Consider the following 114309-nt stretch of genomic DNA (forward strand, 5'->3'; position numbering starts at 1 on the left):
GAGTTTGAACGCGGTTTCGCCCGGCAAGTTGGCGTCTGCTGGCAGGCCGGTGAGCTCTTCGTCGAGCAGCTTCAAACCGCGGTCGAGGGTCTGCTTGAAGCGGGTTTCTTCCGCCTCCAGCGTTTCCTGAATCATCGGTTGCGCCAGAACCAGTTCCGGATAGGCGGCGCCCATCTGCTTCACCAGTTCGGGGACCAGTCGGTACATGACCGGATCCTGCGCACCGAGCAGGTGAGCGTGGCGCATCGCGCGGCGCATGATGCGGCGCAGAACGTAACCGCGGCCTTCGTTTGACGGCATCACGCCATCGGCGATCAGGAACGAGGTCGAACGCAGGTGGTCGGCGATCACGCGGTGATGCACGTTTTTCGCGCCGTCAGCGTCGGTCGAGGTCGCATTCGCGGAAGCCTCGATCAGGGCGCGCATCAGGTCGGTATCGTAGTTGTCGTGCTTGCCCTGAAGCAGCGCGCCGATGCGTTCCAGCCCCATGCCGGTGTCGATCGACTGCATGTCGAGTTCGACCATCGAGCCGTCCTCGAACTGCTCGTTCTGCATGAAAACGTTGTTCCAGATTTCGATGAAACGGTCGCCGTCTTCATCCGGCGAGCCCGGAGGGCCACCAGCGATGTGTTCACCGTGGTCAAAGAAAATCTCAGTGCACGGACCGCAGGGGCCGGTCGGGCCCATCTGCCAGAAGTTGTCCATGGTCGGGATGCGGATGATACGGTGATCTTCGAAACCGGTGATCTTTTTCCAAAGGTCGAACGCTTCGTCATCGGTGTGGTAAACGGTGACCAGTAGCTTGTCCTTCGGGATGTCGAAGTCCTTGGTCAGCAGTTCCCAAGCGTAGTTGATCGCGCCTTCCTTGAAATAGTCGCCGAACGAGAAGTTGCCGAGCATTTCAAAGAACGTGTGGTGACGCGCAGTGTAACCCACGTTGTCGAGGTCGTTGTGCTTACCGCCCGCGCGAACACATTTCTGCGCGGTGGTGGCGCGGGTGTAATCGCGCTTTTCGACGCCGGTGAAGCAGTTCTTGAACTGCACCATACCCGAGTTCACGAACATCAGGGTCGGGTCGTTGCGCGGAACCAGCGGCGACGACGGAACAATGGTGTGCCCGTTGCGCTCGAAAAAGTTCAGAAATGTGGAGCGGATATCGGCAAGGCTCGTCATGGCGGTCCATCAATTTAAGCGTTTTGAGTGGAATAGCTGCCTCTGGTCCCATCGTAAAGCCAAATGCAAAAGGCCGGGCGATTGCCCGGCCTTTCATTCGAATATTGTCGATCACATTTCGACCAGATCGTCGTCCGAACCGTCACTATCGGACGCATCGAAGTCGAGGCCATGTGCCGCGCGGATCTTGTCTTCGATCTCCATCGCGATGTGCTGGTTATCGCGCAGGAACTGCTTGGAGTTCTCGCGACCCTGCCCGATCCGCTCGTCGCCGTAGCTGAACCACGAACCGGACTTATCGACGACGCCGGCCTTGACGCCAAGGTCGAGCAGCTCGCCCGTTTTGGAGATACCTTCGCCATACATGATGTCGAATTCCACCTGCTTGAACGGCGGCGCGACCTTGTTTTTCACCACCTTCACGCGGGTAGTGTTGCCAACGACCTCGTCGCGGTCCTTCACCGAACCGATGCGGCGGATATCGAGGCGGACCGAAGCGTAGAACTTCAGCGCGTTACCGCCAGTGGTGGTTTCCGGCGAACCGAACATCACGCCGATCTTCATCCGGATCTGGTTGATGAAGATCACCATGCAGTTCGAACGTGAGATCGAACCAGTGAGTTTGCGCATAGCCTGGCTCATCAGACGGGCGTGAACGCCGACGCTGCTGTCGCCCATATCGCCTTCGAGTTCCGACTTCGGCGTCAGTGCGGCAACTGAGTCGACCACAACGAGCGACACAGCGCCCGAACGGACCAGCGTATCGACGATTTCGAGCGCCTGTTCACCGGTGTCCGGCTGCGAGATCAGCAGCTCGTCCAGGTCAACGCCCAGCTTTTTCGCGTACTGCGGATCAAGTGCATGCTCGGCGTCAACGAATGCGCAAACGCCGCCTTTTTTCTGCTCTTCCGCAACAGCGTGCAGGGTCAGCGTGGTTTTACCCGACGATTCCGGCCCGAAAATTTCGATGATACGGCCCTTTGGCAGGCCGCCGATGCCCAGAGCGATATCGAGGCCCAGCGAGCCTGTCGAGGTCGCTTCGATTTCCTGAACAGGGCTGTCCTTGCCCAGTTTCATAATCGAGCCTTTGCCGAACTGGCGTTCGATCTGGGCCAGTGCTGAATCCAGTGCCTTTTGCTTATCGGCGGTGCGCTTGTCGTTCATGCTCAGTATGTCTGCCGTTGCCATGTTTGGCTCCTTATCCCACACCCGCTGCCGGGCGGCAATGACTTTATGTTCGCCTCTTGTTCTCACGCAATATGAGCACAAAAAGAGAACATTTCAAGCTTTATGTGGAACAGGTTATTGCACCCTATTCGTTAAAAGGTAGTTTACAGCCAACGACATACAGGTGATCGGACGCTAAATGCTTGTCTTCTGGCGCGAAAAACTCGTGTTCCTCGCTGTTCCCAAGACCGGAACGACCGCGCTCGAAGGTGCGTTGGCGCCCAAAGCGGCGGCGGTTTTCCGCGATCCGCCGATCCTGAAGCACACTCCTATATACCGCTACAAACGCTTCGTTCTGCCACTTTTGCAGAAAGCGGGCGATAACGAATTGGAAACCCTCGCCGTGGTACGCCATCCCGTAAGCTGGCTGGGGTCGTGGTACAGGTACCGTCACCGCGACGATCTGGTCGGTCATCAGAACAGCACGCGGGGGAAGACGTTTGATGAGTTTGTAGAAGAATACTGTCGCGGCAAGCCCGAGCCCTTTGCCGGTGTCGGGTCGCAGGCGAAGTTCGTCGGCGATGGCGAAGGGTCCGTCGATTGCGATCACCTGTTCCGCTACGAGGCGCAGGAACCGCTTTACCGTTTCTTTGAAGAACGGCTGGACGTGAAATTGGAGACCAAAACGCTGAACGTCTCTCCACCGATGGAGTTGACGCTGTCCCCGCGTGTCGAAGAGAAGCTGCGCCGCAAGAAACCGGCCGAGTTCGAGGTTTGGGAGAAAGCTCGCGGAGTGTGAGCCAATTTCATAATCATCTTGATGGACTTGAATTTCACTAATTGAACTGACCCGCGTATAGCCCTCCGCTTGAAGGAGACTGTTATGCCGCAACCCGTCCGTTCCCCCGTATTTGCCGCCCTCGAAGCCGCCGCGAAGGACCGCATCCTCGTGCTCGATGGCGCGATGGGTACGCAGATCCAGAAACTCGGCCTGCAAGAAGGCGATTTCACAGGTCACGGCAGCGGTTGCGCGTGTCACATCCACTCCGACCAGCCGCAGCAGGGCAACAACGACCTGCTGAACCTGACGCGCCCCGATGTGATCGAGGAAATCCACTATCAATACGCGATGGCGGGCGCGGATATTGTGGAGACGAATACGTTCTCCTCCACCACCATCGCGCAGGAGGACTACGCCCTGCAGGACAAGGTCGACGCGCTGAACACCGAGGGTGCGCGTCTGGCCCGCAGGGCTATGGACCGCGCCGAAGCTCAAGATGGTCGCCGCCGTTTTGTTGCCGGTGCCGTCGGCCCGACCAACCGCACGGCGAGCATCAGCCCCGACGTCAATAACCCCGGCTACCGCGCTGTTTCCTTCGACGATTTGCGCATCGCTTACGCCCAGCAGATCCGCGCGCTGATCAGCGGCGGTGCGGACATCATCCTGATCGAAACAATCTTCGACACGCTCAACGCCAAGGCCGCGATCTTTGCCGCGGAGGAAGTGTTCGAGGAAACCGGCACCATCCTGCCCGTCATGATCTCGGGCACCATCACCGACCTGTCGGGCCGCACCCTTTCAGGTCAGACGCCAACCGCGTTCTGGCACTCCGTGCGCCACGCGCGCCCCTTCACCATCGGCCTGAATTGCGCGCTGGGTGCCAATGCGATGCGCGAACACCTCGCCGAAATCTCCGGCGTCGCGGACACCTACGTCTGCGCCTACCCGAACGCGGGCCTGCCGAACGAGTTCGGCGAGTACGACGAGACGCCCGCGCAAATGGCTGCGCAGATCGAAGGCTTCGCGAAAGAGGGCCTGCTGAACGTTGTAGGCGGCTGCTGCGGGTCCACCTACGAACACATCCGCGCCATTGCCGAGGTTGTCAAAGGCCACACGCCGCGCACCATTCCCGACGTCGCGCCTCTAATGCGCCTGTCGGGGCTGGAACCCTTCACGCTGACCAAGGACATTCCGTTCGTCAACGTCGGCGAGCGCACGAACGTCACCGGCTCCGCCAAGTTCCGCAAACTGATCACGAACAAGGACTATAGCGTCGCGCTCGACGTCGCCCGACAGCAGGTTGAGAACGGCGCGCAAGTCATTGATATCAATATGGATGAGGGTCTGATCGATAGTCAGCAGGCGATGATCGATTACCTCAACCTTATCGCGGCAGAACCCGACATCGCCCGCGTGCCGATCATGGTCGACAGCTCGAAATGGGACATCATCGAGGCCGGTCTGAAGTGCATTCAGGGCAAGGCGATCGTCAACTCGATCTCGCTGAAAGAAGGTGAGGAGCAGTTCCTCCACCACGCCCACCTCTGCCGCCGCTATGGCGCTGCGATCGTGGTCATGGCCTTTGACGAGGACGGACAGGCGGACACCGAAGACCGCAAGGTCGCGATTTGTCAGCGCGCCTACAAACTGCTGACCGAAGAGGTCGGATTCGCGCCCGAAGACATCATCTTCGACCCCAACGTCTTTGCCGTCGCCACGGGCATCGAGGAACACGACAACTACGGCGTCGACTTCATCAACGCGACCAAGCGCATCACCGAAACCTGCCCGCACGTCCATATTTCGGGCGGCGTGTCGAACCTGTCGTTCAGCTTCCGCGGCAACGAGGCCGTGCGCGAGGCGATGCACGCCGTGTTCCTCTACCACGCGATCCAGAACGGCATGGACATGGGCATCGTGAACGCGGGCCAACTCGCCGTTTATTCCGAGATCGACCCCGAACTGCGCGAGCATTGCGAAGACGTGGTGCTCAACCGCCGCTCCGACGCGACCGAGCGGATGCTGGAACTGGCCGAGAAATATCGCGGGCAAGGCGGTGCGCAGGCCAAGGAAAAGGACATGTCGTGGCGCGAACTGCCCGTTGAAAAAAGGCTGGAGCACGCGCTGGTCAACGGAATCACCGAATTCATCGAAGGCGACACCGAGGAAGCCCGCCAACGTGCCACCCGCCCGCTCGACGTGATCGAAGGACCGCTGATGGACGGCATGAATGTGGTCGGCGATCTGTTCGGCTCGGGCAAAATGTTCCTGCCGCAGGTCGTCAAATCCGCTCGCGTGATGAAGCAGGCCGTCGCCGTGCTGACCCCTTATATCGAGGCGGAAAAGGACGGATCAGCCAAGGCGGCCGGCAAAATCCTGATGGCCACGGTGAAGGGCGACGTCCACGACATCGGCAAGAACATCGTCGGCGTGGTACTGGCCTGTAACAACTACGAAATCATCGACCTCGGCGTCATGGTCCCGACATCGAAAATCCTCGAGACGGCCAAGGCCGAGAACGTAGACATCATCGGCCTATCCGGCCTCATCACGCCGTCGCTGGACGAAATGGTCCACGTCGCGGCAGAGATGGAGCGCGCGGGCATGGACCTGCCGCTGCTTATCGGCGGCGCGACCACGTCTAAAGTCCATACGGCAGTGAAAATCGCGCCCAAGTACGTGGCCGGTCAGGCGATGTACGTGACCGACGCGTCCCGCGCGGTGGGCGTGGTCTCGTCGCTCCTCGGCAGCAACGCTGAAAAGGTAAAGGCCGACACCCGCGCCGATTACGCCGATATCGCAGAACGTCACGCCCGCGGCGAGCGCGGTAAGAGCCGGATTACCCTACAGCAGGCCCGCGACAACGCGCTAAAACTGAATTGGTCAAAATACGAGGCAAAGCAGCCATCGTTCCTCGGCACCCGCGTGTTCGACAACTGGTCGCTGGCGGAACTGGCCCGCTACATCGACTGGACCCCGTTCTTCCAGACGTGGGAGATCAAGGGCCAGTACCCGGCGGTGCTCGACCATCCCGAACGCGGTGAGGCGGCCCGCAGCCTCTTTGCCGACGCGCAGGCGATGCTCCGGAAGATCATCGACGAGCAGTGGTTCAAACCCAAGGCGGTCGTCGGCTTCTGGCCCGCGCAGGCGGATGGCGATGACATCAAACTGTTTGCCGAGGACGGGTCCGATCGCGCCGTCCTCCATACCCTCCGCCAGCAAACCGCGAAACGCGACGGCCGCCCGAATGTCGCGCTGGCGGATTTCGTCGCACCCGATGGCGATTATGTGGGTGCGTTCTGCGTGACCGCCGGCCCCGAAGAGGACGACATCGCGGCAAAGTTCGACGCGGCCAACGACAATTATTCGTCGATCATGGTCAAAGCCCTCGCCGACCGTTTTGCCGAGGCCTTCGCCGAGCGCCTACACGAATACGTCCGCACCGAACTCTGGGCTTACGCGACTGAAGATTACGCGCCCGAAGACCTGATCCGCGAGCCCTACGCAGGCATCCGCCCTGCCCCTGGTTATCCCGCGCAGCCCGACCATACGGAAAAGGCAACGCTGTGGGATTTGCTGGACGCTGAAAATGCAACTGGCGTGACCCTTACCGAAAGCTACGCCATGTGGCCTGCCGCGTCGGTCAGCGGCCTCTATATCGGCAACCCCGAAAGCTACTACTTCGGTGTTGGCAAGGTCGAGGCCGATCAGGTCGCCGACTACGCCGCGCGCAAAGGGATGACCAAGGAAGGCGCCGAACGCTGGCTGGCGCCCGTCCTCAACTACACGCCATAACGAGAAAAGCCGGGCAATCGCCCGGCTTCTTCACTGCAAATTGCAGATAATCTTAGTAACCGGTCTTACCAAGTACAGCTTTGAAAGTACGCGCCAGAATGACGACGTCATTTTTGAACGAATGAGTTTGGGCATACAGACGATCAAGCTCGATGCGCTCGTCGTAGGAAATGTCGTTACGACCCGAAACCTGCCAAAGACCAGTTACGCCAGGGCGCACAGCCTCATAATAGCCAACCTGCGTACCGTACATCGCCAGCTCTTTACGCGGCACAGGACGAGGGCCAACGAACGACATTTCACCGCGTAGCACATTGAAGAACTGAGGCAGTTCATCAAGGCTAGTCGCACGAAGCACGCGTCCGATTGGAGTGATGCGAGGATCGTTTTTCAGTTTGAATTCACGGTTCCAGACTTCACGCTCTTCCGGGTGAGCTGCCAGATAAGTCTCGAGTTGCGCTTCAGCATCGACAACCATGGTGCGGATCTTGTGGCACGGGAACTCGCGGCCATCCTTGCCGACACGTTTATGACTGAAGAAACCCGAACCGCCATCACGGCGGACGACAAACCAGAGCACCGCGATGACCGGCACCAAGATCGGCGCACTGATCAACACGATGAAAAGGTCAAACACACGTTTGCCGAATGTAGCATAGATGGAAGTACGTACCGCCGGCAGTGCCTGACTATTCTTCGCTGCACTGTCAAAATTCGAAATATCAGTCATAGAAATTCTCCGGAACTGGATCGCACTCGTGAAATTTGCCGAGACCTGGGTAATTGCATTGAGGCTGGCGAGCTGTCTCGTAAGCTGTATTCAACCGATCTATCCCTTCGCTACCCCGTTAATCCTTTCGCATCAATCATGATCACACCAAAAGGTAAATTTTTAGGCAATATTGGGAAGAATGCCGCCCATTTTGCGATTTTAGGGGATCGTTTCCGCCCAATTTTGCAGCCGCAGAAAAACTTACGTTAGCGGAAACTACCAGTATTCCTTACCCAAGGTCACTCACCCTAACGCGAATCGATTCTCACTATCGGCGAACTCTGCCGCATCGCAGAATAAGAACGCACGCTCAAATTGTACGCAGGTCACTGCACTCTCTTTAAGCATGACGACTGCCGCATAGATGCACCATCGCTCATGAAAGCTGCATCGCGCATTGCACCCGCAGGCTCCTTGCGTATGTTGCGCCAAAGCAAACAAGGGCTCGGCGCCTTTCAAATGCCGACCAGCCGAACGAAACCAAATCTAAAGAAAATGGTCGTAGAACATGCGGCCAAGGACAGTGAGCTGCGCATGATCACCCTCTCTCAATACCGTCACCAGTGGACGCACAACATCCGGGCCGACCTCATTTCCGGCCTCGTCGTTGCGCTCGCTCTCATTCCTGAAGCCATCGCGTTTTCCATCATCGCAGGCGTCGACCCCAAGATCGGCCTTTATGCGTCGTTCTCGATTGCGGTCATCACTGCAATTACTGGTGGCCGTCCGGCAATGATCTCTGCGGCGACCGCTGCGGTGGCGGTTCTTCTGGTGACACTGGTGCGCGATCATGGCCTCGAGTACCTCTTTGCCACCACGATCCTCGCGGGTATCCTGCAAATTGGCGCGGGTCTCTTGCGGCTCGGCTATGTGATGCGGTTCGTGTCCAAATCGGTAATGACAGGATTTGTGAACGCGCTCGCGATCCTGATCTTCATGGCGCAGCTGCCGCAGCTTGATCCGAACACCGTGCCGTTCCTGACCTTCCCGCTCGTGGCGTTCGGTCTGGCAATCATCTACATCCTGCCGCGCTTCACCACGATCGTGCCGTCGCCGCTGGTCAATATCATCGTCATGACCATCATCGTGGTCGTCATGGGCTGGGACGTGAACACGGTCGGCGAAATGGGCGAGCTGCCCGACACCCTGCCCGTGTTCCTGATCCCGCAGATGCCGCTGAACCTCGAGACGCTGTCGATCATCTTCCCCTATGCTGCTGCGGTTGCTGTTGTCGGCCTTCTCGAAAGCCTGATGACCCAGCAGATCGTTGACGATCTGACCGACACCTCTTCGGACCGCAATCAGGAGTGCGTTGGTCAGGGCCTTGCCAACATCGGCACCGGTTTCATCGGCGGTATGGCCGGTTGCGCAATGATCGGTCAGTCGATCATCAACGTCAAATCGGGTGGCCGTGGCCGTCTGTCGACCTTTGCGGCCGGTATCTACCTGCTGATCCTCTGCGTGGCGCTGGGTGATGTCGTCGGCATCATCCCGATGCCTGCGCTGGTTGCCATCATGATCATGGTGTCCATCGGCACCTTCTCGTGGTCGTCGATCAAGCAGCTTCGCACCCACCCCAAATCGTCGTCGATCGTCATGCTCGCGACCGTGTTCTTCGTGATCTACACGCACAACCTCGCCATCGGCGTGCTCGTCGGCGTGCTGCTGTCGGGCATCTTCTTTGCGTGGAAGATCGCGCAGCTGTTCAAGGTCGAGACCGAGATCACCGCAGACGGCACCCACCGCACCTACCGCGTCTATGGTCAGCTGTTCTTTGCCTCGTCGGAAGATTTCTCGAAGTCGTTCGACTTCCACGAAGCGCCCGAGAAAGTCACCATCGACGTCAGCCGCGCGCACATCTGGGACATTTCCTCTGTTGCCGCGCTGGACATGGTCGTGCTCAAATTCCGTCGTGAAGGCGCAGAGGTCGACATCGTCGGCCTGAATAAAGCCTCGGAAACCATCGTCGACCGCCTCGCGGTTCACGATAAACCGGGTGCTATGGACGAAATGCTGGGCCACTGACGGAGGATACAATGAGCACAACACTTATCGCTTTTGTCGACGGGTCCGAATACGCGGAGAGCGTCTGCCGCCACGCGGGCTGGATTGCGGGCCGTTCGGGCGCCGACGTCAAAGTCTATCACGTCATGGGCCGCCGCGAGGCTGTGGCCCAGTCGGACCTCAGCGGCGCGATCCGCCTCGGTGCCCGCACTGCCCTGCTCGACCAGTTGTCGCAACTGGACGCCGAGCGCAGCAAGCTCGCGCACGAGGTTGGCCGCGCGATCCTTGAGGACGCGGCGAACATCATCCGCGAAAGCGGCGTCGAGGTGTCGACCCGTCTGCGTCAGGGCGATCTGCTCGACACGCTGACCGCGAAAGAAGACCAGGGCGACATCATCATCATCGGCAAGCGCGGCGAAGCGGCGGGTCTGGCCTCCGACCACCTCGGTTCGAATCTGGAACGTGTCGTACGCGCCAGCCACAAGCCGGTGTTCGTTGCCAACCGTGCGTTCAAGCCGATTCAGAAAGTGCTGATCGCGTTCGACAACGGTGCGAATGCGCTCAAGGCTGTCGATATGTTTGCGCGCAACAGCGCCTTCGCCGGTCAGGAAGTGCACCTCGTCCATGTCGGCAAACAGTCGTCCGAAATGGACACCGCGCTGGAACGCGCGAAGGCAACGCTGGCCGCTGGTGGCTATGACGCGCAGATCGACTACCGCGACGGCAGCGCCTCGGACGTTCTGTCTGAAATGACTGCGAAAGAGGGATACGACCTCTTGGTCATGGGCGCCTACAGCCACTCGCGCGTGCGCTCGTTGTTCCTCGGCTCGCATACCACAGAAATGGTTCGCGCCTGCAAAGTACCGGTGTTCCTCGTCCGGTAGTATTTCCTGCGATGAAATTCTCGAAAAAGCCGCCTAAACGGGCGGCTTTTTTGTTTGACGACACGGAAGGTTGAAACATTTCTACACATCAGGTTGACTGCTTGGTTAAATCTATGTGACAATTTTGGTGACAGTAAAATTTGTTTACTCAATCGGACCTGATGAGCTCACCCACACCTGCCAATCCTGCACTCGCGCTCGGCGGCCTGCTCCGCAAGCGCCGCAAACAGATGGAACTCACTCTCAAGGTCCTTTCGGACCGTGCGGGTGTATCCGCCGGTTATCTGAGCCTGATCGAACGCGACATGGCGGTGCCTTCGCTGGGTACGCTGGCGCAGCTCGCGGATGCGCTCGACGTGTCCATCGACTACTTCGTCAAATCCACGAAACCCGCCGATGCGCTCAGCCGCGCCTCTGGCCGCGAAAAGTTCTCCATCGCGGGATCGTCGATCACCTACGAGGCCCTGAGCAACGACTATCCGGGGTCCGAGATCTCCAGCTACATCATGCATGTGCCGGCCAACTACACGTCGGAGACGGTGTCGCATGAGGGCGAAGAGATCATCTACATTCTCGAAGGCACCATCGAGCAGACGCTCGACGGGCAGACCTTCACGATGACCGCCGGTGACAGCCTGCACTACAGCGGAACCGTTCCGCATTCGTGGGCGAACCCGTCGGACAACGAAGCCAAGATTTTGTGGTCGGGACGCTTAACTGTCCTGAACGCAAGCGGCACCCGCAAGGTGCCACCCTCGAACCGCCCCCAGATTGTGGGCGCGGGCAACTAAGATTCCGCTTAAAACGGATGATTTTCGGCGCAACGTCGCCGCAACACATGAAGTCAACAAGGAGGTTGATGAAATGAAATTCAAGACAACTCTGCTGGGCATGACCGCAGCAATGGCGCTGAGCGCCGGCGCAGCTTCGGCTCAAGCTCTGGTCTACTGCTCGGAAGGTTCGCCGGAGGGCTTTGACGCCGCTCTGTACACCTCGGGCACCACTTTCGACGCCTCGTCGAAGCCGATCTACAACCGTCTGGTCGAATTCGAAGTCGGCACCACCGAAGTGAACCCGGCTCTGGCCGAAAGCTACGAAGTGTCGGAAGACGGCCTGTCCGTGACCTTCCACCTGCGTGAAGGCGTCAAGTTCCACTCGAACGACCAGTTCACACCGACCCGCGATTTCAACGCTGACGACGTGATCTTCTCGTTCGACCGTCAGGGCAACCCGGACAACCCGTACAACGGCGTTTCGGGCGGTTCGTGGGAATACTACTCGGCCATGTCGATGCCCGACCTGATCGAGTCGATCGAAAAGGTCGACGACTACACCGTCGTCTTCCACCTGACCCGTCCGGAAGCGCCGTTCATGGCGAACATGGCAATGGACTTCGCGTCGATCGTTTCGAAAGAATACGCAGACGCAATGATGGAAGCCGGCACGCCGGAAATGCTGAACCAGGCGCCGATCGGCACCGGTCCGTTCAGCTTCCAGGCTTACCAGAAAGACGCCGTCATCCGTTACGTCCGCAATGACGACTACTGGGGTGATGCGGCCAAGGTCGAAGCTCTGATCTTCGCGATCACGCCGGACGCTTCGGTTCGCTACCAGAAGGTTCAGGCTGGCGAATGCCACGTCATGGCCTACCCGAACCCCGCTGACGTCGAAGCGATGCAGTCGGACGAAGGCGTTGAAGTCATGCAGCAGGAAGGCCTGAACGTTGGCTACCTCGCATACAACACCAACGTGGCTCCCTACGATAACCCGAACGTCCGTAAGGCGCTCAACATGGCTATCGACAAGCAGGCCATCATCGACGTCGTATTCCAGGGCTCGGGCCAGATCGCTAAGAACCCGATCCCGCCGACCATGTGGTCCTACAACGACGCCGTTGAAGACGACGCCTACGATCCGGAAGCCGCAAAGGCCATGCTGGAAGAAGAAGGCGTGACCGACCTCGACCTGAAGATCTGGGCAATGCCGGTACAGCGTCCGTACAACCCGAACGCTCGCCGTATGGCCGAACTGATGCAGGCCGACTTCGCTGAAATCGGCGTCGACGTCGAAATCGTTTCGTACGAATGGGGTGAGTACCTCGAGCGTTCGAAGGACATGGACCGTGACGGTGCTGTTCTGCTCGGCTGGACCGGCGACAACGGTGATCCGGACAACTTCCTCGCAGTTCTTCTCGGCTGTGACGGCGTTGGCGGTTCGAACCGCGCCCAGTGGTGCTACGAGCCGTTCGACGATCTGATCCAGGAAGCAAAGACCATTTCCGATCAGGACGAGCGCGCTGCAATCTACGAAGAGGCACAGACCATCTTCAAAGAGCAGGCTCCGTGGGCAACTATCGCTCACTCGGTCGTTTACATGACCATGCGTCCGGAAGTTGACGGCTACGTCATCGACCCGCTCGGCGGCCACTACTTCAACGCGGTTGGCCTGTCCAACTAAGCGTTTTCCAAATCAACCGAACCGGCGCTATCCAGCGCCGGTTCCCTTATTTGCGAGGGACGGATGGCAGCTTCAATGCCGCACGTTAACCCCATGAAAAGACTGATCAATCAAATCACAGACATGAAGGTGCCGACGTGCTGAAATACCTCGCCTCCCGTCTGCTCACATTCGTGCCGACCTTTATCGGCGTGACCCTGATTTCCTTTGCTTTCATCCGCGTACTGCCGGGCGATCCGATTATCGTCATGGCGGGCGAACGCGGGATGAGCGAAGAGCGATATGCCGAACTGACCACGCAATACGGCTTTGACCGTCCGATGCTGGCCCAGTTCTGGGACTACCTGACCGGCGTGCTCCAAGGTGACCTTGGGACATCCTTCGTGACGAAAAAACCGGTCTGGGACGAGTTCTTTACCCTGTTCCCCGCCACGCTCGAACTGTCGCTCTGCGCGATGATCTTCGCGATCCTGATCGGCCTCCCCGCAGGCGTGATCGCCGCTGTGAACCGCGGCAAGTTCTTCGACCGTGCGCTGATGTCGACCGCCCTCGTGGGCTACTCGATGCCGATTTTCTGGTGGGCACTGCTCCTGATCATCGTGTTCTCGGGCAACCTGCAATGGACGCCTGTATCGGGCCGCATCGGGCTGCAATACTATTTCCCGAACGCCACGGGCTTCATGATCTGGGACGCCATCGCGTCCGGCCAGAGCGGCGCGCTGTCGTCCGCCATTCGCCACCTGATATTGCCGACCATCGTGCTGGGCACCATCCCGCTCGCGGTGATCGCGCGTCAGACCCGTTCAGCGATGCTCGAAGTGCTGGGCGAGGATTACATCCGCACCGCCCGCGCCAAGGGCATGTCGCCCCGCCGCGTCAACGCGATCCACGCGCTGCGTAACGCGCTGATCCCCGTGATCACCGTGATCGGCCTGTCGGTCGGTACGCTGCTCGCCGGTGCGATCCTGACCGAGACCATCTTTAGCTGGCCGGGTATCGGCAAGTGGATGGTCGATAGCATCTTCCGCCGCGACTACCCCGTCGTTCAGGGCGGCCTGCTGCTCATCGCCGTGATGGTGATGGTCGTGAACCTGACTGTCGATGTCCTCTATGGCATCATCAACCCCAAGATCCGGAAACGCTGATGACTGATACAGCACAAAGCGCACCCAAGCGCCCGAGCGCCCTCCGCGAGTTCTGGTACTATTTCCGCGAAAACCGCGGGGCTGTCATCGGCCTCTACGTCTTCGGCTTTTTCCTGCTCGTCGCGGCGCTCTCGCCGATTATCGCCCCTTACGACTCCACGCAGCAATTCCGCGACCACATCCTCCAGCCGCCGGCATGGAGCGAAGGTGGTTCGTGGGACTTCCCGCTGGGCACCGACCCGCTGGGTCGTGACATGCTCTCGCGTCTGATCGAAGGCGCGCGTTATTCGTTCTTCGTTGGTGTGGTCGTTGTGACCATCGCGTCCTTCGGTGGCATCATCATCGGTCTGATCGCAGGTTTCGCGCCGCGCTGGCTCGACACCATCATCATGCGCATCATGGACATCGTTCTGGCGTTCCCGTCACTGCTGCTGGCGCTCGTGCTGGTGGCGATCCTCGGGCCGTCACTGATCAACGCCATGGTCGCCATCGCGATCGTGCTCCAGCCGCACTACGTCCGCCTCACCCGCGCCGCCGTGCTGTCGGAAAAGCAGAAGGACTACGTGACCTCCGCCCGCGTTGCCGGTGCTGGCCGTATGCGCCTGATGTTCAAAACCGTTTTGCCGAACTGCCTTGCGCCGATCATCGTTCAGGCCGCGCTGTCGTTCTCGACCGCGATCCTCGACGCCGCCGCGCTCGGCTTCCTTGGCATGGGTGCACAGCCGCCGACGCCCGAATGGGGCACCATGCTGGCCGAAGCCCGCGAGTTCATCCTGCGCGCATGGTGGGTCGTGACCTTCCCCGGCGTGGCGATCCTCATCACCGTGCTGGCGATCAACCTGATGGGCGATGGTCTTCGTGACGCACTCGACCCGAAACTGAAAAGGAGCTGATCCATGAGCCTCCTTCGTATCCGTAACCTCAGCGTCGAATTCCAGACCGCCTCGGGCATGTTCCGTGCCGTGGACGGTGTGGATCAGGACGTTGCCGCAGGCGAAATCCTCGCCATCGTGGGCGAATCCGGCTCGGGTAAATCCGTGTCGATGCTCGCGCTGATGGGGCTGCTGCCGTGGACCGCGAAAGTCACCGCGGACGAGCTGACCTTTGACGGGCATGACCTCTTGAACATGGGCACGCGCGAACGTCGCCGCATCGTGGGCAAAGACCTCGCGATGATCTTCCAAGAGCCGATGTCCTCGCTCAACCCCTGTTTCACCGTGGGTTGGCAGATCAAGGAAGCGCTGCGCATTCACCTTGGGATGGGCCGCGCCGAGCGTCACAAGCGCGCCATCGAGCTGTTCGAACAGGTGGGCATCCCTGCCCCAGAAAAGCGCCTCTCCTCCTTCCCGCACCAACTGTCGGGCGGTATGAACCAGCGCGTGATGATCGCGATGGCGATTGCCTGCCGTCCTAAACTGCTGATCGCGGACGAGCCGACCACCGCGCTCGACGTGACCATTCAGGCGCAGATCCTCGACCTGCTGACTTCGCTGCGCGAGGAAAGTGGCATGGGCCTCGTTCTGATTACGCACGACATGGGCGTTGTGGCCGAAACGGCAGAGCGCGTGAGTGTCCAGTACGCCGGTCAGAAGATCGAAGAGCGCCAAGTGGGCGACCTGTTCCGCACGCCGCACCATCCCTACGCCGCCGCCCTTCTGGACGCGCTGCCGGAGCGTGCGACGGAAAAGCGTCTCCCGACGATCCCGGGCGTCGTGCCGGGCCAGTTCGACCGCCCCGAAGGCTGCCTGTTCAGCCCGCGTTGCCAGTTCGCTGACGACCACTGCCGTGCTGTCGAACCCGCACCGCGCGGACCAGAACTGGGCTATGCCCGCTGCCACTACCCCCTCAACACTGACCAAAGGAAAGTGTCATGAGCCAAGCCCCCGTTATGACCGCTGAAAACCTCGCACGTCATTACGAGGTCGGTGGTGGTCTGTTCCGCAAGCCGCAAGTGCTGAAGGCCGTGCAGCAGGTCGACTTCGAACTCTACGCCGGCAAAACGCTGGCCGTAGTGGGCGAATCCGGTTGCGGTAAGTCGACCCTCGCGCGTCTTGTCACTATGATCGAAGAGCCGACCCTTGGCTCGCTGAAGCTCGACGGTAAGGACGTTCTGCCCCAGCACTGGGCCTCGCTGCGCCAGTCGGTGCAGATCGTGTTTCAGGATCCCTACGGTTCGCTGAACCCGCGTCAGCGCATCGGGCAGATCCTGATAGAGCCGCTGATCATCAACCGCCCCGACATGTCCAAAAAGGACCGCGAGGAAAAAGCCCGCGAGATGATCCGTCTCGTCGGTCTGCGCCCCGAGCACTTCGACCGCTACCCGCACATGTTCTCGGGCGGTCAGCGCCAGCGTATCGCCATCGCGCGCGCGTTGATGCTGGAGCCCAAAGTACTGGTCCTCGACGAGCCCGTTTCCGCGCTCGACCTGTCGATCCAGTCGTCGGTTCTGAACCTGCTGATCGACATTCAGGAACGCATGGGCCTCGCCTACCTCTTCATCAGCCACGACCTGAGCGTGGTGAAGCACGTCGCTGACGATGTGATCGTGATGTACCTCGGCCGCGCGGTCGAGAAAGGCACGAAAGAGGAAGTCTTCGGCAACCCGCGCCACCCCTACGCGAAGGCTCTGCTCTCCGCGACGCCGGTGGCCGATCCCGAACTGCGCAAGGAACGGATCAAGCTGACGGGCGAGTTGCCCTCACCGCTGGCCGTCCCGCCGGGTTGTGCGTTTGCCCCGCGCTGCTGGAAGGCGCAGGACAAGTGCCGTGCGGAGACGCCGAAGCTCGACGCTGGCGAACATCAGGCGGCCTGCTTCTTCCCCGAGGGCTGAAGCGACACCACGATACCGGCCAAGGTAATCAGGACCGCGCCGATCAGACCCCAGTGGTCCGGCGCGGTGTTGAACAGAACCAGATCGAAGCCCAAGGCCCAAATCAGGCCCGTGAATTCAAAAGGTGCGAGCGTCGATACCGGCGCTCGCGCTTGCGCTTCTACCGCCGCGATATGGCCCGCACCGCCCAAAAGGCCGGCGAGGCATAGCAGGGTCAAAGTGCCCGTATCCGGCACTGACCAGCCGAATGGCAAGGTCAGCAGACCCACCACCGAACAGACGACCGCGAACCAGAACGCGATGGTCGATGGCCGCTCGGTTGCGGTCATGTTCTTGATGTGGACGCGCACGAACGCCATCGTCACCGCATAACCGATCCCCGCCATCGCACCGATGACAGCGCCTTCGCCCGGCATTTCCATCGCCTGCCAGAGCATCGCGACCACGCCGCCAAAGCCCAAGGCAACTGCCACGATCAGCCGCGGCCCCAGCTTTTCCCGCAGCATCCACGACGCCATCGGCAGCGTGATCACCGGCGCGAGGTAGGCCAGCGCCTGCGCGTTAGCGACCGGCAGATAAGCAAGCGAGATGAACGACAGCGCCATCGAGAACGCCCCGAACAGCCCGCGCGTCAGGTGGAGGCGCGGGTAGCGCGTGCCGATGGCTTTGGGGAATTCGGCCTTCCACGCCATGTAGGCGCATATGGGAAGCAGCGCGATGAACGACCGCCAGAAGATAATCTGGCCGACCGATACGGTTTCTGCCGCGCCGTGAACGACGGCGGACATGCCGGTCATCAGGAACACGGCGAACAGCCGCAGCCCGATACCGGACAAAGGAGAATCGTTACTCATAAGGATACTGTTAGCGCTATCAGCGTGCCACACAACCCATTCGTTCGGCCTGCGCGATCTTTTTACGTGACCGTCGCAAAACTCCGCTTAGAATGTTACGGTCCGCACGAATGCCATTGGAGATCTTATGAAGTACGTTCTGCCCGCCCTCGCCGCCATCGTCACTGCGACCGCTGTTTTCGCTCACGGTGGCGTCACCGATCCGGTCGTCCTTGCCCGTATGGAAGCGATGAAGCGCATCGGCGGCAACGTGAAAGTCATCGGCGACATGGCCAAGGGTGAAGCCGCGTTCGACGCCAATGCCGTCCAGACCGCGCTGAACGCCATTCAGGCCGAAGCCGCTGAAATCCCTGCATATTTCGAACAGCAGGTCATCGTCGACGGCTCCGAGGCACTGCCCGCCATCTGGCAGAACTGGGACGATTTCGTCGCGAAGTCGAGCGATCTGGAAGTAGCGGCAGGGAGCCTGAATGTCGGTTCTGCCGATGACCTTGGCGCCGCACTGCAACAGATCGGCGGCGCCTGTGCGGGCTGCCACAAAACCTACCGCGAATAAGCGAAAAGGCCCGCAGTTCGCGGGCCTTTCCTTTTAAAGCACGTCGGCGGTGATTTTCCGGAAAGCCTCAGCAAATTCGGGCGCTTGGCTGACGTAGCCGATGTGATGACCCGGCACGACGGCCAGCTCGCACGGCATGGTCTTCGCGATGTAGCGAGCGGTTTCGGCGTAATAGGCGTCGCCGCTCTGATCGCCCGCGAGCATCACCACCGGAATGGCGTTCGATTTCAGTAGCGCCAGATCGGGTTTGAAGCTGTTGATGACGCGGAATTCGTGGCGCAGGAAACGGTCGTGCGTGCTCTCGGACTGGTCGCCCGGATGGGCCGCAACGCCAAGGCCGACGGTCTCGCTCATAAACAGTTTCATCGCAGGCAGCGCGCCATCGGTGTCGAACGTGTCTTTCACCTTGATGAAAAACTCGCGCCATTTGGTTGCCTCCGGTTCGGGCAGAATTTCAGTCACGGGCGGCTCGTGCACCAGCAATTGCTTCACAATTTCAGGGTGTTGCTCACCAACGTTCAGAGCGATCACGGCACCCGCGCTGCTGCCGAACACAATCGCGGGGCCCATACCGACCTCATCGATCACGGCCTTCACATCGCGTGCGGCCTGCTTCAGGTCAAGCGCGGCATCGGCGTCACCGGTGCTTTCGCCAGCGGCGCGGCGGTCGATGCGTACGACGGTAAAGTCGTCCTTCAGCGCCATCATCAGCGGGGTGTAGCGGACGCTTTCGCCGTTGCCGCCAGGGATCAGGACAACCAGCGGACCGGAGCCCATTTGCGTGTAGGCGATCTTTGCGCCTTCGTTTTCAACGTAGTTCGTCATGTCAGACCTCTTCATTGAGCCAGACGTCAGCGTCCGACCGGATTTTAGTTTCAAGGGAGGAGAAGCGCGTAGGGAACGTCCCTTCGACGGGATAGCCCGCGACCGTCAGTAGATAGGCGAGCGGCGCATATTCGGTGGGATGCGCGTCCACCATGCGCCAGTCGATATCAACAGGCCCGCGCGGGTAGTCGAAACTGGAGATGTCGTAGCTGCAATGGCGCTCGACAATGCCCCAACGCCCGCCGCGCTTTTCGACGCGGTCCAGCATCCGCCCGTGCGACGTCGCTCCGAGGTGCAGCGTTTTGTGCTGCCCGACGATCATCACCGGCGTTTCGACAAAGGCACGGTTACCGCGCATGGTGATCATCGGCGCACCGATCACGTGGCGGCTCGTCAGATCGCTGGACCCCATCCTGCGCGATCCGGCGACAAACTCCGCCGCGGTGCCTTTGAACCAAGTGATTTCGATAGTTGCGTCATCATGGAAGAGCGCCGCGAGGTTGTCCCAGCGGCCCAGATCCCGATGCAGCCAGCCGTTCATCAGCTGGGCGATTTCGGTTCTGTCTTCGAGAGTGGTCATTGTGTCGTCTCCTTTGATCAGAGATGTAGTGACACGCGGTTCATATTTGAAATACAATGATCTGATTGATTGATAACTAACGCTGATCAGTGAGAACCCATGGACCTGCGGCAACTGCGCTATTTTCTGACCGTGGCGGACGAATGCCACTTTGGTCGCGCGGCGGAGAAGCTGCATATCGCGCAGCCTGCTTTGTCGATGCAGATCAAAGCGCTGGAGGAAAACCTCGGCGGGCCGCTGTTCACCCGCACCACGCGGCGGGTCGAATTGACCGACGCGGGCCGCACGCTGGTGCCCGAAGCGCGGCGCATCCTGTCGATGGTGTCGCACGCGGATGATGTGACCCGTAGCTCTCTGCGCGGCGATATGGGGCAGATCCGCATCGGTTTTGTCGGCAACGCGGTGCTGAGCGGCATCCTTGTCGAGGACCTGCGGGCCTTCCGCAAAGCGCATCCCAAGGTCGAGATTACGCTCGCCGAGGCGGCACCGAAAGCCCTCCGTGACGGCCTTCAATCGTCGGAGATCGACGTCGCCTATATGTCCTTTCCGGGGAGCGAGCCTGACCTTCAGGCGTTGCCCGTGCAGAAATCCACCGTGGTCGCCGCTATGGCAGTCGATCACCCGCTGACGGCCGTGGACGAGTTGACGCTCAAAGACCTCTCAGGCGTGGACCTGCTGCTCTACGGGGCAGAGATGGACGGTATGCTCGAAGGGCTCGGCGCGCACGGATACACGCCCGCGATGGTGCACAAACTGCCTTCGACGCTCGCCATCATCGCCGCGGCGGCGGCGGGTATGGGCGTTGCGCTGGCGCCTGAACAGGCCGAACAACTCGGCGTACCGGGTTTGGCGTTCAGACCAATCCCCGAACTCAGCAAAGAAGCCTCGCTGTTCATGCTCCACCGCAAACGCGAAACCAAAGGCGCGACGATGGCCTACATCCGCGAAGCGCAGGCCAGACAGAAGGCCGCTAAATAGTTTTCCAATCGCGCGGGGCTGCCCTACATAGGCCGCATGACTGATACGCTCCCGATCCTCTGGTCCTTCCGCCGCTGCCCTTACGCCATGCGCGCCCGCCTTGCTGTGCTGAGTTCCGGCGTGCAGGTGGAACTGCGGGAAATCTTGCTGCGCGACAAACCCGAGGCGTTCCGCGCGACCTCTCCGTCCGCCACGGTGCCGTGCATGAAGGACGGCGATCAGGTGCATGACGAGAGCTTTGACATCATGATCCACGTTCTGCGGCAGAGTGATCCCGAGGGGTTGCTGGATATGCCGGACGATGGGTGGGAGCTGATCCGCACCAATGACGGACCGTTCAAGGACGCGCTCAATCACACGAAATATGCGGTGCGCTATCCCGACCTCGACCCGATTGCGGAGCGCCATAAGGCCGTGCAGCACCTCATGGGTGTGAATGACATGCTGGGGGACCAGCTGTGGCTCTATGGCGAGCGCCCGACGATAGCCGACCTCGCCACCCTGCCCTTTGTCCGCCAGTTCGCGAATATCGACCGTGACTGGTTCGATGCGCAGGACTGGCCCGCGCTCAAGGCCTGGCTGGTGCGTTTTACGGGCAGCGACCGCTTTGCTGCGATTATGCCGAAGTTCACCCCATGGAAAGAAGGCGACGCGCCCGTTCTGTTCGGCTGAAACGAAAAGCCCCGCCGAAGCGGGGCTGATCGGTTAAGCCAGTTGCGGCATCCGCTTCCATTGCGCGGGGCCGGTTTTGTGGACCGAGTTGCCCTCGCTATCGACGGCGACGGTCACGGGCATATCCTCGACCCGCAGCTTGTAGATCGCTTCCATACCGAGGTCTTGGAACGCGACCGGCTCCGCCTCGCGGATCGCTTTGGACACGAGGTACGCCGCGCCGCCGACCGCAATCAGGTAGGCCGCCTTGTGCTTCTTGATCGCCTCGATGGCTTCCGGCCCGCGCTCCGCCTTGCCGATCATGACCTTGAGGCCCGTGTCGGTCAGAATGCGGTCGGTGAATTTGTCCATGCGGGTGGAGGTCGTCGGACCGGCGGGCCCGATGACTTCGTCGCCGACGGCATCGACGGGGCCGACGTAGTAGATCGCGCGGCCTTTGAGGTCGACGGGCAGTTCCTCGCCCGCGTCCAGCATCGACACCATGCGTTTGTGCGCCGCGTCGCGGCCGGTGTACAGCGTGCCGCTCAGCAGCAGCGTCTCGCCCGGGGTCAGGGTCGCGATGTCGGCGTCGGTCAGCGTGTCGAGGTCGAGGCGGCGCGCACCGGCACTGGCCTTGTCGAGCAGAATTTCCGGCCAGTCCGACAGGTTCGGCGGGGTCAGACGTGCGGGGCCGCTACCGTCGAGCGTGAAGTGGACGTGGCGCGTGGCGGCGCAGTTCGGGATCAGACCGACAGGGAGTGAGGCCGCGTGGGTCGGGAAGCTGCGGACCTTCACGTCGAGCACCGTGGTCAGGCCGCCAAGGCCCTGCGCACCGATCCCCAGCGCGTTGACGCGCTCGTAGATTTCGATCCGCAGCTCTTCGGTTTTGTCTTTCGGGCCGCGGCGCAGCAGGTCCTGCATATCCAGCGCGTCGTTCAGCGACTGCTTCGCCATTAGCATCGCTCGGTCGGACGAGCCGCCCACACCAATACCCAGTACACCCGGCGGGCACCAGCCAGCGCCGAGCGTCTCGACTGTGTTCACAACCCAATCGGCGACCGAGGCCGAGGGGTTCAGCACGGTGAACTTGGCTTTGTTCTCGGAACCGCCACCCTTGGCCGACACGTGGACGGAGACGTTCTCACCCTCGACCATCGAGATGTGCAGCATCGCAGGCGTGTTGTCGCCCGAGTTCTTGCGGGTGCCGAACGGATCGACGACCACAGAGGCGCGCAGCGGGTTGGTGTCGGCGGCGTAAGCGCGGCGGGTCGCCTCGTCGACAACGTCTTGCAGAGGACGCGACAGTTGAAGCTGCGCTTTGTGGCCGATCTCGATAAAGACATTGGCCGTGCCCGTGTCCTGACAGATCGGACGCTTGCCAATCGCCGCCATCCGCGAATTCACGAGGATCTGCGCCATCGCGTCTTTCGCGCCCTTGCTTTCCTCGCGGTCGTAGGCAGCTGACATCGCGCGGATAAAGTCGCTCGGGTGGTAGTAGGACACGAATTGAAGGGCTTCTGCGATGCTTTCCAGCAGATCGTCTTCGCGGATCACGGTCATAGATTTCTCCGTCAGTGTGGCGGCAATAACTGCGTACACGCTTGCAACGTGAGCACCTGAAATGTCACGCAAGCATCGGGATAGGTTAGCGAAAACAGCCCTTAGCGTATAGTGGCGAGTATCCGCCGTGCGGCATCTTCGACCGGTTTGTCCACCATGCGGCCATCGACCGTGATCGCGCCGCTTCCTCCCGACGTCACCGCATCGATGACCTTTTGCGCCCAGTTTGCCTCTGCTTCGGTCGGCAGGAAGGCCGCAAGGGTCGGCTCCACCTGCTTGGGATGGATCAGAAGCTTGCCGCCGAACCCGTAGCTACGCGCCTTGGCTGCGTCGGCCTCTACCGCGTCTTCGGTGAGTTCGGGTGTCACACTGTCGATGGGCGCGCCAGCACCGCAGACGCGCGACCGCCAGACGATCTGTTGACGGATCAGCGTGAGCGCGTCCCAGTCGGTCGAGGTACCCAGGTCGAAGGCAAAGTCGAGGTGCCCGAAGGCCACGCGGCGCACGCCGTCCGCCCGCAAGATGTCGTCGATCTGGTCGAGGCCAAGCGCGGTTTCGATCTGCGGAACAACCTCGATCTCGCGCCCGATGGCGCGGCGCAGGGCAGCGACGTCATCGGCACTTTCGGCTTTGGGAAACATCACCCCCGCCGCACCCGTCGCCGCAACCGCCGCAATATCGTCCGCGTAGAACGGCGTGGTCACGGGGTTGATGCGGACAACGACGCGCGACCAGTCGAGGTCGGCGGCCTTCAATGCCTCTCGGGCGGTAGGTTTGGCATCGGGCTTCACCGCGTCCTCAAGGTCGAGGATCACGCGATCCGCACCCGCCGCCATTGCCTTGGCAAAGCGGTCGGGACGGTCGGCAGGCACGAACAGATAGGTGATCGGCAGCAGTTCCATGGCTCAGACCGTTCGGCCTCCGTCGACTTCGAAAACGGTGCCGGTGATGAACTCCGCTTCGTCCGAAGCGAGGTAGAGGCACGCATTCGCGATGTCCTGCGGTTCAGACATACGGCCCAACGGGATCGTCGCGATGAACTTGGCGCGATTTTCGGGCGTGTCGGGAATACCCATGAACGACTCCAGCAGCGCGGTCGCACCGATCACAGGCGCGACGCAGTTAACGCGGATGCGGTCGGGAGCCAGTTCGACAGCCATGGATTTCGACAAGAGATTCACCGCTCCCTTGGTCGAGTTGTACCACGTCAGCCCCGGACGCGGGCGTATGCCTGCGGTGGAGCCGATGTTAATCATCACGCCGCCGCCCTGCCCGCGCATCACAGGCACTGCAGCGCGGCTCATGTGAAAGATCGAGCGGACGTTGATGTCATAGAGGCGGTCGAACTCCGCTTCGGTAACGTCCAGCATCGGCTTGTTGCGATGCGTCCAGCCTGCGTTGTTCACCACGATATCGAGCGCGCCACCGTGAGCGACTGCGCCTTCGACGGCGGCACTGATATCGCCCGATTTGGTGACGTCACCGGCGACCGAATGGCCGCCGAATTCGGACGCGATCGCAGCCGCACCCTGACCGTTGAGGTCCATGATCGTGACCTTGGCACCTTCGCGCGCGAAGGTGCGTGCGATGGCGGCTCCGAAACCGGAAGCGCCACCTGTCACGAGAGCGGATTTTCCTGCCAGACGCATGATCACAGCATCCCGATCTGCTGTTGCAGACCGATGTTGTCGATGGCGGGCCATTGTTCGGCAATCATGCCGTCTTCCATGCGGAAAAAATCGAGCACGGCGACGTCGAAACGCTTGCCGGTCGCCTGATGGTCCCCGAACGCGCCCGAGTGGACGCCGCGGAATTGCAGGCGGATCAGCACCTTGTCGTCTTCAGCGATGCAGTCCTGAATATCGAGCTCGATTTCGGAGAACGCGCCGAGCAGCACGTCACCGAGCTTCATCACGCCATCGGGGCCGACGACCGCGAACGGCAGCGTGGTGTCGCGGCGCACGTAGGTGGTGGCGACATTGGCGTCGAGCCAAGCGCGGTCCTGGGTCGCGAAGGCTTTGAAGTAGTCTTTGGCGCGCTGCTTGTTTGCAGCGATGGTTTCAGCGGTCATTTCGGTCTCCTCCTCCGGAAATTCAGGCTGCGGATTAGTCGGCGGCTTCCACCGGCAGGGTTTCGAAACCTGCGCGCGGGAAGTGGATGTGCACGGTGCCCGCCTCGGCGGTCTCGCGGCTGATGACGATCTCTTGCGCGTTCGCCGCGACCAGAGTGCCCTCGACCGGAACGCGGGCATTGTCGTCCGGCGTCACGGTGACAAGCGTGCCGACGGTCAGGCCCGACGCGTCGTCATGCGTGATGGCAACGTCGGCAGGCGCAGCGGCCTTTGCAACGGAAATCGCGTCGTCGGGCGTGATCTCGGTCTGGTTGCCGTGGCCGACAGAGGCGATACGGTCCATCCACGCGGTGACGTCAGCCGACAGGCGCAGTTGCGTGTCGATACCTTCCGCACCGCAGTTGGCGCGCAGCAGCCACAGCGAATGATAGCATGTAATGTCAGCGGCAGAGAGCGCATCGCCCGTGAGATAGTCCTTGCCCGCCAGCATCGACGAAAGCCAGCCCGCAAATGCGGTCATCTGCTGCACGTAGACCGGCAGCATCGGGGCCATGGCTTCTTTGGACATATCGTAGCCGAGGTAGTGATCCTTGCGGTCGGCCAGAAACTCGGGCGGCAGGTGCTCACCGATGTAGTCTACCAGAACGCCGATCGCGGGCTTCCACGTCGCGCGGTCCCACCAGAGCGACAACGCCTTGGAGATGCCTTCACCCGTCGGATAGAGCGACGGCGCGGGCGCAAGACGTTCAAGCACGTCGAAGATCATCGCGCTATCGCAATAGATGTCTGCGCCGATCTGGAGCACGGGCACACGGCGGTAACCGCCCGTCAGCGCGTTCAGCAGCGGGCGCGGCGGCACGGCGTCCACCTTCACCGATTTCCAGTCGATACCCTTGTAACCCAGAGCAAGGCGGATCTTCTCCGAGAACGGCGACAGATCGTAGTGGTGCAGAATGACGTCGGACATGGTTTCCTCCCCTGACATGTGCCGAATGAAAACGAGGGCGAAGACCGCCCCCGCCCTTAATTATTTCGAAGCTGCGGCGAGCGTTTTCGGCCCGAATTCCGCCCGCAGCGTGTCGTCGTGCTGACCGAGGTCAGGGACAGGACGGAACAATACGGCCTCGCCGCGAACGACTGCGCCGGGTGACAGCATCTCGATCTTGCCCGCGCCCGTGGTGACGGTGATCAGGCGGTTCTGCGGATGCTCGAGCAGGTCGTCGAGGTCGCTCAGTCGGCCAAAGGCAATCGCCGCGGCGTTGAGGCGTTCGATGATCGCTTCACGCTCCATCCCCGCGAAAATCTCGGCCACTTGCGCATCAAGCTCAGGACGGTTCGCGACGCGCAGCGTGTTGTTAACGTAGCGCGGATCGGTCGCCAGTTCGGGCATCTGCAGCACGTCCGCACACAGGCGTACCCACTCCCGCTCGTTCTGGATCGAGATGAGCACTGCCTTGCCGTCCGCGCACTCGAACGCACCGTAGGGCGCGATCGTCGGATGCTTGAGGCCGAGCCGCTTCGGGGGCTTTTTGCCGTACCGCGTCTGCAAGTAAGGCACGTTCATCCAGTCCGACATCGCATGGAACAGCGAGACGTCGATGATCCGGCCCTTGCCGCTGCGTTCGCGGGCGAAGAGACCCTGCAGGATGGCTTGGAACGCCGTCATGCCAGCCGCAATATCGCAGACCGATACGCCAACGCGGGCGGGGCTTTCCTCGCTTCCGTTAATCGCGCAAAGGCCGCTTTCCGCTTGGATCAGAAGGTCATATGCCTTCTGGTCGCGGTAGGGTCCGTCCTCGCCGTAGCCCGAAATCGAGCAGTAGATCAGCGCCGGATGGCGTTTGGTCATCTCTTCGGCGCCGAAACCCAATCGCGCCGCCGCACCGGGTGCGAGATTCTGGATGAATACATCGGCACCGGCGATCATCTCCGCCAGAAGGGCCTGATCGCTCGGGTCCTTCACATTCATGCGGATGGATTCCTTGCCGCGGTTCAGCCAGACGAAGTAGGCGCTCTCTCCCTGCACCAAGCTATCGTAATTGCGTGCAAAATCGCCTTCGGGGCGTTCGATCTTGATGACGCGCGCGCCTCCGTCCGCAAGGCGGCCCGATGCATACGGCGCGGCCACGGCTTGCTCCAGAGCGACAACTGTAAGGCCCTCAAGGTCCTGCATTTTGCTCCTCTCCCTCTCTATTCGAGAGAAACATTCCATGCAGAACAAAAATTCGGAAATATGCTCTTCCTCGCCTCACCAGAAGATTTTATTATAGCGGAGTTGGAGGTGCTTTGATGGACATTCGTCAAATTCGTTATTTTGTGGCCATCGCCGAAGAAGGCTCACTTTCCGCTGCCGCTCAGCGTGTAAACGTCGCGCAGCCCTCGCTCTCCCAGCACATCATCGCTGCCGAAAAAGAATTGGGCGTGAAGCTGTTCGAGCGTAGTCCGCGCGGCGTTATCCTCACCCAGTCAGGCGAGATTCTTCTGTCCCACGCGCGAGAAATTTTGCAGGCGCTCGACAATGCGATGGCCGCCGTGCGCAGTTCGGGCAACGAACCGCAGGGCGAAGTGACCTTCGGCCTTCCCAGCTCGATTGCCATGGTTCTGTCGGTTCCGTTGGCCGAAACCGTGCGTCTGGAATTGCCCAAGGTAAAGCTGCGGGTCGTTGATGCGATGAGCGGTTTCATCAAAACGTGGCTCGAAGACCAGTCCATCGACATGGGGATGCTCTACGACCTTGGGTCGGTCCGGCACCTCAGCCATCAGCAGCTCATGACCGAAGAGCTGAACTTCTTCTCGGCACCGGATTCGTGGCCTTTCGACAGCGAACCCGGATCGCCGGTACCGCTGTCCGAACTGGCAGAAGAAGAACTGGTTCTTCCGTCCCCGCACCATGGTCTTCGGGTGATGATCGACCGCTTCGCCCGTGCCCAAGGCGTGACGCTGAATGTCGCGACAGAGATGGACGGCCTCGGCCAGATCAAAACGCTCGTCGCGCGGGGCAGCGGCTACACGATTCTCGCGCCTGCCGCCGCTATTGATTTTGTCGAGCGGGGCGATCTCATCATGGCGCCGATCATCGAGCCGCAGATGGTCCGCCCCGTCTACATGGTCCGCAATCCGAGCAAGCCAATGACGCTTGCCTGTCAGGAAGTGCAGCGCATCACGATGGAAGTGATCCGCGACCTCAAGGAACGCGGCCTCTGGAAGTCAGTCGAAACCGAAGCCTAGTGCGTGTGCGCCATAGCGGGCATTTCGCCCTCGGCAGGGTTCAGCGCGACGTTCACCATCACCACATCGCGGCGCGGTTCGGTCATGTCGAGCCGCAGCATCCAGTCGCCGTACATCTCCACGTTCAGGACGACGTGATAGATCCCTTCGCCGCAGCCTTCGAGGGCGGGGATCGGCGAGATGTTATGCGCCATCGGCATTGAGGGCATCTCTGGTTTCACAGTGAAAACAGCCGGTTGCACGGGACTGCCTGCTTCGGTCAGCGTGATCATGCAGTTGAACTCGAGCGCGTTTTCCGACGGGTCGCACTCCGCTTCCGCTTTGATGCGGTCGGCAAAAGCGGGCAACGCGGCGAGCGTCACGGCGGCGGCAGCAATGGCGGTTTTGATCATGATGTGGCCCCTTGAAGCAGTGTATTTTCGATGGTGGTGATGTCGCCTGTAGGCACGATGCGGCCATGACGCAGGACGATGTGGTGGTCCGCAGCGGCGAGTGCGCGGTGGAGGTGCTGCTCGACCAGCAGAATGCCGAGGCCGTCCTGCTTCAGTTCCGCGATGATGCCGAAAACACGGTCTGTCGCGGCCGGTGACAGGCCGAGCGTGGGCTCATCCAGCAGCAGGTAACGCGGCGCAGCCATCAGCGCGCGCGCCACGGCAAGCATCGTCGCCTCACCGCCGCTGAGCGTTCCGGCCTTCTGGTTCAGGCGCTTGGCCAGTTCGGGAAAACGGGTGAGGACGCCCGTAGTGCGGGTCGCGATGTGGTTGCGGGCGACGCGCCCTGCCCCGAGCCGCAGCGTTTCAGCAACCGTCAGAGCGCCTGCCAGCACGCGGCCTTCTGGAACATAGCCAATGCTGCGCGGTTTGTGGGACGGCCAAACGGTCGTATCGGTGCCGTCGATGGTGATGTGTCCTGCAGTGGGCGCCTCCAACCCGAGGACCGCCCTCACGAGGCTGCTTTTACCTGCACCGTTTACGCCGACGACAGCCGTCACTTCTCCAGCACAAATGTCGAGCGACGCATCCTGAAGCGCTGCGATACGCCCGTAACTGACCGAGAGATTGCGCACAGAAATCATGCCACCTCTCCAAAATAGCTGCGGCGCACTTCGCGGGTATTCAGCACGTCAGCGAGCGGTCCGTCCGCGATTTTGCGCCCCGCGTCGAGCACCGCAACGCGGGAACACAAAGCTCCGATCAGCCCCATCTTGTGCTCGATCACAATAGCTGAGCGGTTCGGCAAAAGGTGCGCGGCGATGGTCGCCGTGATGCGGTCGGTTTCTGCAGGCGTCATCCCCGCTGCGGGCTCATCGAGCAGAACCAAAGAGGCATCCGCCGCGATGACCCGCGCGATTTCAAGGTGGCGGAATTCGACGAGCGTCAGGCTTTCGGGCATATCCCAAGCCTTCTCTGCCAAACCGAGGAGGCCAAGGATGCCAAGCAAGTCCTCGCGCTCGGCACGCTGTGAAGTACGGGTCTGCCAGACGGTTTCGCGCCAATGTGCACGCGCATGGCGTGCTGCGCGGATGTTCTCGAAAACGGACAGTCTCGAGGCGAATTGCAGGTTCTGGAAGGTCCGCGAGACGCCGGATTTAGCGATCTGCTCGGGGCGCCCAGGCAGGTCGCGTCCGTCCAGCAGGACTGAACCCTCGGCTTTAAAATTACCTGTCAACACGTTGAACAAACTAGTCTTTCCCGATCCGTTGGGTCCAATCAGCCCTACAACTTCTCCGGCGCCCACCGACAGGTCGACACCATCTAGCGCAGTCACGCCCCCGAAGCGGAGGGTCAGCCCCTTTACCTCTAGCGACGCAGCCATTTCTGCCACCTCCGCACGAGGGTTTCGTCCAGCAGGCCACGCGGACGCCAGATCAGGATAACCGCGACGAGGCCGCCGAAGACGATCATCCGGTAGCCCGCGAAAATCCGCAGCGTCTCCAGTGCACCTATGTCGATGAACACGCCGAGGATCGGGCCGAGCACCGTGCCGAGGCCGCCCATCAACCCATAAGACAGCGCGTGAACGCCGATCATGACCGAGAACTGCGCGGGCTCGATATAGGTCGCCATATGCGCATAAAGACCGCCGCCGATGGCCGCGATCGCGCCGGCAGCGGCGGCGGCAATGGTTTTGACACGGCTCGGCGATAGGCCCTGCATCGCGGCGAGTGTCGGGTTCTCTCCGACCAGCCGCAGGACAGCCATCCCGCGCGCGCGGGTGATCAGGGCGATGGCCGCGATGACCATCACCAACGCCGCGAGAATGATGCCGAGGTACTGACCCGCGCCGATACCAGCGTCATATACCCAGCGGATATCGCGGAAACCGTTCGCGCCGTCAGGGCCGGTCAGATAGCCGTCCACGTCACGCTGGTAGTGGATCACATTGAGCGACGCACGCAGCAGCTCGGCAAAGGCGAGCGTCGCGATGGCGTAGTGGAGGCCCGACAGCCGCAGGGTCACGCGGGCGACGATGGCGGCGACGATGGCTCCGGTCAGCGCACCCAGCAAGACGGCGAACACGAATGGCCACTGCCAGACGGCGGAGGCGATGCCGCTCGTGTAGGCGCCGATTGCGAAATACGCCTGCTGGCCGAAGCTGATTTCTCCGGCGACCAACAGCAGCCAAGCGGAGATCGCAAGGAACGAAAACAGCGCGATGTTCGACAGAACAGATATCGTGAAACCGTCCATGGCTCAGAGCCTCCGCGCGGTTTTGGCGGTGGCACGTCCCGTCAGGCCGTAGGGCAACAAAACGAGCGCAAGGAACAGCGTGGCGTAGACGACGATCTCGCGGCCCGCTGCACCGAGGAACCACTGGGACTGCGCTTCGACAACGCCGAGGACCAGCCCGCCGATGACCGCGCCGCGCAGGGAGCCCAGCCCGCCGATCACCATCGCGATCAGGCCCTTCAACGTGGCCCAGAGGCCGAATTTCGGTGTGATCTGGCCATCTGTCGCGGCGATCATGAAGCCCGCCGCGCCGCCGATGCACGCCGCCAGTAGAAACGTCAGAAACGCCACGCGGGCGACGTTGATGCCGGACACGCGTGCGGCCTCGGGGCTGTCGGACAGTGTGCGCAGTTCAAGACCGAAGAAGGTGCGCGTCAGCAGAAGATGCACTCCCAACAGAAGCACCGCCGCGACGACAGCCATGGCGAGGTATTCAGCGCGGATAAAGAAAGGACCGAAGTCGATGACGGACAAAGTGCCAATGCTCGGAAAGGCATAGGTCCGTCCCGGAAAGACGTGGGCGACGGCCTCCTCAAGCTGCATCGAGATGGCGAAACTCGACGCCATCGAGGCCAGCGCGGCGTTACCCTTGATCGCGGCGAAGGACAGTCGCTCGACATATGCCGAGGCGATCACCGCGCCCGCAATGGTCACGATGAGAACGGTAAGAATGCCGGAGCCGTGTTGGGAAAATCCGGCTCCGGCAAATACGCCGACCATGATGGACGGGCCGAACGTGATGTTCAGCCGCCCCATCACCCCGAAGATCAGCGTAAATCCAAGTGCAAGCAGGCCATAGGCATAGCCGGTCGCCAAACCGTCCAATGTGTTCTGGATCAGATCGACCACCGGCCCGTCCCTCTCGCTCAACTCGCTTTGCGTGCGCCGAGGTAAGCGCGCTGAATCAACTCGTCGTGGTCGACTTCGCCGGGCTGACCGCCGAAGGTCACGTGCCCCTGTTCGAGCAGGTAGAAGTGGTCCGCGTATTTCAGCGCCAGCGTCGCGTTCTGCTCCACGAGGAAGATCGTGCGGCCCTCGTCGCGCAGACCGCCGATGATCTCGAAGATTTCCTCGACGATGATGGGCGCGAGGCCGGTCGACGGCTCATCCATCAGCAGGATCTTCGGGCGGGCCATCAGCGCACGGCCCACGGCCAGCATCTGCTGTTCACCGCCCGACAGCGTGCCCGCCATCTGACCGGACCGTTCCCGCAGACGCGGGAAGCGTTGCAGAACGTCTTCGAGGTCGCGGGCGACGCCTTCCTTGTCCTTGAAGTAGGCGAACGCACCGGCGTGCAGGTTGTCGAGCACAGACATCTCCGGAAACACGAGGCGGTTTTCGGGGACGGTCACGACGCCCTTGGTGACGATGTTGTGGGGCTTCAACCCGACGAGTTCATCGCCGCCCATGTTGATCGAGCCCGCCTGCGCCTTGAGGATGCCTGCGATGGTCCAGATCAGCGTGGTTTTCCCTGCGCCATTCGGTCCGAGAAGACAGGTCAGCCCGCCTTCGCGAATGTCGAGCGACACGCCTTTAAGCGCGGCGATCTTGCCGTAGGAGGTGCGGACGTCACGGATGTTAAGCATCGGCGAGTTCCTTTTCGGAATGCGAGCTACCGAGGTAGGCAGCGCGGACATCGGGGTTGGCCTGAATATCTGCCGGACCGCCTTCGGCAATCTTGCGGCCGAAGTTCAGCACGGCGATGCGGTCGGAAATGCCCATGACGAGCTCCATCATGTGCTCGATCAGCAGAACGGTGACCCCGCGGTCGCGGACGGCGCGGATGCGCTCGGCTAGCAGTTGACCGTCTTCGAGGCTGGCACCTGCGGCAGGCTCGTCCAGCAGCAGAACGCGCGGATTAGAGGCCAGCGCACGGGCCATCTCCAGACGGCGCATTTCACCGAACGACAGGGCCGATGCGAGGTGGTCGCGCTTCGAGTAGAGCTGCGAGAACCGCAGCAATTCGTTGATATCCGCGCTCTGATCGCCGCCCGCTCTGAACCAGCGGGACATGAAGTGCTGACGGCGCTGCTCCATCCCGTTCTGCGCGACCCAGAGATTCTGCGCGACAGTGAGGTTCCCGAACAGACGGATGTTCTGGAACGTGCGGGCGACACCCATCGCGGTGCGTTCGTATTGCGCCATTGCGGTGAGGTCCTGCCCGTCCAGCATCACGCGGCCTGCGGTTACCGAATAGAGGCCGGTGATCAGGTTGACGGTCGTCGATTTGCCTGAGCCGTTGGGCCCGATCAGACCGAAAATCTCGCCTTCCTTAATCGTCAGGCTCACATCGTCGACGGCGCGGACGCCGCCGAAATGTTTAGAAAGTCCTTCGAGGGTCAGCATCAGTCGGCCTCGTTCAGTTTGTTCGCAGCAGCCGAACGGCGGCGCAGAAGTTGGGACAGACGCGGCATACGCTCGCCAAGGAGGCCCGTCGGGCGCAGGTTCATCGCGACAACGATGAGCGCACCGAACAGCAGGCTCCGCCAATCACCGAGAAAACGCAGACCTTCGACGAGGAAGCCTTGGACAAAGACCACAGCGATCAGCGTACCGAAGACGGAACCGAGGCCGCCGAGGATCGGGTAGGCTATCGCGAAGGTCGCCAGCAGGATGCCGAAGACGCCGTGCTCGATATGGGTGACGGTGTGGGCATAGATGCCGCCGCCAAGGCCCGCGATCGCGCCGCCGGCCGCCATTGCGCCGACCTTGATCGCTGTGAGGTTCAGACCGATCGACTGGGCTGCGGTTTCATCGTGACCCACTGCGCGCAGCACGGCCCCTGCACGGGTGTTATCGACCCAATAGAGCAGCGCCATCACCACAGCGACTACGGCCCAGATGAACATCGCCACATCAGCGGTATCCCAGCCGTTTTCGGGGAAGAAACGGATCGAACGGAAGCCCTCTGCCCCGTTCGGGCCAACCAGTTCGCCGGTGCGATCAATCTGCCAAGTGAGGTTGAAGAAGAACAGACGCACCATTTCGCCGAAAGCGAGCGTCGCTACGACGAGCATCAGGCCTTTGACGCGCAGCGCGGGGAAACCCACGAGGCAGGCCAGCGCGCCGGTCAGCACCGCAGCGATCAGGATCGCGGGCAGGATGTGCAGACCGAACATCGTGGTGCAAGCCGCCGCGAGGTATGCGCCTACCGCGTAGAAACCGGCCTGCGCCATCGACACCTGACCCGTCAGAAGCACGATATAGGCGGACAGACCGAGCAGCGTGTGGACGCCGAGGATCTGGAGAAGTCCGAGATAGAATTCCATTGTTTCCTCCGTTTAGTCGCGACCGGACACGGTGCCGAAAAGGCCGCCGGGACGCAGGATCAGGAACATGAAAAGCAGGAGCATGACGTAAATGTCGCGCTCGGTGACGCCGCGCAGCAGGAGGAACACGTTCTCTGCCGCACCAACCATCAGGCCGCCGATGATCGCACCGGGGATCGAGCCGAGGCCGCCGATCACCACAACGATGAGGCCCTTGGTGGTCAGACCCATCGCGATGACGGGCGAGAGAACTCCCACCGCCGCAGCGGTCATAGCGCCCGCCGTTCCGCCGAGGAGACCCGCGATGACAAAGGTCAACGCGTTCACACGCTCGGTCGGGACGCCGCAAAGCTGGGCAGCGCGCGGCTGTTGGGACACGGCGCGGGTCGCGAGGCCCAGAGGCGTGCGATAGAGCAGCCAGTAGAGGATACCCATCGCCGCGACGCAGATGCCGAAGACAAATAGAAGGTCTCCACGGATCCAGATATCACCGATGGTGATCTCGGCGTTTCTTAGAGCCGAGGGATAGGGGTACGGCATCCCGTGCGACAGGTGCACGACAAGCTCGTCGATAAAGAGCAACATACCGACCGAGGCCAGCAGCGATGCCATGGGATAACCGGACGGCGTGAAGCGGAAACAACCAAGGTAGACGATGTACCCGATAGCGCCCGCGCCGAGCGCGGAAACGAGGAACACCAGCACAGGCGGCAGCGGGACGGCGATGGAGGCCGCAAGTCCCACATAGGTTCCCGCCAGCGCGGCAGCGCCGTAGGCAAGGTTGAGTTTACGCATCACACCGAAAATCAGGGTGAAGCCGATCCCGATCAGCGCGTAGGTCGTCCCGAAAAGCAGGCCGTCCGTTAGCGACTGGATCAGGTCGATGAAGAAAAAATAATCCATAGCATGGGTCTCAGGTCTGGCGGCATCGCGAAGGATGCGGGCACCGGTCCGGAAAGGTGCGCCCTCTCCAGACCGGCGGTTTCAGAATCAGCTGTCCGGATTGTGGACGACTTCCCATGCGTCGCCGCTTGCGCTGACGAAGACGTAGGGCTTGATCGATTCACCTTCGGCGGTACGGCCGTTGGTACCGAGCAGACCTTCGACGGTTTCCATCGATGCCAGAGCGTCACGGATCTTGCGGCGGTCGGCTTCGAGCGATTCAGCGGTGCCGTCGATGTGGGCCGCGTTGATCACGTCGCGCAGGATCATGATGTTTTCCCAAGCCGCAGCCGAGTGCAGGTCGAGCGCGCCGCCCTTGGCAGCAACGGCATCAGCTGCCTCACGGGCCGCATCGTTGACCGGAGCGAAGCTGGTCGGGATGGTGAGGCCCTGCGCTTCGTTCGCGCAACCGGTCAGGGTTTCGAGCGACGACGACGAGGTCAGACCGACGAGCACTTCCGGTTCTACGCCCTGACGCGACATCTCGCGCAGCATACCGCAGGTGGTGAACGGGTGAGCCGAGATCGCGACGATATCCGGCTCGGCGCGGCGCATCGCACGGGCCTGGTTCGAGAAGTTGGTGTCGTTGACGAGCCACTGGGCTTCACCGACGACTTCGAAACCGTGGGCTTCGGCAGCGGTCTTCATGACCGAGTACCAAGTGAAGCGCGAGTGCGCGAAGTCTTCTTCGACGCCGCCGAAGATGGTCTTGGCTTCGGGGTGTTCGGCGCGGAGCCAAGCGAACAAGTCGTCGTACATCTTGGCTTCGGACGGGGTGTTACGGAATACCCACTCCGAGATGCCGGCCAGACCGCCCTTGATCGCCACGTCGGTGAAGATCGGGAACTGGAGGCCGGTGTCGCCGCCGTCGTCGATGTGCGCTTGCAGGATACCGAAGAGCGGCTCTGCAACGTTCGAGCAGGTCGGGCCAACGGCAACGACTGCATCGGTGGTGGCGATACGGCGCAGGACCGAGATGCCTTCTTCGGCGTTGCAGCGGTCATCGTAGTATTCGGTTTCGAGCATCGCGTGGCTGCCGTCAGCAAGCGTGACGCCGCCTTCAGCGTTCACTTTTTCGACTGCCGCAGCCATAGCCGCGCCCGAGTTCTGACCGAAAATACCGACAACGCCCGACGAGGCGCCGAAGCCGGCGATACGGATGGTGGTCTCTGCGGCGGCAGGAAGTGCGGCCGACAGGGCCAGTGCAGATACGGCTGCAAACTTGGCAAACTTCATGGTGGTCTCCTCCTCATAAACTGTCCCCGTGTCGCTTGTCTATGCTGCCCGAGCAGCGGCACGAGCGACCGGTTCCGAGGAGAGAGCCTCATTTCCATGTCGAATTCCAAATACGGAAAATACCTGCCAGCTAGCTGTTTTTCTTTTACCTTGCGCCACACACCCGCATGACGCACCCGCCTTCATATCTTAATGAAATAGCAAAACCTACCCTTTCGGATAGGATATTCTTCACTGCACTTTGCCGCTGGGTCACATATAGGTTTTTCATCTGATACCGAGACACCAATCGTATTTGCGCCTCGCGCCTGAATTGAAGAACTTGCCTCCAACATTCATCTCGCGTGGGGAGGCGCCAAGATGGGCGAACGCCTTAAGGATAAAGTGGTCTTCGTGACCGGAGCGGGCTCTATCGGGCCGGGTTGGGGTAACGGCAAGGCAGCCGCAGTGCAGTTCGCACGCGAAGGCGCCAAGGTCTTTGCCTCGGATATCAACGCAGACGCCGTTGCCGAAGTCGCAGACATTATTCGCGGCGAAGGCGGCACCGTCGAAAGCATCGTCTGTGACGCCGCAAACAGCGCGTCGGTCGAAGCTGCGGTGAATGCCTGTATGGACGCTTTTGGCCGTATCGACGTGCTCCACAACAACGTCGGCATCATTGATCCGGGTGGTCCCGAGGATCTGACCGAAGCCCAGTGGGATCGCTTGATGAACATCAACGTCAAGTCGATGTACCTCACCTGCCGGTTCATCCTGCCGATCATGGCGGAACAGGGCGGCGGCTCGATCATCAACATCAGCTCGATCGCCTCGACCCATAGCCTCGGCTATTCGTGCATCAGCTATTCGGCGTCCAAGGGCGCCGTGAATGCCTTTACCCGCGACATCGCGCTGAACTACGGTCGCAAGGGTATCCGCTGCAATTCCATCCTGCCGGGTCTGATGAACACCCCGCTCATCCACATGGGCAACGTGACGGACGTCTATGGCTCGACCGAAGAGATGGTCCGCCAGCGCGACGCCCTGATCCCGCTCGGAAAAATGGGCGATGCGTTCGACGTGGCGCACGCAGCGGTGTTCCTTGCCTCGGACGAGGCCAAGCACATCACCGGTATCGAACTCGTCGTCGATGGCGGCATCACCCTGAAAGTGAAGTGAGGACAGCATGAAGCTTTTCGTCAACACCACCTCTCCGTTCGTGCGTCTGGTGCGCCTCGCGATCGAGGAAAAGGGCATCGCGGACCGTATCGAGATCATCAACGTCGATCCGTGGGCTGATCTTGCGGAGTTTATCTCCGCGAACCCTGCGGGCCGCGTCCCGACGCTCGTCACCGATGACGGGGCCGCCATCGCCGAAGCGCACCTGATCCTGCGCTACCTCGAAGAGATCGCGCCGCAGCCGTCGATCTATCCCGCCGAAGGTCTGGCCCAATCGCTCGCCACCGCCGCTCTGGCGCTGGGCGCGACCGAAGCCGCCACCGCTGTCATCATTGGCCGCAAATCCGCACCGAATTTCGACACCGATATGGTCGGCACCAAACGTTTCCGCACGATGACCGACGGACTTGCCCGCCTCGACGCCGCCCTGCCCCGCGACTTCGATGACCGCGCCGATATCGGCAACCTCGCTGCCGTCACCGCGCTCGATTACATCGTGTTCCGCTATACGGATCGCGACTGGCTCGCAGAGCTGCCGAACCTCGCCGCATGGCGCGAGCGCCAGAAGGGCCGCCCGTCCATCGAAAAGACAATGCCTTACATCTAAGGCCACAGAGATCTGGGGACTGTCATGAACTCACAAGCCAACATGCCCACCACCGCACTTGCCCATCTGGACCACTGGATCGACGGGGTGTCCGTCAAACCCGCAGGTGGTCAGTATATCGAAAACATCTGCCCGATGACCGGCGAGCGTTCGGTGAACGTTGCTGCGGGCGGTGAGGCCGATGTGGTGCGCGCCGTGGCCGCCGCCTCTGCCGCTGCCGATAGCTGGCGCCGGTTCAACGCTGCCGAACGTGGCCGCCTGATGCTGGCGCTTGCCGCCAAGATGCGCGCCAACAAGCAGATGCTGGCCGAACTGGAGCGCGCCGATACCGGCAAGCCGATGGCGGGTGCTCTGGCCGAGATCGAAGGCAGTGCACAGTATTTCGAATTCTACGGTAGCCTCGTCTACCTCCCCACAGGTGACGTACTGGATGTTTCTCCCGACCAGCATGTATTCACCAAGCGCGAGCCCTATGGCGTCATTGGCGTGATCACTCCTTGGAACCTGCCGCTCAATCAGGCCGCCCGCGCCATCGCGCCGGCCCTGACGGCGGGGAACACGATCGTCGCCAAACCGTCCGAGATCACCTCGCGCACCACTATCGAAATGGCCCGCATGGCCACCGAAGTCGGCTTCCCCAAGGGCGTGATCAACATCGTCCTCGGCACGGGCCGCGAAGTCGGCGAGGCCATCGTCAGCCATTCGTCCGTCCGCAAGGTCGCCTTTACCGGCTCGGTCGGCGTGGGTCGCGCCATCGGCCGTATTGCAGCCGAACGGATCATCCCGCTGACACTCGAACTCGGCGGCAAGTCGGCCAACATCGTATTCGATGACGCCGACCTCGACACCGCCGCGACCGAAGCCGTAAAGGGCTTCACCCTCAATGCCGGTCAGGTCTGCTCTGCCGGTACCCGCGTTCTGGTGCAGCGTGCGGTCTACGATGCGTTTCTTGAAAAGATCGCCGAGGCCGTGACAGCGGTCGTGCCGGGTGAAACCCTCGGCCCGATCATCACCCCCGCCCAGTTCCAACGCGTCCAGAGCTATTTCGAGGTCGCAGAAGACGATGGCGCGCGGCTCCTGTCGGGCGGCGCGGTGGCCGATGTTGAAGGCTGCAAGGACGGCTTCTACATCCAGCCAACCATCTATGCCGACGTCACCAATGACATGCGCATCGCGCAGGAAGAGGTCTTCGGTCCCGTCGGTGTTGTCATTCCCTTCGACACCGAAGAGGAAGCGATCCGCATCGCCAACGACTGCGATTACGGCCTGATCGGGACCCTTTGGAGCCGCGACATCAGCCGCGCCCTCCGCGTCGCCGACCGCATCGAAGCTGGCCAGATTTTCGTCAACGTCTGGAACACCATGTCCGTCCAGACGCCTTTCGGCGGCCACAAGAACTCCGGCTATGGCCGCGAGAAAGGCATCGAGGCGATCCACCACTATTCACACACCAAAACGGTGACCGTGAAGATCTGACGCACTGTGCCTGAGACTGCGCCAGAATGACTACCGGCCGGAGCGATCCGGCCGGTTTTTTTGTTAGTTGCGGCTTGAGTAATCGACGATCTGGCCAGCGGTATAACCACCGAAGTCGGAACGTTCACCGTCACCGCTTTTCAGCCAGCAGGTCTGCGGGCTCGGTGCGTAAATCCAGCTGTCGCAATCGGAGTTCTGCATACAGGCCAGTTCGCAGTTGTCTGGCGACTGGGCAGGCTTGAAGTAACCGAAACGCGGATCATTGTTCACGGCAGCGAAGGCGTCGCCCATCGGCACGAACGAAGCGTTGCTCGCATAGGTGACGAGGATTTCGCTGTCTTTCATCTGATAGTTTGCAACGCCAGCGCCGGAAATATTGCTGTTTGCAAGGTGTTCTTTCTTCACGCAGACCGCGTCGGTGAGTGTACGGTCATCGTTCGGGAAGTGAGAGCATTTGTAGCCTGGGCCGCCGACCGAACCGGGATAGAATTCATCCGAACCGTTCGAGTTGGTCATGGTGTTGGTGCCTGCCAGACGAATGATCTCCCAGCTGCCCAGAGCACTGCAAGCCACATCACCGACAGCAGTCAGGTCATCACGGGTTCAGCTCGGCTCGGTGCCGATAGCAAGTTCGCGGAAAGTCATCTGGCGATAGCCGTCAGGGCATTCAGCCTCTACGCCGGTGCCACGTTGAATAATAATCTCGGCATCCTGAGCGATGGAAGACGTCGCAAAAGAGACCAGAGCGCACGCGGCAGCGAGCGCCATTTTTAGCTTAACCATAATATTCCTCGTAAATTCACACACTGCGGTTTTCACCTCGAAACCAATGCAACCAGAGGCTTTGATTCTTGCAATTAGGTTCTCACTAAGGTGAGGCTTTCCAGTAATTGGAGTCCGCCGCACGAATTTAGAAGCGCCGTCAAAACGCACATCTTCGCCTGCCGAGAGGCAGTACAAGATACTGATCTGTGAGGGTAATGGCGGACAGTGAGGGATTCGAACCCTCGAGACGGTTCCCCGCCTACACACTTTCCAGGCGTGCGCCTTCGACCACTCGGCCAACTGTCCGTGCAGCGGGGTTTACCCGCAAGCGGCGCCCATATGCAAGGGGGGCACCGCTGATTTTTCGTATGGTTTTGAGCGGTTAATTCACTCGGTCAGATGGATGGATACGCGGCGGTTGCGGGCGCCTTTTTTCTCGACCTTACCGAAACGCATTTTGCCGATCTCGGCGGTGGTTTTGACGTGGGTACCGCCGCAGGGCTGAAGGTCGATCTGGCTGTCACCGTCGGAGATGCGCACAAGGCGGATTTTGCCCGAACCGCGCGGCGGTTGGACGGACATCGTCTTGACCAGTCCGGGGTTCGCGTCGAGGTCGGCGTCGGTGATCCACTCCTCGGTGATCGTCAGATCGCGGGAGATGAGGTCGTTCAGGCGCTCTTCGAGCAGCTCCTTGTCCTCGGGAGCCTCCGGCATGTCGAAGTCAAGACGCCCCTTCTCTGCCCCGATCTGACCGCCGGTGACGGGCAGCGGGATCACGACCGACAGAAGGTGCAGCGCGGTGTGGACGCGCATGTGACGGTGACGGCGATCCCAGTCCAGCGTCTGGGTGACCTCGGTGCCGACCTCGGGGAGCGTTTCGCCCTCCGCAGGGACCAGCACGACCGTTTCGCCCTCGGCCTTCACAGCGGTCGCGATCTTGCACGAACCGCCGTCCCACGTCAGCTCTCCGCTATCGCCAGGCTGGCCGCCCGACGTGGGGTAATAGAGCGCACGATCCAGCACCACGCCGCCTTGATCGGTCAGTTCAAGCACCGTGCCAGTGGCTTCCCGCATGTAGGCATCTTCGCGGAAAAGGAGTTCGGTCATGAAATTTCATCCCCATCGTTATCGTTATTGTCGTCTTTTTTATCGGGTACATCAGGCGCAATCGGCTCTTGCGGCGGCTCGGATGTAACCGCCTGCTGCTCTGCCGCTTTGGACTTGATCTCTGCCTGTTCGGCCTCGCTAGGTTGCGAGCGCGCCATTTCGCGAAGCGCCTCGGGATTGCGGAGCCACAGATCGCGCTGCGCAAACGGGATCTCGATGCCCTCTTCCGAGAAGCGACGGTTGATCTCGTGGTTCATCTCGGACTGCACTTGGAAAATGAAGTGGATGTCGCGGATGATCGCGCGGATATCAAAATCGAGGCTGTCCGCGCCGAAGCCGCGGAAATAGACGTTCGGCGGCGGGTTCAGCAGCACCATCGGGTGCGCCTCGGCCACTTCGCGCAGGATCTCCTCGACGCGGTGACTATCGGTGCCGTAGGCCACGCCCACAGGCACGATCACACGGCCGACGGAGTTGCCACGCGTCCAGTTGGTCACCTGCCCCGATACGAGATCGGCGTTGGGGATGATGACATCTTTACGGTCGAAGGTTTCGATGCGGGTCGAGCGGACTGAGATGCTGCGCACGTGGCCCATCTGGTCGCCCACCTGAATCCAGTCGCCTTCGGAAATTGGCCGCTCGATCAGCAGGATGATGCCCGACACGAAGTTCGACACGATGGTCTGAAGGCCAAAACCGACACCGACCGACAGCGCACCGGCCACGATGGCAAGGCTGGAGAGGTCGATGCCCGCCGTGGTGATCGCGATGACCGCAGCAAGGAAAATCCCGAGGTAGCCGATGCCCGAAACAGCCGCGTTCTGCCCGCCGATATCGAGGCGGGTTTTCGGCAGGACGGTGGACCGCAGCGTGCTCTGGATAAAGCGCGTGATGCTGTAGCCAATGGCGAACACAGCGGCGAAGGTCACGAAATCTCCGGGAGAGATGCGCGTTTCCCCGATGATAAAACCTTCGCGGAAACGGCTCCACAGCTCCAGCAGATCGGCTTCGCGCACGCCCCACATCAAGGCAAGGATCGGCAGCGAAATCACGATCAGCAGGAAGGCCGAGATCACCGGCATCAGCGCATCGGCGGCGCTATCGGGCGAGCCGGTCCAGACGATGTAAAGGTCGATAATCAGGCGCTGGATCAGCATGATAACGGCCAGCACCGACAGCGTACGTACCGCAGGGTAAAGCAACGCGCGCGCACCGACGTCGTAACCCGCAAGCGCCAGCAGTGCGCCGACAACGGCGATCACCATAGCGATGCGACCCGCAACGGCGAAGAAGCGGTAGCGGTAGACCTCTTTGTTTTCTTCCTTCTTCGAGGTGCGGAACAGGAGGCGTCCGAACTGATAGAGGAAGAACGCCAGAAGCAATTCGATCGGCAGCAGCACGACGCCCGCGATGGTATCGGGCTCGTCCGTGACGGTCACAAGACGTGTCAGCAGGTAGCCGATGGTCAGCAGCCAACCGAGGCTCCAGACGATGCGACGGGCGCGTTTGTGCTCGTCTCCGGGTGTGCCAAGAAGCGAGTCCTTTTCGGGATCTTCGGGGAAGAACTGGAACGAAATCCACTTGGCTATGATGACGTGGAGCGAGGCATAGGGCAGCGCCTCGACCAGCAATTGCCCCCTGAACCCGAGTAGCCCAGACACATTCGCAGCGATCGTGATGATCCAGACGCCCAAGAGCGGCAGCAGGATTTGTCCAAGTGAGATGATGAACTGCAGCGCGTCGGCCCATGTGCCCGCGCCTTGGATCACCCTGTCCTGCATACTGATAATCCAGCTCCGTCCTCGCGCGATCAGCACGGTGCCGACTACGAACATCAGGGCGGCCTGAATGAAGCTTTCCCAGATGCGGCCAGAGCTGAAACGGCTCACAATACGGGCGTTGGTCTCGTTCGCGATGCTAGTGACGGCGTTCCACATCGCGGTCGCGCCATCGACCCAGTGCACAGGATTGAGCGGCAGCGGGCCGCGTTCGATCAAGTGCTGGGTCTGGCGTTCGCGGATGACGGCGTCGATCTCGGCCACGAGGCCATTGGCGCGCACATAGGCTTCCTGCGCCAGAACGGCGGGCGCCATCAGCGTTTCAAGCTGCGTGTTCAGCGTCTCGCGGCGGTCGGCAATGGCCTGCGGCTCGCTCTCGCCGTCGGCGGGCTTTTCACCCAATGCGGCGATCTGGGCCGTGACGGTATCGGTGCGGGTCGAATTGATCGACTCCGCCGCCAGCAATTCATCGCGCCAGTTGACGATTTCCGACCGCAGGCGGTCGAGCGCGAAGCTGGAAACGGTCTCGTTCGCCAGCCCCTGTTCTGCCCTGACGGCGACACGCTCCCATGCCTCGTAATCGGGTCCGGTCTCGGCAGAGAGTTGTTCGATCGCGGGCTGGGCGGAGGTGTCGACAGGCGCGGGTTCATCCTCGGCTGCGGCCTCTTCGCCGCCGTCCGAAGCGCTGTCCGAACTTTCGGCGCTGCTGTCACCTTCAGTGCTCTGCGTGTCGGTGGTTGTCAGTCCATCCAGCGCGGACGTGGCAATATCGGCCAGCGAATTGGTTTCGTCCTGCGCATACGAAAAGGCTGGCAGCAGGGTAAATACCACTGCCACCAGCCAGAAAAACTTGCGAATGGAGGTCATTAGTCCTCGAACACTCCAGGGATCGACGACGGGCCCTGCTCGATCCAGCCCGGAACCGGAAGGCCCTTGGCCTTGAGGAATTCGGGGTTGAACAGCTTGGACTGGTAGCGGGTGCCATAGTCACACAGGATGGTGACGATGGTGTGGCCCGGACCCATCTCCTTGGCCATGCGGATCGCACCGGCGACGTTGACGCCCGACGAACCGCCAAGGCAGATGCCTTCGTTTTCAAGCAGATCGAACACGACCGGAAGCGCTTCGCTATCCGAGATGTTGTAGCTGTAATCGGGGGTGAAGCCTTCGAGGTTGGCGGTGATACGCCCCTGCCCGATGCCTTCGGTGATCGAGTCGCCCGACGATTTCAGCTCGCCCGTGGTGTAGTAAGAATGGAGCGCAGCGCCGTCCGGATCGGCCAGACCGATCTTCACGCCCTTGGGCTGGAGCGCCATGCCGACACCCGCGAGCGTACCGCCCGAGCCGACCGCACAGATGAAGCCGTCAACCTTGCCGCCGGTCTGTTCCCAGATTTCGGGACCGGTGGTTTCGATGTGGGCTTGGCGATTAGCGACGTTGTCGAACTGGTTTGCCCAGATGACGCCGTTCGGATCGGTCTTCGCCAGTTCTTCAGCCAAGCGACCAGAGTAACGGACGTAGTTGTTCGGGTTGCGATACGGCGCCGCCGGAACCTGTACCAGTTCGGCGCCCGCCAGACGGATCATGTCCTTCTTTTCCTGAGACTGCGTCTCGGGAATGACGATCACGGTCTTGAAGCCCATCGACGCACCAACCAGCGCGAGGCCGATACCGGTGTTACCGGCGGTGCCTTCGACGATCGTGCCGCCGGGCTTGAGTTCGCCGCGGGCGATGGCGTCTTTGATAATATAGAGAGCAGCGCGGTCCTTGACCGACTGGCCGGGGTTCATGAACTCGGCCTTGCCCAGAATGGTACAGCCCGTCGCCTCGGACGCGGCACGAAGCTTGATGAGCGGCGTGTTACCGATAGCTGCGGCGAGGTCTGGTTTGATCTGCATTCGAGGGCCTTTCTTGCTTTCCTCTTGTGTAGGTCTGCTGACGTGGGAACTCAAGCCGATGTCCGCAAGCTCTCGCGCTTTCTTGCGACCCAATTGAGCATCGCGATGAAGGGCAGCACGGTAATCTCGCCGCTGTCGACGAGGTCCAGCGCATCGTCCAGTTGTATGGTGTGCACGCGGATGTCCTCCTGCTCTTCCTCGAGACCGCCGGTGTAGCTGTCACGTTCTGGAAGATCAGTTAGGGCAACAAAACAATAATGGTACTCCGAAGCGTTACCAGGGCTCGGATATCCGCCGAAAAGCTCGATGACCTTGTCCAGATTCAGTCCCGCTTCTTCCTCGGCCTCGCGCACGGCGGCCTCCAGCGGGGTTTCGCCCGCGTCGACCATGCCTGCAATCGGCTCCAGCATCCACGGGTTACGATCCCCGCGCAGCAGCGGTCCGACCCGCATTTGCTCGACCATCATCACGCGGTCGGTCTTGGGGTCATATGGCAGAATGAGCGAAGCATCGGCACCGTAGAAGCCTTCGCGCGGCATCTTCGGAGACATGCCGCCGGTGAAGGTATCGTGCTGGATCTGCATCTCGCGATACTTGAAGAAATTCCCGTAGAAGCCTGACGTGCCTACGATTTCCGCATGACCAGCCTCGCGGCGAACCTTGGCCGTGCCGTCATTGTGGGCTGCGCGGTAACGGCAGAACGCGCGGTGACGAATGCGGTCCCACCAGCGCTTCAACTCATCCGGCGTAAGCGGCGGATTGTTGGCGGCGATCTCTTCGGCGGCGTAGCGGCTGACTTCACCATGCTCGCGCTGCCAGACCGCCAGATCCCACGCGCCGCCCGTTTCCTGACCAGCCGGCGGCATGTAGACCGTCGCCTGATGGCCGTTCACCTCGCGGGTCACTTTGTCATAGCCGAATGGCACTTCGTAGGCGTCGAGCGCGTCCGATTGCATGTCGGTCAGATCGGTCAGCAGCAGCCCTTCGGCCTCCGCTCCTGCGCGCTCCACAAGAACTGGAAGGCCTGTGGCATTTTCAACCAGAACGGTGTGACCCGGCAAAACCGCAGGCTCGAATTTGATCGACCCACGGCACAGGGTTTCGCGAAGCGCCTGATCGCGCAGCGTTCCATAAACAAAAATAGCGGTCATCAATCGACGTATCTGGCCACGAATTGGGAAAGAAGTCCTGCGGCCAATGCTCCTGCCGCGAACATACCCAGCGTGCTCGGTTGCGCAATGACAACCAGCACATCGAGGCCGAGGTCGACAATACTGACCACCGCCTCAAGCACATTGTCGTAGCGCATTTTCAGCGCCAGATCGATCATGCGGATAAAGCCGTTAGCCAAGAGCGCGAGAACAAGGCAGAGAATGCCGCCCGAAATCCCGTTACTCAGGCCGCCCGTCAAAAAAGTCGGCATCCGGCGACCAAGCACCGTCCAGCCGATAATCACACCACAGAGCACGTTGACTTCGAAATAATAGGGAAGCCGCATATACCCTTGCAGCAGCGGCGCAGTCGGGACCGAAATGGCTCCCATGACTGCGCCGAGGCACAAAGCTCCCGCTAAGCGGGATAAAGTCAAATACATTCACTCAAGCCGGTTTTGAAACCGTGATCTGCGTCACGTCGCAGTTCCCACCGTGGAACGTTCCGGCGCACGAGGCAAGATAAAGGTTCCACATACGCTTAAAACGTTCATCAAAACCGAGTGCCGCGATGTCGTCCCACTTGGCGTTGAAGGTGTCATACCAGCGGCGCAGAGTGACCGAGTAGCTCTCGCCAAACTCGATAGATTTGTCGACTTTGAGACCGGATTTTTCAACCTCTTGGCGAAGTACAGTCGGTCCCGGAAGCATACCGCCGGGGAAGATGTATTTCTGGATGAAGTCGACGCTCTTGCGGTAAATTTCGAACCGGCGGTCCTGCACGGTGATGATCTGGAGGGTCGCCTTACCGCCGGGACGGAGGCACTCGCGGACTTTACCGAAATAGACGGGCCAGTATTTCTCGCCTACGGCTTCGAACATCTCGATCGAGGCGATGCCGTCGTACTTTCCGGTCTCATCACGGTAGTCCTGAAGACGTAGCTCCACCTGATCGGAAAGCCCAGCCTTTTCAATACGTTCCCGCGCGTACTTCAGCTGCTCCTGACTGATGGTCAGGCCGGTGACCTTCAGTCCGCGTTCCTTCGCGGCGTATTCGGCAAAGCCGCCCCAGCCGCAGCCGATTTCCAGCACGTGATCGCCGGGTTTGACGCCCATCTGGTCGATCATCGAGGCGTATTTCTGCTCCTGCGCCTTCTCCAGATCCTCTTGCCCGGTAAGGTACAGCGCCGACGAATAGGTCATGCTGTCGTCCAGCCAGATCGAATAGAAATCGTTGCCCAGATCGTAGTGATAGCTGATGTTCTTGCGTGCTTGGGTTTTCGTGTTGGACTGGAGCCAGAAGCGCATCCGCTCGTACATCCGCACCAGCGCCTGCCCCGGAAAACCGTCGAAAATCTCGTCGGCTTCGTCCTGGATCAAATCCATGAATGCCATCAGATCAGGCGTCGACCACCAGCCGTCCATATAGGCTTCGCAGAACCCAAGGTCGCCTTCGCGGATGAGTCGGCTGAACAGATCCTTGTTGTGGATGTTCAGTTCGGCGACAAATCCGGGCTCTTTTCCTTCGGCGCGAAAGACACGTCCATCGGGCAGAGTGATGTCCACGCGGCCACGCTTCATCGTAGAAACGACGTCGAACACCTGCGGGAAATAGCGCGGAAGATCCGACTGCCCTTTTGTCGAAGTCAAAATCATCTCAATTTCCTCGTCCAATCAATTCGAGATTAGCGGTTTGGAGACACTTGTCACGTAAACCGCATAAAAACCGTTACAAAAATTCAGTCTTTGTAGCCTTGGTAGGCATCAAGCGCCCGCTGGCGACCTTCATCGAGGTCGATAATACGGTCGGGGTACGCGTCATCCGCCGACATGTTCCAGCGTTCGGGAATGGCGTCGAAGTATTGCAGCGCTTCCTTGGCGGGATTGCTGCGCCCTTCGGCGATCCACGTATCGCGGTAGGTGCCGTTCTCATCGAACTTGTCGCACTGGGTCGCAGGGTTATAGATGCGGAAATATGGCGCCGCGTCGGGGCCGGAACCCGCCGTCCATTGCCATCCCAGTGCGTTCGACGCGGGGTCCCAGTCGGTCAGGCAATCTTCAAACCAGCGCATTCCGACGTCCCAGTGGGTCATCAAGTGCTTGGTCAAGTAGGACGCGACGATCATGCGCGAGCGATTGTGCATCGAGCCCGTCACCCACATCTCGCGCATGGCGGCGTCAACGAAAGGCTCGCCAGTGCGACCCTGTTTCCACGCCTTCACCTCTTTCTTGCGCTCGTCGGTGTTCCACGGAAAGTCGTTCCACTTTTCGCGCCAGTTATCGTTGGTGATGTGGGGCGTGTGGTAAATGAGGTGATACGCAAACTCGCGCCAGACCAGTTCCTTGAGGAAATGCTCGGCCCCTGCCTTGCCTTCTTCGCGGGCGCGCTGGCCGGCGTACCAGATGGAAAGCGGAGCGATCTCGCCGTAGGTCAGGTTCTCTGACAGGCGCGAGCCCGCATCGATGGCGGGATAGTCGCGCTCTTCCTTGTATTTCTCGATGCGGTGGGCGGTAAACGACGACAGGCGGCTGCGGGCGGATGTCTCACCGACGACCTGATAGGACTTCACGATGTCCGTCGCGCGGCGCATCCCCGCGTCCAGCTTCCAATCGTCCAGCTTGTCGGACTTCGGCCAGCTATCGGGGGCAGGTATCTTCGACGGCGCAGAGAGTTGCGAGGGCAACTCGCGCCCCTTCACCGCGTTCCACATCGGCGTGTAAACCTTGTAGAAGCCGCCGTCCTTCGTCTCCACCGTCCACGGCTCGAACAACAGGTGGCCGGAGTGGCTTTCGGCCTCGATGTCCATGTCCTTCAGCGCCGATTTCACGTCCGTATCCCGCTCGCGGCAGGCCGGATCGTAGAGGCGAGACCAGTGCACGGCCCCTGCTCCGGTTTCCTTGATAAGGTCTTTGAGAACTTCCAGCGCGTTCCCTTTGCGCAGGATCAGCTTGCTACCCTTATCCTCCAGCGATTTCGCCAGCGCGTCGATCGACATGCCCCATCGCATCCGTGCGGCAGCGCCCGTGGTTTCGACAATCTCGTCATTGATAAAGACCGGAATGACGGGGCCACCCGAATTGCAGGCGGCGGTCAGCGCGGGATGGTCGGAAAGGCGCAGATCGCGGCGGAACCACATAATAACGGGGCGGTTGTCGGACATAAGGTCTCCGGTCGAAGGAATACCGCACAAACTGTGGCGCTGCGGCGTTTTGACAAGAATACGCACACCCAGCAGCCTTGGATCGGCCAAGACCGTAAATTTCCACAACTTTCTTTTGCCGCTCACCCCTTGAGCGTTCCCCCTCCGTCCACTATATCTGTCCTGTCGCTTCGGCGACTATGGACATAAACGCGCTCGTAATAAGCGGATCGGACCCGGGGGCGGTACCCGGCGGCTCCACCATACATCCTTCATTTGGGGATCATGGGGCCGAAATAGGATCGACGAACGTCTAAAGGGGTTTGCTTTGTCCCGGTGAGATACCACCGTTATCGGTTCAAACAGTATAGTTGCAAATGACAACCGTGCTCCGGTAGCTCTCGCTGCGTAAGCAGTGCGAAACACCGAAAATTAAGCCCTTGCGCCTAGCAGCGTAAGGCGGGGTTCGGAGGTACCTGGCAACAGAAACCTCCACTTCCTCCCCCCTTATAGAACGCCCGATATCCGCAAATGCGGTTGCAGTGCGCGTGACATTCGGCATATTCGCCGCGACGGGCTTTTGGGCTTTGTGAGGTTTCACTTTCCTCCCATTCCGAATCCCGTATGCTGGAAGAAAGACAAGCCGAAAGGACAGACCGTGAGCCGCTCTATCGACTACGGAAACCTCATGCACGACGCGATGCGTGGCCTCATCCAGAAGGTCCTCACCCGCGTTTCCAAAGAGGGTCTGCCTGGCAAGCACCACTTCTTCATCACCTTCGACACCCAGCACCCCGACGCCGAACTGGCCGACTGGCTTTCGGACCGTTATCCGGGCGAGATGACTATCGTGCTCGAACACTGGTTCGACGGTCTTGAAGTCACTGACGAAGGGTTCTCGGTCATCCTGAACTTCGGTGACAAGCCCGAGCCGCTTTACATCCCTTACGACGCGATCCGCACCTTCGTGGACCCGTCGGTCGAATTCGGCCTGCGTTTCGAAACGCACACCGACGATGATGACGGCGACGACGATGATGACGACGAAGCGCCGATGGAAATCGTCGAAGACGACGAGGACGCACCGCGCAAGGAAGCCGAGATCGTCTCGCTCGACAAGTTCCGCAAATAAGCGCCTGAACCTGCACATTTGTTAGCGTTAAAGCGCGGTATCCCACGGTATACCGTATTGCTTTCGGTTGGGTATGGGGTATGACAGGGCAACCCTTTGTTGAGGAGAGCCCTATGACCGCGACCCGCACCGAAACCGACAGCTTCGGCCCGCTCGAAGTTCCTGCCGACAAGTACTGGGGTGCACAAACCCAGCGTTCCATCATCAACTTCCCCATCGGCTGGGAAAAGCAGCCCGTGCCGATCATTCGCGCGCTCGGCGTTGTGAAAAAAGCCTGCGCCATGGCGAACAAGGAACTCGGCACCATGGACGCCGAGATCGCTGACGCCATCATCGCCGCCGCTGGCGAAGTCATCGACGGCAAGTTCGACGACAACTTCCCGCTGGTCGTCTGGCAGACCGGTTCGGGCACCCAATCGAACATGAACGCGAACGAGGTGATCTCGAACCGCGCGATCGAAATGCTCGGCGGCGAGATGGGTTCGAAAAAGCCCGTCCACCCGAACGATCACTGCAACATGGGCCAGTCGTCTAACGACACCTTCCCGACCGCGATGCACGTCGGCATCGCCATGCAGGCGCGTGACGTCCTGCTGCCGGGTCTGCGCAAGCTGCTTGCCGCTCTCGAAGCCAAGCAGGAAGAGTTCAAGGACATCATCAAGATCGGCCGCACCCACACGCAGGACGCCACCCCGCTCACGCTGGGTCAGGAGTTCTCGGGTTACGCGCATCAGGTCCGCAAGGGCATCGAACGCGTCGAAGCCTGCCTCGGTGACATCTACGAACTGGCGCAGGGCGGCACGGCTGTCGGCACCGGTCTGAACACCAAAAAAGGCTGGGCCGAGATAGTCGCGGGCAACATGGCCGAAATCACCGGCCTGCCCTTCGTCACCGCGCCGAACAAGTTCGAAGCACTGGCCGCGCACGACGCGATGGTCATGCTCTCGGGCGCGCTCAAGACCGTTGCCGGTTCGCTGTTCAAGATCGCCAACGACATGCGTCTGCTCGGCTCCGGCCCGCGTTCGGGTCTGGGCGAGCTGATCCTGCCCGAAAACGAGCCGGGTTCGTCGATCATGCCGGGTAAAGTGAACCCGACCCAGGCCGAAGCCCTGACCATGGTCTGCGCGCACGTCATGGGCAACGACGCGGCTGTCGGCTTCGCTGGCTCTCAGGGTCACTTCGAACTCAACGTCTACAACCCGATGATGTCCTACAACGTGCTGCAATCCATGCAGCTCCTGGGCGACTCGGCTTCGGCCTTCACCGACAACATGGTCGTCGGCACCCAAGCCAACACCGCCCGCATTGAAAAGCTGATGAAAGAGTCGCTGATGCTGGTCACCGCGCTGGCCCCGACCATCGGCTACGACAACGCCACCAAGGTCGCCAAGACCGCGCACAAGAACGGCACCACCCTTCGCGAAGAAGCCATCGCGCTCGGCTTTGTTGACGGCGAAACCTTCGACCGCATCGTGCGCCCCGAAGACATGGTCGGCCCGAAGGACTGATCCCGTCTGTGAGAAAATGCAAAGGCCGCCCCGCAACGGGCGGTCTTTTTCTTTGCGCGGAGCAGGCGTAAGGTCGCGCCATGGCAGATGTTGTGAACCTCAACCGTTTCCGCAAGCAAAAGCAAAAGGCCGACGCCAAGCGTCAGGCCGACCAGAACGCCGTGAAGTTCGGACGCTCTAAGGCCGAGCGCGAGCGTGAGGACGCGATTACGGAGCTGGCCAAAAAGCGCCTCAACGAGTTGAAACGGGACGACGAATGACGACCCGCCCCGTCAAACACTCGGTCACACTGCACGGCCACCGCACGTCAATTTCGCTGGAGCCCGAGTTCTGGGACGCCTTCCGCGCCGCGGCGAAGGAAGACGGCAAGGGCCTGAACGAGCTGACGGCAGAGATTGACGAAACGCGCGGCGACGTGGGTCTAGGCTCCGCGATCCGCGTCTACATCCTGACACGGCTGCAAGCCAAACTCGCCTAGCGCGGCGTAATCATCAGCCAGATCCCGTTGGCGGAGCGCACGGTCAGATGCGCTTCGGGGATCGGTGTGCGACCCGGCGCTGGTTCGAACCGGAACTTTCGCACCAGCATCGCGAGCAATAGCGGCCCCTCGACCATTGCAAAACCCGCTCCCGTACAGACCCGCGCACCGGACGAGAACGGGATGAAAGCCTCGCGCATACAGGCTTTTCCGTTTTCGGTGTGCCATCGCGCGGGGTCGAAATCGTCGGGCTTTTCCCAGAGCCGTTCGTGCCGATGCAGGTGCCACGGCGACAGCACAACCTGCGCGCCTTCCTTCACGGGGCGGTCACGGAACGTCTCGGGACAGGTGGTTTCGCGCACCATCATCGGTACCGGCGGATAGAGCCGCAGCCCCTCGCGGAACACATCGCGGGCCGTTTTCAGCTTTGACAGCTGCGAGAAATCGTCCGTCAAATCAGCGGCTTCGGCGGCGATCTTGTCCTGCCACTCGGGGTGCGTCGCGAGCAGATAGAGCGTCCAAGCAAGCGCAGAGGCACTGGTTTCATGCCCCGCGAGGAAGAAGATCGCGACCTGATCGACCATCTCCTCCACGCTGAACTTCTCGCCCGTCTGCGGGTCAGTGGTCGTCATGATCTTGGTCGCGAGGTCGTCTGGCGCGGTGCCTGCCTTGATCTCAGTTAGACGCTCGGCGGTCAGCGAGCTGATGAGTTGCCGGATCACCTTGGCCGTCCGTTTTGTCTCTCGCCGGAAAAACCGCGGCATCCAACGCGGACCGGGGACAAATGCGGCAAGGTTCAGGATCGGCATCGTCCGCTGATGCAGACGGAATTCGTGGAACACGCGCGCGGCGGTGTTGTGTTCGATCGGGATCGAAAACAGCGTGCGAAAGATCACATCGGCGGCGGCGTGGCTCGCCTCCTGCTCGAACTCGATCGGCTCGCCGTTGGCATAGTGCTCCACCCGCGCCACCATCGCCTCGCCCGCCGCCCACATCGCGGGGAAGGTATCGCGCAGGCGCCCGCCCTCGAACGCGGGGTCGATAATGAGGCGCTGGCGTTTCCACGTCTCGCCATTGGTCAGGAACACCGAGTTGCCGAGCAGCGGACGCAGGCCAGCACCCACACGGTCCGACTTCGGGAAATCGTCTGGCCGCTCATTCAGCACCAGCCGCACCAGCGCGGGGTCGTTGCACATGTAGCTGCGGAAAAACGGTGTTTTAAACTCCGCCATCCAAGCACGATAAAGCCGCGCTGGCTGGGCGCTCAGGATGTCCTGTCGGAACAGCCGCACATAGCGGCGGAGGCTGACCTTATCGGGCCGCGCCTCTGGTTTCGGCGGCTTCGTCATGCGCGGACCGAGGTGAATTTGTTCACCGGCTTGGTCATGCGGCTGCGCGAATGGGTGCGCTCGGCGTAGCGATCACCCAAGGCCACTGGCCCCGCTGTGATCCGGAAATAGTCGTAGTCCTTTGGTCGGTCGAAGGCGCAAAGGTACTGGAAATGCAGACGGAAGAACCGCCAGCGCAGTTCCTTCCACCGTTCGGGCGAAAGGGTCTGCGTGAAGGACGCCGAGATCACCAGCGGCCAATTCTGCGCCTCCGTCGCCACCCCGCTCACCGCCACCGGATCGCACAGCGCAAAGGCGCAGCCATCCCCCGGAGCGGTCACGTCGACCCACGTCAGTTCGTCCCGTTCGGACAGATACGCCAGATCGGCGCGGAGGCGGTCCGCTTTGGGCAGGAAACTGACCATCGGCACGACTTGCCCGAGGCTGAGAAATGACAGGCGTTTGCCCTCAGGCACCCTGCCCGCGCGGATCAGATCGGCGAGGATGGAGACCGCGAGGTGCGCGCCCGACGAATGGCCGACCACGAGCACTTCGTCATAATCGGCGGTCAGCGCCTCTGCGATCACGTCCCCGAATGACGCCATGCGGGCTTCGAGTTCGGGCGGGTTCGCGCCGCGATAATGCGCCGAATAGGCGTAGTCGTGCATCAGGTAGTAAGCGAAGAACTTGCCGTCCTTGGCCTTGAACCAGTTCAGCAGCCGCCAGCCGAGAAACGCGCCGATGGCAAGCCCAATGATCTCGCCGAACGTCACCAGAGCGCCGACCTCCGTGCAGATCCAAACGACCAACAGCGCCAGCAATGCCTGCACCAGCAACGCGCCTACAGGGTACAGGGCAGCGATCACAGGCCCCTTGCGGAGCTGCATGAGACGAAACAACGCACCGGTGGAAATGTAGACCCACGCGGTCTCGACCAACTGGCGGTAAGTGGCGGGGATCGACTGGCTCATGGAGCCGCGCACGATGTCGGACCAGACCAGCACATCGATGTCGGCGTGGGCCGCCTGCCCGCCCATCACCGCGTCGACCTGCCACCCGTAGGCGCCGCCAGTGGCTTTTGGTTGCAACGCGATCTCATAGCCGGAGACCTTGGCTTGCTCAGCGGATTCCTTGCGGTAAAGCTCGCGGTAGCGGCGTGGATGGATCGGGTCGTATCCGGGGATGTAGAACACCCGCCGCCGTTCGACCCTGCCCTGCCCAGTTTGCGCCATTCCAGATTCCGCGTGTCTTTTCACGGACTTTAGCGGCGAAAACGGGCGAGAGTAAGACTTAACCGATATTCGCGAGAACGGGGAATGTCTCCAGCAGCCAGCGGCTGAGGTCGGTGAAACGGCCCGTGAGCAGCATCAGACCGACGGTCCAGAGCAGCAGGCCCGAGATACGCTCGATCCGATCCATGTGGCGGCGCATCCATGCCATCGGCCCCTTAAGGCGCGAGAAGAACGCAGCGACCAGCAGGAACGGAATGCCGAGGCCCATGGCGTAGGCGAACAGCAGGATCGCGCCGCGCGTCGCGGAGCTTTCGTTGGCGGCCACGGCGAGGATCGCCGACAGGATCGGGCCAAGGCACGGGGTCCAGCCGAAGGCGAAGGCGAGGCCCAGAAGGTACGCGCCAAGGATCGAACCGCCCTGATCCTTCACGTCCACGCGGGCTTCGCGCATGAATAGCGGGATGCGGATCGCGCCGACGAAATGCGCGCCGAAGAGCATAATCATGAGGCCGAAGAAGATGTTCGCTTTGTCCGAAATCTCGAAATAGAACTGCCCGACCATCGACATCGCGTAGCCGAGGAACAGGAACACCGTCGACAGGCCGAGAACAAAGGCCACAGCGGCGACCATCACGCGACGGCGCGCGCCGGTGTCTTCGTCCATCTCGTTGACGCTGACGCCGCCCATGTAGGCGAGGTACGGCGCGGAGACAGGCAAAACGCAGGGGCTGAGGAACGACAGAAGACCCGCAAGCGCAGCAACGAGCATCGCCAGAATGAGGCTGGCATCGACGAGCGACTGGGTCGAGGCGAAGTTTTCCATCATGTCCCCTTAAACGTTCCATCTTTTGGATAACTCAAAGCCGGAGCGAGGTCAGCCGGAAACACTGGCGCAGATCGTCACAGTTTGGCGAAGGGCTGAAATGAAAACGCCGCCCCGAAGGGCGGCGTTTCAAGTTCTTAGCGGGACCACCAGCCAGTGCGCTTGGGCTTGGGCGGTGCGGCGGGTTCTTCCGCTGCGACCAGCTCGGGCTCCTTCGGCTCTTCCGGTGCGGCCTCTGCAACAGGTTCCGCCGCGGGCTCTTCGGCCTTGGCTTCTTCGGCTGCGGCTTCTTCCGCTTTGGGTTTTTCGGCCTGTTCAGCAGCCTCGGTCACCTCGGCAGCGGTGGTGACCACTTCCTCGGGTTCCTGAGCAGCAACATCCACGACTTCCGGTGCGGGCTGCGCTTCGGGAGTTTCTGGCTGAGCGGGAGCTTCCTCGGCAACGGCTTCGGCAGCAGGTGCCTCGGCGGGCGCTTCAGCAGCGACCTCGGCAACCGGCTCCTCGACCTTCTTGCGCGAGCGGCGAACACGCTTCTTCGGCTTCTCTTCGGCAGCGGCTTCTTCAGCCGGAGCTTCCGCAGGTGCCTCAGTAGCTACGGCGGCCTCGGCGGGCTTCTCTTCGCCCTCGGCAGCCGGTTCGACCTTCTTGCGCGAACGGCGGGTACGCTTCTTGGGCTTCTCCTCGGCAACCGCTTCTTCAGCAGGCGCTTCGGCTGCGGCCTCTTCAGCCTTGGCTTCGACAACTTCGGTCAGTTCGGCAGCGGCAGCGGTCTCTTCGACCTTCTTTTCGCTATCGTCCGAACCTTCGGAGTCATCCGAGTTATCATCCGACTGATCCGAGTTCTCGTCATTGTTGTTGCCACCCCGACGACGACGGCGACGACGACGGCGCTTCTTGGGCTTCTGTTCTTCTTCCTCAGCAGCCGGAGCCTTGGCCTCGACCTCTGCCTCGTCGTCCTCGGTCTCCTCGACGATATCGTCGAGTTCCTCGTCCAGCTCGGCCATGGAGACCGACGAGGTCGAGATCACGGGCTGGGCTTCGGGCACGATGCGGGTTGCGGTCTTGAACTTCTCGATCTCGAAATCGGGTGAGATCATCGACGGGTCACACTCGATACGCACAGCCATGCCGTAGCGCATTTCGATGGCCGCGATGTGTTCGCGCTTCTGGTTCATCAGGAAGTTGGCGATAGCAATCGGTGCCTTGACCAGAACTTCTTTGGAACGGCCGCGAACGCCCTCTTCTTCAAGCTGACGCAGAATGGCGAGCGATACCGAGTCGTCCGAACGCAGCAGACCGGTGCCGTGGCAGTGCGAGCACGGCTGGGTCGTGGCTTCGAGCATACCCGGACGCAGACGCTGACGCGACATCTCCAGTAGGCCGAAGCCCGAGATGCGGCCAACCTGAATTCGGGCGCGGTCGGTTTTCAGCTTGTCCTTGAGGCGCTTTTCAACGGCAGTGTTGTTCTTGCGCTCGTCCATGTCGATGAAGTCGATGACGATCAGACCGGCAAGGTCGCGCAGGCGCAGCTGGCGGGTGATCTCTTCGGCAGCTTCGAGGTTCGTCTTGACCGCGGTCTGCTCGATGGAGCCTTCCTTGGTCGCACGGCCCGAGTTCACGTCGATCGCGACGAGAGCTTCGGTGATGCCGATGACGATGTAACCGCCCGACGGCAGTTGAACGACCGGATTGAACATACCGGCAAGGTAACCCTCGACCTGATAGCGCGCGAAGAGCGGCAGTTGGTCGGCGTAGGGTTTCACGTTCTTCGCGTGCGACGGCATGATCATACGCATGAACGTCTTCGCGGTGCGGTAACCTTCGTCACCCGCAACGATCACTTCGTCGATCTCTTTCGAGTAAAGATCGCGGATCGTGCGTTTGATGAGGTCGCCCTCTTCGTAAATCTTGGCAGGGGCAGCGGATTCCAGCGTCAGTTCGCGGATTTGCTCCCACAGGCGCTGGAGGTATTCGTAGTCGCGCTTGATCTCGGCCTTGGTGCGCTGGGAACCGGCGGTACGGATGATGAGACCTGCACCATCCGGCACGTCCATCTCGTTCGCGATTTCCTTGAGCTTCTTACGGTCGGCGGCGTTGGTGATCTTGCGGCTGATGCCACCGCCACGGGCGGTGTTCGGCATCAGGACGCAGTAACGGCCTGCGAGCGACAGGTAGGTGGTCAGAGCAGCGCCCTTGTTGCCGCGCTCTTCCTTGACGACCTGAACCAGCATGATTTGGCGGACTTTGACGACTTCCTGAATCTTGTAGCGCTTGGGGCGCGGCTTGCGCACCGGACGCACGTCCTCGGAGTCGTCTTCGTCAGCGACGGACTCGATCGAGTCGTCCTTGTCGTCATCGTTGTCGTCTTCGTCGTCCGACGACTCTTCCGTTTCGGCAGTTTCTGCCTCGGCGGTGTCGGGCTGTTCGTCCTCGTCGTTCGACGGGGTGTCGACCGGCGTTTCGGCAACGGTTTCCATCGGGCTTACTGCGTCGTCGTCATTGTCCGACTTGGCCTCGCCTTCACCATCTTCGCCCTCGTCGAGGTCGATGGTTTCCATGCCCGAAATTTCCTTGGTGGCGACGGGATCGTTATTGTTGCTCTCGGCGGCTTTCGCCTTGGAGCGGCCACGACCACGGCGCGAACGGTTCACCTTGCGGGGCTTTTCGTCCTCGTCGTCATCCTTGTCGTTCTCGGCTGCGAGGCTTTCGGCATAGGCACGTTCTTCGGCCAGCAGAGCTTCGCGGTCGGCGACGGGGATCTGATAGTAATCGGGGTGGATTTCCGAAAACGCGAGGAAGCCATGGCGGTTGCCGCCATAGTCAACGAAGGCCGCCTGAAGCGACGGTTCGACGCGTGTTACCTTTGCGAGGTAGATATTTCCGGCGAGCTGCCGTTTGGACTGACTTTCAAAATCAAATTCTTCGACTTTGTTTCCGTCCACCACCACAACGCGGGTTTCTTCCGCGTGGGTGGCATCGATGAGCATTTTCTTTGCCATTTGATCCAATTGCACGGCACATGGCCGCCCACCCTGGCGGGGCGGCGGCAGATGTAGCGTGTCTATTAGGGGCGATGGGCGCTGCGCAGACAGAGAGGCCCCTCGGGGCCATCATCGTTCTGCCTGTGTTCAGCGCGCGTTGCATCGCGGTTCTTCTCCGACGCCCGTCGAGGGGCGCCCGTTTAAGGCCCGGCGCGTCCGATTAACTCGCGCAGCCAGGGCGTTCTTCTGGCCTGTTACAGGCCAAATGCCGTCTGCCAGAGGCCACGTATCAACTCGCTGGCCTGAGGCAGTGAAACTTTCCGGTGTCGGCCACGCCTTTGTGGACGCCATCACGTATCCCCACCTAATACGGGTTGGGGATAAATTACAATGATCAAGTTTAATGATACGTCAACGCAATGAAATTTCAGGGGCGGTTACAGGTAGTCCGCCCGCTGAAGACCATACTTTGCCATCTTTTCATTCAGCGTCCGGCGCGGCAGGCACAGCTCGTCCATCACCGAAACGATCGAGCCCTTGTGGCGGCGCATCGTGTTATCGATCAGCATCCGCTCGAACGCTTCGACGAATTCCTTGAGCGGCTTGCCCTCGGTCGTCATCGCAGGGCGCGAGGTGTCGTCGCTGTCGTTCATCAGCAGCGAAGTGATCGTTCCCGAGCCGCGGCGCGATTGCAAAACCGCGCGTTCGGCAACGTTAATCAGCTGGCGCACGTTACCCGGCCACGGCGCTTGCAGAAGCTGCGCCGCTTCCTGCGCGTTCACCTGCGGCGCGTCGCAGCCGTATTCTTCGGAGAACTGTTCGGTCAGCGACGTGAACAGCGTCAGGATGTCTTCGCCACGTGCACGCAGCGGCGGCACGGTGATGCGCAGCGCGGCAAGGCGGTAGAACAGGTCGGGGCGCAGCGAACTTTCGCAGGTCCGGTCCTGTTCCTGAAGGTTACAGATCGCGATGATGCGGGTCTCGGAGGGCGTGCCCTGCTCATTGATCGCGGTCATCAGACGCGCCTGCTGCGCGGGGCTGAGCGCCTCTATGTCCTCAAGCACCAGCGTACCGCCGCGCGCTTCTTCCATCGCTGGGATCGGCTCGTCTTCGCGGACGGGGCCGAACAGGCGGCGGGTCAGGCTGTCTTCATCGTAGGCAGCGCAGGCCAGCAGCACGAATTTCTTGTTCGCACGGGCACTTACGGCGTGAAGCGCATGTGCGATCAGGGTTTTGCCGGTACCGGTTTCGCCTTCGATCAGGACGTGACCATCGGACTGGCCGAGGTCGAGGATATCCTCTTTCAGGCGCTCCATCGCGGGGCTGGCACCGATGAGTTTCTTCATGATGGCCGAGCCGTCCGACAACTCGCGGCGCAGCGCGCGGGCGTCCAGCGTCAGGCGGCGGGCGTTGGTGGCCTTTTTCGCCAGTTCGGTCATGCGGTCGGGATTGAACGGCTTCTCAAGGAAGTCGTACGCCCCAATGCGCATTGCCTCCACCGCCATCGGCACATCGCCGTGGCCGGTAATCATGATGACGGGCAGCGAGCTGTCGATGCCCTTCATTTTGCGCAGGAACTGCATTCCGTCCATGCCGGGCATCTTGATGTCGCTGACGATGATGCCGGGATAATCAGCGGTCATCGTTTTCAGCGCATCCTCGGCCGAAGCGAAGGTTTCGGTGTCAAAGCCCGACAAAGCCAGCCACTGGCTGATCGACTGACGCATGTCTTTCTCGTCATCGACGATCGCAATCTTCATGGCCTTGCTCATGGTTCCTCACTCTGCAGCTTCAATATCGTTAATCTTAAAGATAGGGAGCGAAAGCTCAAAGACAGCCCCGCCCGACGCACCATTTCGTGCGGTAAGACGACCACCTAGGTCTTTTACGATCCCTGACGAGATAGCGAGGCCCAATCCGACCCCGTCTCCCGGTAGTTTTGTGGTGTAAAACGGCTCGAATAGCGCGTCGAGGTCGTCGATCCCTGCCCCGTTATCACGAACGGTCAAATGTACGCTGTCACCCACCGACAGCAAAACGTCGATCGACGGATCGCCCGCGGTCTTGGTCGCATCGAGCGCGTTGCGCAGCAGGTTGATGATCACCTGCTCCAGCCGCAGACGGTCGCCGTAGATCATCGCGGGTTCTGCCGGCATTGCGCTTGAGATCGAAATCTTCCGCGTTTTCAGTTGCGGCTCCATCATCGACAACGCGGTCGACACGGCATCGCGGACGTCCACGGGCTCGAACGCTTCCTTGCCTTTTCGGGCGTAGGATTTGAGCTGGCGGGTTATGACGCCCATGCGGTCGATCAGGTCGTCGATGCGCTGGAACGAGGCCAGCGCCTCTTCGGAGCGTTTACGTTGCAGCAGCAGGCGCGCACCCGCGAGGTAGGTTTTCATCGCGGCGAGCGGCTGGTTCAATTCGTGACTCACGGCAGCGGACATCTCACCGAGAGCGGCGAGTTTCGACGACTGCGCGAGCGTCTGTTCGGCGACTTCGAGGGTCTTTTCGACCTTCTCGCGTTCCGCAATCTCGCGCTGGAGGCGGATGTTCAGCGCCCGCAGGTCGGCAGACTCGCGTTGGAAGAACACCATACGTGACGCCGATTTACGGGACGACACCCAGAAGCCGAGCGCGAGCAGTATCGCAAAGCCCATGATTTCAAGCGCAAGGAAGCCGTTCACCTTTTCCCGCACGGAATCGTAGGTGGTAAAACTGACCATGCGCCAGCCTTGGAACGGCACGCGTGTCTCCATCCGCAGCACGGCCTCGCCTTGCAGATAGCCGTCAATCGGGATGATCGACCAGTCCTGCGTGGCGCGAAGGGCGCGTTCGATTGCGGATTTCGGCGACTGGACGGCAAGCGCCTCGGCCTCGGTCCGGCCTCGCCAGCGCGGTTCGGTCGACAGGATCACGGTGCCGGCGCTGTCAGTGACAAACACCGCGTCAGAAATGCTCGCCCAACTGCGTTCGAGCTTATGCAGGTCGACCTCGATCGCGATGACACCCAGCGCGCCCGATGGCCCGTCGATACGGCGCGAATAAACGAACGAATAGCCGCCCGTTTCGGCTTCGAGCAGCGTAAAGATCGTCGCGTTCGAGCGCAGCGCGTTAATGTAGAACTGGTCGTTGCGGTGCGTCTCGCCCAGACGGGTCCGGTCGGTGGCGGCCACGGTGCGGCCATCACGGTCAAACAGCATGAGGGACGCGGCGCCGATCTCGTCCACGAAAGACAGCAGACGCTGGGTGGACAGCGAATATTCCTGCGCCGACAGCGCGCGGATCAATTCAGGGTCACGGGCCAGCAGTTGCGGAACGATGGAATTGCGCTGAAGCTCGGAAGTCAGGTTACCGACATAGAGCGTCATACGAACCTCCGCGCGGTTGCGCGTGGATTCCGTAAAACGTTCTGTCAGGAGAAGGTTGGTGAAATAGATCACCACCATTGCCACGATGACAAGCACGACCACGCTGATGCGTGTGAGCCAACGCCCTAGCGTTATGGGATCTGCTTTCATCGGGGTCTTGGCGGCCATGGGGCGAGTTTACGCTCGCCCCTTTGGATCGGCAATCAGGCGCTGACGACTTGGTTCAACAATCCGCGGAAAAGCGCCTGTCCATCTGTGCCGCCATGGTTGGCGTCGATGGCGCGTTCGGGGTGCGGCATCATGCCGAGAACGCGGCGGTTCTCCGAAAGAACACCTGCGATGTTGCCAACAGCACCGTTCAGGTTCTCCGTGTAGGTGAACGCGATGCGGTCCTGATCGCGGAGCATGGCCAGCGTTTCTTCGTCGACGGTGTAGTTGCCGTCGTGGTGCGCGACCGGAACGCTGATGACGTCGCCCTTGGCGTAGCCTTGAGTGAACGCGCTGTCAGCGGTTTCGACGTTCAGGCCGACCGACTTGCACACGAACTTCAGACCGGCGTTGCGCATCAGCGCGCCCGGCAGAAGACGGGTTTCGGTCAGAACCTGAAAACCGTTGCAAACGCCGAGGGCATAGCCGCCGCGGTTGACGTGGTCGACGAGGCCCTTGCAGACCGGCGACTGGGCAGCAATCGCACCGCAGCGCAGGTAGTCGCCGAACGAGAAACCGCCCGGAACCGCGACAAGGTCGACGCCCTCGGGGAGCGCGGCATCCTTGTGCCAGACCATGGTGACGTCAGCGCCGGCATTCTCCAGCGCGACTTTCATGTCGCGGTCGCAGTTGGACCCCGGGAAAACGAGGACTGCTGCCTTCATGCCGACAGCTCCACCTTGTAGCTTTCGATCACGGTGTTCGCGAGCAGCTTCTCGCACATTTCCTTCACCGTTTCTTCGGTGGTGCCTTCAGCGAGATCGAGCTCGATCACCTTGCCCTGACGGACACCTTCGACACCATCAAAACCAAGCGCGCCCAGAGCGTGACGAACAGCCTCGCCCTGCGGATCGAGCACACCGTTTTTGAGCATTACGTAAACGCGGGCTTTCATCGATCCGTATCCTTTTAGTTGATGAGCGTGGGCTTGTGGGCGTGGGTGACGTTCGAAGGCAGAACGCCCAGACGGCGTGCGACTTCGGTATAAGCGTCGGTGAGGTTGCCAAGGTCCTGACGGAACACGTCCTTGTCCAGCTTCTGGCCGGTTTCGATGTCCCACAGGCGGCAGCTATCGGGGCTGATTTCGTCAGCAACGACGAGGCGCATGAAATCGTTGTCCCATACGCGGCCGAGTTCGATCTTGAAGTCGATCAGCTTGATGCCGACGCCGTGCATGACGCCCGACATGAAATCGTTCACGCGCAGAGCGATGGCAACGATATCGTCCATGTCCTGCTGCGAGGCCCAGCCGAAAGCGGCGATGTATTCTTCCGGAACCAGCGGGTCACCCAGAGCGTCGTTCTTGTACGAGAATTCGACGATCGGACGCGGCAGCTGGCGGCCCTCTTCCATGCCGAGGCGCTTGGCCATCGAACCGGCGGCGTAGTTACGCACGATCACTTCGAGCGGAATGATCTCGACCTGACGGCAGAGCTGCTCGCGCATGTTCAGACGGCGGATGAAGTGCGTCGGGATGCCGACGTTCTGCAGACCGGTCATGAAGAATTCGGACAGGCGGTTGTTCAGCACGCCTTTGCCTTCGATGACGGCTTTCTTCTCGGCGTTGAAAGCAGTCGCATCATCTTTGAAGTACTGGACGATTGTTCCCGGCTCCGGGCCTTCGTACAGGATTTTAGCCTTGCCTTCGTAGATTTTCTTGCGACGCGCCATGGAGGTCCCCTCGTCTGTCCGCATTTACGCGGCGTGAGTCATGGCGGTGCGTATAGGGCAAGGTCTCAAAACCTGCAAGAATGCAGGGCCATAACGGCATTGCTAATTTGCGATAGCTTTTTCAGGCTTTTTTGACCGCTTGGACAGGTTTGAGCGTTTTTCGTGGTCCCTATTCGTTTCGCGTTATAATTGGTGTTTGAAAACCCTGCTGGCTCGTGCCATGGCGGGACTGAAACGACACCAAGGATGGTCAGACATGACGAATGCTCTTTCCCGCATGCTCGAAACCCGCGACTGGCTTCTGGCCGATGGCGCGACCGGCACCAACCTGTTCAATATGGGTCTGAACTCGGGCGACGCGCCGGAGCTCTGGAACGTCGACCACCCCGAAAAGATCAAAGCACTCTATAGCGGTGCCGTCGATGCGGGCAGCGACCTGTTCCTGACGAACACTTTCGGCGGCAACGCCTCGCGTCTGAAGCTGCACAGTGCCGAAGGCCGTGTGCGCGAACTCAACCGCGTTGCGGCAGAGCTTGGCCGTGAAGTCGCCGACGCCTCGGGCCGTCAGGTCATCGTCGCAGGCTCCGTCGGTCCGACCGGCGAGATCATGGCGCCGATGGGCAGCCTCACCCACGAGCTGGCTGTGGAGATGTTCCACGAACAGGCAGAGGGCCTCAAAGAAGGCGGCGTTGACGTGCTCTGGGTCGAAACCATCTCGGCCACCGAAGAATACAAAGCCGCTGCCGAAGCCGCAAAGCTGGCAGGAATGCCGTGGTGCGGCACCATGAGCTTCGACACTGCTGGCCGCACCATGATGGGCGTGACCTCGGCCGATCTGGCGAAGATCGTCGAAAAGCTCGACTACAAACCGCTCGCATTCGGCGCGAACTGCGGCGTCGGCGCGTCCGACCTGCTGCGCACCGTTCTGGGCTTCTCGGCCACCGGCACCAACACTCCGATCGTGTCGAAGGGTAACGCCGGCATCCCGAAATACCACGACGGTCACATCCACTATGACGGCACGCCGGAACTGATGGGCGACTATGCCGTTCTTGCCCGCGACTGCGGCGCGACCATCATCGGCGGTTGCTGTGGCACCACGCCGGAACACCTGCGCGCCATGAAGGAAGCGCTGGAAACCCGCTCGCGCGGTGAGCGTCCGTCGCTGGAAGAGATCTCCGAAAAGCTCGGCGGTTTCTCGTCGGCATCGGACGGCACGGGCGGCGACGAGCCGACCCCGACCCGCCGCAGCCGTCGCCGCGGCTAATCGGTTTCGTGTCTTGGAAAGCGCCTCGCATTGCGGGGCGCTTTTTCGTTCAGAACAGGCTGAGTTGATCGCCCTTCTGTGGTGGTTTGCAGAACAGGTCCGTCCGCAATTCCGGCAGCGGCTTGTCCAGCCCGTACCGTCGCTTCGCGATCCGGAAACGCTTGCGCAGAAGGTCTGCCCATTCACCCTGCCCCGTCATGCGTTGGCCCCACTGTGGATCGTAGTCCTTGCCGCCGTGCAATTCGCGCACGCGTGCCATGATGCGGTTCGCGCGGAGGGGAAAATTCTCCTCCACCCATTCGGTGAATAGCGGCGACACCTCTCGCGGCAGGCGCAGTACGATATAGGACGCCGCCAGCGCGCCCGCTGCGGCTCCCGCTTCCATGATCGGCTCCAGTTCGTGATCCGTCAGCGCGGGGATCATCGGAGAGGCCATGACGCGCACAGGTATCCCCGCCTCCGACAACCGCTTGATCGTCTGGAGCCGCCGTTTGGGATGCGGAACGCGCGGCTCCATCGCCCGCGCGGTTTTCGGGTCGAGCGTCGTCACCGAAATCCCGACCCTCACGAGGTTCCGCTCCGCCATCGAGGCGAGAATATCCACGTCCCGTTCGATCAGCGTGCCCTTCGTCACGATGCCCACGGGATGGTTGAAATCCGACAGCACCTGCAACACCCGCCGCATGATCTGGCGGTCCTTTTCAATCGGCTGATACGGGTCGGTATTGGTCCCGATCGCAATGGTTGCAGGAACATAGGAGGTCTTCGACAACTCCCTCGCCAGCACCTCCGGCGCGTCGGGACGGGCGATCAGCTGCGTTTCGAAATCCAACCCCGGGGACAACCCAAGGTAGGCATGACTCGGCCGCGCGAAGCAATAAATGCACCCGTGCTCGCAGCCGCGATAGGGATTGATCGAGCGGTCGAACGGAATGTCGGGCGATGTGTTGCGGGTGATGACGCTGCGCGGCACCTCGTCGGTCACGGTCGTCCGAAGCGGAGCAATCTCCTCCTCCAGATCCCAGCCGTCATCCTCCGCGACCGAGGAATAGCGGTCGAAACGGTTGGCGGGATTGTATGTGGCGGCGCGCCCTTTGCGCCTGTCTTTGGGGATCGGAAGCTCCATATTCTGCAAAATAGAACAAAATAGGAACTTCGCAAAGTTGTTAATTTCGACACTGCGGTCGCTTCCGCTACGTCCGAAGTCGCAATCGGTCCAGACCATTTGTCGCATATGGGGGAAAGGAAGAAAAACGCCCTCTTTTTAGCGAAAGAACCCGTCATGGCTGAAGACGACGAGATCATCCTCTCCGAACTTAACGACGAAGAATTGGTCGAACAGATGTTCGACGACCTTTACGACGGTCTCAAGGAAGAGATCGAAGAAGGCGTCAACATCCTTCTGGGCCGCGGATGGGCGCCCTACCGCGTTCTGACCGAAGCTCTGGTTGGCGGTATGACCATCGTCGGCAAAGACTTCCGCGACGGCATCCTCTTCGTTCCCGAAGTTCTGCTTGCTGCGAACGCGATGAAGGGCGGCATGGCCATCCTCAAGCCGCTTCTGGCCGAAACCGGTGCACCGCGCGTCGGCAAGATGGTCATCGGCACTGTGAAGGGCGACATCCACGACATCGGCAAGAACCTTGTTTCGATGATGATGGAAGGCGCCGGTTTCGAAGTCGTCGACCTCGGCATCAACAACGCTGTCGAAGCCTACCTCGAAGCGCTGGAAACCGAAAAGCCGGACATCCTCGGCATGTCGGCTCTGCTGACCACCACCATGCCCTACATGAAGACCGTCATCGATACGATGGTCGAGATGGGCATCCGTGACGACTACATCGTTCTCGTTGGCGGCGCGCCGCTGAACGAAGAGTTCGGTAAGGCCATCGGCGCCGACGCTTACTGCCGTGACGCGGCTGTTGCCGTCGAGACCGCGAAGACCTTTGTCGCTCGCCGTCACAACCAGATGAATGCCTGATCTTTCAGACAACACTCTGACAGAGCGCGGTCTGCCCCCTTCCGGGGCGGGCCGCGTTCTCGTTGTGGCCTGCGGTGCGCTGGCCCACGAGATTGTCGCGCTCAAAGGCCTGAACGGCTGGGACCACCTCGACCTTCAGTGCCTGCCCGCCATCCTGCATAATCACCCTGAAAAGATCACCGACGCGGTCGTTGCCGCCGTCGAAGAGCACCGCGACGATTACGGCCGCGTGTTCGTCGCCTACGCCGATTGCGGCACGGGCGGATATCTGGAGGCGGCGTGCAAAAAGCTCGGCGTGGAGATGATCCGCGGCCCGCATTGCTACGCCTTTTTCGAAGGCGTTGATGCGTTCGAAAAGCGCGGCGAGATTACCTCGTTCTACCTGACTGACTTCCTCGCGCGGCAGTTCGATGCCTTCGTATGGAAGCCTCTCGGCCTCGACCGTCATCCGCAGTTGCTGGAGATGTACTTCGGCCACTACGAGACGCTGGTCTACATGGCGCAGACCGACGATCCGGCGCTCACCGCCAAGGCGGAAGCCTGCGCTGAACGGATGGGCCTGACGTTCGAACGCCGCTTCACCGGATACGGTGAACTTGCCACGGCGCTTTCAAACGCTTGAACCAATCTGACACGATTTGCTCCTGACCCTCTCTATTCGATTGCGAGGGTTCGGGATACGTCTAACGTGGGCCTCGTTTTGGAGGAGTACCCATGTCCCAGCAATTGATTGACGCCATTAAAGAACAGGAAAAGCGGCTCGTTCTTGACGCCTTCGACGAAGATATCGCGTTCGAGATCGGATGCGACCTGCGCGCTCGCGCCAAGGCGGTTAATGCGCCCGTCAGCATCGAAATCCGTTCGTCCTCGCGCCGTTTCTTTTTCGCGACCCTGCCCGGCGCGACGCCTGAAAATCAGGACTGGGGCCGCCGCAAGATCAACACCGTGCTGCGGACCTACAAATCATCAATGCGTGCGGGACTGGAATACAACGCCGAGGGCCGCGAACAGTGGCCGGACGTGGGCCTGCGCTACGAGGACTTCGTCATCCACGGCGGCGGCTTTCCCGTGACCGTCAAGGGCGTGGGCGTGATTGCCGCGATCGGCATCTCCGGCCTGCCCTCGATCGAGGATCACGAAATGTCGGCCTTTGCACTGGCCGACCGTCTGGGCATCAAGATGGACAGCCTGCCGCGTTAAGCGGCGGCAGCCGTCTGGCGGATGCGCTCGATCATCGCGCGCACACCGTTGGAGCGCTGCGACGACAGATGTTCGTTCAGGCCAAGACGTCCGAGTTCCGCTTGGGCGTCGACGGCGAGGATCTCTTTGGCCGACAGCCCATTGAACAGCGCCAGCAGGATCGCGATAAGGCCGCGCACGATGATCGCGTCGCTGTCACCGCGGAAGGTGTAAACACCGCCCTCTTCATGCGGCATCAGCCAGACCTGGCTCGCGCAGCCGTCCACCTTGGTCGCCGGAACCTTCAGCGCGTCTTCGAGCGGCGGCATTTCCTTGCCCAGCTCGATCACGTGGCGGTAGCGGTCTTCCCAGTCGTCGAGGAAGTCGAACGTGTCTGCGATATCTTCGAATGCTGCGGTGGCCATGATGCGTCCTTTCGTTCGTCCTAGGACTTAGGGAACGCGCCGCGAAAGGTCCAGAGGAGGCTTCCCAGAAGCATATGGTTCGGCTACCAATTTTACCTAAGGGAAAGGTGAGGAGACGAAAGTATGCTGCGACGTTTGGTTTTGACGGGTCTGGTTTGTGTGACGGTGACGGGCTGCGCCCGCATCGCGGAATCGCGGCTCAATCCGATGAACTGGTTCGGCCGCAGTCAGGCCGTTGCCGCGCAGCCTCAAGAAATCCGTCCCCTCGTCCCCGAAAGTCGCCGCGTTGTCACCGTGGACCAGCGCGTGCTGATCGACACCGTGACCGACGTGCGGATCGAACGGATGCCCGACGGCGCGATAATCCGCGCGACGGGCTACGCCGCGACCGGCGGGTCGTACAATGCCGAACTAGTGCTGGAGAGCGCCGATGGCGGCAACCTTGTCTACGCGTTCCGCGTCATGCCGTCGAACACGGCAGGCGGTCGCCGCGTGACGGTTGCCACGGTTCTGAGCAATGCAGAACTGGCCGCAACGCGGAGCGTCACAGTGCGCGGCGCGACAGGCGCGCAGCGCACCAGCCGCTGATCAAAGCTGGATTGTTTGGACGTTGTTGCCTTTGACGGCGAGCGCCACCTTGCCGTCGCAGAGCGCCAGCGCATCGTCACCAAACACCTCACGGCGCCAGCCGTGCAGCGCATCGACATCGCGCTCGCCCGCTGCAATCGCGTCGAGGTCGGCAGAGGTCGCGATGAGCTTTTGCGCAACGCCTTCACGGTCGGCCTTGGCCTTCAGCAGCACGCGCAGCAGGTCGGCGAGCGCAGGGTTCACCTGTAGCTTTTCACGGCCCTTCGGCATCTTGGGCGCATCTTCGGGCGGAGTTTCCAGACCGCGCTTGATCGCAGCAAGGATACCGTCGGCAATCTCGCCCTTGCGGGCTTCGCGGAGCAGCAGACGCGAGCGACCCAGATCACCTTCATTCTGCGGCTTGGTCGAGGCCAGCTCGACCAGCGCGTCGTCCTTGAACACACGGCTGCGCGGCACGTCGCGACGCTGGGCATAGGCTTCGCGGAACTCGGCGAGTTCCTTGACGATCGACAGGAAGCGGCCCGAGGTGGTGCGGGTCTTCACACGCTGCCAAGCGTCTTCGGGTTTGGTCTTGTAGGTGGCCGGATCGTTGAGAACCGCCATCTCTTCGGACACCCAGCGAGCGCGGCCGGATTTCTTCAGGCGCTCCGATAGGGACTCGTAGATGTCACGCAGGTGCGTCACGTCTGCGACAGCGTATTTCAGCTGTGCGTCGGTCAGCGGGCGGCGCGACCAATCGGTGAAACGGCTCGACTTATCGAGGTCCGCCTTCGCAATCTTGCGCACGAGGGTCTCGTAGCCGACCTGCTCGCCGTAGCCGCAGACCATCGCGGCGACCTGCGTGTCAAACAGCGGCGCGGGGATGAGGCCTGCGTTAACAAAGAAAATCTCGAGGTCCTGACGGGCCGCGTGGAAAACTTTGGTGACGGTGGGATTGCGGAACAGTTCGTACATCGGCTCGAGCGAAAGGCCATCGACCAGCGGGTCGATAATCACAGCATCCTCACCCGCGTCGTCGCGGTAGGCCATCTGCACGAGGCAAAGCTTGGAGTAATAGGTGCGTTCCCGAAGAAACTCAGTGTCGACAGTCACATAGGGACGTTTGGCAGCTTCGAGGCAGAAGTCGGCAAGAGCCTCGGTCGTCGTGATTGTCTTCATCTGTGGTGGTTCCTCCGCCAGTAACGGAACTGTCATAAGTCAAAGGCGAAGCGTTGAAAAGAGCAGCGCGCGGCTGCTCTGATTTGTGTTGCAGATGCGCCTAGCGCAGCACGATCATCGAACGGTCGCCTGCCGCGTAATTGCGCAGAACCGCCGGATAAAGCTTGTGCTCCATCGGCAGAACGCGGGCCGCGAGAACGTCCGATGTATCACTGTCCAGCACAGGCACGATCGCCTGACCGAGGATCGGCCCGCCGTCGAGTTCAGCCGTCACTTCGTGCACCGAACAACCGTGCTCCGCATCGCCCGCCTCGATGGCGCGCTGATGGGTGTGCAGGCCCTTGTACTTGGGCAGCAGCGACGGGTGGATGTTCAGCATCATCCCGCCCCAACGGCTGGTGAAGCCTTCGGTGAGGATACGCATGAAACCGGCGCAGCAGATGATGTCCGGCTTGGCTTCTTCCAGAACGCGGGTCAGTTCAGCTTCGAACGCGGCGCGATCCTTGCCGAAGGGTTTGTGGTCCACGACAGCAGTCGCAACGCCCATGCCTTCGGCTTTGGCGAGGCCGCCAGCGTCCGGCACGTTCGACACCACGAGCACGGGCTCGCAGGGGTGGTCACCCGATTGCATATCCTGAACGAGGGACACCATGTTGGAGCCCCCGCCCGAAATCAGGATCGCGACACGTTTGGTCACAGAAGGTTGCCCGTGTAGGAAACGCCCTCGCCTTCGACGACGGTGCCCATGCGCGACACGCTCTCGCCAGCGGCCAGAAGCAGCGCTTCCAGATCGTCGGCCTGCTCGGCGTCCGCGACAACGATCATGCCGATGCCGGAGTTGAAGGTCTTGAGCAGTTCCGCCTCTTCCATGTTGGCGGTTTCGGCCAGCCAACGGAACACAGCCGGAAGTTCCCAGCTCGACAGGTCGATTTGCGCGCCGAGGCCCTCGGGCAGAACGCGCGGCAGGTTCTCGGTCAGACCGCCGCCGGTGATGTGGGCCAGCGCGTGAACGCCGCCAGCGCGGACAGCAGCCAGCGCCTGCTTGACATAAAGGCGGGTCGGCGCCAGCAGCGCTTCGCCCAGAGTTTCGTCCGCAAACGGAGCCTTGTCGTCCCAAGCGAGGCCCGACATTTCGACAACCTTGCGCACGAACGAATAACCGTTCGAGTGAACGCCGTTCGAGCCGAGGCCCAGAAGAACGTCGCCAGCCTTGACGCCAGCCGGAAGGTCGGTGCCGCGTTCCATCGCGCCGACTGCGAAACCTGCGAGGTCGAAATCGCCTGCTTCGTACATACCCGGCATTTCGGCGGTCTCGCCGCCGATCAGTGCGCAACCGCTGTCTTCACAGCCCTTGGCGATACCGTTGATGATGCGGGCCGCGCTATCGACGTCCAGCTTGCCGGTGGCAAAGTAGTCGAGGAAGAACAGCGGCTCTGCGCCCTGACACACGAGGTCGTTCACGCACATCGCAACAAGGTCGATACCCACGGTGTCAACGTTGCCGGTGTCGATGGCGATACGCAGCTTGGTGCCCACGCCGTCGGTGGCAGCCACGAGGATCGGATCGGTGTAGCCCGCGCCCTTGAGGTCGAACAGCGCGCCGAAGCCGCCAAGACCGGCCATCACACCCGAACGAGCGGTGCGTTTCGCCGCCGGTTTGATACGTTCTACGAGAGTGTTACCTGCATCGATATCCACGCCTGCATCTGCGTAAGTGAGGCCATTCTTGCCAGTCATCGCTGTCCCCTTGAATGAATTGGCGCTCCGATAGCCCAATATTCACCTTAGGGCAATGTAACATCGCACAATTACGACGCTCCGCGCATGAACCGTTCGGCAGGTTCTTGACCATGCTCTCGCACTAGGGGTATCTGCTCCGCGGGGGCCTATAGCTCAACGGTTAGAGCAGAGCGCTCATAACGCTTTGGTTCCAGGTTCGAATCCTGGTGGGCCTACCAACCAAATCAGGGATTTCGGCGGTCTGGCAATTAGGAACTCGTGCCGCGATCCTATCCCCGAAAACTTTGTGGCGGCGGTTGCTGGCTTCGATATAGCTGCGCGTTTGGTATCTGCCCTTTGCTGCCGTTCGGTCTCTGGCCGACCGCTGCGGTGCAGCTTCACTGGACCGGCTATTCAGCCATCACACGGCATTTCCAGAAGTTGAAGGTCGGGACTGCGGTCAACGCCCTATTTCTCTGCGGTTGCATCAGTGGCGGCGCAGGTCTTGGCAGAGGTTTCCGGCACGAAGGATTGTCCCCCTCAGCAGGTACTGGTCGAAAGAGTTCCCACGCCGCGGTCAAATAATAAAGAGCAAAAAAGGAACTTAGCCGGAGCAGCGTGTGTTGTTCAACCAACACGGTGTCCACCGCCGCTCAACTTTATTCAAGGAGGTAAGGATGACTGATCCTTCCCAATATACCCCGAATACCTCTCCTGACACCCCGAACACCTCTCCCGCTGAGAGCGCTGCGCGTGAAATGCGCGATGATCTTCGGACCAAGGCCCGAAATACTGCGGACGAAATCAAACAGCGAGCCAGCGGCTTCGAGGAAGAGCAGCGCGGCCATATGGCGGACGAAGTATCGGACGTCTCGAACGCACTTCGCAAGGCTGCCGAAGAGATGCGCAGCGGTTCCCCGCAAGAGCGGACTATGTCCCAGATTGCTTCGACCCTGGCAGATGCCTCGGACTCGATCCGCGACAAGGATCTGGGTGAAATGGCAGGCGGCTTGTCTGACTTCGCCCGTCGCAACCCGATGGCCTACCTCGGCGGTGCAGCACTTCTCGGATTCGCCGCAACGCGCTTCGCCAAAGCCGGTGCAAACAACGCCAGCACGAACACGGCACCGCAACCGGCATCGGCACCCGCTGCTGCAAGCCCCGCCACCCCCGCCTACCACCGCCAGGAACCGGAGAACATCTGATGCAAACGGACAATACAACCGGAACCACTAACCTGGTCAGCAATATCATCACGCATGTCACCACGCTTGTGCGCAAGGAAATGCAGCTCGCCCGCGCTGAAATCGGCGAGAACCTGAACGGGGCCGCCACGGCGGTCGGCGTGATCGTCGGCGGCGTCGTTTTGACTCTCGTTGGTCTCAACGTCATCGCTGCTGCGCTTGTGGCCGCACTTTCTGCGGCAGGCCTGCATCCTTTCTGGTCGGCCGTGATCGTCGGCGGTGTCGCCATCGTTGCGGCGCTGATCATGATCAAAGGCGGGATGAGCAAGCTCAAGGCAAGCAGCCTCGCCCCGACCCGCACCACTGAAAACGTCCGTCGTGACGTGCATGCAATCACGGAGACGACCAATGGCTAATCGCAAATCAGCAGCAGAAATCGAACGCGAGATTGAACGCGAACGCGCGGGTCTGACCTCGTCCGTATCCGAGCTTCAGAGCCGCTTTTCGACCGACGAGATCGTGGCCCAAGTGGGCCGCCACCTGCAGACTCACGGCAGCGAGATGGGCAAGGCCTTTTCGAAGTCGGCCAAGCAAAACCCAATCGGCTTGACGCTCACGGCTGCCGGCCTTGCATGGATGATGTTCGGTCGCTCCTACGATAACGAGGAAAAAGGCCTGGCCGGCGACCCGCTGAGCCGACATATCCGCAAGGACAGTGCTGCGGACTCCGCTGCAAATACCGCAACCGGTCCGGATTGGGCTGCCCGCAAACCGGGCTACGGCACCACTTATCGCCCCAGCTATTATGACGATCTGCATGGTGATGATGGCGACGAGTCGGAAAGCTTCGAAGTACGCGTGGAACGTGCGCAGGCCCGCCTGAAGTCTGCTTTATCCGACGGGCGTCATAGCGCCGCTGCCACCGCAGGGGATGCCCGCACCAAGATTGGTGAGGCCGGACAGTCCGTACGCGACTCCGTTTCGGCGAAGTCGTCGCAGGCCCAGTCGGTCCTGCAGGACGGTTACGCCCGCATCGCCGCTGGCACAGAGCATATGTCGGAGAGCGCCCGTCGCCGTGTGATCGACGCACGTGAGCGCGCACTTATCGCCCGAGAACGCGGGGGCCAGAAAGTGAAGCAGACCGCCGCAAGCGCTGCCGACTTCTTTGGTGACCATCCTCTTGTCGCTGGCGCTCTTGCCGTCGCGGTCGGTGCCGCGCTTGGCGGAGCGGCTTCGCGCACCAAAGCAGAGGACGACTTCATGGGCGAATACAGCGATGCTTTGATGTCCGAAGCAGAAGCGATCTTCCGTGAAGAACGCGACAAGCTTTCTGCCGTGGCCAGTGCCGCACTCGACGAGGGCGAAAGCATCGCTCGCGAGGCGCGTGCGGAAGCCGATGAACGCACGCCCGGTGATAAGCCTGCCGAGCACGCCCTTGCCGATGCGGCAAAATCTGCTGGCAAGCGTATCGAGGATCGGGTTCGCGACGAAGCGGACGCGCAGAACCTCGGTCGACCGGACGTGACGTCCGAAACGCCCAAGCAGGGCTGATCAACTAACCACGAATTCGCGCCGGCGCCCCATGGCTCCGGCGCGAAATTTAAGACATTCCAAGGAAATTTGCTGTCATGTCAAACGACGGATCCTACGCCGCCCGTCCACGCCAGATCGGCCTGACTGGCTGGAAAGCCATCATGTTACGCGTCAAGGACGAGTTGGCCGCAGACCGGATCAGCTTGGTTTCGGCAGGTGTCGCGTTTTATGCGCTGATGGCCATCTTTCCTGCAATCACGGCGCTCATGGCGCTCGCCGGGCTTTTCATCACTCCCGCCGACGTCACCGCACAAATTCAAAAAGTGACCGCAGTGTTGCCGCAGCGTGCTGCCGAAATCCTGATAGAGCAGGCAAAATCTGTTGCTGGATCGCAGACCGGAGGCCTCGGACTTGCGGCCGCTCTGGGCATCCTGCTTTCGCTCTACTCTGCCTCGGCTGGCGTCGGTCATCTGATCGAAGGGCTCAACGTAGCTTACGGCGAAACAGAAAAGCGCGGCTTTATCCGCCTCAAGCTGACGACGCTGGCGCTGACCCTGCTCCTCATTGTCGGATTGCTGTCCGCAATCGGCGCGCTACTCGTTTTGCCCGGCATTCTTGCGATCGTAGAACTTGGTCCGGTGTTTGAAGCCATTGTGTCGTGGGCTCGTTGGGGCGTTCTGCTCTTCTCGGTCGTCGTAGGCATTGCGCTCATCTACCGGTTTGGTCCGTCCCGCAAGTCTGCGGAATGGACATGGCTCGCCCCCGGAGCCATCGTTGCCTGCCTCCTCTGGCTTATGGGGTCGATCGCTTTCTCTCTCTACGCCGAGAACTTCGGTTCCTATCAGGAAACCTTCGGCTCCTTGGCAGGGGTGATCATCCTGTTGTTCTGGCTCTGGATATCCGCCTACGTGATATTGCTGGGAGCCGAGATTAATGCCGAGCTGGAAGCACAAACGACGCACGATACGACCATCGGCAAGGACATGCCGCGCGGCATGCGCGGGGCTGTGAAAGCCGATGAATTTAAAGGGAGTGACGCCCATTAAACTGGGTAGTTATGTGTCGAGGTACGGGAAGGCCTTTAGAGCTCGTCCCCTGCCCTAGCTGACAGATCACCCTCTGCGAGAACGCTGAGCTATATCCCCAACAATCTGAATTTCGAGAGCAAGACGGGTACCAAAATAATCCTAAACCCAACTTTCCGGTCACCTAGCATTCCGCCAGCCGGCTATAGATGTGGGGTGTGGAGACAACATTAGCCACTCGCGGCGCGGTGCTGCCCTTTGCCAAGCCGGCCAGCGCTGCGGTGCAGCTTCACAGGAGCTACCGTTTGCGCTTGCAATCGAGCTGGGTCAGCGCGGCATCAAATGCATGATCGTCGAACGAGACGACCGCCGGGGATGGGCTCCGCGGGCCAAGACCACCCATTGCAGAACCCGCGAACACATGCGCCGTTGGGGGATTGCGGACAAGCTCGCTGCGGCCTCGCCGTTTGGCGTGGATTACCCGTCGCACGTGCTGTTCGTCACGCGCCTCGGCGGGCATCTGCTGAAACGGTTTGAATATGCTCTCGATTGCAGCCCCGTGCGGAACGAAGGCTACTCCGAGCACGGCCAGTGGGTGCCGCAATACAAGCTTGAAGAGGTGCTGCTGGACGAGGTCCGCAGCCTCGCCAGCGTCACCATCCGCAATGGCTGCACCTTCGACGGCTTCACTCAGGATGAGGGTGGCGTGCACGTCACGATCTCCCACGCGGACGGGACCGAGACTGTGGATGCCGCCTATCTTGTCGGTGCCGACGGCGCGCGCAGTGCCGTGCGGGATGCCATCGGGGCGGAAATGGTGGGCACCTACGGGCTGTCCCGCAATTACAACGTGATTTTCCGCGCGCCCGAACTGGCCAAGCGCCACCGGCACGGGCCGGGTGTGATGTACTGGCAGATCAACGACGACATGCCCAGCCTGATCGGCCCGATGGATCAGGGCGATCTATGGTTCTTCATGCCGACCGGCGTTGGCGCGGACATGAACCTGTCGCCCGAAGACGCAGCCGACACGATCCGCCGCGCGACCGGCATCGACACCGAGATCGAAGTGCTGAGTTCCGACGAATGGGTCGCCAGCCGCTTCCTCGCCAACCGCTACTCGCAAGGCCGCGCGTTTCTGGTCGGCGACGCCTGCCACCTGCACCCGCCCTTCGGCGGTTTCGGGATGAACCTCGGCGTCAGCGACTCCGTCGATCTGGGGTGGAAGATCGCAGCGACGCTACAGGGCTGGGGCGGCGCGTCCTTGCTGGACAGCTACGAGACCGAACGCCGACAGGCCCACGAGATCGTTCTGGACGCCGCCGAGGCGAACCACACCGTGCTCGCCAACCAGCTGGCCCGTCCCAACATCGAGGACAACACCGCCGAAGGTGCCGCTGCCCGCGCGGACCTGTCCAAACTGATCGAGCAGACCAAACGCGCCGAGTTCAACGCCCGCGGCGTCGTACTCGGCTACTGCTACCGCAATTCGCCTGTCATCGTGGACGACGGTACGCAGGACCAGTGGCAACGCTCGGTCGACTACGTGCCGCTGGCCATCCCCGGCTCCATCGCGCCGCACCGCTGGCTGGAGGATGGATCGTCGCTCTACGACCACTTCGGCGAAGGGCTGACGCTGCTGGTGATGGCGAACGGCTGCGATGCCGCAGAAGAAGCCGCCGTGCGCGAGGCCGAAGAACGCGGCGTCCCGCTCAAGGTGCTCCCCCTGCAAGACGCCCACTTGGAGCCGCTCTACGAGGCCCCCCTTGCCCTCATCCGCCCCGACCAACACGTCGCATGGCGCGGCAAGAACTGGCCGGATGGCCTGATTGCTCAGGCGGTGGGACTGGCGGAGGCCTAGGTCTGTGTATCGCCAATCGCGGGCGGATCGCTTAGACTGCGCGGCGATATGAGGAAAACGACCAACGCAGAATGCAACTGAATCGCGCCCCGTTCCTCGGCGGCTTTGATGTGCTCGAAAGCCGCGTAGACCGGTTCGAGTACACGCCCCATCGCCACTCCGAAGTGGTGATCGCGGCCTATGAGGGTGGATTCAAGCGGGCGCGGTGCGACCGGCACGCCTTTGATGTCCAGCGCGGCGATCTGTTGGTCGTGGGGCCCGAGACTCTGCACAGCGGTGCGACAGGAGATGGACCGGGATGGCGCTATGTCTCGGTCTATCTGAGTGTGGATCAAATCGCAGCAGCGACCGGACTGGAGCGCGCAAAGTTCGAAGACCGCCTTGCCGGACACCGCGTTTCCCGCCGCGCTTAAACGGTGTGCGACCTGCGCCTTGCCATCACGGACGAGCTGGCCTTGGGCGAGTTTCTGACCCGTTTGTGTGCAGCGCCGGAGCACCGCAGTGTGCCGCAGCGCCAGCTCTCCCGAGGCGCCGAGGGGCTGATCCTCTGCTGCACCGAGATATTCCTGCTGATCGACCCACCGGACATGCCTGATTTCCCCATGTTCAACACCGCAAAGCTGCATTGCGAAGCCGCCATCGACTTGGCGTTGGCGGACTGAGCGACCTTTTCGTCAGGCGAACTATGTGGCCCGCCGCAGCGCCAACAGCCAATGCTTTGGACGCTTGTGATGCTTTGTTTTTGAGGTTCGGATCTTGGCGGTCCTACCATTTTCCCCTGCTCTTGTGTGACCCCGACGAACGCCTTAGCCCCGCGTCAACTAACGCGTCTCCTTGAAATGCCGCAGCGTGGTCCACAGGTGGGAACATGCGGCGCTCGGGCCGCGCGGGAATTGTCCTCGCGCATCGGTTTGGGACTTCCGCCGCCTCCACTCGAAAAGGCATTTCCATGCAGAAATTCTCGCTCCTCGATCTCGCACCCGTTCCCGAAGGCTCCTCCGTCGCTCAGGCGCTCGCCAACTCTGCCGACCTTGCGGTTACTGCGGAAAAGGCAGGCTATCACCGTTTCTGGGTGGCCGAGCACCACAACATGATCGGTATCGCCAGCTCCGCGACGGCGGTTCTGATCGGGCGTCTGGCGTCTGTGACGAACACTATGCGGATCGGCTCGGGCGGGATCATGCTGCCGAACCACTCGCCGCTGATGGTCGCGGAGCAATTCGGCACGCTGGCAGAGATGTATGGCGACCGCATCGATCTCGGCCTTGGCCGCGCTCCTGGTACCGATCAGGGCACCGCGCGGGCGCTGCGCCGCAATATGTCGCCCGAAGACACCTTCCCGCAGGATGTGCAGGAATTGATGGCCTACCTAGGGGACATGCCTGACGGCTCCCCCGTTCGCGCCATTCCGGGAATGGGCACCAAGGTACCGGTCTATATTCTGGGATCGAGCCTCTATGGCGCGCAGCTCGCGGCATATTACGGCCTGCCCTACGCGTTCGCGTCGCACTTCGCGCCCGACATGCTGGGCGAAGCGCTGGAGGTCTACCGCCACCACTTCCAACCGTCAGAGCATCTGGACAAACCCTACGCCATCGTCGCCGCAAGCGTCTGCGCTGCCGATACCAACGCCGAGGCGGAGTATCTGCGGTCGTCGCAAATTCAGGCGTTTAGCGGGATTATCACCGGCAAGCGTGGCAAGCTGCCCCGTCCGGTGGAAAACATCGCAGAGGTCACGCCGCCGCACGTTATGGCGCAGGTGAACCGTATGCTGGCCGTGTCCGCCAACGGCGGACCAGAGACGGTCAAAGCGCAGCTTTCGCAGATCGTTTCGACCTACCAGCCCGACGAATTGATCGTCACCGGCATGATCCACGACCACGCCGCGCGGGTGCGGTCGTTCGAGATCACGGCAGAGGTGCTAAAGGAACTAGTGGGTTAAGCCGCAGCCTGCGGCTGATACCCTGCCGAGCGCGCGGCGTTGATGAAAGCGTTGCGCGCATCGGCAACAGGACGGATGCAGTCCATCGCGTCCTCGACGTTACGCAGCGCATCCACGCGCGCACCGTCGGCGACGGGCCACTTGCGTTTCAGCCAGTAACGGACCTTTTCGATCGTGCAGAAACGCTCGGTTTCGCCGGCATCATTCAGGACAAGGTGGACGGGTTGGCCCCAGTTAATCTCGATCATTTTATTTCCATTCGTTCTGTCCAAGCGCGCCAATATACCCCGACGGCCCATTAGACCGTGGTCGCTCGCTCAAAGACATTGAGGGTGTAATTCGTGGCAAATGGCATTCGTGCCAATTTGCAAAGCAGACAACATTTTCGTTTTCCGCTGCTTTTTATATTTAGCGCGGAAATCCGAATTTCAATATTGTCGAATATTTTTTATTTAGGGGTGCCGCGGCGGACAGATGCCCGCCGTGGCCCCTTCGGTCCGGCATCAGCGGAACCTCGACCGATCCAACCGAGATCGATGAAGCTCAACGCGCCAGTCCGAAATTCTTTGCCGCAACCAGATGTGCGGGTCAGGCGGAAGACTAACCTTTATCCCGATTTTCGCGCGCCTCTTTCAAACGACGGCGCTCTTCAGCCCGAGCAACCTGCTCGTCATCAAGCACCTGTTTGACGATGGCGGTCGTCTTATCAAGCTGGGTCTGGCGGCTGGCTGATGCCTTCAGATCGGGAAAGGTTGGCGAAGGAACTTCGCCGTTATTTCCGTTCTGAGCCGGTACACCGGCCAGCAGGTCTTCCAGTTTCGAACTCAAGCGAGCTCGATGTCCGAAGCGGACTCGCGACCGTCACGGCCGGTCTGGATTTCGAAGTTCAGCTTCTGGCCTTCTTCGATGCGGCTGATGCCAGCGCGCTCGACTGCCGAAATGTGCAGGAAGATGTCCTTGCTGCCCTGGTCGGGTTGAATGAAGCCAAAACCTTTGGTTGCGTTGAACCATTTCACGGTGCCGGTGGCCATATCCGTGTCTCCTATTAAAATAGCTGCCCGCGTGATTGCGCAGCTTCGGCGAAAGTCGATCCAAGTCGATCAACTAAAACCGAAAAATCCGGAGTAGTATTTCGAAGAGAAGTAACGTAAGCACGGTCCGTCTGACATGGTTTCGATTATATAGCAAGCGATATTTCGGAATTTGCGTACTATTTCCCGAAATTTATTTTTCCATTTTTTCGATATTTTTTCGAAAAAACCTCTGCAAAATTCCCTGACGGCTTCTTCCTTGCCATCGGCGCGTCAGGCTCCATCTCTTCGGGCAACCCCAGAGATGATTGTTATGATTGATTTCCTTCGCAGCCTACCCCGCCAGATCACCCGTTTCGAACCCGTCACCCTGATCGCCACCTTCTTGGCGGCGGGCGGGTTCCTTCTGTTCGGCAAGCTCGCCGACGAGATGGTCGAGGGCGATCTGGGCGACATGGACGAATACATCTTCATGCTGCTGCGCGAGCAGAACGATCCGTCGAATCCCATCGGCGGGCCGCAGATCGAGGTTGCGATGCGCGACTTGACGGCGCTTGGGGGAGTCACCGTCCTGACGATCATAACCGTCGCTGTGTTCTCGTGGCTGTTGATGTCGCGCAACCGCGCCTCGGCGTTTCTGCTGCTGGCGTCGGTGATCGGCGGTCAGGTCCTGTCGACGATCTTCAAGATGGGCTTTTCGCGCCCCCGCCCCGATCTGGTGCCCCACGCCGTCGAGGTCGCGACCGCGTCGTTCCCCTCTGGCCATTCGTTGATGAGCAGCGTGACCTACCTGACCCTCGCCGTCATGCTGGCCAGCGTGACCCAGATGCGGCGGCTCAAAGTGTTCTATTTCGTCCTTGCGAGTGTCCTGATCCTGCTCGTCGGCCTCAGCCGTCTGTATCTCGGCGTGCACTGGCCTTCGGACATTCTGGCAGGCTGGACGCTGGGTGCGGCTTGGGCGATGTGCGTGTGGCTGGCGTCGAAATACATCCGCTACCGCTTTAACGCGCGATAACGATATCTGCCTGTAGTCCGCCGAGCCGTTCGCTGTCGGTCAGGCGTAGGGTCCCGCCGTGCAGACGCGCAACATCCGCAACGATCGCAAGGCCAAGGCCCACGCCCGTCCCTTGGTTCTGGTTGCGCGCGGGGTCGAGCCGCACGAAGGGCCGCATCGCTTCCTCGCGCCTCTCGAATGGAATGCCCGGACCGTTGTCTTCGACGGTAATGCGGAGCGTGCGCTCGGTCAGCACCATCGACACCTCGGCCTTTGTCGCGCCGTAGCGCAGCGCGTTCCCGATCAGGTTCTCGACCGCGCGTCGCAACGCCAGTTCGCGCAGGGGCATGACCATCGACGGGCTGACATTGCCCGTGTCGATGAGCGTCACGTTCTGCCCTGCCCTCACCGCGTCTTCCACAGCGCGAGTAACAAGCGTCAAGGGTGACGTCGGCTCCGCCACCTCGCCAGCGTCAGCACGTCCGTAATCAAGGAACGCCGCGACCAGTTTTTCCATGTCCGCCACGTCTTCGATCATCGGGGCGGCGTCGTCTTCGTCGATCAACGACAGCCCGAGCCTCAGGCGGGTGATCGGCGTGCGCAGGTCGTGACTGATCCCCGCGAGCATCATCGTCCGGCTCTGGTTCAGGCGCTCGATCCGGCTGCGCATTTCAATAAAGGCGGTCCCTGCCGCGCGAACCTCATTTGCACCGCCGGGGTTGTAGGTTACCATCCGGCCCTTGCCGTACTCTGCCGCCGCATTCGCGAGCCTACGGATCGGACGCAGCTGATTGCGCAGGAAGATATAGGCGACGATGGTCAGCACCGTGCCCATGACCACCATGATGACAATCAGCTGGTGCGGGTTCGAAGCGGAAACCCTGACCCGCTGGAATTCCAGCCTGTAGATCGGCCCGCGCTCAATCCAGACGACCACCTCGCGGCGGTTCGAAAGGTCCACCGCCAGCACACCGTCCAGACGATCGCGCAGCGTCGAAATCATCGCCCGCCCCGAAAAATCAAAGACCCCGCGACGGTCCGCGGTCGGCGCTTCGTCCACGGTACGGATCTCGATCTCCAGCGCCTCGGCCAGCGCGCTCTGGCTGGCGGGCGGGCTGTCGAGGATCAGTGTCAGCTCCCGCTCGACCGCTTTGGTCATCAGAACCGTCACGCCTTCAAAATGGCGTTGAATAAAGACCACCGATACCAGAAGCTGCAAGGAAATGACCGGCAAGAGCAGGATGAGCGCGGCCCGCCCGTAAAGGCTTTTCGGCAAATAGGATTTCAGCGGTTTGAGGCTCATGCGCAGAGGCTAACCGCCACGCAGCAAAGAAGAAAGCGAAACGATGCGGCAAGCAATCACGGACGACATCGTTCTGGTCCGCGCAGACAACCCGTCGCCCATGACTTTCACGGGGACGAACAGTTATGTGGTGGGCAACGAAAGCGTCGTGGTCATCGACCCCGGCCCGCTGAGTAACGCCCATCTGGACGCCTTGCTGGCCGAGATCGCTGGCCGCCCCGTGGACGGCATCATCGTCACCCACGCGCACCTCGACCACTCGCCGCTTGCCCGCCCGCTGGCCGAAAAAGCCGGCGCCAAGGTCTACGCCTTTGGCCGCGCCGAGGCTGGCCGTTCCGACGTGATGACCGACCTCGCCGCGCGCGGGTTGGTGCGGGGCGGCGAAGGAGTGGATCATGACTTCGATCCCGATGTGATCGTGGCGGACGGAGATACGATCTTAGGCATGACGGTTCACCACACCCCCGGTCATATGGGTAACCACATCTGCCTTGAGCGCGGAGACATTATGTTCACCGCCGATCACATCATGGGCTGGGCGACCTCGATGGTCTCTCCGCCCGACGGTGATCTGAGCGACTTCATGGCGTCCTGTCGCAAGATGCTGACGATCCCCAGCACGCTCTACCTGCCCGGTCACGGTGATCCCGTGACAGAGCCGCACGACCGCGTCCGCTGGCTCATTGCGCACCGCCTCGAACGGGAGACACAGATCATGGAGGCCCTCACGGACGGCCCCGCCGATGCGGACGCCCTGACCCGCCGGATCTATGCGGACGTACAGGAATCGCTCTGGCCTGCTGCCAAGCGCAACGTGATCGCGCATCTCGTTGATCTCACGAAGCAAAACCGCGCTTCGCCCGAGGGCGAACTGACGCCGACAGCCAAGTTTTTCAGGCTCTGAAAGCCCCTTCACGGAAGGTTCAAAAAACTTGCAACTCCCCTCTTGCGGACCCTGAACACCATGGCTATACACCGCCGCAGATGTTCCGGCGTAGCTCAGCGGTAGAGCAGTTGACTGTTAATCAATTGGTCGTAGGTTCGATCCCTACCGCCGGAGCCATCTCAAACCCTCTCGCATCAGGGTTTCACAAATAGACGCGAACGGCATTCCGGCGTAGCTCAGCGGTAGAGCAGTTGACTGTTAATCAATTGGTCGTAGGTTCGATCCCTACCGCCGGAGCCAAACAACTCTCCTAAATCAGAAGCAAGTTTGGCAGCCTCAGGCGTCGTTTTGCGCCCTCTCCTCACCTTTTGCTCCCTTTGGTTGCGCACCATTCCCCTTTTGGACAGGTGCTAGTCCATTGTCTGCTATAAATAAGTTTCCCCTACGTCCGTTAGCCTTTCTACCCGAGGAGGACGGCGGCCGTAGTTGATCGGCCCCGCAACACGCAAACTGCCTAGCCTCAAGAGGCCTGACCTCCTGCGAGCCATGACCGCGGGAACGACTGACAAGGATGCGCGACGATGCCAGTTGAATTTCCGGCCAACCTGAAGGCGGCAGCGACCCGTCTTCTCATGGAATCCAAAATCCTGCTTCAGGTGCGAACCGAAGACAGCCAGATCGTCGCGGCGAACGAGGTCGCGGTCAAAGACCTGTTCAATGGCGACGACGATCTGGTCGGGAAAAAGCTGGCAGACTATGTGCGTGAACACGAATACCTCGTCGCACGGATCAAGCAGGCGGCGGCGAAGGGCCGGAACACGCAGCTGAACCTGCACCTCAAGAACGACGCGCGCGCAGTGACGTTCGATATCGTGTTCAACCGCTCGGGCAACGACCTTGACCACGTGATGATGATCGGCAGCCTCGTCCCGATCGACACCGACATGATGGGCCGAGTCGCAGCGGTCAAACGCAGCCAGGCCACCGTGGAATTCGACCTCGAAGGCAATGTGCTGGATGCGAACGAGAATTTCCTCAACCTGTTCAGCTATCAACTCGACGAAGTCGTCGGCCGCCCCCACCGCATGTTCTGCAAGCCGAAATTCGCGAACTCCAAAGAATATCAGGAGATGTGGGAGAGCCTGCGCGACGGCGACTACTACGACGGCGAGTTCGAGCGCGTCACCCGCAGCGGCTCGTCGGTCTGGATTCGCGCCAACTACAACCCGATCATCGGCCCCGACGGCAAGATCGCCCGCATCGTCAAATACGCGATGGACGTCACCGACACCAAGGTTGAGGCGACCCGCAACAACAGCCGCTTTGCCGCGATGAGCTCTGCCATGGCCGTGGCGGAATTCGATCTGTCGGGCCATCTGGAAACGGCGAACGACAACTTCCTGAACCTGATGGGCTACGAGCAGGAAGAGGTCATCGGCGAACATCACCGCATGTTCATGCCGAAAAGCGAGCGCGATACGGCATCCTACAAACAGTTCTGGGACAACCTTGCGCGCGGCGTCTTCGAGAGCGGTGAATTCAAGCGCATCAACAAAAACGGCGACATCGTCTGGATGCAGGCCAGCTACAACCCCATCGTCGACCCCGACGGCAAGGTCATCCGCGTCATCAAGGTGGCGCTGGACATCACCGCCGAGAAAAAGCGCATCAACGAACTGCTGCGCCTGCTCGACACCGTGCAGCAGGGCCAGGTCACGATCGAATATTCGCCCGAGGGCGCGATTGTGGCCGCGAACGATAAATTCTTCGACGTGTCGGGATATGCCCGCCACGAGATGGAAACCCTCGAAGCGCAGCACCTCTGGACCCGCGAGGGCGGCAGCTCGGTCACCTACTCGCGCCTGTGGCGTCAGATTCTGGACGGGAAGACGGTCGCCGGTGAATATCGCCGCTTCGGCGCGGATGGTAAGGACTTCTACCTGCAATCCACCTTCTCGCCGGTCTATGACATCGACGGCCGCCTGATGAAGATTTTCGAGGTCGGACACGACGTCACCGAAGCGATGATCGCGCGCGCCGACCAGACGGGCAAAGTCGAAGGCATCAACCGTTCCCAAGCGATGATCGAGTTCGATCTCGATGGCACGATCCTCAATGCCAACGACAATTTCCTACGACTGATGGGCTACATGCCGCAGGAAATCATCGGCAAGCAGCACCGCATCTTCGTCGACCGCAAGCAGGCGGAGTCGACGGACTACATTGAGTTCTGGAACAAGCTGCGCCGCGGTGAATATTCGCGTGGCGAATACTACCGCCTTAACAAAGCGGGCGAAGAGGTCATCATCCAAGCGACCTACAACCCGATCTTCGACGCGGACGGCAATCCTGTAAAGATCCTCAAGCTTGCCACCGACATCACCGAACGCCGCCGCAAGAACGCCGAGTTCGAAAGCCGCTTTAACGCGATCAACGCCAGCCAGGCTGTTGTCGAGTTCGATCTTGATGGCAATGTCATCTCGGCCAACGACAACTTCCTGCAAGTGATGGGCTATTCGCTGCGCGAAGTCCTCGGCCAGCACCATGCGATCTTCTGCCTGCCGGAATATGTGCGCTCCGAACAGTATCGCCGTCTGTGGACCGATCTGCGCGCGTCCAAGTACATTTCGGGCCGTTTCCATCGCATTGGCAAATTCGGGCGGGACGTGTTCATCCACGCCACCTACTCACCGCTCAAGGACTCTCAGGGCAATACCGTCGGCGTCATCAAATACGCGCATGACATCACCGAGCAGGTGGAACTGGAGTGCATGATCCGAGGCAAGACCGACGAGATGACCAACACCGTGGCGCGCCTTGCGGGCTCGATCATGTCGATCAACACCTCCGCCGATAAGGCGTTGCACTACTCGCACGACACCAAGCGCAGCGCAGACAACGGCAACAGCTCTCTGTCCAACGCGATCGAGGCGATCGACCTGATGGCGAAGTCCTCGAACTCCGTCGGCGAGATGGTCCGTGTGATCGGCGACATCGCCAACCAGACCAACCTTCTAGCCTTCAACGCCGCCATCGAGGCCGCACGCGCTGGCGAATACGGCGTCGGTTTCTCGGTTGTGGCGGACGAAGTGCGCAAGCTCGCCGAACGCAGTTCGAACGCCGCGATGGAGATTACAAAGCTCATCAGCGAAAGCTCTGCCCGCGTGACGCTTGGCACCGAACGATCGCAGACCGCCCGCACCGCCTTCGAGGATATCGTCGAGGCTGTGAACAACACCGCCGATATCATCTCTTCAATCTCGACCCTTGCCCGCGAACAGGACACCGTATCGAAATCGGTCGTCGATCTGATCGAGGAACTGTCCAAGGTTTCGACCATGAGCGAAGTGAACGCTGCGGACTATAAAATTCGGTCGGTCGAAAGCTGATGAGCGAGGAGGCTGACACCGCACCAGCCGAAACGGCCAGCGGCGAGCGCAAGATCGACCTGCCGCAGCACGATACGCTTGCGGTCATGGACCTCGGATCCACGCTGCTGGGCATTTCGGTTCTGAACATGCGCGAGGTCGTGAACGCGCCGGCCAGCTACCAGCCTGTGCCGAGCGGGGAGAAAGGCGTCGTCGGGGCCTTCATGCTGCGCAAGCAGATCATCCCCGTTATCGACCTGCCCGTCTTCCTCGGCGTGACGGACGAGCCGTCGCACACCAACGCCATCGTGGTCATTGTCGAACACGACAACCACCTGATCGGGCTGCGGGCACGCGGCACCGCGCGCCTTGTTCACGGTGACGCCTGCACAATCGAACCCCTGCGCCATGCGCCCAACCACCGCACGGCGACCGTCACGGGGCAGCTTATCCACGATGGAGAGGCGATCTATCCGATGCTGGATGTCGCGGCTCTCTTTGCCGAAAACATCCCCGCCGTGCGCCTCATCACCAGCGAACAGCGGGACTGGAGCCTCAGCGACCGCTACCTGCTGTTCAAAACCGACGGCGTGCAGTTCTGTATGCCGCTCGAATATGCGACAGGGACCGTGGCGGATTCTTATGTCGAGGAAGTCGGCGCAGAGAGCCGTATCTGCTACGGCATGATCCGCTCGCACGGTATCCGGCTGGCGCTGGTGGATGTTTTCACGCTGCTCGGCCTCGCGACCGAACGGAAATCGGTGGTCAATAGTTCGGCCGTTATTGTCAAAGGTCTTGGCGATCAACGCATCGCCCTGCGCGTCGACAGCGTCATCGATATCATCCGCGTATCCGAAAGGGACATCGGCCCCATCCCGCCCGGCATGAACGTCCGCCACGGGCTCGCGGCAGGATCGGTGTCGCGCGGGGATGAGGACCACTTCATCATGCTGGACTTTAACGGCCTCCACGCCGATCAGGAGTTCGTCAAACTCGGCAACCTGTCGCACAAACAGGATGCGGCTGGCACCTTTGAGACCGACACCCGAACCATCGACAGCAACGAAGTGAATTGCCTCGTCTTCAACCCCAACGCGCTCGCCGCGATTGCCGTCGAGAACGTGATCGAGATCCTGCCGTGGCGCGAAACCCTTCCGCTCGGCAAGGAGCACGTCATGATCGGCACGATCAGCCATGGCGGGCACACGCTGCCAATCTACCGCCTCGACCACATCATCGGGCGCGAGGTGGAGGACCTGCCTCGCACCGCCGCCATCGTCGTGGTGCGTCACGGTGATCGCAAAATCGGCTTTGCCATTCGCGAGCTTTGCGCGATCGAGGTGCTATCCGTGGTCCCGCAGAAAAAGCGGATGATCGGGCGCATCGCCTATCGCCGCATGGCGCACGGACGGCAGCTCCTCAATTTCATCGAGCCGGACGAGCTGGAAATTCCGCAGTACGCAATGGGCTAGAGGAGGCCCGAGGTTTTCACATCCTCGGCGGCAAAATCGATCAGCGCGCGGATTTTGCGCGGAAGCGCCCTGCCCTCTAGGTACACAGCGCTGAGCGGCCCTGCGTCGGTGTCAAAGTCCGGCAGCACCGGCACCAGATCGCCCTTCGCCAGCGCCTTCGACATGGCGAAACGCGGTGTGTAGACGATACCGAGGCCCGCGCAGGCCAGCTCGCAGGACGCCACGGCGGAGTTCACGCGGAACTGGCCCGAGACATTTACCGCGAACTCCTCCCCATCCTTGCGGAACGTCCAGCGGCGCGGCTGGCGGCGGTTCATGTCGATGATGCAGGTGTGGTTTTCGAGGTCCGCAGGCGTTTCCGGCGTGCCGTGCGCGGCTAGATATTCAGGGCTCGCCACCGCCATTAGCTGGAACGCCCCCAGCTTGCGGGTCTTCAGCGACAGACGTTCCGACAGCCCCATGCGGAAGGCAACGTCGATGCCGTCGCTGGCAAGATCGACGTAGATGTCGCTCAGACGCAGGTCTATCTCCAACTTGGGATGTTCCTTTGCGAAGCGCCCCAGCATCCCGCAGATGTAAATCTCGCCCAAAGTGACAGGGGCTGAGACACGGATCATCCCCGTTAGCCCCCGCGACCCGCAGGACACCTCTGCCAGCAACTCGTCCAGATCGTCCAGCAGCGCAGGCGCGCGCGCCAGAAGGTCTTCGCCCGCGGGGGTCAGCCCCACCCGCCGCGTGGTCCGCTGGAACAGACGCACGCCTAAACGGGCCTCCAGTTCGGCCACGTATTTCGACGTCAGGCGGTTCGAGACGCCCAGATGGTCCGCCGCAGCGGTGAATGATCCGGTCTGGGCAGTGGCGACAAAGGCGCGGAGTTCTTCGGTCAGGTCCATGGTACATTCGGAACATATCGTGGAAAGTATTTCGGTAACTTCGCCATTTTATACCACATCCGCAATACGTATTTTGAGCCTCAGACAAATGAAGCCGCACGGAAGCGGCACACCACATCTGGAGCTAAGACATGAACACCAACACCCAAGCGGACTACGCCGCCTTTATTCTTCGCGTCAGCACGGGCATCCTCTTCCTCGCCCACGGTCTGATGAAAGTCTTCACCTTCACCATCCCCGGCACAGTCGGCTTCTTCGAAAGCCTTGGCCTGCCAGGTTTCCTCGCTTACCTGACCATCATCGCCGAACTCGGCGGTGGCGTCCTTCTGATCCTCGGCATCGGCACCCGCCTCGTTTCGCTGGCTCTGATCCCCGTTCTCCTCGGCGCCACTTGGGCGCACGCTGGTAACGGCTGGAGCTTCTCGGCAGCTGGCGGCGGTTGGGAATACCCGCTGTTCTGGACCGTTGCGCAAGCTTCGCTCGTCCTTCTGGGCGCAGGCGCCTATGCTGTCCGCATCCCCGCGCTGCAAAAGTCGCTCGGCCAGTTCGCCTAACACTCACGGGGTCGCCCCATAAGGCGGCCCATCCCTCTCAGGAGCAAATACGATGACTATCGCAACCGATCTTCAGAACTTACGCGACCGTCTGGCTCCGTCCGATCGGATGCCGCTGGTCTTTCTCGGTCACGGCAGCCCGATGAACGCGATCGAAGACACAAAGTTCAGCCGCGCATGGACCGAATTGGGCCAGAGCCTGCCGCGTCCCAAGGCCATCCTCGTGGTGTCCGCCCACTGGATGACCCAAGGCACCACGCTGGTCGACGTGTCCAAGATGCCGCGCACGATCCACGATTTCTACGGCTTCCCGCAGGCACTCTATGACCAGCAGTACGCGGCAGAGGGCGATCCCGAACTGGCCCGCACCGTGGCCAGTCTCCTCGCCAGCCACCACGCCGAAGAGGATGACACATGGGGCCTCGACCACGGCGCATGGACCGTGCTGAAGTTCCTCTATCCCGACGCCGATGTGCCTGTTTTTCAGGTGTCGATCGACATGGGCCGCGACCTCGATCACCAGTTGGAGATTGGCCGCACCCTGTCCGAACTGCGCGACCGCGGTGTGCTGATCCTCGGTTCGGGCAACGTCGTCCACAACCTGCGCGCCATGCGTCCGGGCGGCGCGCCGCAGGACTTCGCGACTGAGTTCGACACGCTGTTCAAGGACAAGCTGGAGGACCGCGATCTGGCGCACCTCGCCGACCGGAATAAACTTGGCTCGCTCCTGACCATGGCGCACCCGTCCGTGGACCACTACATGCCCGCGCTGACCATCGCCGGCGCGTCGGATGACAAGGACAAGCTGACGTTCATGACCGACGCCATCGACCTCGGTTCCGTGTCCATGCGGTCCTTCGTGTTCCACGCGTAACCCGCGCGTTCTCCGAGAAATTCCGAAAGGCGGCCAAACATTTGGTCGCCTTTTCATTTTTCAGAAATGTTCTTGTTTTATCCTGACCACATCCGCCATGATGGGATTCTCGGTTTGGATCTATTTGCCAGTCACATTTGCAACCTGAACCGTGTATGTCCGGCACGCGTGCCTTAATTTCGGGGAGCACACATGACGTTCCGGTTTATCCATTCCTCCGACCTTCATATCGGTCGCAAGTTCGCCAACATCCCGCAGGATGCCGACGGCAATATCCGTGGCCGCCTGATGGAAGCGCGGCACAACGCCATCGAAAAACTCGCCGCCGCCGCGCGTGATAACGGCGCTGGGCATGTGCTGCTCGCGGGCGATACGTTTGATACGCCGACGCCGTCGCCCTCGCTCGTCCGGCAAGCGCTGGCCGCGATGGGTGACGCGAGCGATGTGACGTGGTGGATCATCCCCGGCAACCACGACAACTTGCGCGGTGCCGAACCGCTTTGGGATATGATCGCGTCCGACGGCCCCGCCAACGTCCGTCCCGTGACCGAAGCCGCCCCGATCGAGGTCGAACCAAACGTCTACCTGCTGCCCTGCCCCGTCCAGTACCGCGCCAGCGGCACCGATCCGACCGAAGCGCTCATGCGTATGGAAACGCCCGAAGGCGCGCTGCGTATCGGCCTTGCCCACGGCGGCATTACCGATTTCACCGAAAGCGGAGAGGTCATCGCAGCCGACCGCGACCGCACCGCTCGCCTTGATTATCTCGCGCTGGGCGACTGGCACGGCCGCATCGCCGTCAGCCCCCGCGTCCATTACTCCGGCAGCCCAGAACAGGACCGCTACAAGCACGGTCGCCGCGGGCTGTGTCTGCTCGTCTCGGTCGATGCCGGTGCCGAGCCCGATGTGACCGAGATCGAGACCGGCCATTTCCTTTGGCAGGAACTCCCGATGGACCTCGTCTCCGGCCAGAACCCCGCCGAGGAACTGGAGCGCCTGCTTCCCGCCTCCGGTCGTCGCAACGTGCTGCTGCGCGTCCGCGCGACAGGCTGGGCCGGCCTTGCCGACCATGCCGAACTGGAACGCGCGGTGATCAAGGTCGGACCCGAATTCGCGTGCTTCGACCTGAGGGCCGAGGCACTGCGGGCGCGCTATGACCCCACAGACCTCGACGAGATTGACAGCAGTGGCGGCGCGCTTCGCATCACCGCCGAAGCCCTCATGACCGAGGCCAGCGATGCGCTGTCCGAAGATGACCGCTCCATCGCGGCGGAGGCCCTCGCACGGCTTTACAGCTACGTGAAGGAGGACGCGCAATGAAGATCCGCGCTATCGAGCTCCACAACGTCCGCCGCTTCACCGACCCCGTCCGCATCGACAATTTCGGCGACGGCCTGAACGTCCTGTGCGAGGCAAACGAGTTCGGCAAATCCACCATCTTCGACTCGTTGCACGCTGTTTTCTTTACGAAATCCGGCAGCACGGCGAAGGACATCAAAGCGCTCCGCCCCCACAGCGGCGGCCCCGTCTCCATCGGCGTCGAGGTCGAAACCGGCGGCGAGGTTTTCACCATCCGCAAGCGCTGGTTCTCAAAGGCCGAAACGAAAGTGTTCCAAGGCGCCAGCCTCATCGCGCAGGCCGACGCGGCAGAGGACTGGATCAGCCGCCTTCTGGGTCAGGACGGCACCGGCCCCGCAGGACTGGTGTGGGTACGTCAGGGCCTCACGGACCTCGGCACGGGCGCGAAAGACTCGCTCGAAGCACGCCGCGATCTGATGTCCTCGGTCAGCGAAGAGGTCGAACTGATGACCGGCGGCCGCCGCATGGACGCGGCCCTGAAGCGCTGCGAGGAAGACCTCGCCGTGCTCGCCACCAACACCGGCAAAGCCCGCGCCGGCGGCCCATGGAAAGCCGCCGAAGACCGCGTCGCGGAGCTGACCGAGCGGCGAAATGCTCTGCAAATCTCCGCCGACCAACTGGCCGAAGCGCTCCGCGACCGCACCGCCGCTCGCAAACGCCTCGCCAGCCTAAACGATCCCGACGAGGCAGAGGCGCGAAAGGTCAAACTGGCGGATGCAAAGACCGCATTCGAGGCCGCAACGAAGTTCGCCGATGACCTCGAAGGCCTACAGCGCAAGGCCGATCTGGCGAAACTTACGCATCAGCAAGCCGCGGAGAAATGCGAGCGCGTGACGGCAGCTATGGCTGAACACGAGACCGCAAAACGCCTCGTGATGGATGCCGTCGACAAAGCGAACAGCGCCGAGGCGAAGTTCGAGGACGCGCTGCAGGCCGACGACGCCGCGAAGAGCGCGGTCGACATCGCAGCCGCAGCGACCACCAAAGCCTCCGCCGACCTGCGCCGCGCCGAACGTGCCGCGAGCGCTCAGGAAAGCGCGGCCCGCCGCGAGGAGAAAGAAGCGCAAATCAAGGCCGCCGAGGACGCGCGGACCAAGGTCGAAACCACCGCCGCCGCGATTACCGGACCCGACGCGAAGGCACTGCAAAAGGTCGAGGACCTAGCGCGGGCTGTGGCGAACGCCATCGCCATTCGTAACGCCAGCGCACCGAATATCGTGGCGCATTATGACGGCACCACCGCGCTCAACATCGACGGGCAAGATATTGAAAACGGGAAACTTATCCCGATCAGCCGCAATACGCGGATCATGGTGCCTGGTGTGGGATCGCTGGACATCCGTCCGCCGGAAAGCGGCAACGCTGATCAGGTCGCAGTAGCAGAGGCAGCGCTGCGGGTAGCACTGGAAACGCTCGGCGCGGAAACCATCGAAGAAGCCCGCGCGCGGGCAGCTGCGCGCCAGAATGCAGAGGTCGCACACCGCGAGACGAAGGCGTCCTTTAATGCCCTCGCCCCCGATGGCATCGACGCGATCCGTGCGCAATTGGCCAAACTGCCGGAGCCCGAGGAGGCTGAGGGCGCGCCTGTTCTGGAGGCCGCGACCAAGGCCCTAGAGGCGGCTCAGACCACCGAAAAGGAGCTGCGCGCAAAGGCCGAAACCACGCGTCATCAGCTTGGCGAGGCGACAAACGAACGGGGTGTCGCGCAGGCCAACTTGAACAACGCAAACGACCGTCTGGCGCGGGCGCTGGCCGTTTTGCCCGAAGGCGGCGCGGATCAGGAGCACTTGCAGGCCGAGGCGGAGAAGGCCCGCCGCACGTGGGCGACACTGGATGAGGAATGCCAAGCCAAGGCCGCGAACGCGCCCGATCTGGAGATGGCGAAGGCGAGTTACACGCGGCTGCAATCCGCGGACGAGATGATCGCCAAGGACATTGCGGCGCTGGAAGGCCAGATCCTCGTGCTGAACGAGCGGATCAAGCACGCCTCGGGCGACGCGGTAGAGGAAGAACTCGCCGAGACCGCACAGGAACTGGAGGTCGCCGAAGCGACCCTCCGCCACATCGTGCGCGAGGTCGCGGTACTGCAACGCCTGAAGACCGCACTGACGGGCGCGAGGACCGAAGCGCGGGATCGCTATTTCGCGCCGGTGGCCAGGGAATTGCGGCCCCTGCTGAACCTGCTCTGGCCCGAGGCAGAGCTTGAGTGGTCCGAGGATAACCTGCTGCCGACTTCGCTGAAACGCGGAACGGTGGCGGAGGATCTGTCGATCCTGTCGGGCGGCACGCAGGAGCAGATCGCGCTCTTGGTCCGCCTCGCGTTTGCGCGGATGCTGTCCAATGCAGGACGGTCGGCGCCGGTGATCCTCGACGATGCGCTTGTGTTCACGGACGACGACCGGATCGAGCGGATGTTCGACGCGCTGCACCGTCAGGCGAGCGATATCCAGATCATCGTGCTGACCTGCCGCCAGCGGGCCTTCCGCGATCTGGGCGGCCAGATGCTCACCCAATCACCCGCGCAATTCATCGACTAATCAGTTCCCTCGCGCGGCCTTCCGGTACTCTGCGGGGGAGACATTGTTGGCGTCGGTGAAGGCGGCGTAGAAGCTGGAAAGCGACTGGAACCCGCTGTCGAGCGCGATGGTCACGATCTTACTGTCGGTTTCGGTCAGCAGCATCCTTGCATGCGAAAGGCGAGTGCGCGTGAGGTGGTGTTTGATCGACACGCCCATCACTTCGCGAAAGACCGAGGTCGCGCGGCTGGCCGACAGATTGATCGCTTCCGCCACGTCACCGACCGTAATCGGGGCGGAGAAGTTGTCCGCCACGAACCGCAGGATGTCCTCCACATGGCGCATGGTGCGGGCGTCGGATTCGATGACGGAGCCGACGTTGGCGGGGTCCAGACGCACGGTCCAACCCTCCAGTCCGAAGCGCCGCAGACGGGTCGCGATCTCGTCCAGATGGGTGCGCCGCCACGAGGTGTCCTTGCGGTGACGCTCCTCCCAGAGGCGTTCGAAAAACGCGTTATCGCGGGTGCAATTGGGGCCTGTGCTGAGCACCGCGCCGTTCTGCAGCGCTTTCACCAGACGCTCCGGCAGGCCCCAGCGCAGGAACTGGCCAAGCGACAGATAAATGTTCGTTATCCGCCCCTTACCGATCACATCTTTCACCATGTGCGGCTGCGCGCCCCAGAAAATCGTCAGCTCGTCACGCATGATTTTCACCGGAACACCGGCGAAGGAATAGACCATGTCGCAGCCTTCGAGAAAGTTGATCTCGACCGAGGTGTGGTGATGGAACGGCGTATCGAAAAGGTCGGGCACATGGCGCTCGATCATGAACTCGTTGGCCGCAGGCATCCGCTCGCGGTCGTGCTGTTCGGAATACGGGACGACGTCGGCGACATCGGTCGGTCGGAACTTGTTCATAGCTACTCAACTCAAACTCTTTTTCTAGAATTGCACAGTTTTCCGGAAACACACAGTCATTTTCAGGAAGTCTCCGTCAGCGATCTGCTGCCTCATGAACGCACCTTTAGGGAGGAGACTATCAATGAAAGATTCGAGAAAGCTTGCGAGCTTACTCGCCGTCGGAGTTTGCGCGGCTGCACTTTATGCGGGAACTTCGATTGCGGATCCCATGCCGGAAGAGCAGAGCCTCGCCGGTCTGGAATACGATCTGATCGGCCGTGACGATCTGTGGACCTACGAAGCACTGCCCGAGTACCATCAGGCCCCGTTCCTCGACGCGCTCGTGGAAAGCGGTGCGCTGCCGCCGGTGGAGGACCGGTTGCCAGCAGAGCCGCTCGTGATGCAAGCAGGCGCCATGTCGGCCGGTATCGGTGAATACGGCGGCGTGTTCCGCCACGTGATCGGTGGCCGTCCGGAAGGCTGGAACATCCTTGCCGGTCAGCATCAGGGCTGGGGCGGTATCAACATGGCCACGCAGGAATGCCTCGTGCGTCAGGGTCCGCGCTGGCAGGTTCGCCCCGAAGAGCAAACCGGACCGCTTCCGAACCTCGCCAAGAGCTGGGAATGGAACGACGAAATGACCGAACTGACCATGCACCTCGTAGAGGGCGCGAAGTGGTCGGACGGCGATCCCTTCGACACCGAGGACATCGCGTTCTGGTATGACGACAACGTCCAGAATGCCGACATCAATTCGCGCATTTCCAAGGATGCATTCGGTGGCGGCGCGTCGCTCGAAGTCATCGACGATTACACCTTCAAGTTCGTGTTCCCGACCGCACAGTCGAACACCGTGGTCGAGGGCCTTGCCTATATCCAAGGCTGCCCCGGTCCGAGCCACGTGCTCAAGGACTTCCACCCCGACTACAACGCGGACATGAACTACGACGACTATCTGAACGCGATGCCTGCCGATGCGGTGCCGATCCCCGTCATGGGCGCTTGGGTTCCGGTCGAGCACAAGCCGGACGAGCTCGTCATCATGCGCCGCAACCCCTACTATTTCAAAGTGGACAGCGACGGGAACCAGCTTCCGTACATCAACGAGATGCACTTCAAGCTGACCACATGGGATGACCGCACCACGCAGGCCGTTGCCGGCACCGGTGACTGGTCGAACATGGAAAACCCGGGCAACTTCGTTGAGGCGCTGAAGCAGAGCCAGGACGAGAACTCGCCGGTTTCGGCCAAGTTCGGTCCGCGCACCCTTTCGTGGCGCATCGAGCTGAACTTCGCGCAGAACATGACCGACGACCCGTACGAGCAGGAACTGCGCGGCCTCTTCCGCGAGCTTCCGTTCCGTCAGGCGCTCAGCCACGCGATTGACCGTGATGCGGTCGGTCAGGCACTGGCCCGCGGTCCGTTCGCCTACCCGTACATCGGCGGTTTTGCGTCGGGTTCGCCCTACTACGATCCGGAATATTCGGTCTACACCCCGTTCGATCAGGACAAGGCCAAGGAACTGCTCGCAGGTCTGGGTCTTGAAGACACCGACGGCAACGGCGTTCTGAACATGCCGGGCACCGGTGAGGATCTGGTCATCGACATGACCTACAAGCCGCAGCGGACCGACGACCGCAAGCAGATGGACGCCGTGACCTCGCAACTGGCCGAGGTTGGTATCCGCGTTCTGCCCAAGACCGTGGACGAAACCAGTTTCGATCCGATGCGCAACGCGGGCGACTTCAGCGCGATCCTGCAACGTGCGAACTTCGTGCTGCCGACCCGTGAAGCTTGCGGCAACCTGCCCGTTTCGGACATCTGCCCGCCGTTCCACCTGTCGGGCCCCGATGGACGTGACAGCCTGCCGTTCGAAGAGCGTCTGACCGCGATCACCAACGAGATGAGCGCGACCGACGACGCCGAAAAGCAGACCGAACTGGCCAATGAGATGGAGCAACTCCTGACCGAAAACCTCTATAATATCGGTCTGGTGCAGGTGCCTGCCGCGCTTCTGGTCAACAAGCGTGTCCAGAACGCACACCCCGGCACGCCTGTGTTCATGTATGAATGGGCAGAAGATGCTGTGATCCGCGAGCGCCTCTGGGTGCCTGCCGACCAGCAGATGGAGGAAATCCTCCCGGGAACCGTGGCTGTTTACGAATAAGCCGCATCCCACCCGACGGTTCGGCCTCTTCGGGGGCCGAACCACAAAGCCCACCGCTATGCTCGTCAGGACTACGTGATGGACCTACTCGGTTTCCTATTGAAGCGGCTCGCCGCGACCATCCCCTTGCTTATCGCAATTTCTATCGTCTCGTTTCTCATCATTCAGGCCGTGCCCGGAGACTACGTGGACCGATGGATGTCCGCGACGCAGGCGCAAACGGGCAAATCCTATGACGAGCTTCTGCCGCAGGCGACCGCCATGCGCGAACGTCTCGGCCTCGATCAGCCGGTTGCCATCCAGTACCTCGTCTGGGTCAAGGACATCGTGACCGACTTCGATTTCGGCATGTCCTTCCGCCACAACCGCCCCGTCACCGAGGTCATCGGCGTCCGCCTTCCGCGCACCCTGCTGCTGGCGATCTCTACCGTGATCCTGTCGCAGGTCATCGGCGTGCTGCTGGGCATCTATGCCGCGACGAACCAGTACAAACTGGGCGACAACTTCGCGACGATCATCGCCTTCCTCGGCATTGTGATCCCGAAGTTCGTGATCTCGCTCGTCATCCTCTATCTTCTCGCCTTTGTCTGGCACTCGCCCTACATCGGCGCCGTCAACTCGGCTCAGTTCATCCTGCAAGACCACTGGTCGCTGGCCAAGTTCTGGGACTTCCTCAAACACGTCTGGCCCGTGCTGCTCGTGTCGATCTGGGCCGGTCAGGCCTACACCACGCGCATGATGCGGGGGAACCTGCTCGACACGCTGAACATGCAATACGTTGAGACCGCCCGCGCCAAGGGTCTGTCCAAGCGCAAGGTGCTGTTCAAGCACGCCGTTCCGAACGCGCTGCATCCCGTGGTGATGAACCTCGGCACCCGCTTCGACTATATGATCAAGGGCGAGATCGAGATTGCGATCGTCCTCGGCATTCCGACTGTCGGCCCGCTGATCCTCAGTTCGGTTGCCGACCGCGACATGTATGTGGTCGCTGCGATCTTCATGATGGTCGCGGTGCTGCTCGTCCTCGGCAACCTCTTTGCCGACCTCCTTCTGGCGCTCATCGACCCGCGCGTGCGCCGTGCCACCCTGTCGCGTGCGTGAGGGGGACACAATGACCGACCAGACAATGAACGCCGAAGAAGTACAGGCCACCAATGGCCTCAGCTACTGGCAACTCGTCCGCCGCCGCTTTGTCCGCAACCGCTACGGCATGGTGGGCCTGATCGCCGCGATGATCGTGATCATTATGGCCGTCTTTGCGGGCTTCATCGCGCCCTACGGTGTGGAGACCAAGGACCGCACCGCCATCTATCAACCGCCGCAAGGCATCCACATCATCGCGCCCGAAGGCGGCCTGACCCGTCCCTACGTGATGGGCTGGGGCGAAGAGATGGACCCTGTGACTTACGAGATCACCTTTGCCCCCGACCCCGAACTGCGCCGCGATCTCGCGCTGTTCGTCGAGGGGACGGAGTGGACGTTCCTCGGCCTGACGTTCGACACGCACCTTTTCGGTACGGCGGACGGCTCTCCGTTCCACCTGCTCGGCACGGACTCGCTGGGGCGCGACGTGTTCTCCCGCATGGTCTGGGGTACCCGCGTGACGCTGCTGATGGGCGTGCTCGTTACTGCCGCCGCGCTGGTGATCGGCACTACGGTAGGCGTCGCCTCGGGCTACTTCGGCGGCACGTTCGACCTGATCGTGCAGCGGATCGTGGAGTTCGTCAAAAGCTTCCCCGACCTGCCGCTCTACCTCGCGCTGGTGGCTGTTCTACCGCGCAGGGCCGAGCCGATGACCATCTTCATCATGTTCGCCGCGATCCTCGTGCTCCTTCGTTGGGCGGACCTCTCGCGGGAACTGAGGGGCAAGGTCATTTCCATCCGCACGATGGATTACGTCCGCGCGGCAGAGGCCGTCGGCGCCAAAGACAGCCGTATCCTCACCCGCCACATCGTACCAAACACCTCGTCCCACATGATCGTCTGGGCGACCTATCAGCTGCCGGAAGTCATCCTGCTGGAAAGCTTCCTGTCGTTCCTCGGCGTGGGCGTTCAGGCCCCGATGGTCAGCTGGGGCACCATGCTGAACCAGGTGCGCGACTTCCAGTCGTTCGCCGCTGCGCCGTGGCTGATGGCTCCCGTCGGCATGATCGTCATCTCCGTGCTTGCCTTCAACGCCTTTGGCGACGGTATGCGCGACGCAATGGACCCGTATTCCAATGACTGACACACTCCTCGATATTCAAGACGTCGCGGTCACATTCAAAACCGTGACCGGCACCGTCAAAGCCGTGCGCGGCGTGTCCTACGACATCAAACGTGGCGAGACGCTGGCCGTGGTCGGTGAAAGCGGCTCAGGCAAATCGGTGACGGCGCGGGCGATCATGTCCATGCTGGCCGACAACGCCCGCCTCGATCCCGCGAGCAAGATCACTTTCGACGGACAAGACCTCACCGCCCTGCCAGAGGTCGAGATGCAGAAAATCCGCGGCAACAAGATCTCCATGATCTTCCAAGAGCCGCTGACCTCGCTCAACCCGATCTACAAGGTCGGCGATCAGGTGGCAGAGATCATCCTCACCCACCGCAATGTGTCGAAGAAGGAAGCACGCAAAGAGGTCCTGCAACTCTTCAAGGAAGTGCAGCTGCCCAATCCCGAAATGCGCCTGAACCAGTACCCGCACGAAATGTCCGGCGGGCAGCGTCAGCGCGTGATGATCGCGATGGCGCTGGCGAACAAGCCGGACCTGCTGATTGCGGACGAGCCGACAACCGCGCTCGACGTGACCGTTCAAGCGGAAATCCTGTCGCTGCTCAAACAGCTTCAACGCACGCACGGGATGGCGGTCATTCTGATTACCCACGATTTGACGGTGGTCGAAAAGACCTCCGACCGCGTGGTGGTCATGCGCTACGGCGAGATCGTCGAGCGCGGCAATACCGCCGAGGTCTTCGCCGACCCGCAGCACCCTTACACGCGGCACCTTCTCGCCTCCGAACCCAAGGGCCGCCCCGATCCGCTGTCCGAAAACGCGGGCCCGCTGATGCAGGCCAACGATATGCGCGTGGTGTTCGAGGTCAAGACGGGCGGCATGTTCACCCGCAAGACGCACGAGCTGATCGCTGTGAACGACATCACCGCGATGATCCGCAAGGGCGAAACGCTCGGCATCGTGGGCGAAAGCGGCTCGGGCAAAACGACGCTCGGCATGGCGATGATCGGCCTCGGTGCCGCCCACGCCCGCGGCGAAGTGCTGTTCGAAGGCCAGCGGATCGACAACCTGACCCGTTCGCAGATGCGCCCGCTCCGCACGAAAATTCAGGTGGTGTTCCAAGACCCGTTCTCGTCGCTGAACCCCCGCATGATCGTGCGGCAGATCCTCGAAGAAGGGCTGATCGTCAACGGCATCGGCGGTTCGGCCAAGGAACGCGAAGCCCTCGTGCGCGAGGCATTGCACGAGGTCCAGATGGACGCCGATGCGATGACACGCTTCCCCCACGAATTCTCGGGCGGCCAGCGCCAGCGTATCGCCATTGCGCGCGCGCTGATCCTCAAGCCCGAGTTCATCCTGCTGGACGAGCCGACCTCCGCGCTCGACCTGTCCATTCAGGCGCAGATCATCGACCTGCTGCGAGACCTGCGCGTGCGTCACGACCTCAGTTACATGTTCATCAGCCACGACCTGAAAGTGGTCAAGGCTCTCTGCCACAACGTCATTGTCATGCAGAACGGCCGGATGGTCGAAGCTGGCCCGACGCTCGACGTTCTCGAAAACCCCCAGACCGAATACACGCAGCGCCTTGTCGACGCCGCGTTCAATGTTGTCGCCGCCTGACGCGGCCAGAATAAGGATTTACCCATGACCGGTTCACCGAAAATCGCCTTTATCGGCGCAGGTTCGTCTGTCTTCATGAAGAACATTATCGGCGACGTCCTCCAGCGTCCCGCGCTGCAAAACGCCCACGTCGCGTTGATGGATATCAACCGCGAGCGGCTCGAAGAATCCGAGATCGTGTTCAACAAACTCGTCTCCTCGCTCGGCGTGCCTGCGACCCATTCGCTGCACACCGACCGCCGCGAGGCGCTGGACGGCGCTGACTTCGTCGTCGTCGCTTTCCAGATCGGCGGTTATGATCCCTGCACCATCACCGACTTCGAAGTACCGAAAAAATACGGCCTCCGCCAGACTATCGCGGATACGCTCGGCGTTGGCGGCATCATGCGCGGGCTGCGCACCGTCCCGCACCTCTGGGCGATTTGCGAGGACATGCTGGACGTCTGCCCCGACGCACTGATGCTCCAGTACGTGAACCCGATGGCGATCAACACTTGGGCGATTGCCAAGAAATACCCGCAGATCAAACAGGTCGGCCTCTGCCACTCGGTCCAAGGCACGGCGCATGAACTGGCCTCCGACCTTCAGATCGCGGACGACAAAATCCGGTATCTGTCGGCGGGCATCAACCACGTCGCCTTCTTCCTCAAGTTCGAGGAAATCATGGAGGACGGAAGCTACCGCGACCTCTACCCCGACCTCCAGAAAGGCTATGCCGAAGGCACATATCCCCGCCCCGAAAGCTCGTGGAACAAGCGCTGCCCGAACAAGGTCCGCTATGAGATGATGAAGAAGACGGGTTACTTCGCGACCGAAAGCTCCGAGCATTTCGCCGAATACACCCCGTGGTTCATCAAGGAAGGCCGCGAGGACCTGATCGAACGTTTCGGCATCCCGCTTGATGAATATCCCAAGCGCTGCATTGAGCAGATCGACCGCTGGAAGGACACGCTCGACAAGTACAAAGAGGCCGACAAGATCGACGTGCCCAGTTCGGTCGAATACGCCTCGCAGATCATCAACTCGGTCTGGACGGGCGTGCCGTCAGTCATCTACGGCAACATCGCCAACGACGACTATATTCCGGCCCTGCCCCACGGCTGCGCGGTCGAAGTACCGTGCCTCGTGGACCGCAACGGCATCCAGCCGACCCGCGTCGCCAATGTGCCGCCGCAGCTGGCCGCAATCATGCGTTCCAACGTGAACGTGCAGGAATTGACCGTCGCTGCCCTCTTGGAAGAACGCCGCGATCACATCTACCATGCTGCGATGATGGACCCGCACACAGGTGCCGAACTCGACCTCGACCAGATCTGGGAGTTGATGGACGAGCTGATCGAGGCGCATGGCGAGTGGCTGCCGTCGTGGATTCACGAACAGAAAGCCTGAGCTATATGACGAGCGCCGCAGACCCCAAGTCGATCATCATCACCGGCGGCGGCACCGCCGGATGGCTTGCGGCGCTCATCCTTCAGGCAGAGGCGAAGCGGCAGAACCTGCCGCTTGCCATCACGCTGGTCGAAAGCTCCAAAATCCCGACCATCGGCGTGGGCGAAGGCACCACCGCGATCTTTCGCGGGCTGCTGCAATCGCTTGGACTGGACGAGGCTGAGTTCCTCGCCAAGACTGACGCCACGATCAAATTCGGCATCCGTCACCGTGACTGGCGGCGGAAGGGCCACGTCTATGATGGGCCGATCGACGACGTGTATTTCCTCGCCGATAAGGTCCCGAACGGCGGCATGTGGATCGACAATTACTGCGTCGCCGCTGGCCGGTCCGTCACCGAGCCGCACATCTTTGCCGCGCTCATGGCCAAGGGCAAAGCGCCCGTGGCAGAGGTGGATGGCCGCACCGTCGCCGTCAGCCAGTTCCACCACGCCTACCACTTCGACCAGGCCAAGGTCGGCGCGTGGCTGCGGAGCAAAGCGAACGGCATCGCCACCGTCGACGCTATTGTCGAAGGCGCGGAGCGTGACCCCGAGACCGGCGACATCACCGCGCTGCGGCTGGACAATGGCGACACTCTGACGGGCGATTTCTTTATCGATGCCACGGGCTTCCGCCGCGCCCTGATCGCTGGGGAAATGGGCGCAGATTGGGTCAGCTACGCCGACGCCCTGCCCGTCAACCGCGCCATGCCGTTCTGGCTGGGTCACGGGGACGGCGAAATTCCGAGCTACACTCACGCGTGGGCGCAAGGCGCGGGCTGGATGTGGCAGATCCCGACGGCGGAGCGGATGGGCTGCGGCTACGTCTACTCCGACCGCCACACCACTCCCGATCAGGCGCAGGCCGAGATCGAAGCCACCCTCGGCCACAAGATCGAGCCCCGCAACGACATCAAGATCGACGCGGGCCGACTATCCGAGGTCTGGCGCGGCAATGTCCTCGCCATTGGTCTGGCGGGTTCGTTCCTTGAACCGCTAGAGGCGACCTCGATCCACGGCACGCTGGTGCAACTGCTGCTGTTTGCCCATCGGCATCTGGCGGACTTCTGCGATACCAATGGCCGCGACGCCTACAACGCCGCCATCGCCGAGCAGGTCGACGACTTTCGCGATTTCATCAACCTGCACTACGTCAGCGAGCGTCGCGACACGCCCTTCTGGACCGATGTGGCCGAAAATTTCATCCTGCCCCAGACCCGCGAGCGGCTGGAGCGGTGGTCGCGCAAGATGCCTGACGCGAGCGACTTCACGAACAACCTCGGCGGGCTGCCGCATGTGGAGGAACTCCTGCATCTTCCCGTCCTCGACGGGCTCGGCCTGCTGAACCAGCAGGTCGCCCGCGCCGCGATGGACCGCGACAAGCGCCTCCGCGCCTTTGCCCGCGAGACCACGGATTACCTGACGCAGCAGGCGAAAACCGCTGCGTCCAAAGCATTGAGCCACAAAGAATACCTGTCGCGGCTCAAGGCCGCCCACTGAAAGGATCTGCCATGACGCGCAGCATCGGCGTTTGTTATTACCCCGAACACTGGCCCGAAGAAATCTGGGCCGAAGACGCCGCCCGCATGGCCGAGGCTGGCATCAAATGGGTCCGCATCGCCGAATTCGCGTGGTCGCGGATGGAGCCGGAGGAAGGCACCTACGATCTGGACTGGCTGGACCGCGCTATAGAGACGCTCGGCGCGGCGGGGCTGAAGATCGTCATGTGCACCCCCACCGCCACGCCTCCGCGCTGGATGGGCACCAAACACCCCGACATGTACGCCGTCGATGCGCAGGGCCGCCCGCGCGGCTTCGGCTCGCGCCGCCATTATGATTTCGCGCACCAAGGCTACCGCGAGGACTGCGCGCGGATCACCACCAAACTCGCAGAGCGCTACGGCAAGAACCCGCATGTCGCCGCGTGGCAGACTGACAACGAATACGCCTGCCATGACACGACGGTGTCCTACTCGCCCGTCGCACTCGTCCAGTTCCGCGACTGGCTAGCCCGCAAATACCAGTCCCCGCAAGCGCTGAACCGCGCGTGGGGCAACGTGTTCTGGTCGATGGAATACGCGAGCTTCGACGAAATCGCGCTGCCGAACCTCACCGTGACTGAACCGAACCCAGCGCATGTGATGGACTTCCGCCGCTTCGCCTCGGATCAGGTGGCGGAGTTCAACAAGGTCCAGACCGACATCCTGCGCCGCCACACCGATGCGCCGCTGATCCATAACTACATGGGGTTCGAGGTGAGCTTCGATCATTTCAAAGTCGGTGCCGACCTCGACGTGGCAAGTTGGGACAGCTACCCGATCGGCTTCCTGTCGCAGAAGGTCGAAGCGCCAAACGCCCACAAAATCCACCACCTGCGCACGGGCGATCCCGATTTGCAGGGCTTCCATCACGACCTCTACCGCGCTGTCGGACGCGGGCGTTGGTGGGTGATGGAGCAACAACCCGGTCCCGTGAACTGGGCACCATGGAACCCCGCGCCGCTGGCGGGGATGCCGCGCCTTTGGGCGTGGGAAGCCTTTGCCCACGGCGCCGAAGTCGTCAGCTATTTCCGCTGGCGTCAGGCTCCGTTCGCGCAGGAACAGATGCACGCGGGCCTTCTGCGCCCCGACAGCGCCCCCGCCCCCGCATTGGGCGAAGCCACGCAGGTCGCCAAGGAAATCGCAGCACTGGGCGAAGACGCGGGCTGCGCCAAAGGGCAAGCCGCCATCGTGTTCGACTACGCAAGCGCGTGGGCATGGCAGACCCAGCCGCAGGGGCGCGATTTCAGCTACTACCAGATCGTATTCGACCTCTATCGTGGGCTGCGGCGGCTCGGGATCGACGTCGATATCCTGCCGCCCGATACGGCCGCGCTGGGGGACTATAAGCTGGCGCTGGTGCCTGCGATGTTCACTCTGCCGGACAGCCTGAAGGACGCTATCGCCGCGCATGAGGGCATCGTGCTGGTCGGCCCGCGCACCAACTCCAAAACGCCCGATTTCGCGATCCCGACGCCGCTGCCGCCGAGCCTCTCTGGGCTCGATTGCACTGTCTCGCGGGTCGAGAGCCTGCCGCCGAGCGCGACCGTTCCGCTGCACGGCGGCGGTCATTTCAAGCGCTGGTTCGAGGAACTGGAGAGCGCCGATGTCCTGCTGAAAACCGAAGGTGGGATGCCCGCTGTGGTCGGTGGGAACATCCGGTACCTCGCGGGCTGGCCAGACGATGCCGCCTGTCATCACATCCTGTCGGACGCCGCAAAGGCCGCCGGAATTGAGGTCGAAAACCTGCCAAACGGCCTTCGCCGCCGCGACACGCAAGGCCACCGGATCTGGTTCAACTACAACCCCGATCCCGTCACGCATCGCGGCCTGACCATCGACGGCTGCGGCGTCCATATCGAGAAACTCTGACGACTCACCCTAGGGCCGATTCTGCCGCTGTGCAGCAATCGGCCCGAGCGAGGAGAAATCCACATCTCTCCCGTAAAAAAAGTTTTCGGGCGCCTCCGTTTATGACACCCGAAAACGGCTCGCCGCAGCGCAAAATCATACATTGCAGGCGCAGCATTTATTCCCGCAAAGCATTGAATTAGGCCAAACGATTTCCGACGCAGTTGCGAAATTCAGCCGAAAACACTGTCATACAACCGTTACGTGGGTGTTGCGTGGGTGTCATCGCCTGCGTGGTAGACAGGCTTTGCACACGTGTGCAACGATCACCGAACAGATTGATTTGCCAGGAACAGACTTCATGACTTTTACTGCCACTCGCACGGCGCTTACCGCCGCGCTTCTGTCCAGCGTCGCATTTGGCGCCGCTGCCGAAGATTACACCATTACCGTTTGGGCCGGTGGTTCCGGGGATAATGCCACCTATCGCTGGGAAGCCATCGAAATGGCCGCCGACCTGATGGAACGCGAAGCTGCCGTGCGCGGTGAAGAGCTGACCATCACGGTTGAATCGCAGGCTTGGACCGGTTGGGACGATTTCAAGCAAGCCTTCACCCTCGCCTCCGAAGCCGACAACGCGCCGGACATCATCGTATCGGGTCACGAGGACATCGGTCCGTGGTCCGAAGCGGGCCTGATCGTCCCGATCGAAGACTACGTGTTCTTCGACAGCTACCCGCTGAACACCATCTACCCGAACCTGATCGACGTCGCGACCTTCAACGGCCAGATCTGGGGCATCCCGCAGGACGCCGAAGCGCGCGTCATGTACTGGTCGATCCCCGCTCTCGAAGCCATCGGCTGGTCGGCTGACGAAATCGACAGCCTGCCCGACCGCATCGCCAGCGGCGAATTCACGCTCTACGACATGCTCGACGCTGTGAAGAAGATGCAGGACGCAGGCGTTCTGGAAGCCAACATGGGCTTTGCCCCGCGCGTCTCGAACGGCCCCGACTACTGGCAGTTCTACCAGTCCTTCGGCGGCGAAATGGCTGACGAAGAGAGCGGCAAGCTTGTCGTCGATACCGAAGCTCTTAAGGGCACGTACCAGTTCTTCGTCGATGCGACCGAGATGGGCGTGGTTTCGGGCACGCACCTTGGTAGCGAATGGGACGTCTGGCACCAGAACGCGGCCTCGGGCAACTACGGCGCATGGCATGGTGGCACGTGGCACTACGCCCAGTGGACCAACCAGTTCGGTCTGGAGGACTTCTTCAATACCGTCCAGTACTCGCTGATCCCCGCTGGTAACGACGCTGGCCGCGCCAACTCGATCACTCACCCGCTGGTCTACCTCGTGACCTCGGCCGCGTCGGAAGACGAAGCCGTGATCGCAGCGGAACTGATCGCCAAGGCCTCGACCCCTGAAATCAACGCGCTGCACGCGGTCAAATCCGCCCACCTCGCAATTTCGGAAGACGAGACCACCGTCCCGCTCTACGCCGAAAACCGCTGGCTGGCTGCCGCCTCGGAGCGCCTCGCACCGAGCACCAACGCGATCCCGAACAACTCCGACTTCGGCGTTTACTGGACCGCGATGTTCGACGGCCTGGAAGCCGCTTGGACCGGCGTTTCGTCGGTTGACGACGCGGTTGCCGAGGTCGAGACCACCGTCAAGCAGGCTCTGGGCGACGATGTCATCATCCGCTGACCTGAACACCGGAGTGGCGCGCAAATCGCGCCGCTCCGACCGCCGCCGCCCTCGTATTTCGGGGCTGGGACTGGCGCTTCTCGCCCCTGCACTTTTCCTCCTTTCCCTCTTTTTCTTTGCGCCCGTCATCCTGACCGGTGTCTTCGCCTTCACCGATCTGTCGACGTCGACGGGCATCGGGCGCGGCCAGTACGTGGTCACGCCGAACCTCCTGCGCCAACTGGGCGATCAGGGCCTGACCGAGGATGACGCGACCGCCATCGCGAGCGTGAGCATCAGCATCGACGAGGCAGGCATTGCCCGCGCGACAGAAGGCGGCGTCGACCCCGATTTCCTGTCCGAGATCGAGGACCGCTTTGCCGGAGAGAGCTTCGATGACCCGCGCGCCTTTTCCCGCGAATTGCGCGGCCTGCCCAATGCGCCGCGCCGTCCGCGCGAGCTGACCCAGACCGCCGAGTATTTCGAGACCAGCGTTCTCAACACCCGCTTCGACAACCCCGAGGCGCTGACCGCGCAGCTTGCCGATGTCGCCCCCGATGTGTCTTCGGACACCATCGCGTGGATCGTCGACCGCTCGTATACGGGTGCCCGTTTCACCACGGCGAACTTCGAACGCCTTGCCACGCAGAAGGAAACGCTGCGCCTCATCGGGAACACCGCGCTCTATGTTGCGGCGACGCTGGGCCTGTTCAACGTCGGCCTCGGCCTCTTCCTCGCTATCGTGCTGTTCTACACGCCCAAGCCCGTGACGAGCTTCTATTCGACGCTCTGGCTCCTGCCCCGCATCACGCCGCTCGTGCTCTATGCGATCATGTGGAAGTGGTTCACGTGGGAGGACGGCTTTTTGCCGATCATCGCCGACCAGCTTGGCCTGCCCTCGTTCAACTACATGAAGGGCTCTGTCGTGACCGCGTGGATGACGATGATTTCGCTAAATGGTTTCATCGGCGCGTCCTTCGGCCTGATCCTGTTCTCGGGTGCGCTCCGCGCCATTCCGATGCAGCAACTTTGGGCGTCCGAGGTCGACGGCGCGAACCGTTGGCAGCAGGTGCGCCGCATCATCCTGCCGCAAATGCGCTGGCCCATCCTGTTCGTGACCAGCTACCAGACGCTGTCCTTGCTGTCGTCCTACGAACAGATCTGGCTGACCACCAACGGCGGTCCGGGTCGCACCACGACCGTCTGGGCGCTGGAGGCGTTCACCACCGCGCTGTCGAACTACACCGGCAACCTGCAATACGGCCTCGGCGCTGCGATGGCGCTCGTGCTTGTCGTCGTCGGACTGGTGTTGTCGATCATCTACCTGCGCCTGTTCAAGTTCAGCGAACTTGTCAGCCGCCCGAAGATCGAGCTCTGATATGACCAAGAATTTCGCAATCTTCCCGCTGATCGTCCTCCTAACGCTCGTCAGCCTGCCCATCGCCGTCATGTACGGCTTCCTGATCCTCGACACCTTCACCGACGCCCCTCCCGGAGAGCTTTGGCCCGACCGTTTCACGCTTGCCCACTGGCGTTTCCTCTGGGACCCGAGCGTCGTCGGGAACGTATGGAAAGCCGCTGGCAACAGCCTTATCCTCGCCGTGTCGATCATCGTGATCGTGGTGCCGATCTCCTCGCTGGCGGGCTATGCCGTCTCGCGCCTGAACCTGCCGTTCCGCCGGTTCTTCCTCGCGGGGATCATGGTCATGCATGCGTTTCCGGCTGTGACACTGCTGATCGGCGTGTTCTTCGTGCTGAAGTTCACGGGCCTCTACAACACCATGATCGGCGTGATCCTCGTCAAAGGTTCGCTCATGCTGCCCTTCGGCATCTGGATCATGAAGGGCTTTTATGACGCCGTCCCGTGGGAGATCGAAATGGCAGGCGTTCAGGACGGGGCATCGCGCCTGACGGTCTTCCGCCGCCTGATCCTGCCGCAGGTCAAACCGGGTCTCGTGGCGCTGTCGGTCTTTGCATTCCTCGACGGCTGGGGAGAGTACCTCCTGCCGCGCATTCTAGCACCGGGATCGGACATGGAAGTCCTTTCGGTGTTCCTCAATGAACTCGTTCAGGCCGACCAGCTCGGCTATGACTTCAATCTTTTCAAATCCGTAGGCGTTTTCTACACCTTGCCGGTCATCATCCTCTTTGTGCTTTTCCAGAACCGGCTCATGAACATCTTCGGCGGAGGCACCAAGGGCTAATGCGACTACAACTCCAGAATTTCACCAAATGCTTTGACGGCACGCCGGTTATCGAGGGCCTCGACCTCACTGTCGAAGACGGCGAGATGCTTGCCCTTCTCGGCCCGTCGGGTTGCGGCAAGTCCACCACGCTGTTTTCGATCTGCGGCATCTACCGCGCCGATGGTGGGCGCATCATGTTCGGCGACCGCGACGTGTCCGACCTGCCTTCGCAAAAGCGCAATGTCGGCGTGGTGTTCCAGAACTACGCGCTCTACCCGCACCTGACGGTCGAGGAAAACATCGCCTTTCCGCTGACCGTGCAGAAACCGCGCCCGTCCAAATCCGAAATCGAGCGCGAAGTGCGCGCGATTGCAGAACTCATCCACATCGAGAACCTGCTCGAACGCCGCCCCGCGCAGCTTTCGGGCGGTCAGCAGCAGCGCGTGGCGCTCGCCCGCGCCTTGGTCCGCAAGCCCGACGTCCTGCTCCTCGACGAGCCGCTGGCGAACCTCGATGCGAAACTGCGCCTTGAGATGCGGTCTGAGATCCGCCGCATCCAGCTTGAGACAGGCATCACCGCGATCCTCGTGACCCACGATCAGGTCGAAGCGATGTCGATGTGCGACCGCGTGGCGATCATGGACAAGGGCGAGATCCTCCAGATTGCCAGCCCGACAGAGATGTACCGCAATCCCGTGAACAAGTTCGTCGCAGGCTTCTTGGGCAACCCGCCGATCACGTTCCTCGAAGGTCACACCGCGACCGAAGGCCGTTTCGCGATGGATCAGGGGCTGTTCCTGCCGCTCCCGTCCCGTCTGCGCGATCTGCCAGCGGGTCAGCGTATCTCGCTCGGGCTGCGTCCCGAACACTTCGGCAGTACTGGCACCGCGCAAGCGTCGGGCCGCATCGTGTTTGTCGAGCCGCAAGGCCGCGAGATGCTGTTCGACGTCGAAGCCGCACCCGGCGTGGTGCTGCGATCTGTCCAGCCGGTACGTGATGACGTGGGCGTGGGCGATGAGGTAACGTGGGGCGTAGACGTAGACCGCATGCTTGCTTTCGACATGGACGGCCAGACTTTATGAGACCAAGCCTCAAGTTCCCCTTCCCCCGCCGCGCCGATGGGCGCCCGCTGTGCATCGCGCACCGCGGCGCCTCGGCCCACGCAAAGGAAGGCACGCCCAAAGCCTATGATTTCGCCGCCGACCTCGGGTCGGACATGTGGGAGATCGACATCTGGCTCTCGTCCGATGGCGTCCCGCTGGTCAGCCACGATCCCGTCCAGAACGGGATCACGCTGGCCGACTATTCGCGCGACGAACTGCACGACCTGCTGCCCGATCTACCCGACCTCAACCAGACGATCGAACAAGCCCGCGAACGGGGTCAGGCGCTTTACCTCGACCTCAAGGCCAAGGGGTCTGGTGCGCCGTCCGTTGCCTTGCTGCTGGCAAACGTCATCGACAACGCCGTGGTCGGTGCCTTCGACGATGCCGAGGCGAAACTGCTCATCGACAACAGCTGCCCTTACCCCGTGTCCGTTCTGGTCCGCGCGGGTGAAGACCCGTTCGAGCGCGCCCGTGCCACATACGCCGATATCATCCATCTGTGCTGGGAACACGCCTCGGACCGTCCGCAAGACCTCGTGACACCCGACCTGATCGCTGAGGCGCAAGAACGCGGGCTGGGCATCGTCCTGTGGCACGAAGAACGCCCCGACGTGCTGGCCGATCTGGTGAAGCTGCCCGTGCTCGGTATTTGCACCGACAATCCCGAACTGATGGGCGGTTTCCATTCGATCCCCGACACCGGCATCGAGGTCGTCTGCCATCGCGGCATCAACCATATCGCGCCCGAAAACACGATGGCTTCGGCCCATCTGACGTTCGACTTCGGCTGCGACTGGCTCGAACTCGACGTCCACGAAACCGCGGATGGAGAGATCATGGTCCTCCACGATGACACGCTGGACCGCACCACGTCGGGTACCGGCAAGATCACCGACCACACGCGCGAGGCTCTAGCTGACCTCGACGCAGGTAGTTGGAAAGACCCGTATTGGCACCGCGAACGTATCCCGCACCTGTCGGATTCCATCGCGCTCGCCAAAGAGCGCGGCAAGAAAATCTACATCGAAAACAAATCGGTAGACCCGCAAAAGCTGCTCGATTTCGTGATCGCGCATGACTTCTTGGACGACTGTTTCTTCTGGTCGCCCAACCCGCAGATCCTGCTGGACATGCGGGCGCTGTCGAAGGACTGCAACATCAAGTCGAACATCGTCCACCACGGCAGTTTCGAGCGGATGGTCGAGCAACTCCAGCCGCAGATCTGCGAAATTCAGGTCAAGGATTGGGAGGTCGAGGCCCCCCTCTGCCGCGAACACGGTATCCGCCCGATGCTGCAATATTTCGGCTCCGATCCGGAGGTTTTCGCCCAGATCGCCAAATGGCGGCCCGAGATGATCAACCTCGACCGCGCGGACATGCTGCTCGCAGCTCTGAAGGAACAGATGGCATGAAGCGACCACCCACTGCGGCCGATGTGGCCGCGCTGGCGGGAGTGTCTCGATCCGCCGTCAGCCGCACTTTCACCGACGGGGCAAGCGTGTCGGGTGAAACCCGCGCCAAGGTGATGGAGGCCGCCGACCAGCTCGGCTATCGCGTCAATCACTTGGCCCGCAGCCTGAACTCCGCCCAGCCGTCCAAACTGGTGGCGCTGGTCGTGTCGGACATGGACCACTCGTTCCGCGCGGTGACGGTCGATCTGCTAGCGCGGGGCCTCGTGGCCGACGGCTACCGCCCGTTCCTGCTGCCATGGAGCGAAGGCGACAGCACCAAGACCGTCATCGACATGATGCTGAACTACAACGTCTCCGGCGCGATCGTAACCTCGGACACGCCCCCTGCCGAGATCGCGGATGAATGCGCCCGCTACGGCGTGCCGCTGGTGCTGGTGAACAAAGCGCCCGTGGGCGAGCGCACCGCGCGCGTGATGCAGGACACCGACCTTGCAGGCCGTCTGGCCGCGCAGGAACTGCACGACATCGGCTGCAAACGCATCCTCTACGCCGGCCAGCGCCGCAATTCGTTCACCATCGGTGCGCGGCGCGAGGCGTTCCTCGACGAGGTTCAAACCCTCGGGATGGAGCTTGTCGGCATGGCCTACGGCTCTGCCCAGAACCACGCGGGCGGCATCGAGGCGGCAGAGGATTTCCTGTCCCAAGGGCTGCAGGTCGACGGCGCGCATTGTGCCAACGACTTCTTTGCGCTCGGCTTTATCGACGGGCTGCGCCGCGCGGGGC

The 114309-nt window shown here is 61.4% G+C and carries 106 protein-coding genes, 4 tRNA genes and 1 other RNA gene (2 of these 111 only partly in view); 59 read left to right on the forward strand and 52 right to left on the reverse strand.

The annotated features are described in order from the left end of the window. Both alaS and recA read right to left on the reverse strand, forming a co-directional pair. Positions 1-1173 carry the start of an alanine--tRNA ligase gene (gene alaS, locus IF204_RS06430; RefSeq protein ID WP_194095550.1) on the reverse strand. The gene continues 1485 nt to the left of window position 1, outside the view, so only the first 1173 of its 2658 coding nucleotides appear in the window; the start codon lies at positions 1171-1173; its stop codon lies beyond the left edge, outside the window. A gap of 111 nt (positions 1174-1284) precedes the next feature. Continuing rightward, positions 1285-2361 carry a recombinase RecA gene (gene recA / locus IF204_RS06435; RefSeq protein ID WP_194095552.1) on the reverse strand — a complete coding sequence of 359 codons (1077 nt, stop codon included), beginning with the start codon at positions 2359-2361 and terminating at the stop codon, positions 1285-1287. A gap of 178 nt (positions 2362-2539) precedes the next feature. On the opposite strand from recA, the gene IF204_RS06440 reads away from it, so the two are divergent. Next, a complete protein-coding gene (locus IF204_RS06440) occupies positions 2540-3139 on the forward strand; it encodes a gamma-glutamyl kinase (protein ID WP_194095554.1) in 600 nt (199 codons plus the stop codon). An 84-nt stretch (positions 3140-3223) separates the two neighbouring features. Further along, positions 3224-6916, forward strand: coding sequence for a methionine synthase (gene metH / locus IF204_RS06445; RefSeq protein ID WP_194095556.1), 3693 nt, complete (start codon positions 3224-3226; stop codon positions 6914-6916). 52 nt (positions 6917-6968) lie between these two features. Here metH and IF204_RS06450 read toward each other — a convergent pair whose 3' ends face one another. After that, positions 6969-7646, reverse strand: a complete 678-nt coding sequence (locus IF204_RS06450; protein ID WP_194095558.1) for a sugar transferase — start codon at positions 7644-7646, stop codon at positions 6969-6971. Positions 7647-8222: 576 nt separating this feature from the next. Here IF204_RS06450 and IF204_RS06455 point away from each other — a divergent pair. The 8 genes from IF204_RS06455 to IF204_RS06490 all read left to right on the forward strand — a co-directional run bounded on the left by IF204_RS06455 (position 8223) and on the right by IF204_RS06490 (position 17008). Next, positions 8223-9713 carry a SulP family inorganic anion transporter gene (locus IF204_RS06455; protein WP_194095560.1) on the forward strand — a complete coding sequence of 497 codons (1491 nt, stop codon included), beginning with the start codon at positions 8223-8225 and terminating at the stop codon, positions 9711-9713. A gap of 11 nt (positions 9714-9724) precedes the next feature. Next, positions 9725-10576 (forward strand): universal stress protein, encoded by an 852-nt coding sequence (locus IF204_RS06460; protein ID WP_167638205.1) that lies wholly within the window; start codon positions 9725-9727, stop codon positions 10574-10576. Between the two features lie 161 nt (positions 10577-10737). Continuing rightward, on the forward strand, positions 10738-11367 hold the full coding sequence (locus IF204_RS06465; RefSeq protein ID WP_194095562.1) for a helix-turn-helix domain-containing protein: 630 nt from the start codon (positions 10738-10740) through the stop codon (positions 11365-11367). Between the two features lie 73 nt (positions 11368-11440). Beyond that, complete coding sequence (locus IF204_RS06470; protein WP_194095564.1) at positions 11441-13033, forward strand: ABC transporter substrate-binding protein; 1593 nt, start codon at positions 11441-11443, stop codon at positions 13031-13033. Between the two features lie 137 nt (positions 13034-13170). Then, positions 13171-14178, forward strand: coding sequence for an ABC transporter permease subunit (locus tag IF204_RS06475; RefSeq protein ID WP_194095566.1), 1008 nt, complete (start codon positions 13171-13173; stop codon positions 14176-14178). Continuing rightward, positions 14178-15071 carry an ABC transporter permease subunit gene (locus IF204_RS06480; protein WP_194095568.1) on the forward strand — a complete coding sequence of 298 codons (894 nt, stop codon included), beginning with the start codon at positions 14178-14180 and terminating at the stop codon, positions 15069-15071. Before IF204_RS06475 ends, IF204_RS06480 begins: the two co-directional genes overlap by 1 nt. A 3-nt stretch (positions 15072-15074) precedes the next feature. Continuing rightward, entirely contained in the window at positions 15075-16052 is a 978-nt protein-coding gene (locus IF204_RS06485; RefSeq protein WP_167638201.1) for an ABC transporter ATP-binding protein, read from the forward strand. Then, positions 16049-17008 (forward strand): dipeptide ABC transporter ATP-binding protein, encoded by a 960-nt coding sequence (locus IF204_RS06490; protein ID WP_194095569.1) that lies wholly within the window; start codon positions 16049-16051, stop codon positions 17006-17008. Before IF204_RS06485 ends, IF204_RS06490 begins: the two co-directional genes overlap by 4 nt. Here the strand turns inward: IF204_RS06490 and IF204_RS06495 are convergent. Continuing rightward, complete coding sequence (locus tag IF204_RS06495) at positions 16978-17862, reverse strand: DMT family transporter (protein WP_194095570.1); 885 nt, start codon at positions 17860-17862, stop codon at positions 16978-16980. The genes IF204_RS06490 and IF204_RS06495 overlap by 31 nt on opposite strands. A 127-nt stretch (positions 17863-17989) precedes the next feature. Here IF204_RS06495 and IF204_RS06500 point away from each other — a divergent pair, with 127 nt between their 5' ends. After that, positions 17990-18418 carry a c-type cytochrome gene (locus tag IF204_RS06500; RefSeq protein WP_194095571.1) on the forward strand — a complete coding sequence of 143 codons (429 nt, stop codon included), beginning with the start codon at positions 17990-17992 and terminating at the stop codon, positions 18416-18418. 33 nt (positions 18419-18451) lie between these two features. On the opposite strand, the gene IF204_RS06505 is transcribed toward IF204_RS06500, so the two are convergent. Together IF204_RS06505 and IF204_RS06510 are read right to left on the reverse strand one after the other, a co-directional pair. Continuing rightward, entirely contained in the window at positions 18452-19243 is a 792-nt protein-coding gene (locus tag IF204_RS06505) for an alpha/beta fold hydrolase (protein WP_194095572.1), read from the reverse strand. 1 nt (position 19244) lies between these two features. Continuing rightward, positions 19245-19823 carry a nuclear transport factor 2 family protein gene (locus tag IF204_RS06510; protein WP_194095573.1) on the reverse strand — a complete coding sequence of 193 codons (579 nt, stop codon included), beginning with the start codon at positions 19821-19823 and terminating at the stop codon, positions 19245-19247. 99 nt (positions 19824-19922) lie between these two features. On the opposite strand from IF204_RS06510, the gene IF204_RS06515 reads away from it, so the two are divergent. Both IF204_RS06515 and IF204_RS06520 read left to right on the forward strand, forming a co-directional pair. Further along, the gene (locus tag IF204_RS06515) at positions 19923-20801 is read left to right on the forward strand and encodes a LysR family transcriptional regulator (RefSeq protein WP_194095574.1); all 879 of its coding nucleotides are present in this window, start codon (positions 19923-19925) and stop codon (positions 20799-20801) included. Positions 20802-20837: 36 nt separating this feature from the next. Next, entirely contained in the window at positions 20838-21473 is a 636-nt protein-coding gene (locus tag IF204_RS06520) for a glutathione S-transferase (RefSeq protein ID WP_194095575.1), read from the forward strand. A gap of 33 nt (positions 21474-21506) precedes the next feature. Here the strand turns inward: IF204_RS06520 and IF204_RS06525 are convergent, their stop codons facing one another. From IF204_RS06525 to IF204_RS06550, 6 genes are all read right to left on the reverse strand, one after another. Continuing rightward, positions 21507-23012, reverse strand: a complete 1506-nt coding sequence (locus tag IF204_RS06525) for a fumarate hydratase (protein WP_194095594.1) — start codon at positions 23010-23012, stop codon at positions 21507-21509. Between the two features lie 101 nt (positions 23013-23113). Then, complete coding sequence (locus IF204_RS06530; protein ID WP_194095596.1) at positions 23114-23914, reverse strand: HpcH/HpaI aldolase/citrate lyase family protein; 801 nt, start codon at positions 23912-23914, stop codon at positions 23114-23116. A gap of 3 nt (positions 23915-23917) precedes the next feature. Then, on the reverse strand, positions 23918-24661 hold the full coding sequence (locus IF204_RS06535; RefSeq protein WP_194095598.1) for a glucose 1-dehydrogenase: 744 nt from the start codon (positions 24659-24661) through the stop codon (positions 23918-23920). A gap of 2 nt (positions 24662-24663) precedes the next feature. Further along, the gene (locus tag IF204_RS06540) at positions 24664-25083 is read right to left on the reverse strand and encodes an ester cyclase (protein WP_194095600.1); all 420 of its coding nucleotides are present in this window, start codon (positions 25081-25083) and stop codon (positions 24664-24666) included. 34 nt (positions 25084-25117) lie between these two features. Beyond that, positions 25118-26050 carry a glutathione S-transferase family protein gene (locus tag IF204_RS06545; protein ID WP_194095601.1) on the reverse strand — a complete coding sequence of 311 codons (933 nt, stop codon included), beginning with the start codon at positions 26048-26050 and terminating at the stop codon, positions 25118-25120. Between the two features lie 60 nt (positions 26051-26110). Continuing rightward, a complete protein-coding gene (locus IF204_RS06550) occupies positions 26111-27256 on the reverse strand; it encodes a CaiB/BaiF CoA transferase family protein (RefSeq protein ID WP_194095604.1) in 1146 nt (381 codons plus the stop codon). Between the two features lie 116 nt (positions 27257-27372). Here IF204_RS06550 and IF204_RS06555 point away from each other — a divergent pair, with 116 nt between their 5' ends. Beyond that, on the forward strand, positions 27373-28311 hold the full coding sequence (locus tag IF204_RS06555) for a LysR family transcriptional regulator (protein ID WP_194095606.1): 939 nt from the start codon (positions 27373-27375) through the stop codon (positions 28309-28311). On the opposite strand, the gene IF204_RS06560 is transcribed toward IF204_RS06555, so the two are convergent. The 10 genes from IF204_RS06560 to IF204_RS06605 all read right to left on the reverse strand — a co-directional run bounded on the left by IF204_RS06560 (position 28308) and on the right by IF204_RS06605 (position 36487). Beyond that, positions 28308-28703, reverse strand: a complete 396-nt coding sequence (locus IF204_RS06560) for a FixH family protein (protein WP_194095607.1) — start codon at positions 28701-28703, stop codon at positions 28308-28310. The genes IF204_RS06555 and IF204_RS06560 overlap by 4 nt on opposite strands. After that, a complete protein-coding gene (locus IF204_RS06565; RefSeq protein ID WP_194095609.1) occupies positions 28700-29386 on the reverse strand; it encodes an ABC transporter ATP-binding protein in 687 nt (228 codons plus the stop codon). The genes IF204_RS06560 and IF204_RS06565 overlap by 4 nt, the downstream gene beginning before the upstream one ends. Continuing rightward, positions 29383-30126: an ABC transporter ATP-binding protein gene (locus tag IF204_RS06570; RefSeq protein WP_194095611.1), complete on the reverse strand. Its 744-nt coding sequence runs from the start codon at positions 30124-30126 to the stop codon at positions 29383-29385. The genes IF204_RS06565 and IF204_RS06570 overlap by 4 nt, the downstream gene beginning before the upstream one ends. Beyond that, a complete protein-coding gene (locus tag IF204_RS06575; RefSeq protein WP_194095613.1) occupies positions 30111-31001 on the reverse strand; it encodes a branched-chain amino acid ABC transporter permease in 891 nt (296 codons plus the stop codon). Before IF204_RS06575 ends, IF204_RS06570 begins: the two co-directional genes overlap by 16 nt. 3 nt (positions 31002-31004) lie before the next feature. Then, positions 31005-31889, reverse strand: coding sequence for a branched-chain amino acid ABC transporter permease (locus IF204_RS06580; RefSeq protein ID WP_194095615.1), 885 nt, complete (start codon positions 31887-31889; stop codon positions 31005-31007). A 17-nt stretch (positions 31890-31906) separates the two neighbouring features. Next, positions 31907-32626, reverse strand: coding sequence for an ABC transporter ATP-binding protein (locus tag IF204_RS06585; protein ID WP_194095617.1), 720 nt, complete (start codon positions 32624-32626; stop codon positions 31907-31909). Then, positions 32619-33386: an ABC transporter ATP-binding protein gene (locus IF204_RS06590; protein ID WP_194095619.1), complete on the reverse strand. Its 768-nt coding sequence runs from the start codon at positions 33384-33386 to the stop codon at positions 32619-32621. Before IF204_RS06590 ends, IF204_RS06585 begins: the two co-directional genes overlap by 8 nt. Beyond that, the gene (locus tag IF204_RS06595; RefSeq protein WP_194095620.1) at positions 33386-34309 is read right to left on the reverse strand and encodes a branched-chain amino acid ABC transporter permease; all 924 of its coding nucleotides are present in this window, start codon (positions 34307-34309) and stop codon (positions 33386-33388) included. Before IF204_RS06595 ends, IF204_RS06590 begins: the two co-directional genes overlap by 1 nt. A gap of 12 nt (positions 34310-34321) precedes the next feature. Beyond that, positions 34322-35212: a branched-chain amino acid ABC transporter permease gene (locus tag IF204_RS06600; RefSeq protein ID WP_194095622.1), complete on the reverse strand. Its 891-nt coding sequence runs from the start codon at positions 35210-35212 to the stop codon at positions 34322-34324. Positions 35213-35299: 87 nt separating this feature from the next. Further along, positions 35300-36487, reverse strand: a complete 1188-nt coding sequence (locus IF204_RS06605) for an ABC transporter substrate-binding protein (RefSeq protein WP_194095624.1) — start codon at positions 36485-36487, stop codon at positions 35300-35302. 360 nt (positions 36488-36847) lie between these two features. Between IF204_RS06605 and IF204_RS06610 the strand changes: the two genes are divergently transcribed. From IF204_RS06610 to IF204_RS06620, 3 genes are read left to right on the forward strand one after another with little or no spacing between them, the layout of a single operon-like run. After that, on the forward strand, positions 36848-37645 hold the full coding sequence (locus tag IF204_RS06610) for an SDR family NAD(P)-dependent oxidoreductase (protein ID WP_194095625.1): 798 nt from the start codon (positions 36848-36850) through the stop codon (positions 37643-37645). Between the two features lie 7 nt (positions 37646-37652). Then, positions 37653-38252 (forward strand): glutathione S-transferase family protein, encoded by a 600-nt coding sequence (locus IF204_RS06615; RefSeq protein ID WP_194095627.1) that lies wholly within the window; start codon positions 37653-37655, stop codon positions 38250-38252. 24 nt (positions 38253-38276) lie between these two features. Continuing rightward, entirely contained in the window at positions 38277-39728 is a 1452-nt protein-coding gene (locus IF204_RS06620; protein WP_228069091.1) for an aldehyde dehydrogenase family protein, read from the forward strand. Between the two features lie 63 nt (positions 39729-39791). Here the strand turns inward: IF204_RS06620 and IF204_RS20260 are convergent, their stop codons facing one another. The 10 genes from IF204_RS20260 to IF204_RS06670 all read right to left on the reverse strand — a co-directional run bounded on the left by IF204_RS20260 (position 39792) and on the right by IF204_RS06670 (position 49588). Continuing rightward, positions 39792-40301 (reverse strand): PAN domain-containing protein, encoded by a 510-nt coding sequence (locus tag IF204_RS20260; RefSeq protein ID WP_194095629.1) that lies wholly within the window; start codon positions 40299-40301, stop codon positions 39792-39794. Between the two features lie 30 nt (positions 40302-40331). Continuing rightward, positions 40332-40511 (reverse strand): hypothetical protein, encoded by a 180-nt coding sequence (locus tag IF204_RS06630; protein ID WP_194095631.1) that lies wholly within the window; start codon positions 40509-40511, stop codon positions 40332-40334. Positions 40512-40709: 198 nt separating this feature from the next. Beyond that, a tRNA-Ser gene (locus IF204_RS06635) sits at positions 40710-40799 on the reverse strand. Between the two features lie 81 nt (positions 40800-40880). Then, positions 40881-41600: an alanyl-tRNA editing protein gene (locus tag IF204_RS06640; RefSeq protein ID WP_194095633.1), complete on the reverse strand. Its 720-nt coding sequence runs from the start codon at positions 41598-41600 to the stop codon at positions 40881-40883. Further along, entirely contained in the window at positions 41597-44245 is a 2649-nt protein-coding gene (locus tag IF204_RS06645; RefSeq protein WP_194095635.1) for a DUF3772 domain-containing protein, read from the reverse strand. The genes IF204_RS06640 and IF204_RS06645 overlap by 4 nt, the downstream gene beginning before the upstream one ends. After that, positions 44245-45276, reverse strand: coding sequence for a cysteine synthase A (locus IF204_RS06650; RefSeq protein ID WP_194095636.1), 1032 nt, complete (start codon positions 45274-45276; stop codon positions 44245-44247). Before IF204_RS06650 ends, IF204_RS06645 begins: the two co-directional genes overlap by 1 nt. 50 nt (positions 45277-45326) lie before the next feature. Further along, positions 45327-46427, reverse strand: a complete 1101-nt coding sequence (locus IF204_RS06655; RefSeq protein WP_194095638.1) for an NUDIX domain-containing protein — start codon at positions 46425-46427, stop codon at positions 45327-45329. After that, positions 46427-46870, reverse strand: a complete 444-nt coding sequence (locus IF204_RS06660; protein ID WP_228069093.1) for a TrgA family protein — start codon at positions 46868-46870, stop codon at positions 46427-46429. Before IF204_RS06660 ends, IF204_RS06655 begins: the two co-directional genes overlap by 1 nt. 4 nt (positions 46871-46874) lie before the next feature. After that, positions 46875-48083: an SAM-dependent methyltransferase gene (locus tag IF204_RS06665; protein ID WP_194095642.1), complete on the reverse strand. Its 1209-nt coding sequence runs from the start codon at positions 48081-48083 to the stop codon at positions 46875-46877. An 83-nt stretch (positions 48084-48166) separates the two neighbouring features. Continuing rightward, a complete protein-coding gene (locus tag IF204_RS06670) occupies positions 48167-49588 on the reverse strand; it encodes a cryptochrome/photolyase family protein (RefSeq protein ID WP_194095644.1) in 1422 nt (473 codons plus the stop codon). 125 nt (positions 49589-49713) lie between these two features. On the opposite strand from IF204_RS06670, the gene ssrA reads away from it, so the two are divergent. The 5 genes from ssrA (at position 49714) to IF204_RS06695 (ending at position 52685) form a co-directional block, all read left to right on the forward strand. After that, positions 49714-50064: a transfer-messenger RNA gene (ssrA, locus tag IF204_RS06675) on the forward strand. 161 nt (positions 50065-50225) lie between these two features. Then, positions 50226-50699 (forward strand): SspB family protein, encoded by a 474-nt coding sequence (locus IF204_RS06680; RefSeq protein ID WP_194095646.1) that lies wholly within the window; start codon positions 50226-50228, stop codon positions 50697-50699. Between the two features lie 113 nt (positions 50700-50812). After that, the gene (gene fumC, locus IF204_RS06685; RefSeq protein ID WP_194095648.1) at positions 50813-52207 is read left to right on the forward strand and encodes a class II fumarate hydratase; all 1395 of its coding nucleotides are present in this window, start codon (positions 50813-50815) and stop codon (positions 52205-52207) included. An 80-nt stretch (positions 52208-52287) separates the two neighbouring features. After that, complete coding sequence (locus IF204_RS06690) at positions 52288-52467, forward strand: DUF4169 family protein (protein WP_194095650.1); 180 nt, start codon at positions 52288-52290, stop codon at positions 52465-52467. Further along, entirely contained in the window at positions 52464-52685 is a 222-nt protein-coding gene (locus tag IF204_RS06695) for a ribbon-helix-helix domain-containing protein (protein WP_167638183.1), read from the forward strand. Before IF204_RS06690 ends, IF204_RS06695 begins: the two co-directional genes overlap by 4 nt. Here IF204_RS06695 and IF204_RS06700 read toward each other — a convergent pair. The 9 genes from IF204_RS06700 to purC all read right to left on the reverse strand — a co-directional run bounded on the left by IF204_RS06700 (position 52682) and on the right by purC (position 64298). Next, on the reverse strand, positions 52682-54034 hold the full coding sequence (locus IF204_RS06700; RefSeq protein ID WP_194095652.1) for a cytochrome P450: 1353 nt from the start codon (positions 54032-54034) through the stop codon (positions 52682-52684). The genes IF204_RS06695 and IF204_RS06700 overlap by 4 nt on opposite strands. Then, positions 54031-55245, reverse strand: coding sequence for a hypothetical protein (locus tag IF204_RS06705; protein ID WP_194095654.1), 1215 nt, complete (start codon positions 55243-55245; stop codon positions 54031-54033). The genes IF204_RS06700 and IF204_RS06705 overlap by 4 nt, the downstream gene beginning before the upstream one ends. Positions 55246-55303: 58 nt before the next feature. After that, on the reverse strand, positions 55304-56068 hold the full coding sequence (locus IF204_RS06710; RefSeq protein ID WP_194095656.1) for a cytochrome c biogenesis CcdA family protein: 765 nt from the start codon (positions 56066-56068) through the stop codon (positions 55304-55306). 137 nt (positions 56069-56205) lie between these two features. Next, positions 56206-59067: an Rne/Rng family ribonuclease gene (locus IF204_RS06715; RefSeq protein WP_194095658.1), complete on the reverse strand. Its 2862-nt coding sequence runs from the start codon at positions 59065-59067 to the stop codon at positions 56206-56208. Positions 59068-59486: 419 nt separating this feature from the next. Further along, on the reverse strand, positions 59487-60821 hold the full coding sequence (locus tag IF204_RS06720) for a sigma-54-dependent transcriptional regulator (protein WP_194095660.1): 1335 nt from the start codon (positions 60819-60821) through the stop codon (positions 59487-59489). Between the two features lie 6 nt (positions 60822-60827). Beyond that, a complete protein-coding gene (locus IF204_RS06725) occupies positions 60828-62570 on the reverse strand; it encodes a sensor histidine kinase (RefSeq protein WP_194095662.1) in 1743 nt (580 codons plus the stop codon). Between the two features lie 53 nt (positions 62571-62623). Further along, the gene (gene purQ, locus IF204_RS06730; RefSeq protein WP_194095664.1) at positions 62624-63292 is read right to left on the reverse strand and encodes a phosphoribosylformylglycinamidine synthase subunit PurQ; all 669 of its coding nucleotides are present in this window, start codon (positions 63290-63292) and stop codon (positions 62624-62626) included. Continuing rightward, positions 63289-63522, reverse strand: coding sequence for a phosphoribosylformylglycinamidine synthase subunit PurS (gene purS / locus IF204_RS06735; protein WP_167638175.1), 234 nt, complete (start codon positions 63520-63522; stop codon positions 63289-63291). Before purS ends, purQ begins: the two co-directional genes overlap by 4 nt. 14 nt (positions 63523-63536) lie before the next feature. Next, complete coding sequence (purC, locus tag IF204_RS06740) at positions 63537-64298, reverse strand: phosphoribosylaminoimidazolesuccinocarboxamide synthase (RefSeq protein ID WP_194095666.1); 762 nt, start codon at positions 64296-64298, stop codon at positions 63537-63539. A gap of 256 nt (positions 64299-64554) precedes the next feature. Between purC and bmt the strand changes: the two genes are divergently transcribed. After that, a complete protein-coding gene (bmt, locus tag IF204_RS06745) occupies positions 64555-65565 on the forward strand; it encodes a betaine--homocysteine S-methyltransferase (RefSeq protein ID WP_194095668.1) in 1011 nt (336 codons plus the stop codon). Positions 65566-65614: 49 nt separating this feature from the next. Here bmt and IF204_RS06750 read toward each other — a convergent pair whose 3' ends face one another. Continuing rightward, on the reverse strand, positions 65615-66691 hold the full coding sequence (locus IF204_RS06750) for a PA0069 family radical SAM protein (protein ID WP_194095670.1): 1077 nt from the start codon (positions 66689-66691) through the stop codon (positions 65615-65617). A gap of 156 nt (positions 66692-66847) precedes the next feature. Between IF204_RS06750 and IF204_RS06755 the strand changes: the two genes are divergently transcribed. From IF204_RS06755 to IF204_RS06765, 3 genes are all read left to right on the forward strand, one after another. Next, positions 66848-67546 carry a corrinoid protein gene (locus IF204_RS06755; RefSeq protein ID WP_194095672.1) on the forward strand — a complete coding sequence of 233 codons (699 nt, stop codon included), beginning with the start codon at positions 66848-66850 and terminating at the stop codon, positions 67544-67546. Beyond that, entirely contained in the window at positions 67539-68168 is a 630-nt protein-coding gene (locus tag IF204_RS06760) for a DUF1638 domain-containing protein (RefSeq protein WP_194095674.1), read from the forward strand. The genes IF204_RS06755 and IF204_RS06760 overlap by 8 nt, the downstream gene beginning before the upstream one ends. Positions 68169-68260: 92 nt before the next feature. After that, on the forward strand, positions 68261-68746 hold the full coding sequence (locus IF204_RS06765) for a heme-degrading domain-containing protein (RefSeq protein ID WP_194095676.1): 486 nt from the start codon (positions 68261-68263) through the stop codon (positions 68744-68746). Here the strand turns inward: IF204_RS06765 and IF204_RS06770 are convergent. Further along, positions 68743-69150: a SufE family protein gene (locus IF204_RS06770; protein WP_194095678.1), complete on the reverse strand. Its 408-nt coding sequence runs from the start codon at positions 69148-69150 to the stop codon at positions 68743-68745. The genes IF204_RS06765 and IF204_RS06770 overlap by 4 nt on opposite strands. 123 nt (positions 69151-69273) lie before the next feature. Here IF204_RS06770 and IF204_RS06775 point away from each other — a divergent pair, with 123 nt between their 5' ends. Further along, a complete protein-coding gene (locus IF204_RS06775; protein ID WP_194095680.1) occupies positions 69274-69738 on the forward strand; it encodes a hypothetical protein in 465 nt (154 codons plus the stop codon). Here IF204_RS06775 and rnd read toward each other — a convergent pair whose 3' ends face one another. From rnd to purM, 3 genes are all read right to left on the reverse strand, one after another. Continuing rightward, entirely contained in the window at positions 69739-70896 is a 1158-nt protein-coding gene (gene rnd / locus IF204_RS06780; RefSeq protein WP_194095682.1) for a ribonuclease D, read from the reverse strand. 100 nt (positions 70897-70996) lie between these two features. Beyond that, the gene (gene purN / locus IF204_RS06785) at positions 70997-71593 is read right to left on the reverse strand and encodes a phosphoribosylglycinamide formyltransferase (RefSeq protein WP_194095684.1); all 597 of its coding nucleotides are present in this window, start codon (positions 71591-71593) and stop codon (positions 70997-70999) included. After that, positions 71590-72633 carry a phosphoribosylformylglycinamidine cyclo-ligase gene (gene purM, locus IF204_RS06790; RefSeq protein WP_194095686.1) on the reverse strand — a complete coding sequence of 348 codons (1044 nt, stop codon included), beginning with the start codon at positions 72631-72633 and terminating at the stop codon, positions 71590-71592. Before purM ends, purN begins: the two co-directional genes overlap by 4 nt. Positions 72634-72778: 145 nt before the next feature. On the opposite strand from purM, the gene IF204_RS06795 reads away from it, so the two are divergent. From IF204_RS06795 to IF204_RS06835, 9 genes are all read left to right on the forward strand, one after another. Further along, positions 72779-72854, forward strand: a tRNA-Ile gene (locus IF204_RS06795). A 438-nt stretch (positions 72855-73292) separates the two neighbouring features. Continuing rightward, entirely contained in the window at positions 73293-73820 is a 528-nt protein-coding gene (locus IF204_RS06800) for a hypothetical protein (protein ID WP_194095688.1), read from the forward strand. Next, the gene (locus tag IF204_RS06805; RefSeq protein ID WP_194095690.1) at positions 73820-74215 is read left to right on the forward strand and encodes a phage holin family protein; all 396 of its coding nucleotides are present in this window, start codon (positions 73820-73822) and stop codon (positions 74213-74215) included. Before IF204_RS06800 ends, IF204_RS06805 begins: the two co-directional genes overlap by 1 nt. Further along, positions 74208-75350, forward strand: coding sequence for a DUF3618 domain-containing protein (locus tag IF204_RS06810; protein WP_194095692.1), 1143 nt, complete (start codon positions 74208-74210; stop codon positions 75348-75350). Before IF204_RS06805 ends, IF204_RS06810 begins: the two co-directional genes overlap by 8 nt. 143 nt (positions 75351-75493) lie before the next feature. Then, on the forward strand, positions 75494-76378 hold the full coding sequence (locus tag IF204_RS06815; protein ID WP_228069094.1) for a YihY/virulence factor BrkB family protein: 885 nt from the start codon (positions 75494-75496) through the stop codon (positions 76376-76378). Positions 76379-76568: 190 nt separating this feature from the next. Next, a complete protein-coding gene (locus tag IF204_RS06820) occupies positions 76569-78218 on the forward strand; it encodes an FAD-dependent monooxygenase (protein WP_322743266.1) in 1650 nt (549 codons plus the stop codon). Between the two features lie 71 nt (positions 78219-78289). Next, a complete protein-coding gene (locus tag IF204_RS06825; RefSeq protein WP_228069095.1) occupies positions 78290-78631 on the forward strand; it encodes an AraC family ligand binding domain-containing protein in 342 nt (113 codons plus the stop codon). Positions 78632-78673: 42 nt separating this feature from the next. Next, positions 78674-78880, forward strand: a complete 207-nt coding sequence (locus IF204_RS06830; RefSeq protein WP_228069097.1) for a hypothetical protein — start codon at positions 78674-78676, stop codon at positions 78878-78880. 287 nt (positions 78881-79167) lie between these two features. Further along, entirely contained in the window at positions 79168-80160 is a 993-nt protein-coding gene (locus IF204_RS06835) for an LLM class flavin-dependent oxidoreductase (RefSeq protein ID WP_194095697.1), read from the forward strand. Here IF204_RS06835 and IF204_RS06840 read toward each other — a convergent pair. From IF204_RS06840 to IF204_RS06850, 3 genes are all read right to left on the reverse strand, one after another. Continuing rightward, complete coding sequence (locus IF204_RS06840) at positions 80157-80408, reverse strand: DUF982 domain-containing protein (RefSeq protein WP_194095699.1); 252 nt, start codon at positions 80406-80408, stop codon at positions 80157-80159. The two genes, IF204_RS06835 and IF204_RS06840, sit on opposite strands and share 4 nt — an antisense overlap. Before the next feature lie 352 nt (positions 80409-80760). Further along, complete coding sequence (locus IF204_RS06845) at positions 80761-80988, reverse strand: hypothetical protein (RefSeq protein WP_194095701.1); 228 nt, start codon at positions 80986-80988, stop codon at positions 80761-80763. After that, the gene (locus IF204_RS06850) at positions 80985-81191 is read right to left on the reverse strand and encodes a cold-shock protein (protein ID WP_167638161.1); all 207 of its coding nucleotides are present in this window, start codon (positions 81189-81191) and stop codon (positions 80985-80987) included. The genes IF204_RS06845 and IF204_RS06850 overlap by 4 nt, the downstream gene beginning before the upstream one ends. Positions 81192-81504: 313 nt before the next feature. Between IF204_RS06850 and IF204_RS06855 the strand changes: the two genes are divergently transcribed. Beyond that, complete coding sequence (locus IF204_RS06855) at positions 81505-82206, forward strand: phosphatase PAP2 family protein (RefSeq protein WP_194095702.1); 702 nt, start codon at positions 81505-81507, stop codon at positions 82204-82206. Here the strand turns inward: IF204_RS06855 and IF204_RS06860 are convergent. Further along, positions 82193-83488 carry an ATP-binding protein gene (locus tag IF204_RS06860; protein ID WP_194095704.1) on the reverse strand — a complete coding sequence of 432 codons (1296 nt, stop codon included), beginning with the start codon at positions 83486-83488 and terminating at the stop codon, positions 82193-82195. The genes IF204_RS06855 and IF204_RS06860 overlap by 14 nt on opposite strands. Positions 83489-83531: 43 nt before the next feature. Here IF204_RS06860 and IF204_RS06865 point away from each other — a divergent pair, with 43 nt between their 5' ends. From IF204_RS06865 to IF204_RS06885, 5 genes are all read left to right on the forward strand, one after another. Next, positions 83532-84392: an MBL fold metallo-hydrolase gene (locus tag IF204_RS06865; RefSeq protein WP_194095705.1), complete on the forward strand. Its 861-nt coding sequence runs from the start codon at positions 83532-83534 to the stop codon at positions 84390-84392. Positions 84393-84476: 84 nt separating this feature from the next. Further along, a tRNA-Asn gene (locus tag IF204_RS06870) sits at positions 84477-84551 on the forward strand. A 48-nt stretch (positions 84552-84599) separates the two neighbouring features. Further along, positions 84600-84674, forward strand: a tRNA-Asn gene (locus IF204_RS06875). A gap of 281 nt (positions 84675-84955) precedes the next feature. Next, positions 84956-87763: a methyl-accepting chemotaxis protein gene (locus IF204_RS06880; RefSeq protein WP_194095707.1), complete on the forward strand. Its 2808-nt coding sequence runs from the start codon at positions 84956-84958 to the stop codon at positions 87761-87763. Then, positions 87763-89214, forward strand: a complete 1452-nt coding sequence (locus tag IF204_RS06885) for a chemotaxis protein CheW (RefSeq protein ID WP_194095709.1) — start codon at positions 87763-87765, stop codon at positions 89212-89214. The genes IF204_RS06880 and IF204_RS06885 overlap by 1 nt, the downstream gene beginning before the upstream one ends. Here the strand turns inward: IF204_RS06885 and IF204_RS06890 are convergent. Continuing rightward, positions 89211-90107: a LysR family transcriptional regulator gene (locus IF204_RS06890; RefSeq protein ID WP_194095711.1), complete on the reverse strand. Its 897-nt coding sequence runs from the start codon at positions 90105-90107 to the stop codon at positions 89211-89213. The genes IF204_RS06885 and IF204_RS06890 overlap by 4 nt on opposite strands. 131 nt (positions 90108-90238) lie before the next feature. Here IF204_RS06890 and IF204_RS06895 point away from each other — a divergent pair, with 131 nt between their 5' ends. The 4 genes from IF204_RS06895 to IF204_RS06910 all read left to right on the forward strand — a co-directional run bounded on the left by IF204_RS06895 (position 90239) and on the right by IF204_RS06910 (position 95431). After that, positions 90239-90661: a DoxX family protein gene (locus tag IF204_RS06895; RefSeq protein WP_194095713.1), complete on the forward strand. Its 423-nt coding sequence runs from the start codon at positions 90239-90241 to the stop codon at positions 90659-90661. Between the two features lie 52 nt (positions 90662-90713). Further along, a complete protein-coding gene (gene ygiD, locus IF204_RS06900; RefSeq protein WP_194095714.1) occupies positions 90714-91535 on the forward strand; it encodes a 4,5-DOPA-extradiol-dioxygenase in 822 nt (273 codons plus the stop codon). Positions 91536-91727: 192 nt separating this feature from the next. Continuing rightward, positions 91728-92855, forward strand: coding sequence for a metallophosphoesterase family protein (locus tag IF204_RS06905; protein WP_194095716.1), 1128 nt, complete (start codon positions 91728-91730; stop codon positions 92853-92855). After that, positions 92852-95431 carry an AAA family ATPase gene (locus IF204_RS06910; RefSeq protein WP_194095718.1) on the forward strand — a complete coding sequence of 860 codons (2580 nt, stop codon included), beginning with the start codon at positions 92852-92854 and terminating at the stop codon, positions 95429-95431. Before IF204_RS06905 ends, IF204_RS06910 begins: the two co-directional genes overlap by 4 nt. On the opposite strand, the gene IF204_RS06915 is transcribed toward IF204_RS06910, so the two are convergent. Further along, positions 95432-96328: a helix-turn-helix domain-containing protein gene (locus IF204_RS06915; RefSeq protein ID WP_194095720.1), complete on the reverse strand. Its 897-nt coding sequence runs from the start codon at positions 96326-96328 to the stop codon at positions 95432-95434. Between the two features lie 124 nt (positions 96329-96452). On the opposite strand from IF204_RS06915, the gene IF204_RS06920 reads away from it, so the two are divergent. From IF204_RS06920 to IF204_RS06980, 13 genes are all read left to right on the forward strand, one after another. Further along, positions 96453-98477, forward strand: coding sequence for an ABC transporter substrate-binding protein (locus IF204_RS06920; protein WP_194095722.1), 2025 nt, complete (start codon positions 96453-96455; stop codon positions 98475-98477). A 78-nt stretch (positions 98478-98555) separates the two neighbouring features. After that, positions 98556-99578 carry an ABC transporter permease gene (locus tag IF204_RS06925; RefSeq protein WP_194095724.1) on the forward strand — a complete coding sequence of 341 codons (1023 nt, stop codon included), beginning with the start codon at positions 98556-98558 and terminating at the stop codon, positions 99576-99578. A 10-nt stretch (positions 99579-99588) separates the two neighbouring features. After that, on the forward strand, positions 99589-100704 hold the full coding sequence (locus IF204_RS06930) for an ABC transporter permease (RefSeq protein ID WP_194095726.1): 1116 nt from the start codon (positions 99589-99591) through the stop codon (positions 100702-100704). Continuing rightward, positions 100697-102313 (forward strand): ABC transporter ATP-binding protein, encoded by a 1617-nt coding sequence (locus IF204_RS06935; RefSeq protein WP_194095728.1) that lies wholly within the window; start codon positions 100697-100699, stop codon positions 102311-102313. Before IF204_RS06930 ends, IF204_RS06935 begins: the two co-directional genes overlap by 8 nt. Positions 102314-102337: 24 nt before the next feature. Beyond that, the gene (gene melA / locus IF204_RS06940; RefSeq protein ID WP_194095730.1) at positions 102338-103702 is read left to right on the forward strand and encodes an alpha-glucosidase/alpha-galactosidase; all 1365 of its coding nucleotides are present in this window, start codon (positions 102338-102340) and stop codon (positions 103700-103702) included. 5 nt (positions 103703-103707) lie between these two features. Further along, positions 103708-105243, forward strand: coding sequence for a tryptophan halogenase family protein (locus IF204_RS06945; RefSeq protein ID WP_194095732.1), 1536 nt, complete (start codon positions 103708-103710; stop codon positions 105241-105243). Between the two features lie 11 nt (positions 105244-105254). Further along, positions 105255-107153 (forward strand): beta-galactosidase, encoded by a 1899-nt coding sequence (locus IF204_RS06950; RefSeq protein ID WP_194095733.1) that lies wholly within the window; start codon positions 105255-105257, stop codon positions 107151-107153. A 340-nt stretch (positions 107154-107493) separates the two neighbouring features. Then, on the forward strand, positions 107494-108843 hold the full coding sequence (locus tag IF204_RS06955) for an extracellular solute-binding protein (protein ID WP_194095736.1): 1350 nt from the start codon (positions 107494-107496) through the stop codon (positions 108841-108843). Beyond that, a complete protein-coding gene (locus tag IF204_RS06960; protein ID WP_194095737.1) occupies positions 108827-110200 on the forward strand; it encodes a carbohydrate ABC transporter permease in 1374 nt (457 codons plus the stop codon). The genes IF204_RS06955 and IF204_RS06960 overlap by 17 nt, the downstream gene beginning before the upstream one ends. 1 nt (position 110201) lies before the next feature. Further along, complete coding sequence (locus IF204_RS06965) at positions 110202-111026, forward strand: carbohydrate ABC transporter permease (RefSeq protein WP_194095739.1); 825 nt, start codon at positions 110202-110204, stop codon at positions 111024-111026. After that, positions 111026-112090: an ABC transporter ATP-binding protein gene (locus IF204_RS06970; RefSeq protein WP_194095740.1), complete on the forward strand. Its 1065-nt coding sequence runs from the start codon at positions 111026-111028 to the stop codon at positions 112088-112090. The genes IF204_RS06965 and IF204_RS06970 overlap by 1 nt, the downstream gene beginning before the upstream one ends. Beyond that, positions 112087-113526, forward strand: a complete 1440-nt coding sequence (locus IF204_RS06975) for a glycerophosphodiester phosphodiesterase (protein ID WP_194095742.1) — start codon at positions 112087-112089, stop codon at positions 113524-113526. Before IF204_RS06970 ends, IF204_RS06975 begins: the two co-directional genes overlap by 4 nt. Beyond that, on the forward strand, positions 113523-114309 hold the 5' portion of the coding sequence (locus tag IF204_RS06980) for a LacI family DNA-binding transcriptional regulator (protein ID WP_194095744.1). 218 nt of this gene lie beyond the right edge of the window; only the first 787 of its 1005 coding nucleotides appear in the window; it begins with the start codon at positions 113523-113525; its stop codon lies off the right edge, out of view. The genes IF204_RS06975 and IF204_RS06980 overlap by 4 nt, the downstream gene beginning before the upstream one ends.

It is taken from the genome of Marivivens aquimaris, assembly GCF_015220045.1.
Taxonomy (GTDB): Bacteria; Pseudomonadota; Alphaproteobacteria; order Rhodobacterales; family Rhodobacteraceae; genus Marivivens; species Marivivens aquimaris.

What these genes read in the sequence shown, in the direction of transcription:
- recA (WP_194095552.1), bottom strand. Translation starts at nt 2,361, where the DNA reads ATGGCAACGGCAGACATACTGAGCATGAACGACAAGCGCACCGCCGAT.
- IF204_RS06440 (WP_194095554.1), top strand. Translation starts at nt 2,540, where the DNA reads ATGCTTGTCTTCTGGCGCGAAAAACTCGTGTTCCTCGCTGTTCCCAAG.
- metH (WP_194095556.1), top strand. Translation starts at nt 3,224, where the DNA reads ATGCCGCAACCCGTCCGTTCCCCCGTATTTGCCGCCCTCGAAGCCGCC.
- IF204_RS06450 (WP_194095558.1), bottom strand. Translation starts at nt 7,646, where the DNA reads ATGACTGATATTTCGAATTTTGACAGTGCAGCGAAGAATAGTCAGGCA.
- IF204_RS06455 (WP_194095560.1), top strand. Translation starts at nt 8,223, where the DNA reads ATGATCACCCTCTCTCAATACCGTCACCAGTGGACGCACAACATCCGG.
- IF204_RS06460 (WP_167638205.1), top strand. Translation starts at nt 9,725, where the DNA reads ATGAGCACAACACTTATCGCTTTTGTCGACGGGTCCGAATACGCGGAG.
- IF204_RS06465 (WP_194095562.1), top strand. Translation starts at nt 10,738, where the DNA reads ATGAGCTCACCCACACCTGCCAATCCTGCACTCGCGCTCGGCGGCCTG.
- IF204_RS06470 (WP_194095564.1), top strand. Translation starts at nt 11,441, where the DNA reads ATGAAATTCAAGACAACTCTGCTGGGCATGACCGCAGCAATGGCGCTG.
- IF204_RS06480 (WP_194095568.1), top strand. Translation starts at nt 14,178, where the DNA reads ATGACTGATACAGCACAAAGCGCACCCAAGCGCCCGAGCGCCCTCCGC.
- IF204_RS06485 (WP_167638201.1), top strand. Translation starts at nt 15,075, where the DNA reads ATGAGCCTCCTTCGTATCCGTAACCTCAGCGTCGAATTCCAGACCGCC.
- IF204_RS06490 (WP_194095569.1), top strand. Translation starts at nt 16,049, where the DNA reads ATGAGCCAAGCCCCCGTTATGACCGCTGAAAACCTCGCACGTCATTAC.
- IF204_RS06495 (WP_194095570.1), bottom strand. Translation starts at nt 17,862, where the DNA reads ATGAGTAACGATTCTCCTTTGTCCGGTATCGGGCTGCGGCTGTTCGCC.
- IF204_RS06500 (WP_194095571.1), top strand. Translation starts at nt 17,990, where the DNA reads ATGAAGTACGTTCTGCCCGCCCTCGCCGCCATCGTCACTGCGACCGCT.
- IF204_RS06505 (WP_194095572.1), bottom strand. Translation starts at nt 19,243, where the DNA reads ATGACGAACTACGTTGAAAACGAAGGCGCAAAGATCGCCTACACGCAA.
- IF204_RS06510 (WP_194095573.1), bottom strand. Translation starts at nt 19,823, where the DNA reads ATGACCACTCTCGAAGACAGAACCGAAATCGCCCAGCTGATGAACGGC.
- IF204_RS06515 (WP_194095574.1), top strand. Translation starts at nt 19,923, where the DNA reads ATGGACCTGCGGCAACTGCGCTATTTTCTGACCGTGGCGGACGAATGC.
- IF204_RS06520 (WP_194095575.1), top strand. Translation starts at nt 20,838, where the DNA reads ATGACTGATACGCTCCCGATCCTCTGGTCCTTCCGCCGCTGCCCTTAC.
- IF204_RS06525 (WP_194095594.1), bottom strand. Translation starts at nt 23,012, where the DNA reads ATGACCGTGATCCGCGAAGACGATCTGCTGGAAAGCATCGCAGAAGCC.
- IF204_RS06530 (WP_194095596.1), bottom strand. Translation starts at nt 23,914, where the DNA reads ATGGAACTGCTGCCGATCACCTATCTGTTCGTGCCTGCCGACCGTCCC.
- IF204_RS06535 (WP_194095598.1), bottom strand. Translation starts at nt 24,661, where the DNA reads ATGCGTCTGGCAGGAAAATCCGCTCTCGTGACAGGTGGCGCTTCCGGT.
- IF204_RS06540 (WP_194095600.1), bottom strand. Translation starts at nt 25,083, where the DNA reads ATGACCGCTGAAACCATCGCTGCAAACAAGCAGCGCGCCAAAGACTAC.
- IF204_RS06545 (WP_194095601.1), bottom strand. Translation starts at nt 26,050, where the DNA reads ATGTCCGACGTCATTCTGCACCACTACGATCTGTCGCCGTTCTCGGAG.
- IF204_RS06550 (WP_194095604.1), bottom strand. Translation starts at nt 27,256, where the DNA reads ATGCAGGACCTTGAGGGCCTTACAGTTGTCGCTCTGGAGCAAGCCGTG.
- IF204_RS06555 (WP_194095606.1), top strand. Translation starts at nt 27,373, where the DNA reads ATGGACATTCGTCAAATTCGTTATTTTGTGGCCATCGCCGAAGAAGGC.
- IF204_RS06560 (WP_194095607.1), bottom strand. Translation starts at nt 28,703, where the DNA reads ATGATCAAAACCGCCATTGCTGCCGCCGCCGTGACGCTCGCCGCGTTG.
- IF204_RS06565 (WP_194095609.1), bottom strand. Translation starts at nt 29,386, where the DNA reads ATGATTTCTGTGCGCAATCTCTCGGTCAGTTACGGGCGTATCGCAGCG.
- IF204_RS06570 (WP_194095611.1), bottom strand. Translation starts at nt 30,126, where the DNA reads ATGGCTGCGTCGCTAGAGGTAAAGGGGCTGACCCTCCGCTTCGGGGGC.
- IF204_RS06575 (WP_194095613.1), bottom strand. Translation starts at nt 31,001, where the DNA reads ATGGACGGTTTCACGATATCTGTTCTGTCGAACATCGCGCTGTTTTCG.
- IF204_RS06585 (WP_194095617.1), bottom strand. Translation starts at nt 32,626, where the DNA reads ATGCTTAACATCCGTGACGTCCGCACCTCCTACGGCAAGATCGCCGCG.
- IF204_RS06590 (WP_194095619.1), bottom strand. Translation starts at nt 33,386, where the DNA reads ATGCTGACCCTCGAAGGACTTTCTAAACATTTCGGCGGCGTCCGCGCC.
- IF204_RS06595 (WP_194095620.1), bottom strand. Translation starts at nt 34,309, where the DNA reads ATGGAATTCTATCTCGGACTTCTCCAGATCCTCGGCGTCCACACGCTG.
- IF204_RS06600 (WP_194095622.1), bottom strand. Translation starts at nt 35,212, where the DNA reads ATGGATTATTTTTTCTTCATCGACCTGATCCAGTCGCTAACGGACGGC.
- IF204_RS06605 (WP_194095624.1), bottom strand. Translation starts at nt 36,487, where the DNA reads ATGAAGTTTGCCAAGTTTGCAGCCGTATCTGCACTGGCCCTGTCGGCC.
- IF204_RS06610 (WP_194095625.1), top strand. Translation starts at nt 36,848, where the DNA reads ATGGGCGAACGCCTTAAGGATAAAGTGGTCTTCGTGACCGGAGCGGGC.
- IF204_RS06615 (WP_194095627.1), top strand. Translation starts at nt 37,653, where the DNA reads ATGAAGCTTTTCGTCAACACCACCTCTCCGTTCGTGCGTCTGGTGCGC.
- IF204_RS06620 (WP_228069091.1), top strand. Translation starts at nt 38,277, where the DNA reads ATGAACTCACAAGCCAACATGCCCACCACCGCACTTGCCCATCTGGAC.
- IF204_RS06630 (WP_194095631.1), bottom strand. Translation starts at nt 40,511, where the DNA reads ATGGTTAAGCTAAAAATGGCGCTCGCTGCCGCGTGCGCTCTGGTCTCT.
- IF204_RS06640 (WP_194095633.1), bottom strand. Translation starts at nt 41,600, where the DNA reads ATGACCGAACTCCTTTTCCGCGAAGATGCCTACATGCGGGAAGCCACT.
- IF204_RS06645 (WP_194095635.1), bottom strand. Translation starts at nt 44,245, where the DNA reads ATGACCTCCATTCGCAAGTTTTTCTGGCTGGTGGCAGTGGTATTTACC.
- IF204_RS06650 (WP_194095636.1), bottom strand. Translation starts at nt 45,276, where the DNA reads ATGCAGATCAAACCAGACCTCGCCGCAGCTATCGGTAACACGCCGCTC.
- IF204_RS06655 (WP_194095638.1), bottom strand. Translation starts at nt 46,427, where the DNA reads ATGACCGCTATTTTTGTTTATGGAACGCTGCGCGATCAGGCGCTTCGC.
- IF204_RS06660 (WP_228069093.1), bottom strand. Translation starts at nt 46,870, where the DNA reads ATGTATTTGACTTTATCCCGCTTAGCGGGAGCTTTGTGCCTCGGCGCA.
- IF204_RS06665 (WP_194095642.1), bottom strand. Translation starts at nt 48,083, where the DNA reads ATGATTTTGACTTCGACAAAAGGGCAGTCGGATCTTCCGCGCTATTTC.
- IF204_RS06670 (WP_194095644.1), bottom strand. Translation starts at nt 49,588, where the DNA reads ATGTCCGACAACCGCCCCGTTATTATGTGGTTCCGCCGCGATCTGCGC.
- fumC (WP_194095648.1), top strand. Translation starts at nt 50,813, where the DNA reads ATGACCGCGACCCGCACCGAAACCGACAGCTTCGGCCCGCTCGAAGTT.
- IF204_RS06690 (WP_194095650.1), top strand. Translation starts at nt 52,288, where the DNA reads ATGGCAGATGTTGTGAACCTCAACCGTTTCCGCAAGCAAAAGCAAAAG.
- IF204_RS06695 (WP_167638183.1), top strand. Translation starts at nt 52,464, where the DNA reads ATGACGACCCGCCCCGTCAAACACTCGGTCACACTGCACGGCCACCGC.
- IF204_RS06700 (WP_194095652.1), bottom strand. Translation starts at nt 54,034, where the DNA reads ATGACGAAGCCGCCGAAACCAGAGGCGCGGCCCGATAAGGTCAGCCTC.
- IF204_RS06705 (WP_194095654.1), bottom strand. Translation starts at nt 55,245, where the DNA reads ATGGCGCAAACTGGGCAGGGCAGGGTCGAACGGCGGCGGGTGTTCTAC.
- IF204_RS06710 (WP_194095656.1), bottom strand. Translation starts at nt 56,068, where the DNA reads ATGGAAAACTTCGCCTCGACCCAGTCGCTCGTCGATGCCAGCCTCATT.
- IF204_RS06715 (WP_194095658.1), bottom strand. Translation starts at nt 59,067, where the DNA reads ATGGCAAAGAAAATGCTCATCGATGCCACCCACGCGGAAGAAACCCGC.
- IF204_RS06720 (WP_194095660.1), bottom strand. Translation starts at nt 60,821, where the DNA reads ATGAGCAAGGCCATGAAGATTGCGATCGTCGATGACGAGAAAGACATG.
- IF204_RS06725 (WP_194095662.1), bottom strand. Translation starts at nt 62,570, where the DNA reads ATGAAAGCAGATCCCATAACGCTAGGGCGTTGGCTCACACGCATCAGC.
- purQ (WP_194095664.1), bottom strand. Translation starts at nt 63,292, where the DNA reads ATGAAGGCAGCAGTCCTCGTTTTCCCGGGGTCCAACTGCGACCGCGAC.
- purS (WP_167638175.1), bottom strand. Translation starts at nt 63,522, where the DNA reads ATGAAAGCCCGCGTTTACGTAATGCTCAAAAACGGTGTGCTCGATCCG.
- purC (WP_194095666.1), bottom strand. Translation starts at nt 64,298, where the DNA reads ATGGCGCGTCGCAAGAAAATCTACGAAGGCAAGGCTAAAATCCTGTAC.
- bmt (WP_194095668.1), top strand. Translation starts at nt 64,555, where the DNA reads ATGACGAATGCTCTTTCCCGCATGCTCGAAACCCGCGACTGGCTTCTG.
- IF204_RS06750 (WP_194095670.1), bottom strand. Translation starts at nt 66,691, where the DNA reads ATGGAGCTTCCGATCCCCAAAGACAGGCGCAAAGGGCGCGCCGCCACA.
- IF204_RS06755 (WP_194095672.1), top strand. Translation starts at nt 66,848, where the DNA reads ATGGCTGAAGACGACGAGATCATCCTCTCCGAACTTAACGACGAAGAA.
- IF204_RS06760 (WP_194095674.1), top strand. Translation starts at nt 67,539, where the DNA reads ATGCCTGATCTTTCAGACAACACTCTGACAGAGCGCGGTCTGCCCCCT.
- IF204_RS06765 (WP_194095676.1), top strand. Translation starts at nt 68,261, where the DNA reads ATGTCCCAGCAATTGATTGACGCCATTAAAGAACAGGAAAAGCGGCTC.
- IF204_RS06770 (WP_194095678.1), bottom strand. Translation starts at nt 69,150, where the DNA reads ATGGCCACCGCAGCATTCGAAGATATCGCAGACACGTTCGACTTCCTC.
- IF204_RS06775 (WP_194095680.1), top strand. Translation starts at nt 69,274, where the DNA reads ATGCTGCGACGTTTGGTTTTGACGGGTCTGGTTTGTGTGACGGTGACG.
- rnd (WP_194095682.1), bottom strand. Translation starts at nt 70,896, where the DNA reads ATGAAGACAATCACGACGACCGAGGCTCTTGCCGACTTCTGCCTCGAA.
- purM (WP_194095686.1), bottom strand. Translation starts at nt 72,633, where the DNA reads ATGACTGGCAAGAATGGCCTCACTTACGCAGATGCAGGCGTGGATATC.
- IF204_RS06800 (WP_194095688.1), top strand. Translation starts at nt 73,293, where the DNA reads ATGACTGATCCTTCCCAATATACCCCGAATACCTCTCCTGACACCCCG.
- IF204_RS06805 (WP_194095690.1), top strand. Translation starts at nt 73,820, where the DNA reads ATGCAAACGGACAATACAACCGGAACCACTAACCTGGTCAGCAATATC.
- IF204_RS06810 (WP_194095692.1), top strand. Translation starts at nt 74,208, where the DNA reads ATGGCTAATCGCAAATCAGCAGCAGAAATCGAACGCGAGATTGAACGC.
- IF204_RS06815 (WP_228069094.1), top strand. Translation starts at nt 75,494, where the DNA reads ATGTTACGCGTCAAGGACGAGTTGGCCGCAGACCGGATCAGCTTGGTT.
- IF204_RS06825 (WP_228069095.1), top strand. Translation starts at nt 78,290, where the DNA reads ATGCAACTGAATCGCGCCCCGTTCCTCGGCGGCTTTGATGTGCTCGAA.
- IF204_RS06835 (WP_194095697.1), top strand. Translation starts at nt 79,168, where the DNA reads ATGCAGAAATTCTCGCTCCTCGATCTCGCACCCGTTCCCGAAGGCTCC.
- IF204_RS06840 (WP_194095699.1), bottom strand. Translation starts at nt 80,408, where the DNA reads ATGATCGAGATTAACTGGGGCCAACCCGTCCACCTTGTCCTGAATGAT.
- IF204_RS06850 (WP_167638161.1), bottom strand. Translation starts at nt 81,191, where the DNA reads ATGGCCACCGGCACCGTGAAATGGTTCAACGCAACCAAAGGTTTTGGC.
- IF204_RS06855 (WP_194095702.1), top strand. Translation starts at nt 81,505, where the DNA reads ATGATTGATTTCCTTCGCAGCCTACCCCGCCAGATCACCCGTTTCGAA.
- IF204_RS06860 (WP_194095704.1), bottom strand. Translation starts at nt 83,488, where the DNA reads ATGAGCCTCAAACCGCTGAAATCCTATTTGCCGAAAAGCCTTTACGGG.
- IF204_RS06865 (WP_194095705.1), top strand. Translation starts at nt 83,532, where the DNA reads ATGCGGCAAGCAATCACGGACGACATCGTTCTGGTCCGCGCAGACAAC.
- IF204_RS06880 (WP_194095707.1), top strand. Translation starts at nt 84,956, where the DNA reads ATGCCAGTTGAATTTCCGGCCAACCTGAAGGCGGCAGCGACCCGTCTT.
- IF204_RS06885 (WP_194095709.1), top strand. Translation starts at nt 87,763, where the DNA reads ATGAGCGAGGAGGCTGACACCGCACCAGCCGAAACGGCCAGCGGCGAG.
- IF204_RS06890 (WP_194095711.1), bottom strand. Translation starts at nt 90,107, where the DNA reads ATGGACCTGACCGAAGAACTCCGCGCCTTTGTCGCCACTGCCCAGACC.
- IF204_RS06895 (WP_194095713.1), top strand. Translation starts at nt 90,239, where the DNA reads ATGAACACCAACACCCAAGCGGACTACGCCGCCTTTATTCTTCGCGTC.
- ygiD (WP_194095714.1), top strand. Translation starts at nt 90,714, where the DNA reads ATGACTATCGCAACCGATCTTCAGAACTTACGCGACCGTCTGGCTCCG.
- IF204_RS06905 (WP_194095716.1), top strand. Translation starts at nt 91,728, where the DNA reads ATGACGTTCCGGTTTATCCATTCCTCCGACCTTCATATCGGTCGCAAG.
- IF204_RS06910 (WP_194095718.1), top strand. Translation starts at nt 92,852, where the DNA reads ATGAAGATCCGCGCTATCGAGCTCCACAACGTCCGCCGCTTCACCGAC.
- IF204_RS06915 (WP_194095720.1), bottom strand. Translation starts at nt 96,328, where the DNA reads ATGAACAAGTTCCGACCGACCGATGTCGCCGACGTCGTCCCGTATTCC.
- IF204_RS06920 (WP_194095722.1), top strand. Translation starts at nt 96,453, where the DNA reads ATGAAAGATTCGAGAAAGCTTGCGAGCTTACTCGCCGTCGGAGTTTGC.
- IF204_RS06925 (WP_194095724.1), top strand. Translation starts at nt 98,556, where the DNA reads ATGGACCTACTCGGTTTCCTATTGAAGCGGCTCGCCGCGACCATCCCC.
- IF204_RS06930 (WP_194095726.1), top strand. Translation starts at nt 99,589, where the DNA reads ATGACCGACCAGACAATGAACGCCGAAGAAGTACAGGCCACCAATGGC.
- IF204_RS06935 (WP_194095728.1), top strand. Translation starts at nt 100,697, where the DNA reads ATGACTGACACACTCCTCGATATTCAAGACGTCGCGGTCACATTCAAA.
- melA (WP_194095730.1), top strand. Translation starts at nt 102,338, where the DNA reads ATGACCGGTTCACCGAAAATCGCCTTTATCGGCGCAGGTTCGTCTGTC.
- IF204_RS06945 (WP_194095732.1), top strand. Translation starts at nt 103,708, where the DNA reads ATGACGAGCGCCGCAGACCCCAAGTCGATCATCATCACCGGCGGCGGC.
- IF204_RS06950 (WP_194095733.1), top strand. Translation starts at nt 105,255, where the DNA reads ATGACGCGCAGCATCGGCGTTTGTTATTACCCCGAACACTGGCCCGAA.
- IF204_RS06955 (WP_194095736.1), top strand. Translation starts at nt 107,494, where the DNA reads ATGACTTTTACTGCCACTCGCACGGCGCTTACCGCCGCGCTTCTGTCC.
- IF204_RS06960 (WP_194095737.1), top strand. Translation starts at nt 108,827, where the DNA reads ATGTCATCATCCGCTGACCTGAACACCGGAGTGGCGCGCAAATCGCGC.
- IF204_RS06965 (WP_194095739.1), top strand. Translation starts at nt 110,202, where the DNA reads ATGACCAAGAATTTCGCAATCTTCCCGCTGATCGTCCTCCTAACGCTC.
- IF204_RS06970 (WP_194095740.1), top strand. Translation starts at nt 111,026, where the DNA reads ATGCGACTACAACTCCAGAATTTCACCAAATGCTTTGACGGCACGCCG.
- IF204_RS06975 (WP_194095742.1), top strand. Translation starts at nt 112,087, where the DNA reads ATGAGACCAAGCCTCAAGTTCCCCTTCCCCCGCCGCGCCGATGGGCGC.